The 115,343-nt window shown below is 43.3% G+C and carries 99 protein-coding genes (2 of these 99 cut by a window edge); 48 read left to right on the top strand and 51 right to left on the bottom strand.

Features of this window, described 5'->3' with window-relative positions:
* The 5 genes from GO493_RS15595 to GO493_RS15575 all read right to left on the bottom strand — a co-directional run.
* Positions 1–176: the 5' end (the start) of a M28 family metallopeptidase gene (locus tag GO493_RS15595; protein WP_157307134.1), read on the bottom strand. 1,468 nt of this gene lie to the left of the window's left edge; 176 of the gene's 1,644 nt are visible here — the first part of the coding sequence; its start codon is at positions 174–176; its stop codon lies off the left edge, out of view.
* 107 nt (positions 177–283) lie between these two features.
* A complete protein-coding gene (locus tag GO493_RS15590) occupies positions 284–1,519 on the bottom strand; it encodes a PepSY-associated TM helix domain-containing protein (protein ID WP_232538861.1) in 1,236 nt (411 codons plus the stop codon).
* A gap of 120 nt (positions 1,520–1,639) precedes the next feature.
* Positions 1,640–2,062: a hypothetical protein gene (locus GO493_RS15585; RefSeq protein WP_157307132.1), complete on the bottom strand. Its 423-nt coding sequence runs from the start codon at positions 2,060–2,062 to the stop codon at positions 1,640–1,642.
* A gap of 6 nt (positions 2,063–2,068) precedes the next feature.
* Entirely contained in the window at positions 2,069–2,569 is a 501-nt protein-coding gene (locus GO493_RS15580; protein WP_157307131.1) for a helix-turn-helix domain-containing protein, read from the bottom strand.
* Positions 2,570–2,578: 9 nt separating this feature from the next.
* A complete protein-coding gene (locus GO493_RS15575; RefSeq protein WP_157307130.1) occupies positions 2,579–3,145 on the bottom strand; it encodes a hypothetical protein in 567 nt (188 codons plus the stop codon).
* 252 nt (positions 3,146–3,397) lie between these two features.
* Between GO493_RS15575 and GO493_RS15570 the strand changes: the two genes are divergently transcribed.
* From GO493_RS15570 to GO493_RS15560, 3 genes are all read left to right on the top strand, one after another.
* Positions 3,398–4,399 (top strand): helix-turn-helix domain-containing protein, encoded by a 1,002-nt coding sequence (locus GO493_RS15570; protein WP_157307129.1) that lies wholly within the window; start codon positions 3,398–3,400, stop codon positions 4,397–4,399.
* 306 nt (positions 4,400–4,705) lie between these two features.
* Positions 4,706–6,544: a glycoside hydrolase family 2 protein gene (locus tag GO493_RS15565; RefSeq protein ID WP_157307128.1), complete on the top strand. Its 1,839-nt coding sequence runs from the start codon at positions 4,706–4,708 to the stop codon at positions 6,542–6,544.
* Between the two features lie 151 nt (positions 6,545–6,695).
* Positions 6,696–8,714: an NACHT domain-containing protein gene (locus tag GO493_RS15560; RefSeq protein WP_157307127.1), complete on the top strand. Its 2,019-nt coding sequence runs from the start codon at positions 6,696–6,698 to the stop codon at positions 8,712–8,714.
* A gap of 67 nt (positions 8,715–8,781) precedes the next feature.
* On the opposite strand, the gene GO493_RS15555 is transcribed toward GO493_RS15560, so the two are convergent.
* Positions 8,782–9,111, bottom strand: coding sequence for a hypothetical protein (locus GO493_RS15555; RefSeq protein ID WP_157307126.1), 330 nt, complete (start codon positions 9,109–9,111; stop codon positions 8,782–8,784).
* A 562-nt stretch (positions 9,112–9,673) separates the two neighbouring features.
* On the opposite strand from GO493_RS15555, the gene GO493_RS15550 reads away from it, so the two are divergent.
* The gene (locus tag GO493_RS15550) at positions 9,674–12,139 is read left to right on the top strand and encodes an alpha/beta hydrolase family protein (RefSeq protein WP_157307125.1); all 2,466 of its coding nucleotides are present in this window, start codon (positions 9,674–9,676) and stop codon (positions 12,137–12,139) included.
* Between the two features lie 5 nt (positions 12,140–12,144).
* Here the strand turns inward: GO493_RS15550 and GO493_RS15545 are convergent, their stop codons facing one another.
* Entirely contained in the window at positions 12,145–14,724 is a 2,580-nt protein-coding gene (locus GO493_RS15545) for an alpha/beta hydrolase family protein (protein WP_157307124.1), read from the bottom strand.
* Positions 14,725–15,029: 305 nt separating this feature from the next.
* Here GO493_RS15545 and GO493_RS15540 point away from each other — a divergent pair, with 305 nt between their 5' ends.
* Positions 15,030–15,383, top strand: coding sequence for a hypothetical protein (locus GO493_RS15540; protein ID WP_157307123.1), 354 nt, complete (start codon positions 15,030–15,032; stop codon positions 15,381–15,383).
* Positions 15,384–15,440: 57 nt separating this feature from the next.
* Here the strand turns inward: GO493_RS15540 and GO493_RS15535 are convergent, their stop codons facing one another.
* Together GO493_RS15535 and GO493_RS15530 are read right to left on the bottom strand one after the other, a co-directional pair.
* Entirely contained in the window at positions 15,441–15,950 is a 510-nt protein-coding gene (locus tag GO493_RS15535) for a TlpA family protein disulfide reductase (protein WP_157307122.1), read from the bottom strand.
* Positions 15,951–15,960: 10 nt separating this feature from the next.
* Entirely contained in the window at positions 15,961–17,517 is a 1,557-nt protein-coding gene (locus GO493_RS15530; protein ID WP_157307121.1) for a hypothetical protein, read from the bottom strand.
* A 287-nt stretch (positions 17,518–17,804) separates the two neighbouring features.
* Here GO493_RS15530 and GO493_RS15525 point away from each other — a divergent pair, with 287 nt between their 5' ends.
* Together GO493_RS15525 and GO493_RS15520 are read left to right on the top strand one after the other, a co-directional pair.
* Positions 17,805–18,683: a YDG/SRA domain-containing protein gene (locus GO493_RS15525; RefSeq protein WP_157307120.1), complete on the top strand. Its 879-nt coding sequence runs from the start codon at positions 17,805–17,807 to the stop codon at positions 18,681–18,683.
* Positions 18,670–19,056, top strand: coding sequence for a (deoxy)nucleoside triphosphate pyrophosphohydrolase (locus GO493_RS15520; protein ID WP_157307119.1), 387 nt, complete (start codon positions 18,670–18,672; stop codon positions 19,054–19,056). The genes GO493_RS15525 and GO493_RS15520 overlap by 14 nt, the downstream gene beginning before the upstream one ends.
* Positions 19,057–19,501: 445 nt before the next feature.
* Here the strand turns inward: GO493_RS15520 and GO493_RS15515 are convergent, their stop codons facing one another.
* Positions 19,502–20,545 (bottom strand): ParA family protein, encoded by a 1,044-nt coding sequence (locus GO493_RS15515; RefSeq protein ID WP_157307118.1) that lies wholly within the window; start codon positions 20,543–20,545, stop codon positions 19,502–19,504.
* A gap of 512 nt (positions 20,546–21,057) precedes the next feature.
* Here GO493_RS15515 and GO493_RS15510 point away from each other — a divergent pair.
* Positions 21,058–22,209: a hypothetical protein gene (locus tag GO493_RS15510; protein WP_157307117.1), complete on the top strand. Its 1,152-nt coding sequence runs from the start codon at positions 21,058–21,060 to the stop codon at positions 22,207–22,209.
* Between the two features lie 341 nt (positions 22,210–22,550).
* A complete protein-coding gene (locus GO493_RS15505) occupies positions 22,551–22,904 on the top strand; it encodes a hypothetical protein (RefSeq protein WP_157307108.1) in 354 nt (117 codons plus the stop codon).
* Between the two features lie 10 nt (positions 22,905–22,914).
* Here the strand turns inward: GO493_RS15505 and GO493_RS31365 are convergent, their stop codons facing one another.
* Entirely contained in the window at positions 22,915–23,505 is a 591-nt protein-coding gene (locus GO493_RS31365; RefSeq protein ID WP_317165434.1) for an IS66 family transposase, read from the bottom strand.
* A gap of 57 nt (positions 23,506–23,562) precedes the next feature.
* On the opposite strand from GO493_RS31365, the gene GO493_RS15495 reads away from it, so the two are divergent.
* Positions 23,563–23,814, top strand: coding sequence for an IS3 family transposase (locus GO493_RS15495; protein ID WP_157307115.1), 252 nt, complete (start codon positions 23,563–23,565; stop codon positions 23,812–23,814).
* A gap of 445 nt (positions 23,815–24,259) precedes the next feature.
* On the opposite strand, the gene tnpA (GO493_RS15490) is transcribed toward GO493_RS15495, so the two are convergent.
* Positions 24,260–24,529, bottom strand: a complete 270-nt coding sequence (gene tnpA, locus GO493_RS15490; RefSeq protein WP_157307114.1) for an IS66 family insertion sequence element accessory protein TnpA — start codon at positions 24,527–24,529, stop codon at positions 24,260–24,262.
* A 1,114-nt stretch (positions 24,530–25,643) separates the two neighbouring features.
* Between tnpA (GO493_RS15490) and tnpA (GO493_RS15485) the strand changes: the two genes are divergently transcribed.
* The 6 genes from tnpA (GO493_RS15485) to tnpC (GO493_RS15460) all read left to right on the top strand — a co-directional run bounded on the left by tnpA (GO493_RS15485) (position 25,644) and on the right by tnpC (GO493_RS15460) (position 30,192).
* Positions 25,644–25,964, top strand: coding sequence for an IS66 family insertion sequence element accessory protein TnpA (tnpA, locus tag GO493_RS15485; protein WP_157307113.1), 321 nt, complete (start codon positions 25,644–25,646; stop codon positions 25,962–25,964).
* A complete protein-coding gene (tnpB, locus tag GO493_RS15480) occupies positions 25,961–26,314 on the top strand; it encodes an IS66 family insertion sequence element accessory protein TnpB (RefSeq protein ID WP_157307112.1) in 354 nt (117 codons plus the stop codon). The genes tnpA (GO493_RS15485) and tnpB overlap by 4 nt, the downstream gene beginning before the upstream one ends.
* Before the next feature lie 77 nt (positions 26,315–26,391).
* Positions 26,392–26,613 carry a hypothetical protein gene (locus GO493_RS15475; RefSeq protein ID WP_157307111.1) on the top strand — a complete coding sequence of 74 codons (222 nt, stop codon included), beginning with the start codon at positions 26,392–26,394 and terminating at the stop codon, positions 26,611–26,613.
* 24 nt (positions 26,614–26,637) lie between these two features.
* Complete coding sequence (gene tnpC / locus GO493_RS15470) at positions 26,638–28,206, top strand: IS66 family transposase (RefSeq protein ID WP_157307110.1); 1,569 nt, start codon at positions 26,638–26,640, stop codon at positions 28,204–28,206.
* A 109-nt stretch (positions 28,207–28,315) separates the two neighbouring features.
* Positions 28,316–28,843 (top strand): hypothetical protein, encoded by a 528-nt coding sequence (locus GO493_RS15465; RefSeq protein ID WP_157307109.1) that lies wholly within the window; start codon positions 28,316–28,318, stop codon positions 28,841–28,843.
* Positions 28,831–30,192, top strand: coding sequence for an IS66 family transposase (gene tnpC, locus GO493_RS15460; protein WP_317165433.1), 1,362 nt, complete (start codon positions 28,831–28,833; stop codon positions 30,190–30,192). Before GO493_RS15465 ends, tnpC (GO493_RS15460) begins: the two co-directional genes overlap by 13 nt.
* A gap of 10 nt (positions 30,193–30,202) precedes the next feature.
* Here tnpC (GO493_RS15460) and GO493_RS15455 read toward each other — a convergent pair whose 3' ends face one another.
* The 4 genes from GO493_RS15455 to GO493_RS15440 all read right to left on the bottom strand — a co-directional run bounded on the left by GO493_RS15455 (position 30,203) and on the right by GO493_RS15440 (position 39,153).
* Positions 30,203–30,556 (bottom strand): hypothetical protein, encoded by a 354-nt coding sequence (locus GO493_RS15455; protein WP_157307108.1) that lies wholly within the window; start codon positions 30,554–30,556, stop codon positions 30,203–30,205.
* A 249-nt stretch (positions 30,557–30,805) separates the two neighbouring features.
* Complete coding sequence (locus GO493_RS15450) at positions 30,806–33,463, bottom strand: alpha/beta hydrolase family protein (protein ID WP_157307107.1); 2,658 nt, start codon at positions 33,461–33,463, stop codon at positions 30,806–30,808.
* Positions 33,464–34,334: 871 nt separating this feature from the next.
* Positions 34,335–35,783 (bottom strand): RagB/SusD family nutrient uptake outer membrane protein, encoded by a 1,449-nt coding sequence (locus GO493_RS15445; protein ID WP_157307106.1) that lies wholly within the window; start codon positions 35,781–35,783, stop codon positions 34,335–34,337.
* Positions 35,784–35,793: 10 nt separating this feature from the next.
* Positions 35,794–39,153 carry a SusC/RagA family TonB-linked outer membrane protein gene (locus GO493_RS15440; protein ID WP_157307105.1) on the bottom strand — a complete coding sequence of 1,120 codons (3,360 nt, stop codon included), beginning with the start codon at positions 39,151–39,153 and terminating at the stop codon, positions 35,794–35,796.
* 343 nt (positions 39,154–39,496) lie between these two features.
* On the opposite strand from GO493_RS15440, the gene GO493_RS15435 reads away from it, so the two are divergent.
* The 5 genes from GO493_RS15435 (at position 39,497) to GO493_RS15415 (ending at position 44,408) form a co-directional block, all read left to right on the top strand.
* Positions 39,497–40,048, top strand: coding sequence for an RNA polymerase sigma factor (locus tag GO493_RS15435; RefSeq protein ID WP_157307104.1), 552 nt, complete (start codon positions 39,497–39,499; stop codon positions 40,046–40,048).
* Between the two features lie 36 nt (positions 40,049–40,084).
* Complete coding sequence (locus tag GO493_RS15430) at positions 40,085–41,206, top strand: FecR domain-containing protein (protein WP_232538859.1); 1,122 nt, start codon at positions 40,085–40,087, stop codon at positions 41,204–41,206.
* A gap of 46 nt (positions 41,207–41,252) precedes the next feature.
* Positions 41,253–41,795: an RNA polymerase sigma factor gene (locus tag GO493_RS15425; protein ID WP_157307102.1), complete on the top strand. Its 543-nt coding sequence runs from the start codon at positions 41,253–41,255 to the stop codon at positions 41,793–41,795.
* Between the two features lie 42 nt (positions 41,796–41,837).
* Positions 41,838–42,821, top strand: coding sequence for a helix-turn-helix domain-containing protein (locus tag GO493_RS15420; protein ID WP_157307101.1), 984 nt, complete (start codon positions 41,838–41,840; stop codon positions 42,819–42,821).
* 78 nt (positions 42,822–42,899) lie between these two features.
* Entirely contained in the window at positions 42,900–44,408 is a 1,509-nt protein-coding gene (locus GO493_RS15415) for a hypothetical protein (protein WP_157307100.1), read from the top strand.
* On the opposite strand, the gene GO493_RS15410 is transcribed toward GO493_RS15415, so the two are convergent.
* Both GO493_RS15410 and GO493_RS15405 read right to left on the bottom strand, forming a co-directional pair.
* The gene (locus GO493_RS15410; protein ID WP_157307099.1) at positions 44,356–44,883 is read right to left on the bottom strand and encodes a TlpA family protein disulfide reductase; all 528 of its coding nucleotides are present in this window, start codon (positions 44,881–44,883) and stop codon (positions 44,356–44,358) included. The genes GO493_RS15415 and GO493_RS15410 overlap by 53 nt on opposite strands.
* Before the next feature lie 145 nt (positions 44,884–45,028).
* Positions 45,029–47,422, bottom strand: a complete 2,394-nt coding sequence (locus GO493_RS15405) for a glycoside hydrolase family 2 protein (protein ID WP_157307098.1) — start codon at positions 47,420–47,422, stop codon at positions 45,029–45,031.
* 228 nt (positions 47,423–47,650) lie between these two features.
* Here GO493_RS15405 and GO493_RS15400 point away from each other — a divergent pair, with 228 nt between their 5' ends.
* Positions 47,651–48,169, top strand: a complete 519-nt coding sequence (locus tag GO493_RS15400; RefSeq protein ID WP_157307097.1) for an RNA polymerase sigma factor — start codon at positions 47,651–47,653, stop codon at positions 48,167–48,169.
* 54 nt (positions 48,170–48,223) lie between these two features.
* Here GO493_RS15400 and GO493_RS15395 read toward each other — a convergent pair whose 3' ends face one another.
* Positions 48,224–48,790, bottom strand: a complete 567-nt coding sequence (locus GO493_RS15395) for a hypothetical protein (protein ID WP_157307096.1) — start codon at positions 48,788–48,790, stop codon at positions 48,224–48,226.
* Positions 48,791–49,333: 543 nt separating this feature from the next.
* On the opposite strand from GO493_RS15395, the gene GO493_RS15390 reads away from it, so the two are divergent.
* The gene (locus GO493_RS15390; RefSeq protein ID WP_157307095.1) at positions 49,334–50,002 is read left to right on the top strand and encodes a hypothetical protein; all 669 of its coding nucleotides are present in this window, start codon (positions 49,334–49,336) and stop codon (positions 50,000–50,002) included.
* A gap of 130 nt (positions 50,003–50,132) precedes the next feature.
* Positions 50,133–51,008 (top strand): hypothetical protein, encoded by an 876-nt coding sequence (locus tag GO493_RS15385; protein WP_157307094.1) that lies wholly within the window; start codon positions 50,133–50,135, stop codon positions 51,006–51,008.
* 9 nt (positions 51,009–51,017) lie between these two features.
* Here the strand turns inward: GO493_RS15385 and GO493_RS15380 are convergent, their stop codons facing one another.
* Entirely contained in the window at positions 51,018–52,466 is a 1,449-nt protein-coding gene (locus GO493_RS15380) for a hypothetical protein (RefSeq protein ID WP_157307093.1), read from the bottom strand.
* 191 nt (positions 52,467–52,657) lie between these two features.
* Between GO493_RS15380 and GO493_RS31360 the strand changes: the two genes are divergently transcribed.
* Complete coding sequence (locus tag GO493_RS31360) at positions 52,658–54,844, top strand: alpha/beta hydrolase family protein (RefSeq protein WP_157307092.1); 2,187 nt, start codon at positions 52,658–52,660, stop codon at positions 54,842–54,844.
* On the opposite strand, the gene GO493_RS15370 is transcribed toward GO493_RS31360, so the two are convergent.
* The 3 genes from GO493_RS15370 to GO493_RS15360 all read right to left on the bottom strand — a co-directional run bounded on the left by GO493_RS15370 (position 54,838) and on the right by GO493_RS15360 (position 59,692).
* On the bottom strand, positions 54,838–55,182 hold the full coding sequence (locus tag GO493_RS15370; protein ID WP_157307091.1) for a hypothetical protein: 345 nt from the start codon (positions 55,180–55,182) through the stop codon (positions 54,838–54,840). The two genes, GO493_RS31360 and GO493_RS15370, sit on opposite strands and share 7 nt — an antisense overlap.
* A gap of 84 nt (positions 55,183–55,266) precedes the next feature.
* Positions 55,267–56,622 (bottom strand): RagB/SusD family nutrient uptake outer membrane protein, encoded by a 1,356-nt coding sequence (locus GO493_RS15365; RefSeq protein ID WP_157307090.1) that lies wholly within the window; start codon positions 56,620–56,622, stop codon positions 55,267–55,269.
* A 4-nt stretch (positions 56,623–56,626) separates the two neighbouring features.
* Positions 56,627–59,692: a SusC/RagA family TonB-linked outer membrane protein gene (locus GO493_RS15360; protein WP_157307089.1), complete on the bottom strand. Its 3,066-nt coding sequence runs from the start codon at positions 59,690–59,692 to the stop codon at positions 56,627–56,629.
* Between the two features lie 155 nt (positions 59,693–59,847).
* Between GO493_RS15360 and GO493_RS15355 the strand changes: the two genes are divergently transcribed.
* The 8 genes from GO493_RS15355 (at position 59,848) to GO493_RS15320 (ending at position 70,644) form a co-directional block, all read left to right on the top strand.
* Entirely contained in the window at positions 59,848–60,399 is a 552-nt protein-coding gene (locus GO493_RS15355) for an RNA polymerase sigma factor (protein WP_157307088.1), read from the top strand.
* A 68-nt stretch (positions 60,400–60,467) separates the two neighbouring features.
* A complete protein-coding gene (locus tag GO493_RS15350; protein ID WP_157307087.1) occupies positions 60,468–61,607 on the top strand; it encodes a FecR family protein in 1,140 nt (379 codons plus the stop codon).
* Between the two features lie 16 nt (positions 61,608–61,623).
* A complete protein-coding gene (locus GO493_RS15345; protein WP_157307086.1) occupies positions 61,624–62,622 on the top strand; it encodes a helix-turn-helix domain-containing protein in 999 nt (332 codons plus the stop codon).
* A 98-nt stretch (positions 62,623–62,720) separates the two neighbouring features.
* Positions 62,721–65,333 (top strand): glycoside hydrolase family 2 protein, encoded by a 2,613-nt coding sequence (locus GO493_RS15340; protein WP_232538858.1) that lies wholly within the window; start codon positions 62,721–62,723, stop codon positions 65,331–65,333.
* 119 nt (positions 65,334–65,452) lie between these two features.
* Entirely contained in the window at positions 65,453–65,992 is a 540-nt protein-coding gene (locus GO493_RS15335) for a hypothetical protein (protein WP_157307084.1), read from the top strand.
* Between the two features lie 145 nt (positions 65,993–66,137).
* On the top strand, positions 66,138–67,142 hold the full coding sequence (locus GO493_RS15330) for a helix-turn-helix domain-containing protein (protein ID WP_157307083.1): 1,005 nt from the start codon (positions 66,138–66,140) through the stop codon (positions 67,140–67,142).
* 185 nt (positions 67,143–67,327) lie between these two features.
* Positions 67,328–68,977 (top strand): NAD(P)/FAD-dependent oxidoreductase, encoded by a 1,650-nt coding sequence (locus GO493_RS15325; protein WP_157307082.1) that lies wholly within the window; start codon positions 67,328–67,330, stop codon positions 68,975–68,977.
* Positions 68,978–69,438: 461 nt separating this feature from the next.
* On the top strand, positions 69,439–70,644 hold the full coding sequence (locus tag GO493_RS15320) for a hypothetical protein (protein WP_157307081.1): 1,206 nt from the start codon (positions 69,439–69,441) through the stop codon (positions 70,642–70,644).
* A 5-nt stretch (positions 70,645–70,649) separates the two neighbouring features.
* On the opposite strand, the gene GO493_RS15315 is transcribed toward GO493_RS15320, so the two are convergent.
* Positions 70,650–71,891: a DEAD/DEAH box helicase gene (locus tag GO493_RS15315; protein WP_157307080.1), complete on the bottom strand. Its 1,242-nt coding sequence runs from the start codon at positions 71,889–71,891 to the stop codon at positions 70,650–70,652.
* Positions 71,892–71,965: 74 nt separating this feature from the next.
* Here GO493_RS15315 and GO493_RS15310 point away from each other — a divergent pair, with 74 nt between their 5' ends.
* A complete protein-coding gene (locus GO493_RS15310) occupies positions 71,966–72,643 on the top strand; it encodes a DUF1345 domain-containing protein (protein ID WP_157307079.1) in 678 nt (225 codons plus the stop codon).
* Between the two features lie 5 nt (positions 72,644–72,648).
* Here GO493_RS15310 and GO493_RS15305 read toward each other — a convergent pair whose 3' ends face one another.
* The 4 genes from GO493_RS15305 to GO493_RS15290 form a co-directional block, all read right to left on the bottom strand.
* Positions 72,649–73,614 carry an HTTM domain-containing protein gene (locus GO493_RS15305; RefSeq protein ID WP_157307078.1) on the bottom strand — a complete coding sequence of 322 codons (966 nt, stop codon included), beginning with the start codon at positions 73,612–73,614 and terminating at the stop codon, positions 72,649–72,651.
* 40 nt (positions 73,615–73,654) lie between these two features.
* Positions 73,655–74,152, bottom strand: a complete 498-nt coding sequence (locus GO493_RS15300; RefSeq protein WP_157307077.1) for a hypothetical protein — start codon at positions 74,150–74,152, stop codon at positions 73,655–73,657.
* Between the two features lie 54 nt (positions 74,153–74,206).
* A complete protein-coding gene (locus GO493_RS15295) occupies positions 74,207–75,040 on the bottom strand; it encodes a hypothetical protein (protein ID WP_157307076.1) in 834 nt (277 codons plus the stop codon).
* Positions 75,041–75,218: 178 nt separating this feature from the next.
* The gene (locus GO493_RS15290) at positions 75,219–75,479 is read right to left on the bottom strand and encodes a hypothetical protein (protein ID WP_157307075.1); all 261 of its coding nucleotides are present in this window, start codon (positions 75,477–75,479) and stop codon (positions 75,219–75,221) included.
* A 177-nt stretch (positions 75,480–75,656) separates the two neighbouring features.
* Between GO493_RS15290 and GO493_RS15285 the strand changes: the two genes are divergently transcribed.
* The 5 genes from GO493_RS15285 to GO493_RS15265 all read left to right on the top strand — a co-directional run bounded on the left by GO493_RS15285 (position 75,657) and on the right by GO493_RS15265 (position 78,650).
* Complete coding sequence (locus tag GO493_RS15285; RefSeq protein ID WP_157307074.1) at positions 75,657–76,346, top strand: NUDIX hydrolase; 690 nt, start codon at positions 75,657–75,659, stop codon at positions 76,344–76,346.
* A 1-nt stretch (position 76,347) separates the two neighbouring features.
* A complete protein-coding gene (locus GO493_RS15280) occupies positions 76,348–76,758 on the top strand; it encodes an ADP-ribosylation/crystallin J1 (RefSeq protein WP_157307073.1) in 411 nt (136 codons plus the stop codon).
* A gap of 1 nt (position 76,759) precedes the next feature.
* A complete protein-coding gene (locus tag GO493_RS15275; RefSeq protein ID WP_157307072.1) occupies positions 76,760–77,305 on the top strand; it encodes an NADAR family protein in 546 nt (181 codons plus the stop codon).
* Between the two features lie 3 nt (positions 77,306–77,308).
* Positions 77,309–77,851, top strand: coding sequence for an RNA 2'-phosphotransferase (locus GO493_RS15270; protein WP_157307071.1), 543 nt, complete (start codon positions 77,309–77,311; stop codon positions 77,849–77,851).
* A 67-nt stretch (positions 77,852–77,918) separates the two neighbouring features.
* On the top strand, positions 77,919–78,650 hold the full coding sequence (locus GO493_RS15265; RefSeq protein WP_157307070.1) for a metallophosphoesterase: 732 nt from the start codon (positions 77,919–77,921) through the stop codon (positions 78,648–78,650).
* Between the two features lie 144 nt (positions 78,651–78,794).
* Here the strand turns inward: GO493_RS15265 and GO493_RS15260 are convergent, their stop codons facing one another.
* Positions 78,795–79,406 carry a hypothetical protein gene (locus GO493_RS15260; protein ID WP_157307069.1) on the bottom strand — a complete coding sequence of 204 codons (612 nt, stop codon included), beginning with the start codon at positions 79,404–79,406 and terminating at the stop codon, positions 78,795–78,797.
* Positions 79,407–79,573: 167 nt separating this feature from the next.
* Between GO493_RS15260 and GO493_RS15255 the strand changes: the two genes are divergently transcribed.
* Entirely contained in the window at positions 79,574–81,808 is a 2,235-nt protein-coding gene (locus GO493_RS15255; RefSeq protein WP_157307068.1) for an InlB B-repeat-containing protein, read from the top strand.
* Positions 81,809–82,111: 303 nt separating this feature from the next.
* On the opposite strand, the gene GO493_RS15250 is transcribed toward GO493_RS15255, so the two are convergent.
* The 3 genes from GO493_RS15250 to GO493_RS15240 form a co-directional block, all read right to left on the bottom strand.
* A complete protein-coding gene (locus GO493_RS15250) occupies positions 82,112–82,651 on the bottom strand; it encodes a GNAT family N-acetyltransferase (protein ID WP_157307067.1) in 540 nt (179 codons plus the stop codon).
* Complete coding sequence (locus GO493_RS15245) at positions 82,652–82,810, bottom strand: hypothetical protein (protein ID WP_157307066.1); 159 nt, start codon at positions 82,808–82,810, stop codon at positions 82,652–82,654.
* Between the two features lie 451 nt (positions 82,811–83,261).
* Positions 83,262–84,230: a tetratricopeptide repeat protein gene (locus GO493_RS15240; RefSeq protein WP_157307065.1), complete on the bottom strand. Its 969-nt coding sequence runs from the start codon at positions 84,228–84,230 to the stop codon at positions 83,262–83,264.
* Between the two features lie 149 nt (positions 84,231–84,379).
* Here GO493_RS15240 and GO493_RS15235 point away from each other — a divergent pair, with 149 nt between their 5' ends.
* Genes GO493_RS15235 through GO493_RS15225 form a run of 3 tightly spaced genes read left to right on the top strand, consistent with a single transcriptional unit; the run spans position 84,380 to position 88,160 of the window.
* Positions 84,380–85,966: a flavin monoamine oxidase family protein gene (locus GO493_RS15235; RefSeq protein WP_157307064.1), complete on the top strand. Its 1,587-nt coding sequence runs from the start codon at positions 84,380–84,382 to the stop codon at positions 85,964–85,966.
* A 36-nt stretch (positions 85,967–86,002) separates the two neighbouring features.
* On the top strand, positions 86,003–87,172 hold the full coding sequence (locus GO493_RS15230) for a pyridoxal phosphate-dependent aminotransferase (RefSeq protein ID WP_157307063.1): 1,170 nt from the start codon (positions 86,003–86,005) through the stop codon (positions 87,170–87,172).
* A gap of 13 nt (positions 87,173–87,185) precedes the next feature.
* On the top strand, positions 87,186–88,160 hold the full coding sequence (locus tag GO493_RS15225) for a Hint domain-containing protein (protein ID WP_157307062.1): 975 nt from the start codon (positions 87,186–87,188) through the stop codon (positions 88,158–88,160).
* A gap of 41 nt (positions 88,161–88,201) precedes the next feature.
* On the opposite strand, the gene fusA is transcribed toward GO493_RS15225, so the two are convergent.
* Both fusA and GO493_RS15215 read right to left on the bottom strand, forming a co-directional pair.
* Entirely contained in the window at positions 88,202–90,268 is a 2,067-nt protein-coding gene (gene fusA / locus GO493_RS15220) for an elongation factor G (RefSeq protein WP_157307061.1), read from the bottom strand.
* A 463-nt stretch (positions 90,269–90,731) separates the two neighbouring features.
* Complete coding sequence (locus GO493_RS15215; protein WP_157307060.1) at positions 90,732–91,409, bottom strand: hypothetical protein; 678 nt, start codon at positions 91,407–91,409, stop codon at positions 90,732–90,734.
* Between the two features lie 33 nt (positions 91,410–91,442).
* On the opposite strand from GO493_RS15215, the gene GO493_RS15210 reads away from it, so the two are divergent.
* Complete coding sequence (locus tag GO493_RS15210) at positions 91,443–92,579, top strand: alginate lyase family protein (RefSeq protein WP_157307059.1); 1,137 nt, start codon at positions 91,443–91,445, stop codon at positions 92,577–92,579.
* 64 nt (positions 92,580–92,643) lie between these two features.
* On the opposite strand, the gene GO493_RS15205 is transcribed toward GO493_RS15210, so the two are convergent.
* On the bottom strand, positions 92,644–95,082 hold the full coding sequence (locus GO493_RS15205; protein ID WP_198315726.1) for an outer membrane beta-barrel protein: 2,439 nt from the start codon (positions 95,080–95,082) through the stop codon (positions 92,644–92,646).
* A 205-nt stretch (positions 95,083–95,287) separates the two neighbouring features.
* On the opposite strand from GO493_RS15205, the gene GO493_RS15200 reads away from it, so the two are divergent.
* Positions 95,288–96,472 carry a sensor histidine kinase gene (locus GO493_RS15200; RefSeq protein WP_232538857.1) on the top strand — a complete coding sequence of 395 codons (1,185 nt, stop codon included), beginning with the start codon at positions 95,288–95,290 and terminating at the stop codon, positions 96,470–96,472.
* 14 nt (positions 96,473–96,486) lie between these two features.
* Positions 96,487–97,221, top strand: a complete 735-nt coding sequence (locus GO493_RS15195; protein WP_157307057.1) for a LytR/AlgR family response regulator transcription factor — start codon at positions 96,487–96,489, stop codon at positions 97,219–97,221.
* A 129-nt stretch (positions 97,222–97,350) separates the two neighbouring features.
* Here GO493_RS15195 and GO493_RS15190 read toward each other — a convergent pair whose 3' ends face one another.
* A complete protein-coding gene (locus tag GO493_RS15190; protein WP_157307056.1) occupies positions 97,351–98,205 on the bottom strand; it encodes an NAD(P)-dependent oxidoreductase in 855 nt (284 codons plus the stop codon).
* 221 nt (positions 98,206–98,426) lie between these two features.
* Between GO493_RS15190 and GO493_RS15185 the strand changes: the two genes are divergently transcribed.
* Positions 98,427–99,836, top strand: a complete 1,410-nt coding sequence (locus GO493_RS15185; protein ID WP_157307055.1) for a serine hydrolase — start codon at positions 98,427–98,429, stop codon at positions 99,834–99,836.
* A gap of 4 nt (positions 99,837–99,840) precedes the next feature.
* On the opposite strand, the gene GO493_RS15180 is transcribed toward GO493_RS15185, so the two are convergent.
* From GO493_RS15180 to GO493_RS15120, 13 genes are all read right to left on the bottom strand, one after another.
* On the bottom strand, positions 99,841–100,272 hold the full coding sequence (locus GO493_RS15180; protein WP_157307054.1) for a hypothetical protein: 432 nt from the start codon (positions 100,270–100,272) through the stop codon (positions 99,841–99,843).
* A 104-nt stretch (positions 100,273–100,376) separates the two neighbouring features.
* Positions 100,377–100,700 (bottom strand): S24 family peptidase, encoded by a 324-nt coding sequence (locus GO493_RS15175; protein WP_157307053.1) that lies wholly within the window; start codon positions 100,698–100,700, stop codon positions 100,377–100,379.
* Positions 100,701–100,777: 77 nt separating this feature from the next.
* Positions 100,778–101,110, bottom strand: coding sequence for a hypothetical protein (locus GO493_RS15170; protein ID WP_157307052.1), 333 nt, complete (start codon positions 101,108–101,110; stop codon positions 100,778–100,780).
* Entirely contained in the window at positions 101,097–101,507 is a 411-nt protein-coding gene (locus GO493_RS15165; RefSeq protein WP_157307051.1) for a DUF4267 domain-containing protein, read from the bottom strand. The genes GO493_RS15170 and GO493_RS15165 overlap by 14 nt, the downstream gene beginning before the upstream one ends.
* 66 nt (positions 101,508–101,573) lie before the next feature.
* Entirely contained in the window at positions 101,574–102,149 is a 576-nt protein-coding gene (locus GO493_RS15160) for a Crp/Fnr family transcriptional regulator (protein WP_157307050.1), read from the bottom strand.
* Between the two features lie 193 nt (positions 102,150–102,342).
* Positions 102,343–103,614, bottom strand: a complete 1,272-nt coding sequence (locus tag GO493_RS15155) for a TlpA family protein disulfide reductase (RefSeq protein WP_157307049.1) — start codon at positions 103,612–103,614, stop codon at positions 102,343–102,345.
* Between the two features lie 22 nt (positions 103,615–103,636).
* Entirely contained in the window at positions 103,637–105,103 is a 1,467-nt protein-coding gene (locus GO493_RS15150) for a RagB/SusD family nutrient uptake outer membrane protein (protein ID WP_157307048.1), read from the bottom strand.
* Positions 105,104–105,122: 19 nt separating this feature from the next.
* Positions 105,123–108,680, bottom strand: coding sequence for a SusC/RagA family TonB-linked outer membrane protein (locus GO493_RS15145; RefSeq protein ID WP_157307047.1), 3,558 nt, complete (start codon positions 108,678–108,680; stop codon positions 105,123–105,125).
* A gap of 247 nt (positions 108,681–108,927) precedes the next feature.
* Positions 108,928–110,121 carry a FecR family protein gene (locus GO493_RS15140; RefSeq protein WP_157307046.1) on the bottom strand — a complete coding sequence of 398 codons (1,194 nt, stop codon included), beginning with the start codon at positions 110,119–110,121 and terminating at the stop codon, positions 108,928–108,930.
* Between the two features lie 173 nt (positions 110,122–110,294).
* On the bottom strand, positions 110,295–110,894 hold the full coding sequence (locus GO493_RS15135) for an RNA polymerase sigma factor (RefSeq protein ID WP_157307045.1): 600 nt from the start codon (positions 110,892–110,894) through the stop codon (positions 110,295–110,297).
* A gap of 300 nt (positions 110,895–111,194) precedes the next feature.
* Entirely contained in the window at positions 111,195–111,503 is a 309-nt protein-coding gene (locus GO493_RS15130; RefSeq protein ID WP_157307044.1) for a hypothetical protein, read from the bottom strand.
* Between the two features lie 94 nt (positions 111,504–111,597).
* Positions 111,598–112,464, bottom strand: a complete 867-nt coding sequence (locus tag GO493_RS15125; RefSeq protein ID WP_157307043.1) for an SDR family oxidoreductase — start codon at positions 112,462–112,464, stop codon at positions 111,598–111,600.
* A 78-nt stretch (positions 112,465–112,542) separates the two neighbouring features.
* Entirely contained in the window at positions 112,543–113,361 is an 819-nt protein-coding gene (locus GO493_RS15120) for a helix-turn-helix transcriptional regulator (RefSeq protein WP_157307042.1), read from the bottom strand.
* Between the two features lie 71 nt (positions 113,362–113,432).
* Between GO493_RS15120 and GO493_RS15115 the strand changes: the two genes are divergently transcribed.
* Complete coding sequence (locus tag GO493_RS15115; RefSeq protein WP_157307041.1) at positions 113,433–113,915, top strand: YdeI/OmpD-associated family protein; 483 nt, start codon at positions 113,433–113,435, stop codon at positions 113,913–113,915.
* A gap of 88 nt (positions 113,916–114,003) precedes the next feature.
* On the opposite strand, the gene GO493_RS15110 is transcribed toward GO493_RS15115, so the two are convergent.
* Together GO493_RS15110 and GO493_RS15105 are read right to left on the bottom strand one after the other, a co-directional pair.
* Positions 114,004–114,621 carry a hypothetical protein gene (locus GO493_RS15110; protein WP_157307040.1) on the bottom strand — a complete coding sequence of 206 codons (618 nt, stop codon included), beginning with the start codon at positions 114,619–114,621 and terminating at the stop codon, positions 114,004–114,006.
* An 8-nt stretch (positions 114,622–114,629) separates the two neighbouring features.
* Positions 114,630–115,343: the 3' portion of a hypothetical protein gene (locus GO493_RS15105; protein ID WP_157307039.1), read on the bottom strand. It continues 162 nt past the right edge of the window; only the last 714 of its 876 coding nucleotides appear in the window; its start codon lies off the right edge, out of view; it ends in the stop codon at positions 114,630–114,632.

Here is a 115,343-nt window from a genome sequence, read left to right as displayed (position 1 = left end):
GGTTTGCGTCCCTGGAACTCGTCGGAAGCCAGGACGGTGATATCCTTTATAAACCCGGCAGAATCGATGGCTTTAATGGCGGTGGAGTCTTGTGTCCCTGCCGGCTGTTTCTGGCCGGTATTGCAGGCTACGGCAGCTATAAGGAGGAGTAGTAACAGGATGCGCAGGTGCTTCATTGGCTATTTAATTTATGGCTAAAGATATCTTTTTCCCTTCTATAAACAGCAAGGCTTCCGTAGTACTAGTCCACAGAAGCCCGCTTTTGCTATAAAGAAGACGTTGATTATGCTGTGAGTACGGCAGCCCTTTCTCTTTCGGCAACCTGTACGGCGTTTTTCTTCTTTTTATCTTTTTTGCCTTTATTCCACCATACCAGGAACCCTGTCACCGGTAAGCTGGCACAGATCAGACTTGCAAAGAAAGCCAATATTTTTCCCGGTAGTCCGGCAATGGCGCCTACGTGGATATCGTAGTTCATGCCAATGATCTTTTCGCCGGCGTTCTTGTCCTTCGGTGTCTGGCGTACAAGTAATTTACCGGTGTATTTATCGAACTGGTAATCATCCCTGTCATAATAAGTCTCTTTGCTCTTATATGCAGACATGAAAATGGGAGAAGCTTTGGTGGGTTGTCCGTAGAAGACGCTGTAGCGTTTAGCTTTTGGCTGCTCTTTAGCCATAGTGGTAAAAGCAATATCCAGGGGATTGCCGGTTGCCAGTGGCAGGGCCAGTGTATCGGAAGTAGCGGTAACGCGTTTCGGCGGAGTAACACTGCGGGAAGCAACTACATATACGGTGGTCTGGAACCATTTGAAGGCCCATACCATACCTGTCATTGCGATGATCAGCGCCAGGAGCATACTGTAAAAGCCCAGTACATTGTGCAGGTCGTAGTTCACACGTTTAAAGTTGCCGGACCACTTTATCCTGAAGCTCTGCTCCCGTGTTTTCTTTGTCCATTTCTTAGGCCACCAGAGGATCAACCCGGTTATCAGCAGTACTACAAAGATAAAAGTAGCCCAGCCTACTATCGGCTGACCGTATTTCGTATTCAGCAGTAAGCTCCAGTGAAGGTATTTTATGATGACGAAGAAGTCTTTTTTGAAGTCGTGTACAGCGGTAATTTCACCGTTGTATGGATTGACGAATGCTGCTTTATAGTGCTTAACGGATCCGAAAATGGTGAGTGCGTTTTCATCGCCGGGGGCATATGCCATAAATTCCCAGGCACGGTTGGGTTCTTTGAAAGCGATAAGGTTCCGGACAGGCGTTTCTTTTCCCAGGGCCGCCTGTGCTTTCTCCTGCAATACGCTGAGAGGTAAAATAGCTGTTTTCTGAGGTTGCACGAAGTACATATCGTGATGTACCCATTCGGATATTTCTTTCTGGAATACGAAGATACAGCCGGTAATGCTTACTACCAGGACAATGATACCTGATACCAGCCCCAGCCAGAGGTGCAGCCAGGCGTTGAGCTTTTTACCCCAGGATTTTCCCTTTTTCTTTCCGTTAACTTGCATGTTGTTCCCCATTAGCATAGCGTTTGAGTGGCTTCCTATCGGTTTTGCTGCGCAAAAGTCGGGGGAAAGGGAGGAATTGGCGAGACGGAAAGGGAAAAGTATTTACGCAATGCGGAAAAACTATGGGATAATCGTGAGTTCTTCTTTTATAATACTCTGTAAATCAATAGCAGGCACCATAAACTGATTTAAAACCGAGCTTTCTGTTTTAGCATGCAATACACCTCGTGCTACCCCTAAGCTAATCGAGGCAAGATGGCGGGCAAAATCCACGGGGAGGACTACATTATTCCTGGCTGATATATCTTCCCAACTTTGAGATTCTACTTCGAATTGGCAACCTAGTTCAAGAATAAGGAAAGGTGTTTTTTTCTGATCAAAAGTGAAACGAACAATAACTGCGATGATTCTTTTATTAGGTAAGCTCCCAAACTTAATTGAGAACTGACATCCGGATTGTTCAAATTGATTATATGCTTCTTCAATCAGTGCGAATTCTTCGGTATTGATTCCTTTCAGAATAAAAGCAGGATTCTTACTCATAGTTTGCTATTTAGGGAAATCACTTTTTTCAAATGCTACAAATGTTTGTGCGTTATCTGCGGCTAATGACAAATGAGTATTCGAGAGCAATTGCTGATAGTCATTAGGATACATGTTAGTGACATATTTTTTTAAAAGCCCAGTCCATGCTAAACTATTCTTAGAGATATATTCTTTTAACACTACCTGCTTACTATATTTATAATCAGGAAAAGTTATCAGTTCAATACCAAGCGCGTCAGACAATTTGGCAATCGTTTCAAGAGTCAGATTTTCCTCACCTTTTAATATCTTACTTATATGTTGAGGGGTTACACCTAATTTTTCTGCCAGCACTTTCTGATTCATTCCTTCTCTTTCTTTAACTGCAACATATACTCTTCTTGCTATCTGACTGGAATAACTAAGCCACTTCCAGTTTTCCAAACGGGAATCAGCATCCTCTGACCATTTGCTTACCTGACCTTTGCTATTCAAGCTTGCTAGTTTCTTTTGTGTCTTTGCCATAATTATAAATTATTGAACTCCATCCCTGGAGTCAATTCCTTCCTGTTTAAGAAAAAATTGAACTCTGGACAATTTGCGTTTCTGTTCTTCTAAATGAGGCCGATCCATTCCCGGCGTAATCTTAATTGCTCCTCCCGTAATTACTATACAACTATCTTCAAGTGCAATTCCATATAGCCTCAACATTGGAGGTACAGGATATTTTGCCTTCCCTTTTCTTAGGGCAACATTTTGCGATATTAAAATATATCCCTCCTTATGCAGAGCCTGAAAGATTTGTTTCAATGAACGATCTCCTTCTTCAATCTTTTTCATTTCAATACGCCTCAGCTCTCCCATAAACTGCCTTGCTTCTTCTCTAACCTGATCGATTGCTTCGTCTATTGTTATGCTATTCCAAAATGGATGATTTAAATCTTTATTGTTTTCTTCAAAAAAAGATACCAGGTATGATGTATCATTCCATTTGTTGAATGTATTTGTGAAAGCATCATTCAATTCTTCCGGATAACAAACCGTCCATAAATGACAATCTTCTATGGCCCTTGTATGACCAAAAGTAGGAATTATTTCCATAGAAATCAACTTATAGGTTTACTTTTCTGTTATAGGAGCATTCAATCTGAGGGGAAAGCTATTGGGGAGACTTCTTCTATCTGCATGAGAAGAAATTGAATCAATGAATCCCTTTTTGCCCGGCAAAGCTAGAATTTCTATTTAAAGCAATAAGTTAAGATCACGTTAATAATCCTCTTTTATTTTAATTAGGACTCCTTTTTTCCCCGTTGACAGTCCCATTGCAGTATACTGTTCTAAATTGCTTATACGATGACCCTACCATTGTCCATTACAACCCAAATAGGGCAACCTGTATTGTTTACCCCAGGAGTGCCCGAAGCCTATAGCAGCTATGAACTGCAGGGCGCCACTCCATTCTATGCAGTCAGCGATAGCTTTGGCTGTATCCTTTACCAGCAGGTGACCGATAAAGGTTACAGGGCCTGGGTAAGTCATTTTATTATTACAAAACCGTCAGCATTCAGGATCAAAGGCAACGTTGAAGATCTACTCCTGCACCACACCTTAAAAGGCAGTATGCATTATGAGTTGAACAGTCATGAACTGGAAACTTTTCAGCATCAGTTGAACATTGTCGTTACGCCCCGCCTGCGTCATATTATCCGTTTTAAAACAGCGGGTATATATGTGGCACTTAATGTACAGATCCCGGTAGTAGACCTGGAAGAATACCAGGAGAGCTTCCCGATAGTGAAAGACTTGCTGGATAAAATGCAAAATGAGGACACGATCACTCTCTTAGACCAGAATATGGTCGCCCCTGAACGCTTGCGTAATGTAATCCAGGACATCACGGAAAGACAGTTACCTAGAGCCGCCAGCGAGAAGTACAGAGAACAGAAAACCGGAGAACTCATCATTGAATCACTTGACATGCTTTCACGTTACCTTACAGACGCCAACGGCCTCACTGTGGCCGATCATGAAAAAGGAGAAAAGACGGAGCTCTACCTGTTGAAACACTTACATCAGCCCTCTCCTCCTACCCTGAAGCAACTGGCAAGATATGCCGGTACGAATGAAAAGAAACTGGAAGACATTTTCCGTGGCAGACACGGAATCACAGTGTATGATTTCTTCCAGAACGCACGTATGCGTATTATTCACCGCAAACTCACAGAATCAAACACCCCACTGCAGGACCTGGCAGAGGAATTCGGCTACACCGACTATTCCAGCTTCTCCTATGCAGTAAAGAAACGTTTTTCATTAAGTCCGCGGGAATTGAGAAAGAACAGCAATGTTATCTAGAAACATTTCGCTGTCTCCTAACAATTCAGGGCTATCACCAAAAGACTTATCCGTAATACCGGAGTACCTTTAGGATGAAAGTTAACATTAGTTTCGTTGCCATACGAATAAGCAATACTCGAAACTTATTAATGGTATATTGAGGAAAACAAAACGTCCTGGTTCTCTAGCCGGGACATTTTTTTCCGTGTTACCTTTCCCCCCACAACGCAATTAGTACACGGCATTACCCTCCAATGATAGCCTCAGAGAGACACAGCTTTTCTTACTCCCCTACCGCAAAAATCATTAGAAAACCCAGGTTAAATGAAACCGTTACAAAGCACACTTTTGTTTGTTGCCCTATGGATACCCCATTTATACCTATATGCCTCCCCCGGCCCATCTCATGGGGCCGGCGGGCATGTAGCTCCTTCACCCTGGGCTATGCAACCGGTGCCGGTACAAACACGGTGGGCTGCTGAAGTCTCTCCTGGCAATGCACTGCCGGAATATCCACGTCCGCAGATGGTACGTTCTCAATGGGAGAACCTGAACGGCTTGTGGAACTATGCTGTCACGCCCTGGGATGCAAATGTTCCTGCTACTTTTGATGGTAAGATACTTGTTCCCTATCCTATAGAATCTGCACTCTCCGGTGTGAAAAAAGTTTTTCTTCCTACTCAGCGGTTATGGTATAAGCGGCATATAACGGCGCCGGATATCCGCGGAGGGAAACGTGTATTGCTTCATTTCGGAGCGGTAGATTGGAAAGCGACCATTTATCTGAACGGGAAACTTATCGGCCGGCATATGGGCGGTTATCAGCATTTCTCTTTTGATATTACAGCTTCACTGCAGCCGGGCAAAAATGAGCTGGTGGTAAGTGTGTTCGACCCTACTAACCTGGGGCCTAATCCAACGGGGAAGCAGTTCCTTCGTCCGCGGAAGATATTGTATACTGCCGTCAGCGGTATCTGGCAGACAGTGTGGATGGAAACAGTGCCGCCTGTTCATATTACAGATCTGTATATGACGCCGGATATTGATGCTGATTGTCTGGGTCTGCGGGTGAATACATCTTTTACCGGGCCGGGGTATGCCGTAAAAGCTATTGCCTATGCCGGCAAACAGGAGATAGGCAGGGTCACAGGCCCTGCTTCCGTTCTTTTAGATATGCCTGTTCCGCGGGCACGTCTCTGGAGTCCTGCAGATCCCTTCCTCTATTCTCTCAAAATATTTTTACTGCGTAATGGCAAAGTGACAGATTCCGTTACCAGCTACTTCGGCATGCGAAAGATAGAAGTTAAGAATGATAGTGCCGGTATACCCCGTATCTTTCTCAACAACCACTATACCTTCAACCTGGGCGTATTAGACCAGGGATACTGGCCGGAAGGATTATATACACCTCCTACAGATTCCGCTATGCGGTTCGATATACAAACTATTAAAGACATGGGATTTAACACTATCCGCAAACATGTCAAGATAGAACCTGACCGATGGTATTATCATGCAGACAAACTAGGCATACTTGTATGGCAGGACATGGTCCCCTGTGCAGATGAATCTTATTACGCCACCACCCAGTTCGAATACGAAACCGCCGAAAACCTCCGGCAACTCCACAACTTTCCATCCATTATCGTCTGGGTATTATTCAACGAAGGCTGGGGCAGATATGACCAGAAACGACTGACAGAATGGATGAAACAGACCGACTCTTCCCGCATTATCAACGGCCACTCCGGCGAGAACCTTGATGAATACTCTTCCCTTCCACCACGCAGCTGGTGGGTAAGCAGTGACCTGGCGGATATACATTATTACCCTGGTCCTTCTATAGGGCCTGCATCTCCAGGGAAAGCGAGAGTGTTGGGGGAATGGGGAGGGCTAAGGGTTAGGACTCCCGGGCATCAGTGGAATCCTGATGCCGGATGGGGGTATGCGGAGGTCTCGCCGGCGCAGTTTGCGCAGAAGTATGCTACGATGATGGAGAGGTTAAGGAGGCTGGAGAAACAGGGGCTGTCCGGGGCGATATATACGCAACCGTATGATGTGGAGACGGAGGAAAATGGGCTGATAACGTATGATAGGGAGGTGATGAAGATTGCCCCCCAGGAATTAAAGCGCTTAAACTCAATCCAACCAGGATCATATTGAAAAATAAATCAACATTTCTTACATTCTTGCCTGTTCTCTATGTTATTTAATATATCGAAATGCAACTTCACTTAGGGAATATACCAAATTATAGAGCTAATTTTCATAAAACTGTAAAACCCAACAGTTAATGATGTTTAATAACCTTGCAATGGACGATTCACTCAATGCCTTTTTAAAGGATTTTTTAAAGAAAATTGACGATTCCTATCCCATTCTTGGAGAATACATAATCACTAAAGTCAGCGATTTTGTATTATCCCAGATATCCTCTTTCCCCAAAAGCAAAAATGCAGGGGGCGAGACACATGAAGAACAGTTCATTTATGAATTTAAGAACCTGGATGCCTTAAAACATTCCATAATTGGTATGTTGACTTGGGCCGATAATGAAAACATCATCAGGAGTTTCAATCCTAGATTTAATTCAGAATATTATGTTTATCAAACTTTCCGGAAATATGAGATATACAATAAACAGGAATTCATAAACCTTGATGATATTTTAACCAGTCGGAGTAACTATATATTCAAGGCAGGGCCGGGAACAGGGAAATCAACACTAATAAAGCATCTGATTAACAACTCTCCGTCAAAAGATAATCATATCAATAAGAATGGATATTTTCCATATTTATTGAAATGCAGAGATATTTCTTCCAATGTATACATTCCAAGAAAAAAAGCCATGCGTCAGAGCTCGCATGCAGATGAAATAGCAGTAGTAGAAGATTTCTTTCTTATCACAGAAAAGAAAACAGCAACTAAAGCACATATCCTGATCAGTATTCTTGGAGATCTTGGATTTTACGTGAAGTATCCAAATATCTTCATGAACGATGATACTTATGGATCATGGGTAAAGTCAGTTGAACTGTTTTTATGGGAACTTTCAAACAAGCATTCAATAATTTACCTTGTAGATGGATATGACGAGATACAGGAGCCTCTGATAAAAGAAGCATTGGTAGAAATACTTAATAACATGGCGTTGAAATGCCCTGCAAGCAATTTCATAATTACCTCCAGGGAAATAAGCACAATTGGAAATTTTGCCAATACCTATACTTATGAAATCAATTTCTTCAAAGATGAACAACTGAATTTATTCATCGATAAGTGGTTCGTAAACAAGCCTCAATATGGCGATCTATTAAAAGAAAAATTACGAACAAAAACTTATTACGATACATTATACAGACCACTAATCTTAGCATTCATCTGTGTATTATTTGAAAAGAATAATGCAGAGATACCACATACATCTGTAGAGATCTACTTCCAGATAATTGAACTATTAGTTGAGAAATGGGAAGCTGAAAACCGGCTTAGAAGGCACAGTAAGTATCTGAAATTTGTCAAAGAGAAAAAAATCCGCTTTTTAGCCGAATTCGCTTTTGCGCTTACAAAAAATAAAGGGGAACAGGAATTTACCAGGGAGAACTTACGATTATATTTAAGATCCCTACTCTCTAAATATAAAATACCTATCGATGAATTAGAATACCTTGTTGAAGAAATTGAAAATCATACAGGACTTTTCATTGAAACAGGAGTAAGAAAGTATTGTTTTTCTCATTTCTCATTACAGGAGTTCTTAACAGCTTATCATATATTCAATATAGGAAGCGTGTATAAAGACGAGAATAGCTTGGTTACAATTCCTGAGATCTTCGCTTTATGTGTTGCATTATCTTCCAATCCGAACAATTACTTCGCTGAACTATACCATGACTTTTTGACTAAGCATACTGGCAGTCATATGCAATATATATTGGTTTTCTTAGAAAGATTAATGAATGAAATACCGGATTTTGAGGTCGAAGAAATATTAGGTATCTGTTTCTTAGGCCTATATTCAGGACTCATATTGAAGAAAGACGGCTTCAACAGGATCATTGACGACAGCTTTACCCATAAAATAAGAGAAACGTACACCGATACTGTAGATCCGGTCTTTGAGCGTATTATTAACAACGAGGTTATACGAAACTCAGTAAAAAAATCCCTCCTGAATTATTCAAAATCTTTTGAGCTAAACTCTTACCATAGTATATATGAGGTAAAATCCTTCTTGCAACATGGGAATATCTTCAGACTACCTAACTACCTGATTGTAAATGAAAATCTATTTAAGATAACAGCAAACAATACTTTATTGGCTATTTAAACTATATAAGCCAACTTCCAGTCAATAGGCTGGGAGTTGGCTTCACAGCAATTATCCTTACCCCTCTTTATTGAAGAGCAGTCGTTGCTGTCTGAAATGTAGTACATGCTACAAATGTAGTTGTAAACGGCTGCCCATTAATATCAAAGGTGGTGTAGGTAGATAAGAAAGAAGACCAGGTCTGAATCGGGGAACCGATATTTGTTCTCCAAACACTGGTAGTACTACAATACCAATAAGTAACAGTGTAAGGGGTGCCCTGGTACGTAAAGATATACGTCGAAATAAACTGAGGAACAACCAACCTGGGTGTACCATTACGCATTTTGAAAGCCATAGTTGCGCTTACAATTGCCAACAGGGCAATAGTAGCCAGAATAATTCTTGCCTTTTTCATAGTCATTCTGCTTTTTAGGTATAAAAGCTAACCTGGGAAATGAGAGATTGTGCCTACTCGTTTCGATGGTTTTCGGCGACTCCATAGGTTATGATCCCGGATGGATGAAAGAAGAGTTAAACACACGATTTGAACAGAATAGAACTCACGACATTTTGCAAACGGGGTTTTCAGGGTAAAATATCATTGGATAGTGGTAGTCCTTGTCACGAACGTTGTAAATGCTACGAAAGTGATTTATAGCAATAGCCACTAAAAGAAATTTAGCCTTCTTCATAGTCATATATGCTTTTTAGGGAAAAGCTAACCCGTGGGTGAGCGATTGTATTTACTTCTTACGATGGTTTCAGCTACTCTGCATAAAGATTATAATGTTGGGAATTAAATACACGACCAATGCTTAAATAGGGATCAAAACATTTCGCACAACTGGTTTCTATTCACAGTATTAAAGCTAATACTTATACAGCTGGAAATGTTTAGTAGATACCGCACAAGTTTTTGCCATCACGGCGCTATCTCCAAACTAAAAGCTGTATTATCTCAAATATATTAGTAGTATATGAAACCGATATTCCTCCTCATCCTGCTTTACTCACCGTTCGTCTATGCACAAAAGCAACCAATAGATAATGAGTCTTATAGATCATGGGAAATGCTGAGTAATTATGACATCAGCAGGGATGGAAAGTACGTCTGGTATGAGTACGGGTCGGAGAAAACGGGGAATACTTTAGTATTATGCTCTGCAGATGGGAAATATAAAAAAGTTCTTCGCGGCGCTTATGCGCCTGTATTTAATAGCAACAGCCGGGAGTTTTTATTTAACACGGTTAAAGGACTGGCAATTCTTACTCTTGGAACGGATAGTATTGAATACCGTCCTAATGCACATTCGGTAGTTATTCCCGCTAAGGGGAATGGAGAATGGCTCACTTATCATTATAAGGACAGCATCATTCTCAGGAATATGAGTACCGGATGGGAAAGGGCTTACTATGCCAGGGAATCAGTATTGAATAAGCAGTCATTATTTCTAATACAGGACAGCGCTGTCAGATGGGTGAATATTAGTAATGGCAGTAGTAAAATCATTATGCAAGGTAGCAGTACAAGACAACTGGCATTCGATACTTCAGGTACCCAATGTTGTTTTATAACGACTAATAACCTGGAGCATACCCTTCGTTATTATCATCCCGGTCTTGATTCTGCCGAAGCACGTACTATTAACGGATTATCTGACATGACGCCCCAATTCAGTGAGGATGGACGTTATATTTATTTCAGCACGAATACAAACACATACCGGGAAGCATCCGGCAATATCACTATCTGGCACTATAAAGACGAGTTCTTACCATCAGAACAAAAAGCTACTTCCTCCTGGAAGAGATTCAGCACTTACCTGGCAGTTATGCCAACAGATGGTGAATGGACAAGACAACTGGAATCTGAAGATACAGTGGTAAGTACTAAAGGCAGCAGATATGTCATCGTCAGAAACACTATTAATGAGGATGAAAGCTACTGGAACGGGAAACGGGCTTCTTATGTATTGGTATCTTTATCTAATGGTCTACATTGCACTATTGTAAGTAATCTGCAGAAATCTATAGCATTGTCACTATCTCCGGAAGAGAAATACGTAGTGTGGTATAACCCGGAAGAGAAAGCATACTTTAGTTATGAAACAGCCACGGGTGTTACCAGAAACATCTCCTCACACATCCCTGTCAACTTATATATAGATGAATACCCGGACCTGAAAGCTATCTATCCCTATGACATAGCCGGCTGGCTTCCAAAAGATGAGGCACTACTTATCTACGACTGCTATGACATCTGGAAGGTAGATCCTACAACTAAAAACCCTCCTGTCAATATTACTAATGGTTACGGCAGGAAGAATCATATAAAGTTTCGTATGGCGCTGGCAGGAAATACAACGCTGCTAACTGCCTTTGACCAGTATAAGCGGAATGGTTTCTGGCGAATAGACTCACGGGGAACAGATACTGTTTCCCTCAGCGGGATGTCGAAAGGGCTTTATTACTTTCCGGAATACTTCACCTTCCCTTTCCCTCCGCCACTGAAAGCAGGTAATACTTACCTGATGAAATACATGACAGATACAACTGCACCTAACCTGGTGGCCACTAAAGACTTTCGTTCATTTATCCAACTTTCTGATCTCCACCCTCAATCTACCTACAACTGGCTTAGTAGTGAACTACATAACTGGGCAATGCCAAATGGGCAAAAAACAACAGGCATATTGTATAAACCTGAGAATTTCGATGCGTCGAAAAAATATCCCGTCATTCTTCACTATTATGAAAAGCGAAGCTATGAAGCATACACTTATCTTACTCCTGCTCTCAGCAATGGAACTTTGGATATTCCCTGGTATGTCAGCAATGGATATCTTGTATTTTTTCCAGACATTACTTATCCGGATCATTATCCCGGACGGGGAGCATTAGATGCTGTCACTTCTGCTGCTGAATACCTTTGCCGGTTTCCATGGGTAGATAAACATAAGATGGGGTTACAGGGCCATAGCTTCGGGGGATATGAAACCAATTACATCATTACTCATTCAAATCTCTTCGCGGCTGCTGTAAGTGCAGCTGGTCTTACGGATTTCATTACGCATTATGGTGATCTGGCCTTTGGAGGGAAAAGCCAGATCAGTATGTGTGAGAAAGGACAGCTTAGAATGGATACTTCTCTCTGGTGGGCTCCTGATATCTATGTTGAGAATTCTCCATTGTTTTCTGTGGATAAAGTCACCACTCCGCTATTGATGATGCATAATCAGAAAGACGGGGCAGTGCCGGTAAAACAAAGCCATGTATTCTATGCAGCATTAAAATATCTTGGCAAACCTGTCTGGATGCTGCAATATGAAAATGAGGACCATACTATTGAAGACGGGGCGCTTATGTTGGATTTTACTATCAAACAACAGGAGTTCTTTAATCATTACCTGAAAGGCGCACCTGTTCCAGACTGGATGAAATAATCATTTTATGGGCGCTTCCCGGAACTATCTATTTCCAGTCCGGATTTCATCCCTTTGTAAATTGCAGGTACTCCTTCTGTCATCCACAACGGGGGTGGAGCATCCTTCAGATAGTGGCCAAAAAACTGCTGCTGCCGTATATTAAAGTCCAGGGCTATTTCCGGATCGCTATCCAGGGTATGCGAGCCTTTATCATATTGTAATAACCAGACCTTTTTATTCTCTCTTCTCAATGCGGTGAAAAATTCTATAGCCTGGGCAAAAGGTACAGCACTATCTTCTTTATTGTGCATCATTAGCAGGGGTGTTGTCACTTTATGGACATTGAAGACCGGTGAATTCTTAATGTAAACATCCGGATCTATCCAGGGTCTTGTACGCAAATTACTTTGTCCAATCTCATAAAGCTCGTGACGCGCACCTCCTGAAGGAGTAAGATAGCCGTATGCACTGACCAGGTTGCTGGAACCGGCGCCTTCCTGTGCGGCTGCAAACAGGTTAGAGTGGGTAATGATATAGTTCGTTTCATATCCTCCGAAGCTATGCCCCTGCAAGCCCATCTTATGTTTGTCTACCCACGGGTACACAGACAGATGCTTAGCAGCTGCTTCAATGGTTTGAAGTGCACTTTCCCCGGTCAGTCCCGGTTTAAAATGTATATCAGGCAACAATACCAGGTAGCCATTGCTGACATACCTGGCAATATCCAATGTGCCGGTATTTACTCCCGGCTTGGGATAGATATAGAGGCCATTACTCTTTTTCTCGTAGTAGTTAAATATGACAGGATATTTTTTTGAAGGATCGAAGTTTTCAGGCTTATAGAGTATTCCGCTGGTCAGCTTTCCATCCGGCATTTTCCAGTGGATGAGCTCTGCTGTCAGCCAATTATAGTGTTGTTGCGGTTCAAACGTTGTTAATGGTATCTGCTGGCGTTTCTCGTTTACCAGGAAGAGGTTTGGGAAAGCCGTAGCTGTCATTCGTTTTGTCAAAAAAGCATTGCTATGCTTAGCTCTGACCGGACGATCGTTTGACAGGATTATATCCAGTGGAGGGAAATAGTAAAGATAAGGGCCGAATACAACCGGAACAGGATCTTTATTCATTTGTAACCAGAAGAAGCCATTCCGTTTATTCTTAATATTGAAACCAGCTAATAATAAAGTATCAGTAAATGTAGCTGCAGCATTCCGGAATACTATATTATTTTTCCGCCCATAACCATTTGTGATATTAACAGGAACCTGTTTATTGGATGGATCAACTAACCAGATATCAAAGCGATCGTATATTAACAGGCTATCTTTCCCAATCCAACCAACTATACCATACGGACCTTGCCCCTGCAATCTATCATTCTCTTTGTCAAAGACGGGATAAGGAATATCCCTGGAAATATTACGCAATACACCTGTACTGATCTCATAGCTGAAATAATGTTTTATACCGCTATCAAACCAGGTAATAAAACACTCATCCGGGGAGATACTTGTATCTTCTAACATATTCCCCGGAGGCCTGATTTCCCGACGTAGTCCGCTGGTCAGGGATACCAGTACCAAACCAGGTAATGGTTCTCCTTTCAGACGCGCTTCCATTGTATTTATGTTTCGCCTGAGCAGCGCATAATGATTGGACGACAGGATCAGTGTTGTATCCGGATCTTCAAGGGAGATTACATTTCCGGAACCGATTGATAACGCGGTAAGACAGTCCCGTTCTTGGCTATATTCTAAATTATTGAGCTGATAATCCTGCAGATATTCATCTTTGTAATGCCAGATATTCAGCCTGCTTGTAATCACTAAACTATCTTTCTTAACAACTGGTTTAGTGAAACGCCGGGAATAAAAGATCGTTTTCCCATCTTCACTAAATCGTAGCGGGCTTTCTGAAATACCCTCTGTTCTGAATACCTTCACACTATCTGTTCCTTCTTCGTAATAGTTCAACTGTTGTCCGGCGCTGACAAAAGCGATACGATCTCCCTGAAAAGAGAATCTCATATTACGTATAGAGGAATCCCGCACTACTAGTTTCTCCTTTAATGATACCAGGGATAACCATCTTAGCGCATCGGCAGTCTGGATCACTACCTCCGTTCCCTGTGGATTAAAAAGACAGGTTATTACATTTTTATATATTCTTAATATTCCTGACCTTATATTCTTCACTACTAACGCCCTGTCTTTGTACGTTTTATATGCTATCCAGCTTTCACCTCCATTTTCTGGAACAGAAAACTCACTAACACCGGTTATAAAAGTAGTGATGTGTTTATCAAGATCTTCTATGAACAAAGTATCTACAGGTACCTTATAAAGAAAATACCTGCTATCCCTGGTAAATACCGGATCAAGCCCCGTTTGTATATCTTTCTTATAAAGCGTATCTGAAGATGTAAGATGTAATATCCAGGCATTTTGCTCATCAATGGTAATAAACCAGGCATGTTTCCCATTATCACTGATATTATAACGAAGGATTTCCGGCCATTCTTTAAAAGCCCCGGTTGTCAGTGATGGCTTTTGAGAGTATAACGTAGTACAGGTACAAACAAGGAGGATCGCCGCCAGGTATTTCATATAGATTGCTATGTCTAAAGTTTCTCTATAAAGTACTAACTGGTTTTATGTTTCTACAAGGTAAATTTATCCTGTGGAATGTTGAAACGCATCAAATTTAACGAATAAGCCTACGCTCCGCCAACTACTTTCATCACGTTTGTTCAAATAGAAATGTGTTTAGAGACAAACACCTATAGAATCTTAATCGTATAAATAATTTTAACGACTGAATAGCAAAACGGATCTCCATCGCACTGGTAATTTCCCACCCCTCATTACTTAACCACCTAAGGTAGCTTTCAACCTTAAAAGCAGTTATAACCATGAACAAAGCAAAATTCTTTTTAATTGTTATTGCCATTATTGCTTTCGCCGGAGGGATATTTGCCTTCAGGGCTAATCGTTTTACACCGGAAACTGAATTGTGGAGGTTAAATGGCCAGTTTAGTACCTATACTACTTTCATCAATGGCCGTACTTATTCAACAGTATTAGCCATTTGTGTACGTGCCGGCAGATGGCCATCCACAAATACCCCTTTGGTAAATACGCTTTATACAGCCCTTGGATGGGTTCCTTTTTACTATACCACTTCACCGCCACCAACTACCTATACAACATTTGTTCAAATGGTAGTGTGCCTTCAGACAACGACAGGAACTACTGCAATTGAATAATTGCACAAAAATAACAGACCCCTGTTTTAACGCAGGGATCTGTTTCCCAATAAATAGCTACGATTTACTATTTATTACTGTCTTCAGGGAATCTATACTTACCCCTCCTATAATGATCTGTTTGAACTTCTTATGCTTATCATATACAGCCATATATGGATAACCTGGGGCTTTATAATTACTGATAAAATATCCCTTCACATCCCGTCCCAGCACAATATTCTTATACTTATTCAGTGAGAAAAGCGTATCGTAATGTTGAATATCATGAGGGCTGGCTACACTCACCATATAAAACCGGATATCCCTCAATTCGTCTATGTGCTCAGTAAGGTTCTTTGTAAATTGTTGACAATATGGGCAATCCGGTCCGAAGAAAAAAAACACCACCGGCTGACCTTCAGGAATGTTTGTTGTATTCAGCTTCGTAACAGTATCGTTCAGGAGGATGTCGAAAGAAGGCATTCTTTGTCCTACGACAGTTATCTCATCGCCTTCTTTCTTAGGAGCTTGTCTTGTGCAGGCTAACAGACTTCCTAATAATATGGCTAGCAACAAAATCCGCATAAAAAAAGTATTATAGTTTATTAAAAGCGGCTCTCCAGACGTAATCGATGAGCAGTAATCCGAAAGAGAAAAATATTAATATGGGCGTCATCTGGAAGCGCAGGGCAATCTGGGATGCAAATACGCTGAACCCGCAATTTACGACCCATAGGCCGAAGGCTAATAGCAGTCCGTAGGATAGTGGCTTATTATACCTGAAGCCCTTCAGCACAACAAAACCTATCAGGCTGAATACAAAGATGACGTTCATCACCCCTACCAGGATGGGATAGAAGTTCAATACATTTACCTTCAGATCCTTGAAATGCATTTTCAGCTTCCTGGACTCAAAACCAAACCACATTTGGCCGATTGGGGCAATGCTATCTTTTCCCATGTTATAAGTATCCAGGAACTCAACCGGCGGGGCATAATATTTCAAGCTATTAGGTATCAGGAAATACTGGGCAAATTTTAAAGGATATTTTTTTATAAGAAAAGAGCCGTATTCATTATACAATGGCCCCATTGAAGCCCATCTTTTTAAAGACGTAGCGGTAGAATCCTTTTTAAATTGCCTGTTCATGTATCGCTGCAAAGGGGATTTCGGGTCCCACATATACCAGGTATTGGCGATGAACATTTCCTGCTGGTGAACAAATACATTCCTGGTGGTATCAAAATATCTTCTGACAGCCTTATCCAGCGCAGCAAACTTCTTAGGCATCTTTGGTGGAGGCTCATCCTGTACAAACCTATAGATATATAAGGCATTATTCGCCATCTGCCAACCAGTGAAAGGCGAGAACTGGCGAATGCCTGTCAGTCTTTTATACTGGTTACCAGTATGCCACATAAAACCTGCTATCAATATCATGCTTGAAACTATCCCTATTACCTTCATCTTCCACGATTGCCGGCTGATAATAAACGCCAAAGCGGCAATTACCGGGTAAAACAGCGCATTATACCTCACTGTAAAAGCTAATAGTATCAAAAAAGCATGCAAATAGATCAGTGCTTTGTTTGGCTGGTGTAATATCCAGATAAGTGTCGCAAACCATGTCAGACTGAGGGACAGAAACAAAGCATCGCTGGATACATAGTTTGCCATAAACAGGAATACAGGGTTGAATACCATACTGGCATACAGCACCACAAAGGTAATCTTGCCCGGTTTATAGAAATAGGAAAGCGTCAATACCAATAACAGGGAGCTTGCCTGTATCATCAGGTATTGAAACGCCACCAAGGCTGTGTTAGAGATGGTCAATACGCTGAACAACCGAAGGAATTTCGAATACCCTATTGGATACGTGTTGATACTGAAGTTCCCATATGCCGTTTCTATATATACGTAAGAATCACCATCTATAAACCCGGCTGAGGGATAAAAGTACTTGAATACTATAAACTCAAGAATAATGGCCAGGGCGGTGAGCCATATAAAGAGTTTGCTGTGCTTGCTCCTAAATAAGAAATCTTTAAACGTTCTGCCGGATGTATTCTCTGCTGCTGTATCAGTCCCGGGATTATGTAAAGTGGCATTTTCTTCGTTCAGGGTAACGGTGTTGTTGGGATTATCCATTTTTCGCTGGTTAAGGATAGTGAAGTATCTGGCTAACCGGCGTAAAATAATGTTATTGAGAGTAAAAATACTTAGGAGAAAGGGAAGATTTAGCAGGATGCAATTCTGTCATTATTAATGATGACAGGAAGTAAACTTATGTTAAGTTGAGATATACCCTTCTTCAATTAGCGAACCCTTATAATTGATTTTCATATCATTATAATTACCGAGTCCTTATTAACTAATATTTATGTTGTATCAATAATTATCTTTGTTGCCCCTAAAATGATAAACCCCTTATTATTATGGTACGACCTATTAAATTCGGAGAAATACCTGGATTTGAAGAAGAACATTGGTTTAGAGATAGAAAGGAAATGATGCCTTCCAGTTTCCATAGAAATTGGGGGGCTGGGATAGATGGTAACGGAAAAGAAGGCGCAGCAGCCATCGTTTTATCAGGTGGTTATGAAGATGATGATGACCTAGGTGATGTAATTATATATACAGGTGCCGGGGGAAATAACCCTGATACTGGCAAACAAGTACAGGATCAAACTTGGGAGAACAGAGGTAATGCAGGTTTGAGGTTAAGTATGGACCAAGGGCTACCTGTCAGGGTCATTCGTGGCCATTCCCATAAATCTAAATTTTCTCCCAGTACAGGATATACATATGCTGGCTTATATAGTGTTGTAGACGCTTGGGAAGAAAAGGGGAAAAGTGGATTTAAAATCTGTAAGTTTCGTCTTGAATATTGTGGCTTAAATATAAAACGAGCGTTACCAGAACACACTGAATTAAAAAATCTTCATGGTGAAACACAACGAAAGTCGGGAACAGTCTTAAGAATAATCAGAGATACCCAGATTACTAGAGGCATAAAGAAGTTATATAATTTCGAATGCCAAGTATGTGGGAGTCCGGTACTGACACAATCAGGCAGATATGCAGAAGGAGCCCATATCAAGCCTCTGGGTAAACCTCATAATGGACATGACAGCAGTGATAATGTACTTTGTCTTTGTCCCAATCATCACGTGATGTTTGACAGAGGTTCATTCTCCATTAATGATGACCTGACGTTAATCGGGATACTTGAAGGTAGATTAACTTTACATAAGAAGCATCACATCAATAAAACAAACCTAGAATATCACCGTAAAAGTCATGGCTACAATTAAGGTCGTTTGTGGTATTATCTTTAATGAGGACAAAGTATTTCTCTGTAGAAGAAGCCCTCATAAGTCACTAGCTGGCTATTGGGAGTTTCCAGGTGGTAAAATAGAGTCTGGAGAGAAAGAAGAGGATTCCTTATCTCGGGAGCTTTTTGAAGAGCTTGGAATGAGCGTCGAAATCAAAGAACATTTTAAAACGGTCGTACATAATTATGATTTGTTTACAATTGAATTAATTGCTTATATCTGTCAATTTCAGAAAGCTAGTTATAAGCTTACTGATCATGACCAATACGAATGGGTAAGTAAAAATAATCTCAACCAATGGAACCTAGCACCTGCAGATATTCCTATTGCAGAGGCACTCAGTAAGTGTTGAACTTATAACAAAGTTATCGATAATACTATATTGATCTGTAATACTGACTGTAGCATCAGTTATTATGTTTTCAATTAGCAGACCGCATTAATGCGTTTAGTTTAGTATTACATCTAATTCATGACCAAGCTGGGTATCCGGGAAATTTCCTATCTTTATCCAAGCTTATTTTTTGAGTTTGATAACACCAATTATAAAACTGCCGGGGCGTAATTGCCTCTTTTATATTTTAAGTTTTTTTTGCTAATTAAATCATATTATATTTTATACATAAGTTTACAATTACAAGGAATTTTGCCAAGCAGAAAAGCCTTAGGTAAATTCCTAAAGCTTTTTAGATTGCGTAGTCGAAATGAGCGAATTATCATTATCTATCCGTCTATATTACCTGACCTATTGGCACTTTGGTAACTTAACAGATAAAACTGCCTTAGATAATAGTCTATTAATTCGTCAAGCCAATGACAGCCTCTGCAAAGTCTGTAAATGTCTTATTAAATTTGTCACGAGAATCCTTCATATTTTCTAGGATATTTCCTACTTGTTCAATTTGTTGATCTGTTAAGCTGAAAATCGGAGTATTGTACTTTTGACTTTGAGCTATTAGACTATTAAAATCAGCTATATTAACTAGATTATATGGTTCCTCCGGGGCCGCAACTTCTCGAAAGCGCTCCTCATCAATTATCATATTAGTTTTTCTCAATGCTGGAACTAGTCCGTTAATAACGTTTTGATTAATCCTATTAATCCATGATTGAAAAGACTTTGCGGGCTCACCATTTCTTGGCCTATATCGCTGTTGAATTGTGCCTATGAACTTTGGGATAGTTGATGGAAATTTATACAATGCATCTTGAAATGCTGGGTGCGTTTTTACAGTTGAATAAGTTGCAAACCATGTTGGCAATACAGATGTTAATGAACTTATCGCCATATTGCAGAAATAGTCAGGGCTACATGGAATAATAAAATAATCACTAAGCATCAACAAATTAGCATTCGTTGCGCTTACACTAGGACTCATGTCAATAAGTACATAATCGAAACCAAAGTTTTCTGAAGTAAGGCGAATAAGCTCATTGATTGCGCCAGGAATGTTTTGCACCAGTTTAAGGCTTCCTGTTAATTCTTGCGCAATGCTAATTGGTACGTCAAACTCGGAAACGTCAATGTGTCCGGGCAATAAATATAGTCCCCGCCGATTAGGAAATTCGTAGCAATTAGCAGGCAATAATGGATTCGGGGTTCCACTAAAAACGGGATCAAGTGATTGTTTTAAGTTAGTAACTCCACTATTCGCGTAAAACTCTTCAAAATTAGCATCATGAGTTAGGCTAAGACAAAGGCCTGTCAAATTACATTGAGGATCCGTGTCAATAATGAGAACTTTTTTACCCAATTCTGTTAATTTCCATCCAAGATTAAACGTTGTCGTGGTTTTGCTCACCCCTCCTTTGTGGTTAAACATTGCAATTTTTTTTGTCATGCTTATTATGATTGAGTTTTAAATGGCTACAAAAACGAAAACAGAAGGAGAAACTTTCATGTGGCATCTATTGAAGATTAATAAGTAAATATGCATTCATATATAATCTATATATTAAATAAATAAAAATCATAAGTTTGTCGCTATAGAGAGTCGGAAACTATCCTCAAAAGTACTCATCGAAAAATAATTTTCCCAGATAACCTCAAAGGTCTCTATCTTTCATTGTGTATTACACTTTATGTTGGTGTCTCGTCAATTTTGATGGTCAGTCAGCTAGGAGGATCGTAACCCTCTAACGAGGGGCGCGATTGGTTTTTGATTTATATTTTGTATGGATAAGTGGTCCCACATAAACAGCCAAAAATACAAACTAGTTGGTATTGCTAATGCCTCTAAATTCCGCCATTTTTGTTGGCACGAATAGTCGTGCAATACATCAAATATGATAGCTTCCATGTCGAGAGTTGAATTATTCAATTACTTCACATACCTATAAATCAATCATTGTTATGCCTTACATCAAACCCCTGCTATTTGCATTCATATTATTGGTAACAACCAATGTCTTTGCACAAATGACGGAGTTGCCGGGAGTTATTAGATTACATCGTCGTCACCATATATTTAAACTGGTTTCTATTCCCGACTGTCCAAAGATGTATAACCTTCCCGCCGGCTCGACTACTACGGTTACTCACGAAAAAAAAATTACCAATGGAAAAACTGAGATTAAGGTGGAATCGATAATACCACCTAGTAGCGGTGCTGTTACTATTTCTATCTCTTCAGATAAGGAATATAAGATACCTATCCCTGCTGAAAATAACGAGCGGGCAACGCTCTATTTAGATGAAAAGGACAAAACCAAGTTATATATTAACTACTTTATTATGTCGCAGATTCGGCTACTGCCTGGAACAACACTCCGTGAATATACTCAAACTTATAATTGCAAAGATAGCACCACGGCTCCAACATATGCAGACATGAAAACCCTGACCGATACAGTATTCTATGCTTATAGAAAAGTAATGCCTGATACCCGGGAGACTACGCAGGCCTGGTTTAAGCACTCGGACGGTATTGAAGTACTTAATAGTTCGGGTGCTGTAGCTTATTATCTGGTGAACCGGTATAATAATGCCAAGTATATACTGGAATTGGATAATCGTTACTATGTCCCATATACTTCTTCTTCCTTTCACCTGAGTGCATTGGTCATTCCGATTAAAGTACGTTTCGGATTTACCCGGAATGGTATGAAAGTGAAAGATGATGTATCAGCGGCCGTGAATGTAGGACTATATGGTGGGATAAAAACCAGCCGGTACCATATTACTAATAGAGCGGGTACTTATATTAATAATGTGTCGTCGTCGTGGCGGTTGGGTCCCTTTATCAATCTTTCAGCAGTAACAGTGGATTCTGTTACATCTACGGTCGGTAAAATTCCCATGAAGAAGGAAGACAAGCAGACAATTGCTGCACTTTCTACTGGAGTAGGATTTATGTACGAGGTAAAAGGCGCACAGATAGGCGCCTTTGCTGGCTGGGATTTTGGTATGGGTTCTGACGCAAGCAACTGGAATTACCACAAGCGCTTTTGGCTGGGGCTGGGGTTGGGATATAAGATTTCGGATCTGTTTGCGCCGAAGGAATGATCAATTATTTATAGCATGACTAATAGGATGGTCGGCGATTACGCCCAATACGTTTTCAAGCCATTCAACAGGATTAACCTGTGCATTTTACAGGTCCCCAACAGGCTGTATAGCATAGCGGATCTCTTAGCGGCTTCATGTGCCCCTGCAAACAAATGGCTCTTGCGGCCGAGGTTATGTAAATCTTTACATAATATCTTCCGTAAGAACTCAATGTTCGCGAAAACCTCCAAGCAAACGCGCCATTGTAACTTGAAGAAACTTCATTATTGGTTCCAAGCTCTTGATATTTTTATTTTCCTGCTGATTTTCCGATATTTATGAGCAAATAAGATGTCATCATGCTATCGTTTTCCCCTCCCAATAAATTGACGGTCGGCCAGGCACTGGCTAAATTAAGGGCCGTGTATCAGCCGGATAATAATGTGCTTTCAAAGGCATTGCATACATCCTATACTACGTATTTAAAGACTGAACGAGATCAGCGGGAGTTAAGCTTTCTGATGGCATTAAAGATCTGCAAGTTTTACAAGATTGACATTCATGATTTGATAGTAATGCTAAGCGATGATGAACTTGATCGTCGTGATCAGTCAGTTATCAAAGCACAGGAAAAAAGGGATAGAAAGAAGGCGGAGGCAGAAACGGCTAAAGTAATTGATCTTGCAACTGGTAAAGTAAAGCAGAGTATTTGATTAGCGGGTTCTACGCATAGGATCTAGCGGCTGCAGGATATTGAGCTTTCCAGTTTTGAGGAAGAAGTTCATAGTATCTCTCTTGGGGTAGATCAGTTATTCGGCGTAATACATCATCCAGCCAATTTATGGGATTTATACCTTGTAGCCTGCAGGTGGCCAGTAAGCTGTAGATGATGGCCGCTCTTTTACCTCCCTGATGAGATCCTGCGAACATATGTGCGTGTCGGCCTAAAGCGATGGGGCGGATCTGTGCTTCTAAAATGTTGTTATCAGGTTCCAGCATCCCATCTGTAGTGTAAATCATCAAGCCATCAAAATGAGTGAGCGCATAAGTGATTGCCTTATTAAGTGGAGTACCTGTTATAGTCTGTGATACCTGTTGCTCAAGCCACTGGCGGAATGCCAACAATATCGGTACGGATTGTTCCTGTCTTCTTTCCGTGATCTGATCATAGTCTAAACCGAGTGCTTTACAAGTGGCCTCAATAGCATACAAAGGTTTAAAGAATGTATCCAGAGCATACCCAGCACGTTTAGCATCATAATCCATTGCCCGAACAAAATAACGCCTAACATGTACAAGACACTGTTGATGGATAAGCGCTCTATATAACTATTCTGGAATGCCGAAGACCGAATACTTACTTTGTAGACAATGTTAACCGCGCTTTCTACCAAGGCTTTGTCCTTATTATGTATAATTATACATAAGTATGATAATGCCCACATGGAATCCTATTTTGGCCGATTTAAGGCAGAACTAATGGAAGGTGGTGCATTTGAATCTGCTGAAGATTCCCGTACCGAAATTTTCGAGTATATCGAAATGTATTACAATCCCAAACGATTGCACTCGTCACTTGGATATTTATCACCAAATGTATTTGAACAAAAACTAGCAACATGAAATTAATGACGATAAAGCTAATATATCGGCGATATGCACTTAATAACGATAATTATACAGATAGTTAACGTAATGCTCTTTTTGCTGGCGGCTATGTCTGTTATTCAAAGAACTATAATGCTCCGATGTCCGGAAATATTCCTGGCAGGTTGCACCTCTGCAGCGCCTGATTCCGCTTCTTTCCGGCAAAACAAAGATAATTATTTATCCTACAAAAGCATCTATATAATGATGGTTAAAAGTCAATGTGGATAAGTGTTTATAAGGCGTTGGGGTTTTAAGAAAAAAAAGAAGCAAAAAAAAGAAAAATAGGTATGCGCTGCGCGCATGAATCTTTTTTATTAGGTTTGTGTAGGCATAGCATCAAAACATGTTTCTCTATTCTATAGAATTAATCTAATACTTTAACCTAAACAAATACACTGTCCGGATAATTCAATACACCTCAGAGTATCTCCCGGACCTGTGCAAATAGTTTTTCCTGGTTTTGTATTAGTGTTGATGTCGCAGGTATGATTTCTATAAATCCTGGGGTGGGAATGTCTGGGGCGGTGCAATATTTTTTGCGCCAATTATAGTAAGTTGCATCACTGATACCATATGCTTCACAGAACTCTCTTACAGTTCTTCCCTGTTTAGCAAAATTTTCCATTGCTGGGCGGATGTGTTCTGGAGCTAATTTGCTCCCCATATGTTTCCTTACTTTGGTACTCATATATTTTTTAACGCCAAATTAGTACACCGGAATTTTGTGACAATCGAGGGGCTGCTTGGAGGTTTACCACACGTTCCAGAATTTACACGAGCTCTTCCTTTTATTTAAATTACCAGTTCTCCAAACTAAAAATACTATATCCAAAGCTCTCTAGTAAGATCATTAGTTATCTTTGAATTACATCAGCAGATAATCCAAACCGCATCAGCTATATTGTACATTGCCTGGATTGTCTCAAGTATGATCTATTTTCTTCTATTCATGTAGTCGGCATCATAGAAGGTCTGTTTGGACAGGAAACGATTAAATAATATGAATATCTAAACATTAATCTCAAGTCTAAACTAAAAACACCTGAGTATTGCTAAAATTTAGGATGAAATTGTTTGTTCCAGCTCACAAAAAACGCTAAAAAGTTTATTTTATTAAGAGAAACTTATGCTGACCTATTTACAATGAAGCAATCAAAATACTTTATGGCCATAAAACTGCCTTGATCAGGCAATCAATCATCTATGTTCTCACATAGGAATCATTAATGGGGAAGCCGAAAACCATAAGAATTAGAGTAGGCAAATATTATTAATATCAAGTTTAGCCTTTTAATAAAAAGGCACACATGTCATGAAAAAAGCACGCATTATTTTAGCATCATTAGCAATAATTGCCGCAATTGGAGGCGCTCTAGCATTTAAATCTTTCAAATATACTCCGGTTCTTTGGTATACTAGTTATACCACGACACTTCCAAATGGTAACCTTACTACCCTTTGTAGTGTTCCCCAGAATTTTTTCACAACAGGTCCTAGTGGTATTCTAACAACCTATTATACATCAACAACTACTACTCAAGGTAACCTCGTTATATGTGTTAGTCCTACTTTTACGACACGTTATACTACACTAAATACGCAAATTTAAGAACGTAGAGTATAAATTTAAGAGAGCTGTCTTCCAAAAGTAGACAGCTCTCTTAAGAAATGAAGGGACTATCTCAAGAACTCTGCAAGTTTTAAAAAGCGAGATTAAGGATAAACTGTGAAGTTTCGTAAACCTCTAACCAGGGGAGTCGCTGTCATGAAATTACTAGGGGTTATCTTGCCTTCAAAAAAACATGAGCAACAAAGTCAAAAGCAATGCCCAAGCGAGATATTCAAGTGAACAAATCATCTCCTTGCTTGACCAATTTGATAGGGAGAAGATCAATTTGAAGGCGTTTTGCGCTGATCATAGCATTTGTGAACAAACTTTTTACAATTGGCGTAAGCGCTATTTGAGCAGAAAAGTTAATAATTGTGGAAATTTCGTTGAGATACTTCCTACCGCTGCGGAAGTGGAAATTCCTCAAGGTGCAGGAGGAATTTTTGCAGAAGTAAGAGGCATTAGAATTTATCAGGCAGTGAGCGCCTGCTATTTAAAAGCCTTGGTATCATGAGCAACATTGTATTGTTAACAGAAAGGCATCGCTATTTTCTATATACAGAAGCAACCGATATGCGTAAAAGTTTTTCCGGCCTCTGCGGAATAGTTACTAATATCATGCAACTGCCCATCGTCGATAATGATGTGTTCTTGTTTTTAAACCGTGACCTTACGCACCTGAAATTACTGCTGCATGAATCAGAAGGATTTACATTGTTGTGTCGCCGATTGGATAAAGGGCGATTTAAGATGCCTGCATGCGAAAATGGAGCAGCGCCAATGAAGTTGAGTGCCAGTGATGTAATTGCGCTGGTAAAGGGGTTGACTCTTTACAGATATAATCCAGGCTCTCCGCTCTCATAAAACAATTGATTTTATTTTGAAAAATGTAAAGCAGATCAAAACAATGATCTGCTTTACATGTTATAGTAGCAGTTAAGATGAAACAATCAGCTACTTCATATAAAGCATTATATTATGCCGGCCTGAAACAACAGGCTGCGCAGCAGGAAAGGTTGGCTCTGCAGGAAACGCTGATTGTCATGCAGCAGGAACAATTACTACTGCTTCAGGAAGAACGCGAAACGAAAGATGCAATCATGTTTGGGCAGGATCAATTGATTTGTCAACTGCATCAATCGTTGGACAGCAAGGATGAGTAGCTGTTAGAACGCCAACAAACTATTTTGCAACAGGGAGAACAACTTACTCAATATGATGTCCTGATCAGGAATCAAAATCAGGAATTACTATCTCAACAGCAACAAATCACAAAACAGCATAAGGACATAAATAAGTTACTGATAGGCCATCATGAGTTGAAAGCGCTTAAGAAATGGATATTTGGCATTAGAAGTGAGAAGAGACATCCCATAACTGCAACAGATAAATCCGGAGATGTTGTTCAGGGTATGCTGGGCTTAGCAGTGGATGAGTATGGAATATGCCATATCAGTTCCCGCAAGGTAATTGCCGCTCACATAAGATCTACAGTGACAGTGACCCCTAAAACGAGAGGTGGGCGTCATGATTTGCCTGAAGGGTTAGAAGAGGAAACGATCACATTGGACGTAAATCCACTTCCTGCAGGTGCTAAGCTGCTCCGCGTGGATGAGCAACGTCAACTGGCATGTTCTCCATTAAGATGGTATGTTAAAGTAACAAAACGACCAGTGTATATTGTTGCTTCCGAAGACGGACTATATGCCAGAAAATTATCAGCATCGCTGCCTGCACATCCCATTCCTCGCTGTAAAGTAGACACCAGCATATTAACCATGTTGCTAACTGACAAATACTTATACCATCTCCCTGTGTGCCGCCAATGGACACGGTTTAAACAATATGGAGTGAACCTGCCATATAGTACACTGGCTTATTATGTGAACAGGACCTGCGAAGTATTACGACCATTATGGGAATTACTTTATCTGGAAATAGTACGTAGTGGAATTATTCACCTTGACGAATCATCCTTGAAGGTACTAGATGACACAAAGAAGAAAGGTAAGAAGTCTCACCTCGGCTGGCTATGGGCAATGTTGTCTCCTATCCAGAGGATAGCCTGTTTCCATTATCAGCCCGGAAGAGGTCAGCAAGATATTGCAGGTGTACTTACCGGATATAGAGGATATCTCATGACGGATAATTATGGGGTTTATACAAAGTACGGGAAACAGCCAGGTGTTACCCACCAGAAATGCATGGCCCATATTCGCCGGTATTTTATGCGTGCGCTCGATAGTGACAGGCAACGGGCCAATTATGCGCTGGACAATTTCTTTGGTCCACTTTACACGTTGGAAGCCCAATGTAAGGCAGCAAACATGAGCTACGATGAAATTACACAAATAAGACTGGAGAAGGCTACTCCGATATTGAATGCGTTCCGTAACTGGCTGGATCAACAATTACCACTTACAATCCAGAGAACACCTATTCATCAGGCAATCAAATATGCATTATCCAATTTTGATGGGATAGAGGTTTATGTCACTGATGGGATGCTCCAGATCGATAATAACATTTTGGAAGCGCAAATCCGTCCTATTGCCCTTGGCAGACATAATTTTATGTTCGCAGGTTCTCATAAAGGAGCGGAACATGCTGCGATCATTTATAGTTTACTAGCCACCTGCCGGTTACAAGGCGTTAATCCTGTTCATTGGCTGGATGATGTCTTGCGTAGGATTGGAGACTGCTCGAAAGATAAGCTCACTGAACTATTGCCACAATACTGGAAGCCCGCAGCCTAAACACTTAGATTATTGAGCAACGATATCTTTATGGTCTTCAGACTTCAGTAAAATGTTATTTTAAGTAACTTACCGGACTTATAAACTAATTAAGTTCACCATGTACAATATGACAGCACAGGATGAAGCCGATGTTAAACGCGTCGTTGCATTATATGCAAGAATGGAGAATGAACTTCAGACGATGTCTGATCTGTTGAAAATAAAAGAAGAGCTGGAAAAATACCAACCCTTTATACTATTGTTGATCACGGGGTATCAGGAAGACATTCCGGATCCCGATGAGTTTGGGCTAGTATTGAATTTATACCTATTCATATGGATGTATTACCGTGATAATACAGATGCACGTAAAACGAAGATTACAGAGAAGATGTATGTAAAAGAAGAAAGTGAGATCGTTGAAATGCTACTGAAATCTGAAAAAAGCTCCAATCAGCAAAAAGATCAGTTAGCTCAGAGCTATATTCAAACCATACACTCGAAAGCACTGGTGACCTTTCTTATGTTCCAGCTTATAGAAGACCCGGAACTGCGGGAAATAGACCAAGCAGCGGGTGGGAGTATTTTGCTTGGATGCAAAACGCTCGTAAAATGTTTTGACAAAATCGCATTTAAGAAGTCATCCTTGAAATAGGATACCCTTCTGAACACTGGCTACAACCTTTACAAAATGTAAATCAAAAATCAATTACGCCCCTCGTTAGAGGGTTACAGACAAGAGGTGGTCGTCATGGCTTCCCGGAAGGTCTGGAAGAAGAAGTAATAACATTGGATGTTAAAGATCTTCCCGCAGGTGCGAGATTGTTAAGAGTAGAGGAGACCCGGCAGCTAGCCTGCACACCGCTTCGTTGGTACTTGAAAATTATAAGGAGGCCGGTTTATATAATCCCATCTGAAGACGGATTGTATGCCAGGCAGCTAGTAGAAAAATTGCCTTCACATCCTATTGCAAAGTGTAAAGTAGACATAAGTGTGTTAGTAATGTTGGTGGTCGATAAGTTCTTGTATCATATTCCTACGTGGCGCCTTCGTCAGCGATTCATTCATTATGGCATAACACTTCCCTACAGTACCTTGTCATTCGATACTAATAAAATCGCAGATGTCCTTGAACCGCTGTGGCACTTATTACTCAAAGACACTATAAAAAGCAGACATCTCCACGTGGACGAGAGTTGTTATAAAGTGTTGGATGATAGCAAGAAAAAAGGAAGGAAATCACATATGGGATGGATGTGGGGGATGCTGACTCCAGTCCAGCGAATAGCTTGCTTCTCCTACCAGCCAGGCAGGGGCAAGAAGGATATTGCAGATGTTCTTGTCGGCTACAAAGGCTACCTAATGAGCGATGGCTATAGTGTGTACACCAAATATGGCAGACAACCAGGTGTTATCCATCAACAGTGTCTTGTACATGTTAGGCGTTATTTTGTTCGGGCAATGGATTATGATGCTAAACGTGCTGGGTATGCTCTGGATACATTCTTTAAACCTTTGTATGCTATTGAGGCCACTTGTAAAGCACTCGGTTTAGACTATGATCAGATCACGGAAAGAAGACAGGAACAATCCGTACCGATATTGTTGGCATTCCGCCAGTGGCTTGAGCAACAGGTATCACAGACTATAACAGGTACTCCACTTAATAAGGCAATCACTTATGCGCTCACTCATTTTGATGGCTTGATGATTTACACTACAGATGGGATGCTGGAACCTGATAACAACATTTTAGAAGCACAGATCCGCCCCATCGCTTTAGGCCGACACGCGCATATGTTCGCAGGATCTCATCAGGGAGGTAAAAGAGCGGCCATCATCTACAGCTTACTGGCCACCTGCAGGCTACAAGGTATAAATCCCATAAATTGGCTGGATGATGTATTACGCCGAATAACTGATCTACCCCAAGAGAGATACTATGAACTTCTTCCTCAAAACTGGAAAGCGCAATATCCTGCAGCCGCTAGATCCTATGCGTAGAACCCGCTAATCAAATACTCTGCTTTACTTTACCAGTTGCAAGATCAATTACTTTAGCCGTTTCTGCCTCCGCCTTCTTTCTATCCCTTTTTTCCTGTGCTTTGATAACTGACTGATCACGACGATCAAGTTCATCATCGCTTAGCATTACTATCAAATCATGAATGTCAATCTTGTAAAACTTGCAGATCTTTAATGCCATCAGAAAGCTTAACTCCCGCTGATCTCGTTCAGTCTTTAAATACGTAGTATAGGATGTATGCAATGCCTTTGAAAGCACATTATTATCCGGCTGATACACGGCCCTTAATTTAGCCAGTGCCTGGCCGACTGTCAATTTATTGGGAGGGGAAAACGATAGCATGATGACATCTTATTTGCTCATAAATATCCGAAAATCAGCAGGAAAATAAAAATATCAAGAGCTTGGAACCAATAATGAAGTTCCTTCAAGTTACAATGGCGCGTTTCCTTGGAGGTTTACATTGAAAAGAGAGTTTGCTTCTAGTCTATTTCTTGATCTTGCTATTGAGACTTACAAAAGTAATGATTCGGTTCTCGGGTATCGAGAATCGAATCATTACTTTTAAATTCAGCATTCCATATTATCATTTTAATAACCATCATCTACACCCTTTAGATAAGCTGGGATTCCTCGTACCATCCATTTTGGAGCAGGGGTATTCTTCAAAAAATGATCAAAAAATTGGAACATTCGCATGTGAAAGTCTTTCGCTCCTTCACCGCCGAATTGGTGGCCAAAGTCATCATATTGAAAAAGCCATACTCTCTTTCCAGCTCGTCTCATTCCCAAAAACAACTCTACCCCTTGCGAAAAAGGTACCTGGACATCAGTTTTATTGTGAAACATCAACAAAGGCGTGGTTATGTTACCAATTTTAAAAATTGGTGAATTCTCCAAATATTCTTTTGAATTTGACCATGGTGTATGATTTAATCCGTATGGACTGCCTTGAGCATTGGTTTCAATAAATTCTTGTCTATCATGACCATATGGATAAGCTAATTGTCCATAAGAGCTTACATGATCTGCTGACCCAGCAAATTCGCAAGCAGCAGCAAATTGAGTTGAATTGGCAATTAAGAAGTTTGTCTGCCATCCTCCATAACTATGTCCTTGTAAACCCATTCGAGTAGTATCTACGAATGGTAATTCTTTCATCTGCTCAACAGCTGCATTGACAGACATCAAGGTTCCCTCTCCAATCTTTCCAGGTGTAGAATAAATATCAGGAATAAAAACCAGATATCCTTGCGCTACAGCATATGGAATATTAATGTTTGCGAATGAAAAATCGGGAAAGTAGAATTTCCTGAATTCATCACTACGCTTCTCGTAATAGTTGAAAATTATTGGCCAACGTTTGGAAGTATCTAAGGTTTCCGGAAAATATAGTATTCCTTGTGATTCAACTCCATTTGATAACTTATAAGAATAGAGTTTTGCCTTAAACCAACTAATTACTTTCTCAGGATGAATGTTGGAGATTTGTTGATAAGAAACTAGATCCTTTGTGAGATAGAGATTCGGAGCTGTTTCAGCATTCTCTCTTACAACTAAGTAGATATTGGCATTTTTAGCTTTAACTATATCTCCAGATGCCCCCCAAAAAATTCCTGGAGGGAAGCGAGTTGACACTGAGTAATCGTTTAGCTGCTTGGAAGAGAAACTAATATTCCGTTTATTAATGTTAACAGCCCAGTATCCACCCGTCTTTAACTTGGAGTGATAGGCACTCAAAACTACAGAATCCTCGTCTATGATCAAATTAGGACCAATATTTTTAATCATAAACACAACAGTATTAGCCCGCCCAAAACCATTCGTAATATTAACCGAAGCTACTCGCTCATTAAGTCCAACCTTCCAAATGTCATACTTATCATATATATAAACGAACTGACCATTGGCAGACCATCCACATATACCAAAAGGCCCTTTCCTCCCTATTGATTCAGATTCAAGATCATAAAAAGGGACAGCGATGTCCCGTCCAATTAGGATCTTTTTCCCATACTCCAAGTCGTAGCTGTACCAACGATGAATTTCATAATCATAATAAACAACCTTTTTCTCATCACTAGATATAAAGGCACAATTATAGACATCGATATTTGAATCAAGGATTTTAACTGACTTTTTCAAATCTGCATCGTAAAGATATACGTCGCCAAGATGTTGCTTACGTTTAAACCAAGCAATGTTCGGATTATCAAAAAAAAGAAACCTTTTGGAAAACCCCTCACGGGCGGTAATATCACGATTCTTATCACAGATTTCAGTAATCGAATTTGAAATAGCGTCAAAAATAAAATACTTTTTTAACGAATTATTATAATATCGTTCTTCTTCTTCCTTTCCAAAGCTATCATTATAACTCCAAAGGTCAAACCTTAAGTTTGTCTTAACAGGCAAGGAAGGTTTTTTAAAAGAGGTTAAGAATATAACTTTATTTCCATCTTTATTTAAATACATTTCACCTTCTATTTTGCCGCCGTTAGCAACTGAGCTATCGCTATAAATTAAAGTTGGATTATTCATAGAACTACAAAGCCAGATTTTGGAGTACTCTTCTCCCTCAGGATTTTTGTGTTTAGTCAAAACCACATTTGCCGACCTGTTCATAATGACAGAAAACTCAACAAGCCACTGAGTCCTCATTATACCTATAATATTACCAGTATTAAAATCAGGTTTTAATATATCATATCTTAAACTACCATCTACATTTACTCCAAAAAATAAATCTCTATCTCTCCCCCCTTGATCTAAAATAGAATATTTTAAAACATTTGGAATAATCTTTTGGTTATTAGAAATCAAGTCACGGAAGATCCAATTAGCATCCTCTTGTGAACGAAACAGAATATATCGACTCTCCCGCTTTGTGAAGCAAGAAACTCCACTTGCTATATACCTCTTATCAAATGACTCTAAATCCAAAATAAATATAGAATCAGATTCATTTGTAAAAAATAGCGACTTACAATTATTAACGAAAGCAACTTCTTTAACATCGTAAAAAATAAAATCTTTATCACTTCTTGAAGAATGAACTGTCAAGATGGATCCCGGCTTTTGCGACGAATTTACTTTAATGAAGTAAAACACTTGTCCATCGTCGCTAATTTCATACTTTCCTAATGATGACCAATATTTAAGTGCTTCCTGATTCAATGGTAACTTTTGACAAGCAACCTTGAGATGCAAAGCAATGCTAAAAAAGACAAAACCAATGAGAAATCGCATTTTTGATTAGATATTTAATTTATTTTGTAATTATTAGACCTCTTTTGCATGTTCCAATGTCTTTCGAAAACAATATACTGCGAACGACTGCATTCAATCTGCAACACATCACAAATACGATGTTGGGGTATTGGGAGATTTAATTCTATTTCCCCATCATTCACAATCACCATAGAGTATTATCAGATTTTACTTTGACTACCCTTTTCGACTTCAGGATTACTCCAGGTCCATTTCCAAACTTGTATAGAATATTTCCTTTTGTATAAGATAGAAGTGTATATATTTTCCTCAAGGTCTCTCCTACTTTAGCAAGCGAAACATTATTTGAATTCTCGAAATGGCTTCATCAAATAATCCAGACATTAGCACAATGATTTTCTCGACTTTATTTCAAAAGGTACCTAATTGAATGATTACTATCCTTTTCCTATTTTCAAGAATAACAGTCTTTAATTTATTCATTGTGCAATATTTTGCCCTTCACTGAGTCAACCCTTATCATAATATTTAGCAACCTGGATAATGGAAATTTCATTTGAGAATCTAATATGCGGTTTGCCGTTGTAGACTATTTTCTTCAATCGCAGATACATCAATTCATGTAATATCAATGAGACCCAATTCCTGCTCCTAACTATACATAAATCGAGACAAAACAGAGGACAAAGTTGCCTCGATAACGGATTAACATCATCCCTCTACGGCTTACCTTCAGGAATAAAGGCACCTGCGTTCCCATTTCCATATGTCCATATGAAAAGCGGGGGAAAATATACCTCCCCCCGCAAATATGTGCACAAATTGCATTCTCATAGCCCCCACTTAGTTTATATTTTTAAGGAAATTGTTTATGTGATTTAAATGTTACTTATTGAATTGGATATCCCGGATTTTGGTGTCCCCTTAGACTGGGATTTCGAGTGATATCACTTATTGGGATCGGGAATAGGCTTTTATATGGCGCCCAAGTACCACCTTTTTCAACAGCAGCTGTACCCATAACATCGTCAATTCTTTCGGTTCGCTTAAGATCGAACCATCTGTGACCAAATTCTGTAAATAACTCCAATCTTCTTTGAGTTAATACCTCTTCTATTACATCTCCTCTATTGGTTGATAAGAAATCTGGTAATCCTGCTCTTCTTCTAATTACATTAATATCATAACCAGCTGAAGCCCCACCTTCCAAAATACCGAGATTAGCCTTAGCCTCAGCTCTAATTAAGTACAATTCTGCCAACCTTAACATGGTTAAGTACTCAATGACTGGCTCTCCAAGCATCCATATCTTGTATTTATAAGGAAAAGGATACACCCTATTATCAACAGTAACACTATCTATCCATTTAGTCTTTCTCTTATCCTCATCGGGGAAGCTATTATACAAACTTTTACTAATATATAAAGGTCGTACTTCGTCATTTGGCCCCGCAGGCAAACCATCATTGCTATATAGAACAAACACTTGCGCCTCAAGTGTATTCGATGAGGCTTGTACAGGCTGTAGTTGCCAAATTGCCTCCTTGCTTTCTCTTAAAAAAACGGAGTCGAGGCCCTCAATCTTATATAATGGGTTCTCAATAACCATTGATGCTGCAGTGATAGCCTCAGCATAGTTTTTCATGTATAAATACGTTCTGGCAAGCAAAGCAGTTGCGCAGGCTTTATTTGGTCGAACCCTATCCGACGTTGTGTTGAGCAAATTTGCAGTTAAATAGCTCTCGTCCAGCAATAATTGAGACTCTTTCAGGTCAGATATAATATTCTCAAACACTAATTTTTTATCTACTCTTGGTGCAGTAAAATTATATTTGAGATCAGTACTCGTCAATAAGGGTACATCTCCGTATGTGTTTACGAGGTAGAAGTACATATAAGCACGCAAAAACTTGCATTCCCCTAGTAATTGAGATGCAGTTCGGGAACTTAGACTTTTAGAACCTTGAATACCCTCAATAGCAGCATTTATTCTAAAAATGAAGTCAAAAAGATTCGGCCATATTCCACCATCAGAAGTGGTTAAACTATTGGTAAAAGCGATTGAAAGAAAATCGTCTGGCTTTGCCACCGAAGTTAACTCATCAGCGCTTACAGAAAAGATTGTTGTCAAAGAATTTCTACCTGCAAATATGCCCTGACTCATATCTGTATAGATACCTGTGACAACGGAAGACGCAGACAAATTATCACCAAATATCTCATTACTCACCACTGCGTTGATAGGTGGATCAACCTCCACGAGTTTGTAGCAGGATTGAATCATTGCAAAAAAGAGCAGAATGGATGTGAATTTCGCTATATATTGTAAATGTTTCATGAATTAAGTTTTATAAAACGATATTTATTCCAGCCGTAATCGTTCTAAGAGGAGGTATTCTATCCAGCGTCTGAGTTTCAGGATCATATCCCTTATAATTAGTAATAGTAAACAAGTTTTGCATATGAATAAACAATTTTAACTCTGTCAGTTTTATATTTCTTAAAATGCTTGTAGGCACTGAATAGGACAGAGATACATTCTTAAACCTTATAAAAGAGGCATCAACAAAATTGAAGTCACTATTGCTTAATCTTCGAGCTGAGTTTCTTAATTCTGTGGTAACTATTACGGAAGGCTTCTGAAATGCTCCGTTTTGATCAGAAGATTGCCAATATGAACTATACTCAGCGGGCAAATTGGTTCTAGTCCCTGGAAGCATAAGAAAGCGAGAAAGAGGATTGTATCCTGTTTGCTTTACAAACTGAACAAAAAGGGACAGGTTAATTCCTTTATAAGTAATTGAATTGGAAACCCCTCCATAAAACTTTGGCCCAAGCATTATCCTCAAAAAATAGCCACCATCCAAACGGCTAGGATCTTCGGGATTTAAAGTTACATTACCATTTATATCGTAAAACTGATATTGTCCTGTTTTGGGATCAACACCTGCTGACTTAAGGGCCTTTACTTCACCAGTAAATGGCCTGCCAACTTCGAGTGCTCCATAATAAGGTGACTTTTCAAGTTCTGGAAATGAAACAAGCTTATTCCTATTTAGACTGAAGTTGATGGAAGTATTCCATGTTAACGACTTTGTTTTTATGTTTTCAATTTGCAGAGTAGCCTCAAATCCATAGTTCTTAATGCTTGCTGGCAGATTGTACAAAGGACTTCCACTACCAACCATTGAAGGGAATATATAACTGAGCAATTGATTGCTTGATTTATTTGAGTAGAAAACAGGACTAAAAACTACTTTGTCTTTAAAAAAACCAGTTTCTAACGCAAGCTCTAGTTTCTTGGTTATCTCCCATCCATAGTATTCATTAAATAAGCCCTGGGTTCTATATCCCCGTAGCCCTTGATAAGGCTCCCCTACATCTATAGGAGTATATTTGTCAAGATACCCATAATCGCCAATTCCATCATTTCCTGAAGCTCCATAGCTGGCTCTAATTTTACCAAAACTTAAACCGGATAAATTATCTTTTATGTAAGTTTCCTCGGAAAATACCCATGCAGCACCTACCGAACCAAATGTTCCAAATTGTCTTCCCGGACCAAACCGACTGCTACCATCCCTACGCACATTAATATTTAATATATATTTGTTAAGTAGGTTGTAGTGTATTCTGCCAAATATTGCACAATATTTGTACTCAGAACTTGAATTGTTTCCTCTATATGTAGTAGCAGCATCCAAATTACGCACTAACGCGTCATTATTGTAACCAGATGCATATATCATTTGATTTGAAGTTCTTGAATTTTGAATTGATCCACCAATTAAAGCCTCCAGACGTCCTCTCCCAATTGTTGTAATGTAATTAGCTTGAGGCTCAAAACTAAAATTTGTAACTTCATTATTATAAAAATTGGAAGTTATTGGATCATTAATTGTTTCTGGTGGACTAACAGCCTTAAGGATTTCCTTCCGAAATGAAGAGCCAGACAATAAACTATATCCAAACTGGGCTTTTATATTTAGAGATTCGATTACTTCGTAGGCCAATTCTGCATTTGCCAATAAATTCTTAACCTTAGCCTCATATGATTTGGCTAACTGCGTATAAGGATTTTCCCAGCTACTGTTGCCCGATGGAAGTGGCTCCCAGTTAATCTTTCCATCCTCTGTTAACATATTAGGAGAATTGGGAGCAAGTGTTAGCGCAATTGAAGTAAAATCAAACCCTGGGTAATCGGTGTAGTTGGAAAGGAAGTTGGTAGTTATCGATGACCTTAGTTTTTTATTTATAGAGCTACTATTCATGTTAAAATGTATATTAGCCCTTTGATCATATTTACCTCCTGGGAACACTGTAGTTTGACGATGGTATGTTCCTCCTAGCGTATAATGTATATATTGCCCTCCTCCGTATAAAGTGCCTTGCAGGTCAGTGTATTTTCCAGTACCTCCAATCAAGACATCCTGCCAATCAGTATACCTGGTTTGATCAAAGAATGTTAAATCAGAGTTTCCTCGTGACTTGTTAAGTGTCGAGACATCAAATCCGCTATTCTTATATCCTTGCTTTCGAATATTTATGTATTGATCTAAATTCAACATTTTAATCCTAGTTGGAACGGTGGACCATCCAGTCTGTGTACTAATGCTAATTTTAGAGCCATTACTTTGTCCTCTCTTAGTAGTAATTAGGAGTACACCGTTTGCGCCTCTACTACCATAAATAGAAGTAGCGTCTGCATCCTTCAACACTTCTATTGATTCGATGTCATTTGGATTTAAAAAACTAAGAGTTGAAAACTGTGTTAGTCCAAGTGCATCTCCACCTAAACCACGGACATTATTAAGAACAGGCAGGCCATCGATGACAATCAATGGAGAGGTTTCTCCGCCGCCACTTGTCCCTGCAGCTCTTATAGTGTTTCTACCGCGTATTTCAATATTAACAGGACCGCCAGAAAGACCAGTAGTAGGGGTCACGATTAAACCCGGAACTCGGCCCTGTAATGCATAAAGGGGATTATCCACAGGTTGCTTGATAATTTCTTCAGCCTTTACGGTGGTTACATTTCCTGTGTTAAGTCTTTTGGTAGTTTTCCCATAACCTATAATTACAGTTTCATCCAGCATATTGTTCGTGCTATTTATCTGGATGATGATATCTTTGCAATTATCTTGCGAAATTGCTATTTCTTTCGTCTCATATCCGACTGAACTTATCCTAAGCACTGCATCAAAATTCACTCCATCCAAATCTAGCTTGAAAATACCTTGTCCATTTGTCATTGTTCCTTTCTTTCCTCCCTTTACCGTTATAGTCGCTCCCAATACTGGGCTTCCCTTCGCATCCACCACTCTTCCTGTAACTGTAATTGGCGGCTCACTACCTATTTGAACCATCTTTATCATTTCCCCCCTCATCTTTAAGGATATCGTTCCTCCCCTATATTGCCATATAATGCCCTTCTTTCCTAACAACTCCCCTAGAACCTCATCAAGCATCTTAGTCTTAAAACTTATTGTTACTCTCTCACTGACATCCAACGCATCTACTGCATATGTAAACCTCAACCCAGTCTGTCTTTCAATCTGTTTAAATACAGTTTCAAGTGGGACATCACTTGCAATAACAGTCACTTTCTGTTTACCAGCCTGGCTGGCAATTACTTGCAGAGATAAACAGAGGAAAAAGACAGCAAGCAGCCTGACAACGAGGCCCCAGTGTAGGTTAGAGATGAACATACGATTAGTTAGATTTTGGTTTATAAAAGCAAGCAAAAGCAACGCTTTGGTCAAAGCGGAGGAAGGTATTTTTGAAAGATTGGTTGGTCAGCAAGTTTAATTGTAATAGAATATTGTTATGAACCGTTAATTCAGGTTGTTGGTTATGCCCAATATTAGTTTGGCTCGTTTGAAACTTGGTCGCGCTGAATTTCAAAAAGTACTCTAAAAGTTAACAAAAAATTATTTTTCACATTAACATCATATTAACGGCTGGCAGTGGCAGATTCTGTAGCTTAGCAAGTGTATTAAATACGTTATTATCCATTGAGGACCTCAACCTTTAATCTATATTCTGTCCTGTATGTTTGCGCTAGAAGGTTATAATGATGAGCAACTTTTCCTGCTGCTGCAATCCGGCTCCAAAGAGGCATTTAATGTGATATTCCACCGGTATAAAAAACGGTTACTAATTGAAGCTTATAGTCGTCTTCAGGATGCAGAAGAGTCAAATGACATTTTGCAGGAGGTATTTTCCTGGCTATGGGAGAAAAAGAATATCTTATCCCCCCCTCAATGCCTTAAAGCATATTTATTGAGAGTAATAAGGAACAAATGTGTAGACCAGATACGCAGAAACAGCAGCACCAGGGATAAGAAGCAACAATATACCTGGCTGGCAGACACACATACCACTACCATTGCTATAGAAAACAAAGAACTGGGTAGGCAGCTCGACATGGCTATCAGCAGCATCCCTCCTGCCAGCAGGCTGGCCTTTGAACAACTTTATCTCCACAAAAAGAGCCTCAAAGAAATTGCGGAACAAATGGACATAAACGTCCAATCTGTCAAAAATCACATCCATCGCGCCCTTAAAAACCTCCGCGAAAATCTCAAACACAGTTTATCATAAGTACTTTTTTAAACATCGAACGACTATATGGGTATTATGACCTTTGACGAAACCCATATTGAGCAATTGGTGCTCGATGAACTAGCAGGGATCATAAGCCCTGAAGACAGTACCACCCTCAAAAGACTACTGGAAGAATATCCGGATGCTATTGCCATCCGCAACGCCATCCGTCAGCAATTCTCCGGACCCGAGGAACAAGCCTTCCTGGCATTACTACCGGAAGCATTGCCTATTGAAAAGGTATGGGCCAGGATCCGTAAACGAAAGTGGATCCGCATATCTATCAGATCAGGAATAACATTTGCCGCTCTCGCGCTTGCGCTCGGCATATATATATTTTTCAAGCCTGCTGGGATAAAAAGCCCCAAGGCAGACGTCCATAGCTTGACCCTGAAAACTGTTGCACTGCAGCTGCCCGGCGGCAAAATTGTCAGTCTGGGCAGCGGGCAGCAACATGTCAATGTAGGCGGAGCTTCACTTAATACGAAAGAAAAACAATTATCTATATCCGGGCAGGCAAAGGGTAGTAACATGGCTACCCTTATAGTCCCTCCTGGAAAGGATTATCAATTAACGTTATCTGACGGAACTAGCGTACAACTGAATGCCGACAGTAAAATACAGTTCCCGGTTGCCTTTAACGGCCACACAAGAGAAGTCATCATCAGCGGGGAAGCTTATCTCAATGTTGCTAAAGATGAACAACGGCCCTTTATTGTGCACTTATCTAATAGCATAATACAGGTACTGGGTACAGAGTTTAACGTCAACACATATAGTAATGACAAAGTAGCGCTGGTTAAAGGAGCTGTCAAACTAAGCATAGATAATACCTCCGTACTAGTCAAACCTGGTTATGTAGCCAGCTATAGTGCTGAAAAAGGCATACAAACCGACCCTTTTAATGAAGAAGAATTACTGGCATGGAGACAGGGCACCTATGTATTCCACGCTGCCACTGTACAGGAACTATGCAAAGTAGTAACCCGTTGGTATGGCATCAATGTAAAATATGATAATACAACAACCGGCCAACGCCGCTTTACAGGATATATAGATCGCAGAAGGCCTATCAGCCACTTCCTGGACGATCTGGAATTTACGGGACATTTCAATTACTATTTTGACAGCGATAGCACATTGCACATCCGCTGACAGTTACAGGTTTTTTATTTTTCATGCACCACCATCTTATTTAAACATGATGCTATTTCACGAGGAAGAGGCGCTGACTAAACTTAAAAAAGGAGATACTACTGCTTTTGCTATGTTGTACAACCATTACAAGACTTCATTGCTCATGGAGGCTTACCATAAGGTACGCAACCGGCAGGAAGCAGAAGACATGGTGCAGGAGATCTTTACTTCCCTCTGGCAACGCAGGAAGGAGCTTACTATCAGCAGCTCACTGAAACACTACCTATCCAGAGCTGTACATCTGCAATATGCTTACAAATGCCGCCGTAACCATGTGGCAAGGAAATTTATAACATACGTGAACTATACCGCCACAGAAGGTGCCGTGCCGCGTAACCTGGAAAATAAGGAACTGGGGCAGCTGATCCGTAAGGCTGCCGGTTATGTTTCTGCGCCTGCATGCCGTAAGGTATTTGAACGGCTTTACCTCCAGGAGTGGACACACCGGGAAATAGCCCAGGATATGAATATCCAACCCCAGGTAGTAAAAAACCAGGCCAGCCGCGCCCTTAAAGTAATACGTACCCGGTTGCGGGAAGTGGTATAACCACGTAACAATATTATTCTTTGCCCTTAAAATAACCATGTTATGCCTTCTCCGCTTCCTAAAGCCAATAAACTCCTGCTATTTGAGAGGGCAATCCCTTCCTATGTTCCCATTACAAGTATTCCCAGGGAATATATGCCTGTATTGATTCCCTGCGCAGGTGCTTATTTCCGCAAAGACAATGAGGCAGAGATCCTCTCCCAGCACATTCGTCTTGGTCCCTTTTCCCTTTGGCTGCATGACATACATGCCAGGGAAGACATCGTGGTCTGTCCATTTGTTCCTTATCACTTGTGGACCTTACATAGTTTGTATGAAGACAGCCTCCGGCTTAAATTCCCGCAGGCCCCGGACTTTCTCCTGGAAGAAAAAGAGTATCACCTCTTCAATCTCCCTTCCAGCTTATTTAAGATCCCCATAATAGCAGAGACCAAGGTACTGTCTTTCCATATCAACATTTTACCGGAAGCGCTGACAGACCTTGTTACGCTTTACCCAGGCTTAACGCCCCTGGCCAATAAAAAAGCAGAAGGCATAGGCAGCATCAATGAACATCCATATCATAGCAATGCCCTTTGCGATTTTCTTGTACAGGAACTACTATCCTGCCGCTATACAGACAGTATAGCCCACACTTACCTGTTCCGTATCTGTATCGATATCTTTTTGAACATAGCAGCCCAGGAAGAAGCTGCAGATAGTCCAATGCTATTATCCAGCGTTTTGCACGCAGATAAGCTTCATTTGGTATTCCGTTACCTGGCAGAACATCCATACAAAATACCTTCAACATTCCAGCTCTCATTGATGTTTGGCTTGTCAATAGCCAAACTGGAGCAGGGCTTCCAGCAATTATTCGCCATCCCCCTTGAACAGTTTATACATATGGTGAGGATGATGCTGGTCTACCACCTGCTACAGAATAATAACCTGACACTACCAATGATAGCAGAAGTAGTTGATTTTGACGATGTAGATGAAATGCTGCTTCAGGCGAAAGAATATTACGGCGGCAAACTGATCTGAAAAATACGCGATCTCCTAACCGGTGATATAGGATGATAATTAAATTACAGGCTATCCACTTAACCCTAAATCATAACAATGTACACCGGAGTCTCCACAGCCCCACTTCCTTTTAAACAATGGATCTGGAAAAATCGTATTTACCTGTTTGTTTACTTTATCATAGTCTTGGTCCAGTTTACCTGGTTTAAGTGGTTATTCCCTTACCCCAGCTTTTTCCCGGATTCCAATTCATATGTAGAAGCGGCATATTATAACCAGGCCATCAATATGTGGCCCATTGGTTACTCACGTTTTCTTCAGTTGTTTGCTTTTATTGCCCATTATGATACAGCCTTGATTCTCCTACAATACCTGCTATTGCATGTGAGTATTATCTATTTCCTGAGCACTGTGATCTATGTGCTCCGTCCAGGAAAATGGCTTACCGGCATATTATTGCTCTTCGGCGTGGCCAACCCCATCTTACTACATATGGCCAATTTTGTATCCAGCGATGCCTTATATACCGCCTTAAGTATAATATGGATTACACAGTTATGCTGGATCCTGTACAAACCCAATAACTGGTTACTTTTTACACATGCCATCATTTTGGTAGCCGTCTTTACAGTAAGGTACAATGCTGTTTTTTATCCCCTGATCAGCTTTATTGTTATACTTACAGCCGATACATCCGTAAAAAGAAAAATGCTGAGCGTTGCCTTCAGCAGCATATTACTGGCAGCGTTCGTGTTCCACACATTGCATGTTTACAAAATACAAACCGGCTATAACCAGTTCTCTGCTTTTGGTGGATGGCAGCTATCAGCCAACGCGCTGCTACCCTACTCTTATGTAGATTCAGTAAAGGCCGGTGAAGTACCTCAAAAATTCAGGCAACTGCACGGCTTTGTGAACGAACATAACAAAGCACTGGCAACAAGCCCCTACCGGAATGACAGGGTATTAGGAATATATTTTCTCTGGGATGGGAATTCTCCTCTAAGACGGTATTTTGCTGCACATGGAGGCAACAAAACAAAAACGCCTAATGATTTCTTTCGTCGTTGGGCAAAACAAGCTCCACTTTACGGTGAATATGGTGCTTATCTGACAAAAGAGTATCCCATGGCTTATACGCAATATTATCTCTGGCCTAATCTGATTAGGTACTATGTGCCTCCGGGAGAATTCCTTGACGTTTACAACATGGACCGGGATTTTGTAGAGGACATGGAAAAGAAATGGTTCAATTATCCCACAGAAAAAATATTCACACGTACAAAAGACAAGAAGATATCTTATATGTTCGTATACCCTTATTTCCTGGCAGCAGTGAACCTGTTCTATGTTTTAGGATTGATCGGGTTTCTAACACTGGGAGGATGGAAAGCTAGCACCCGCTACTATAGAAGTCTATTAGTGCTGGTACTGGCTATATGGAGCTGTAACCTCGGTTTCAGCGTACTGGCATCTCCAATTGTATTGAGATACCAGGTATTCCCGATGTTGCTGTCTTTTACTTTTGGAATATTACTGATCGCTTATGTGATCAGACAGGCTTTTTATCCGCAACAATCGGAGAAGCCGGCGCTTTATCAATAATATACCTGATAGAATCTACACTTAAAGGGCCTAAATTAGCTCTTTTGATTTGCCTGTCTTTATCGTAAAATACGACAAACGGCAGGCCCTGAGCTCCATAGAAGGCTAACAACATATTATTATAATCCAGGCCATTTTTGATATTGGGATACCTTGACAATTCAAATTTCTTATCATACACATCTACGTAATGAAATTCGCCGGCACTTAAGGTTATTACGTTCACATCTTTCAATGTATCAATATGCTTTACAATATTCTCAGTCATTGTATCACAATAGGGGCAGTTTCGACCATAGAAAACCAGCAACGTAGGCCGGCCTTTGGGCAAACTGTCAATATTATACTTTGTCACAGTATCCGCCATAAAGAGCGTAATAGGAGGCAAAGCCTTTGGATCTTTTATATCCAGGTTTTTTGGAGCAGGCATACAGCCTGCTATGCTCAGGGAAAACAAAAAAAGTAGTTGTCTCATATTGTATAAATGGTTAACAAATACAATATAAGTGGTTTGACTGGAATAATGCTTAGTAGTTACAGACAACTTTTCACTGTCATTTACCTGCAAATAAAACGGCGACTGTAACTACAGCCGCCGTTATTATTATAACGTCTGATAACTACTGTTTCCCTCTTGCTGTAGCATCCTGGAACATTTTTCTTTCCTGTTCAGGGAGATTACCACCATATTTCTCAATATAAGCAGTAGCTACCGGTGCATACTGCTGCCAGTCCTGCTTATTGAAAAGATATACTGTTTTAGCCCTCAGGAATATCTCATCGCCCGGAGCGCCGTAAGGCTTTACTTTTGTTTCAATAGTTGCCCAGTCAGGGTTACCTCCACTTTGCTGCAGATCAGGGTTGATTACATCAGTAAACACGATATTCATCAGTTTTACGGTTACCTCCCTACGGTTTAGTTTTGAAGCCGGGTTACTTAATTCATTCTGTAATAAAGCAAACCCAGGATCTTTAGTGCTGGAAGTAAACTGCACAATAAACTGCATAGCTTCATCGGAATAAGGCGCTTTCAGGGTATTGATATAATCTTTCCCGGCCCTGGCAGCACCCGGCTTATCACCTACCTGCTGTGCGGTCTGGGTCAGTTTGCGTAGGAAAGCAGCATCACGGTTACCGTCAATATATTGCTGCAGTAATGCGCTGTATTTAACACCCGGATCAGTAATATCAGCATTCTGTGCCACTACCTGGGGAATATTACCTATGTTGGGATTCAGCTGGCTATGTATCTTACGCATATCTTCAAAGGGAATTTTAACCACTTCACGGTCGTACGTCATCAAACCGTTCTCTTCTCCTTCCACGTCAAAAGGTTGTGTATAGATAGAGCCGCTCAGGCCTTCAGTCTCCAGCAGTTTTAGGTGCTGGGCCATAATAGTATACTTACCTTTCAGGGCAGATGGCGTTACCTGTATATACCCCCAGCCCTTGCCTGTATTCCACTGGTGATCTGCTATAAATACACCGATACCACCAAACTCGCCTATAACGCGAGCTTTGCCTGGCATGGCAGGAGAGTTCATAGGGTCAGGATATGAGTGTACATCCGTCATATCACTGTTCACCCAGTTATCTTTCCCTGTTTTGGTTTCCCGGCCTTCAATAAAGATATATTCGCCGGTATGACCATTCACTATTCTGCTGGGATCAGCCTTTTTCACCCATTCTGTTAAACGGGCCTGGTCAAAGCTGCCCCATTGTTCATTGAACAATACCCAGGTCACGATACTGGGAGCATTATGCAGCTGCTCCAGGGTTTCTTTGCTTTCTTTCTCAAACGCTTCTTTAGCGCCGGGAGGTAATCCCTGGTTGGGGTTTACAAAGTCCTGCCATACCAGCATACCCAGTTTGTCAGCATGGTAATACCAGCGGGCAGGTTCTACTTTAATATGTTTCCTGATGGTATTAAAGCCCATGGCTTTAATAGCTTCAATGTCAAATTTCAGCGCTTCATCAGTAGGAGCGGTATACAGACCATCAGGCCAGAAGCCCTGATCCAGCGTACCAAGGTTGAAGTAAGGTTTGTTATTGAGAAAGATCCTGTCCACACCTTTCTCATCTTTGGCAATGGAGATCTTACGCATACCGAAATAGCTTTTCACTTCGTCCCCACTTTTTGTCAGCTTAATGCTCAGGTCGTAGAGGAACGGATTTTCCGGCGACCATAATCTGGCATTCTTCAGCGGCAGTTTCAGCGCTACACCGGCTTTGCCTTTTACCTTGCCAACTTCCGTATTGCCATCCATGGCCTTTATTTCAACAACAGCGCCGGCAGGAGCGTTAACAGTTATATTCAGTATCCCTTTGTCTATATCCGGGGTTAATACCAGGCCGGATATATAGGCAGCAGGTACCGTTTCCAGCCACACTGTCTGCCATATACCGGAACTTGGGGTATAATAGATATTTTGAGGGTTGAGTACCTGTTTGCCATGAGGCCCTACACCTTCACTGGTAGGGTCATATACTTTCACCACCACTTCATTCTGACCGTCTTTCAACGCATCAGTAATATCGACAGTAAAAGCCTGGTAGCCGCCGCTATGACTGCCTACTTCTTTCCCATTTACAAATACAGTGGCTTGCCAGTCCACCGCTCCGAATTGAAGCAATGCTCTTTCTCCATTTTTCAGTTCTGGCTTGCTGATAATTTTTTTATACCACAGGTTCTCGCTGGGTTGCAGCATCTTTTTTACACCCGAAAGAGCTGATTCTATGGGATAAGGCACCAGTATCTGACCGCTATAGGCAGTCGGAGCAGTGGCATCCTTCTCTGTAATAGCATAATCCCACAGGCCGTTCAGGTTGGTCCAGGTACTCCGCACCATCTGTGGACGGGGATATTCTTTTAAAGCATTGGCAGGTGATACTTCTTTAGCCCAACGGCTCTGTATACTGACCGGCTGCATCTGCCAGCCGAACTGGGCGTTAACAGGCAACTGGAATACAGCAGCACTGGCTATTCCTAATAACAGTTGATTGATGATCTTCATATCTATTGAATTACAGTAAATTATAAGATTCCGGCAACGCTGAGGGTCTTAGCTATCGCATCCTTACAAGTAACACTTCTCCGGGTCTGGTAATATACCTGCATGAATATTTCCTGTCCTGGCTTGGGACTATCCGGTTAACAGGGACACTTTAGATATACCTCCGGTTAATTGAGGTAAGAACCCGTAAAACCGGGGACAGGTTTTTACAAAATTTAAGAAAATCTCATGTCTTATCCCGCTGAAATATTATTAAAGGCTCTACAGGAAGAACAACCGGGTGCTTTTGAACAGGTATATAACCACTACTATCCGCTATCTTTTCGCAAGGCGCTGAGCATAGTGGACGATGAATGCCTCGCAAAAGACCTGGTACAGGACGTATTTCTGTATTTCTGGGAAAATAAAACATACCGGCAGATCAGGACTTCCCTGTCTTCCTACCTGCAGACAATGGTGCATAATAAATGTAACAACCACTTCAGGGAAGAGCAAAAGCAGCGCAGGAAGTATGAAGAATATGTAATTACGGTGACTACACCGGAATATGCTCCGGCAGAAGAGGTGATAGAGAAAGTACAGCAGGCTTATGCCCGGTTATCAGGCCATCAGCAGCTGGCAGTACAGAAAGTACATTGCGAAGACCTGTCTTATAATGATGCGGCAATAACGATGGGCGTGAATTATGAAACCCTGAAAACGCACCTGGCAAGGGGCATGAAGAAACTGAGAAATTGCATGCACTAAAAAAGCCCCCTGTAAAAACAGGAGGCTGAAGCAACTCAAAAATCCCAATCAGGTTCAGATGATGATCTCTTTGATAGTTGCGTTTGCCGGCGTATCAGTAGCCGTTACTTTGATCTTACTGCCAGGCAGTTCTTCATTCGCCACAGTAGCAGTGTATAACCAATCCAGGCCGTTCACTTGCAGTACTGCATTACCTTCTTCGATAAGATCGCCAACTGCCGTCCGTATAGCAACCTTTACTGCTACTACCTTGAAAGCGTCAATTGCACGGATGATGATGGTATCACCCACCCGGCCCAGGTAATTAACAGTTGAAACGTCCCTGATCTCCGGAGGCTTCATCGCATCTGCAAAGGCCATATTATAAGCGCTTTGATCGGGACCTGCAAACTTCTCATAAAAGGGCTGCAGTATAGGGTCCTCGAGCGCGGCTTTTGCATATATAACAGCCAGTTTAAATTGTTCCTGGATGGCAATCTGCTTGTCAGAGAGCTTCTTTTTGCTTTTTCCCCGCTTAATGCCCAGCACCGTTTTACCTGATGGGCGTTGGGTAAGGGTCAGAAGTCTTCCCAGGGTACCTGATATCCCTTGTAATAAAGGGTTCTTTATGTTTCTAGCCAATGTGTTTAAATTTTTATTTTTAAAGAAATGTAATCCCGGTGATGAGTGAAACAACAGGCATCTCTCCATTGCTTCGGATGCAGCCTCATTACCGTTGATCGACAGTGCAATGTTAGGACGGTTTTTTTCTGCCGCCACGCATTACTGGATGATGAACAGGTGAACGTTATTTGGTGACAAGGTGAATGTATGATGAACGGTAAAGAGGGCTGTTGTTTGGTTCTTTTTGCAGATCTCAGACAAAAGCTTTTTTGGAATAATTTCTTATTTTCTTTTTACTTATCTTCGTCGAAATGGTTAATCCATTATACCTCTAATGAGTCTACGAATATCCATAATATCCTGCGGACGAATATCCGGAAAACTGTAACCCCACACAGTTTAATTAGCGTACTCATTAATTCCCGAAAAAATTTTCCTTTCATTTAATAACTATAAAAACAAATTTTATGAAAACTAATGTCATACGTTACGGTATAGCCGGCCACGCCAAAACATCCCCGATCAATTCCCCGATTCCCGTAACAATTAAAGACAATCACAATGAGAAGACATCAGCTGGTAAAGAAACAGAGAGGCCATGCAGCCGAGAGACTGCATAACGATCCCATTTTTGAAGGTACCCGAAAACATTGGCAGGAATTTTCGGTCGCCGGTCAGGGCGCTCTTTTACTCCGCCAGGTCATGGAAAGCATTATAACCCGTACCCGTGACAGAAAAAGGTACTCAGCACTTGTAAAGGTACTGCTGCAGGTGCTTAAGACCGATACCTCTCACATTCTCGGAGAACGTCAGCTACTATACAGCGACCTCCATCTGTTAAAAGGAGTGGAATTTAATTATGGTACTCCTTTCGAAAAGATATTCCGGGTAAATTACTACACTACCATTAAGAGGAAAACCGGCAGTCTGCAGGTTACATTCACTCCCTTTAACCCGCAGGCACAGGTCATAGCTCCACTTCCCGCTACTCATTTTAAGATCACTACTGCGGCTGCAGCATTAGATTTCAACAAGCGGAACTTCCTGATGAAATGGCATGCTACTGAAGCCATACCCCTGAACGATACGCTTACAGGGAAAATGACGGCTACTGTAAAGCTGAATGGAGGAAAACACCCATTACTCCTGTTTCTGCACCTGTCTTTTTTTAATGACGGTCAGAAGCTGGAACAGGAGATCATATCCATTGTGGATATATCCGTATCTTAAAAAAATATTATTACAAATATCATTTTTGCTAAAAAAATTAGTAATTTACTGAGGATTACCGACAGGGGTTAAACTTGCCGGTAATCTTGCAATGTGAATTTTGTAGCCCTTAATAAATGAAGTAATGCAAATGAGAACAATATTGCCGCTTCAGCAGCTTACAGGAGCTGTGCAGGCGATGTTCGGATGCGAAGACTGGCAGACAGACGCAGAACACAGACACTATTATTTACAGGCAGAAACCGCCATTGAGAACTTCTATATTGCCCTTGATGAATGCATGGTCTCAATAAAGAATGATGATGTTCTTCACCGGTATATCCGCCATTGTCAGCATCGGATAGCCTCATTGGCAGATATGCTGCCGCTCAGCTATATGCAGGGGTTACAGGACCCGCGTGCAGATGATTATAATCCTTATCCGGATATGAAACTGGATATCTGTGTGCAATTACTGCAATTGCTCAGGCATATGTATACAGATTATCATGATTATTTTATACATGACCGTATAATACCACTTACTTACCGGGAACATGAAAGGAAAGATATGGAGACGGAATGTATGATCATTCATACCTGGCTGCAGCATGCAGAGCCGGAAGTCATGCCTATGAAAATGATGGTCCTGGATATGTTCAATGAACTGCAGGCTGAAACTGTTAATACCCTTACCTACCAGCAGGTTGACTATATCGGTCTCTTTATTGATATGATGATGGACCTCTGGAAGACAGGCACAGAGATATTGTGTGCGGATGATTTGCGGAATTACCTGTTATGCATGAATTTCAACACACCGGAATTCTTCCGTTATATGCAGCAACATATTATTACAATACTGGATTCATGCGAAGATGATGTTGATAGATTGCATACTATCGGGAATATATTAAATGACCTGGAAGAACAGGTTATTGTACCGGATATGGCTTTTGATGGTAAGGAGAAAACGATCAATAAGATGCTGGTTGAATGGTTAATAAAAGAAGCGTTGAGCGAATAATTAATCCTTTTATTGTTCTCTGTTTGCGAATAGCGAACGGAGAACAAGTTCCCAAAGCAGTACTCCAAATGTTACTCCCAATATCATATTGAACAACTGATACCTCAAAACCACCGGCGAAGCCAGTACACTGAAACCATAATGTACAATCCAGTAGAACGTACCTAGCCTCAGTGCATACCTGAAACGCAGCTCAGCAAAAGAGGGACCACCTACTACATAATATGCTATCCATCCTGACACAAATAAAAAGATGATCAACACCATTAACAAAGGATAATAACCAAACAATGCCATTTCCTTTGTATCAGAACGGGTAAAAACCTTATTGGCAGAATAGTGAAACCAGGATTGCGCTACCCGCCAAACAGTATCCCTGCCATCATTATATACCACCAGGTTTTCAGAAGGAGGATAAGCATACTGGAAAAAATTCGGCAACAGGTAATACCTGAAATAAGCCCAGGGATATTCACTGATCAGGTACTTACCATAATCATTATACAAAGAAGCTACCGCCGCCATTTGCTGCAAATGCACTTTATTATCTGCAATATTTACAGCTCCCGCCACGGGCTGCAAAGGAGAATAAGGATCCCAAAGGTAAAATGCCATTAGCGGGCCGTCAGGCCGCCGGGCCATAGGGATATGCTGCAATGAGTCAAGATAGGCAGTTACCCTATGATGTACAGCACCAAAACGTTCAGGAACTTTCAATGGCGGGCGCTCGGGCATATGCGCATATGCATATACTGCATTATTAGCCATTTGCCATCCGCTGAAAGCAGAGAACTGCCGGGTACCCATTACTTTTTCTGTCTGGGAAGTAGTATAGAACATAAATCCCGCAATCAGTGCAATGATCAGCAGGATACTCCCCACTTTTACTCTCACAGAGAACTGGCAGAAAACAAGCGCCGTTACACTGATAAGCGGATAGATCAAGGCATGATACCTTACCGTATATGCCAGTATGAGCACTACTAAATGCGCAAGCAGCAACCAGCGGCTGGGCTCATATACCAGTCTGAACAGCTGTGAGATCCATACCAGGCTAATGCCAATAAAATATACGTCACTCGTAATATAATTGCTTAAATAAAGTATAGCCGGATTGAGGAACAGGAAAGCAAATATGATTCCCCGTACCCACCGGCTGGTTTCCCGAAGGTCCAGTACTGTAAAGAAAAAGTACAATGCACACAGGTGATAAAAGAAATACTGTACAAATACCAATACGGTAGCTGAATGTGTGAAGAACCCAACAAAGCGGATCAGTTTTGAATACCCCACCGGCCACAAATTTGCATCTATGTTTTCATAAGCACTACGCAGGTAATTATAAGAATCCTGCATAAAATTAGGAAAGGGATAAAAATATTTGAAGATGGTAAACTGGATCAGCATAGTGAACCCTGCCAGACAGAAGTATCTGTAATGTTTTTGCATTCTCATCATATGCAGGAATTTAAACAGCGGGTACATATGTTAGTTAGGAGATAGCGAATAATTCCCAAACTTAGTAAATACCACATTTAAATGCTAAATTAATGGTAGTGTAACAATCTGATTTTTTCAAAGAGGGGCGCCCGCATACGACGGGACTGATTTTTTATAGCATCATTTAAGTAGTATAAAACACCACAACTGTGTTAACCGCGTCAAAACTATTGTTGGTTATCCCGTATCTCTATTTCTACCTGCCTGCCTTACCGCAGAAAAAGCTGGTGGATAATGAGAGCTACAAATATTGGATAAGACTATACGCTGACTACACTATCAGCGATGATGGACAGACCGTTTGTTACCGGTATGGTACTCCGGCCGGGGGAGATACACTAATAGTACAGACAGGAAATAAGATACAAACCTTCCCTCATGCATTTAATCCCGTTTTTTCCGGTAAATACTGCCTGTTCCAGCTTCCGGGCGATACGCTGGTACTGCTGGGTACAGACACAAACTATATACGTGAAGTAAAGTATTACACGGCACGGGATAACATACTGATCACTCAATCCGGTAACGCATTACAATGGACAGAACTCTCTACCCGCAAACAATTCCACATCCCGGCCAGTAATATTCAGCAATTAGTATTCACAGGCGCACAGCTTGTTTTCATTGCAAATGATACACTCAGGTATTTCCACCCCGGTATGAGCGCTGCTGCAAATATATATGCTCCCGCCACCGGTATACCGAATATCAGTAACGATGGAAGTTATATCACTTTCCAGTTGCCGGTACAACAACAACAGGGCAATGAACGGGTAAAAGTACGGCACTATAAACAGTCCTATCTCCAATCCATCCCTCCACGGCAGCAGACTGTCATATTTAATATCCCGGGCAACTCACTACGTCCTGTAACAGACAGCAGCACCGAGGTTTGCTATCAAAACGGCGGACGGTACATTCTTTTACAAAACGTTCTGAACAGCCAGGAATACTACTGGAACAAAACGGTTACTTCCGCACTCTACCTGTTTGACACATATACAGGCCAGCAAAAGGTGATCGCTCAAAATAAAGCAGGCTTGCTGCTGCATGCTGTTATATCTCCCGATGCCAGGTTCATTACCTGGTACAACACTACTGCTGCATGCTATTACAGCTATAGCATTGCGTCCGGGCGCACCCGCAAACTGGTAAAGGGAAATGCGGAATGGAAGGATAATGACCTGTACATTTATACCGCAAATGACCTCTGGAAGGTAGATCCGGAAGGCAAAAAACAGTCTGCCCATCTTGCGCAGGGGTATAGCAGCTGGCCCTTATTTCCCGGTATACTGGTTACACTGAATAACAGGAACAAACAGAACGGCTTCCGGGACCTAAAAAGAAAAAAGCCGGTAATGGATGCCTTTCTTTATTACATTCCCCGCTTCCCGTTAGACCAGTACAAGCCGGTAAAAGCACGGAACACCGCTGTTTATCTTGTACAGCGAATGAATGCAGGCGCAGCGCCCAATCTCTTTCTCACTACTGATCTTATTTCTTTTAAACCCGTTACAAACTTTCAACCCCAGGCAGGCTACAACTGGCTTACCGTAGAATTGACAAAAGAAGGTCTGCTCTACAAACCGGAAAACTTTGACAGCACCAGACAATATCCCGTTATTTTCCACTACTATGAAAAAAGCAGTGATGGACTACACCGGTACCTCCTGCCCCAGCCAGGCGCCGGAGATCTGAATATACCCTGGTACGTCAGTAACGGGTACATAGTATTCATTCCTGATATTATTACTGAAAAAGGCTATCCCGGCCCCAGCGCGGCAAAAGCCGTTATCAGGGCGGCGGAGTATTTATCTGCTTTCCCCTGGGTAGATAAAGAACATATGGGATTACAGGGCCATAGCTTTGGAGGATATGTCACTAATTACCTGGTAACCTGCACCAACCTGTTCAAAGCCGCACAATCATCTGCAGGGCCATCTGATTTTTTTAGCGGGTACGGCAGCATCCGTAAACAAACAGGTACTGCTATGCAGGCGTTATATGAAAAGGGGCAAAATAACATGGGAGCGCTGCCTTGGGAAAATCCTGCATTATATATAGAAAACTCCCCCGTACTGCATGCGCATAAAATAAATACCCCGCTGCTGCTTATGCATAACGAGAATGATAATTCGGTGCCTGTAGCACAGTCCATTGAGTTGTTCACGGCATTACGCCGGTTGCAAAAGCCCGTATGGCTGATCCAGTATAAGGATGAAGGGCATGTACTGTTCAGTGATGTAAATAAACTGGACTTTGAGATCCGGCAGCAGGCATTCTTTGATCATTATCTGAAGAATAAGCCGCTGCCGGACTGGATGAAGGCTCACTGATCTTCATCATCATAAATGGGTAACGCAATGGGGTAACGTGAGCCTGTAACAACAGTGTAAAAGAAAGGCAGCCCTCCAATAGTGGTCCAGACCTGTGTGGTTAACGTATATACAGACATAGGCGGAATTGTAGTGCTTTGGGTAATGTCTGTTGCAAAGGTCCGGTAAGGCGCATAAGTGGCATATGTGATCCACTTCGATGCCCCGTTCTGTGTAAAGTTTCCCGATGTAGTGGAAAACAGGTTGCTAAGCCCCCTGCGGCCGCTTTTGAATGCCAGGATTCCCCCCAATATGGAACACAAGGCTAATACACTTAAAACGATTCGTGCTTTTTTCATAACCTAGCCTTTAAAAAAGTTAACAAACTAAAATGGAAAAATACCGGGAGTAATGAATATAATGCTTAGGAGATAGGGAGTTTTTCAGTACCCCTCATTTTGTTTAAGATTAGGGTTCAGCACCAGGTCACTGGCCAGCAGGGGATACCACTGTTTATAAGCCTTCCATGCACCACCTTTCTGCGGGCCAGCCGCTGCCATCACGGCATTAACATTCTTACTGCGTTTCAGGTCCAGCCAGCGGTGGCCCCATTCCGCAAAGAATTCTGTTTGCCGCTCCCTGAAGATAGCAGTTACCAATTTAGGACGGCTGTTAGTATTAATGGGCTCCAGACCTGCCCGGCTGCGCACCAGGTTCAGATCTGCCATGGCGCCGTCCTGGTTACCCAGTTGGGCCCGGGCCTCTGCACGGATCAGGTACTGTTCGGTAAGACGCAGCACTACCAGGTATTGGGTCATAACAGCGCCTGCTGGCATGGAATGGTATTTTGAGGGATAGAGTACTGTTCCGGAAGATAACCATGCCTGCCTGCGCCGGTCGCTTTCTTCAAAGGCTGACAACAAAAAAGGACTTGCACTGACCAGCTGTTGTGCGGCAAAAATATCAGCCTCCAGTGGGTAGTTCTTAACAACAGGCTGCAACTGCCAGATAGATTCTTTATTATTCCGGGCAAAGACATGCTGCACACTCACTGTATCATACAGGGCTTGCTGTTCAATAACGGCGCTGGCATTGGTCTCAGCTTCCGCCCATTTTTCACGGAACAGGTATACCCTGGCCAGTAAAGCTGTTGCCGCCCACTTGTTAGGACGTACCCTTTCTGTAGTGGTATTCTGTACATTGGCTTCCAGGTAAGCAGGGTTTAATAGCTGTTTAGCTTCCTGAAGGTCTGTAATGATCTGCTGGTATACCTGGTCAGAAGGTGTGCGGGGCTTCTTACTGTTCTGCTTATAATCTGAAACGACCTGTAATGGTACATCCCCGAAAAGATTGACCAGGTAGAAATAACAGAACGCACGGACAAAACGAGCTTCCCCTAACAACTGCTGCTTAACGGAAGGCGTTAGCTTAGTGGATGCGGTCAGGCCTTCGATAGCGGTATTAGCATAACGGATATACTGGTAGAATAATGTCCAGATCAGCATATCAGTAGGATCTGCTTCGTTCTTATAGAAGGCTAGTGCCCGTTCTCCCTCTTTATGCAGGGTAAATTCATCGGCAGACAAGCCACAGATATAAGAAAGTCCCCACTCACCGGTAGCCGGACCACCCTCACTCATTTTGTAGTAAAGACCTGTCAGCACAGCGGCTGCCGCTGCGTCTGAAGCGTATACTGTTTCGCCCCCGGTAACAGGATCTACCGGGGTTTCCAGCATCTTCCTGCAACCACCATACAGCAGCAGTAAAATAAGTAATAATATGTGGCGTAAAATGGTCATTTCTTCATAACGTCAGTTGTACACCGGCTGCCATTACACGCAAAGGCGGCAGCGCTGTTCCGGATTGTGTTTCCGGGTCCAGTCCCTGGTAACCGGTAATGGTAAACAGATTATGCGCCTGTACATATAAACGGGCATCGTCCAGGCCCAGTTGTTTTAATGTTCTTACCGGCAGCTGCCAGGAAAGGTTCAGGTATTTACAACGGATATAGGAAGCATCCACATATCCCCTGTCACTACGAAAAATAGCCTGGTAACCAGGCCTGGTCCTGCCGCTTTGTGTGAACCGCTGGTAAGCGGCAACATCTCCGGGCTGTTGCCACCTGTCCAGGACATTTATGTACTGGTTACGCTGGAAGCCCGGCATATACTGCGGGTCATACATGTCGTTAATACCCTGCTGTTTCACGAACTGGAACAGCATATCCAGCTGGAAACGCCGGTAACGGATGTTATTCTCCCACCCCCCAAAAAAATCCGGCGCTGTATTGACCGGTATTTTTCTTACAGCAGTTTCAGCGGGGCCGGCATCTCCCTGCGCATTGGTATAGGTGTAAGTGCCCGCAGCAGGATCTGTTCCCCTGAACTGAAAGACCAGTTTCTTTGAAAGTGGTTGTCCCAGCATATCTTTCCAGGCATTAACACCTATACCGGGATCGGGATAAGCGATCAGTTTATTCCTGGCAAAAGAGATATTGAACACAGAAGACCATTCAAAATTCTTGTTCTTCAGGTGATGCCCGGTCAGTACAAACTCCCACCCTGTATTCCGGATCACAGCCGGCAGGTTGCCTATAATATTGCTGGCGCCGTTTATATCCGGCAACGGGTAATCTACCAATTGGTTAGTGGAGCGGTAATTATAATAGCTGGCAGAAAGCAGTAACTTGTTTTTTAGGAACCCGGTTTCCAGCCCGATTTCCATTTTGCGGGTCTGTTCCCAGGCAAAATCTGCATTGTACAGGTTAACGGGCAACAGGCCAATGATTCCTTGGTAAGTGCCTCCAACGTTTTCATAGCGGTCCAGGTATTGGTAGTCCCCTATCTGGTCATTGCCGGTGGTCCCAAAGCTGGCCCTCAGTTTTCCAAAACTCAGCACCCGCTCTAACGGCGCCATAAAAGGTTCGCTGCTGAAGATCCATCCTGCACCTGCAGCGTAGAAAAAGGCAAACTGTTTCCGCGGGCCATACCGGCTGCTGCCATCACGGCGTACGCTGAGATTTAACAGGTACTTATTTCTCCACTTGAACTTTGTTCTGCCAAAGACGGCTACATAACGGTAAGAAGACCTGAGGAACTGCCTTGACAGGGAATCTGCATCATCCAGGTTGCCTAACTGGTCATCCCGTTTATAACCGAGAGCGGTCAGCTCCTCACGCTTTACTTCATAGCCCTGGTAGGTACCGCCGGCTACCGCTTCCAGGGACAGGTTACCCAAACAGGTATGATACGTAACCTGCGGTTCAATGATACCGGATGCGGACTCAAAGTCATTACCCGACCAGGAACCGGTTTTGTTAGGCCGCAAAGCGGGGGCGTACATAGCTATAAGGATAATAGTACCGGAATTACCCGGCAACCAGTGATAACCGATATTGGTCTTCAGCTTCAGGCGGGGCAATATTTCATATTGCAGGGACAGGCTGCCCAGCAGATTCTTAATGTTTGAATTAAATAATGGACCTACCAACCCGATATAAGGATTCAGCCAGTCGTAATTCAGGCTGCCATTTTCCAGGTATGCCGGCGGCGCATTGGGAGGCAGCATGATCTGGGCGGTAAAATCATGCCCCGGCAGTTGACTGTTAATACTGAAAAAGCTGCCCGTCAGCGTGCCGCTGAAACGTTTTCCCGGAACGGCAGAACCTAAGCTGAAGTGCATACCTGCCTGTGAATTTTTAAAGGGGCCGGGAAAAACAGTCTGTTCATGACGGTAATGCCCGCTTACCAGGAACTGGACCAGGGGAGTACCGCCGGAAACAGATGCCTGCAGGTTGGTGACAGCAGCAGCGTTACCTATCAGCTCCTTCTGCCAGTCAGTATAACGGCTGGTATCCCACTTCATCAGGTCAGGCGCGTTCTTATCTGTTGTGGCAACATTATCATTCCTGAACGCCTCCCTGCGCATTTCCAGGTATTGCGGGGTATTCAGTAAGGGCACATGCCTGGCCACCCGGGCAAAGCCCTGGCTGGCATTGACCCTGGTAGATATTTTCCCGGGCCGCCCTCTTTTGGTAGTGATCAGCACGACCCCGTTTGCGCCTCTTGAGCCGTAGATAGCTGTGGCATCAGCATCTTTCAATACGTCGATGCTGGCAATATCGTCCGGGTTGATAAACCCGAAGGAAGAGGCCTTCTCACTCCATATCTGTGAGCCTAACCCTTTGGTAAGTATGGAATTATAAGGTATATCGTCTACTATAAATAAAGGTTCTGTACCGTTGAATAGACTGGTTTGTCCGCGGAGCTGCACCTTTAGCTCTGTTCCCGGCATACCGCTGGTTTGGGTGACCATCATACCTGCCACGCGGCCCTGCAGGAGTAACAGTACATTGTTGACAGAGCGGCTGTAGGCCGTATCTCCCTTTACCGAAATAACATTACCCGTATTAAAACGTTGAGTAGTAGTGCCGTAGCCGATAATCACGGCTTCGTCCAGGGATTTGCCTGTTATCAGTAATGTATCGGCAGGAGAAGGGGGTGGTTTAGGTTTAGATACGAGCGGTTGAGCGGGAACAGATGCTTTTATAATGGAAATACCGCCGTTTTCGGTTATCCAGGTCAATCCGGTGCCGTTCAATACAAACGCCAGCACATCGTCCAGGCGGGTATTGACAAAATTGACGTTTAACCTGCGTTGAAATTTTTCGTCAGGAACATAACGGAATTCTACATCTGTCTGCTGCCGGACCTGTTTAATGATATAGTCAATAGTTACCTGCCTGGCTACCAGGGTAACTGCCCTTTTGCCCGGGTGTTGCGGTAGTTGCGCATTCACGTGTAAACAGAAGCTGGCATGCATCAGTATTACAACCAGCATGAACCTGGCAGCTTTGGGTGTCCCCGTCATAAAAACCGGCATTGGCCATAACCGTTAAGAGGAAGTAGCTGAAAGGATCAAAAAGTACTCATCCGTGATTATTTTTTTCTAATTAACAATAGATTAACGCTTTAGCGCAGCTGATTCAGTAGATTCGTAATCATTATTGAAATTTGAGTCTTACCATGAATGCATTAAAGAATTATTCAGAAGACCAACTTTTTCATCTGATCAGTAATACCGGGGACCACATGGCGTATACAGCCCTGTATGAGTCCTGCCGTAAACTACTGCTGGCCACGGCCATTCTTCTTTGCAACAATGATACTGAAGCTGCGAAAGACGCGGTACAGGAGGTATTTATCTATTTATGGGATAACCGGACTAAAATACAGCCCACTCAGGGCATACGCTCTTACCTGATGGGCGCCCTCCGTAACAGGTGTGCAGACCAGGGCAGGCAACAGTTGCACCGCCGTGAACTACTTCAGAAATATATGATAACCGCCAATTTCACACCTCCCCTGTCCCCGCTGGAGGTTAAGGAGCTGGGAAATGAGCTGACCGCTGCCATGGCGCTGGTAAGCCCTAATAGCAGGACTGCCTTTGTTAAACACTATATAGAAAGGAAACAGATGCAGGAAATTGCTGCGGAAATGAAGATCAATGTTCAATCCGTAAAGAACCATGTACAGCGCGCCCTGAAAGTGCTGAGAGAAAATCTGAAAAAATCTTAATTCCCCATAAGTACTTTTTTGCCCCTTGATACTACATAGTAGTGTTTAGTCACTATTATGAAAGTATTATGCCGGTAGATCCCGAATACATAGAACAACTGGTGCTGGAAGAGATCACGGAGAGTATTTCCCCGGAAGATCAGGCCATTTTGCAACAGCTGCTGGAACAGGAACCGGAGACAAGAGTTATCCGGGATCGTATATATGCGCAGTTGGGCGATAGCCAGTTTGCTGCATTACAGGAAAATTTGCCCGATATACTACCGGTAGAAAACCTCTTCTCCACTATTAAAAAACGGAAACAGCGTAAAATATACCTCGTTACAGGCAGCATGGCCACTATCCTGGCCATTACTGTATCGATCTGGCAAGTTATGCGGCCGGTGATGCAACGAGTAACACCGGCGCCTATCCCATCGTTCGCCCTCAAAACTGTTGTGCTGCAGCTGCCCGGAGGCCAGGTAGTGTCACTGGGCAGCCGGCCACAACAGACAGTAGTAGATGGTGTCACTTTCAATGAACGGGATGGTAAACTGTCCTGGTCTGGTGGTAACAGCTCTCAGCTGGCCACATTAATGGTACCACCGGGCAAAGATTATACGGTACAGCTTCCCGATGGCACGGAAATGCTTGTTAATGCGGCGACCAGTGTTACATTACCCCTGGCGTTTGACAAACAGCGTGAAATAGCGGTGAACGGGGAGGCCTATCTTACCGTAGCTTCCAACCCGGAAAAACCTTTCAGGGTACAATTACCGCATGAAGCCTCTGTACAGGTACTGGGTACTGCATTCAATGTCAATACCTATGACAGCAGCCTGGTACAGGTAGCACTGACGCAGGGCGCTGTGAAGATGCTCACTGCCAAAGGAGAAATGCTTCTTGAACCGGGTACTGTTGCCAATTACCAACCCGGACTACAGCCTGTGAAGACATCTTTTGATGAAGACGAACTGCTTTCCTGGAGGTCGGGTATCTACAGGTTCGATAATATGAAGGTGAGTGAGATTGCCCCCGTAATAGAACGGCTATATAATGTGAAAGTAATCATTGGGGATCCGGCCATTGCCAATATGCGCATCACAAACTTTATTAATAAACATGACCCTTTAGATAATTTCCTGCAATCACTCAGCCACATCACATCTATCCGTTACAGGTTTGAAAATGGGGGCAGCACACTGCGACTGTTACCATCCATACAATGACAGAAAACTTATGTTCATGCGTTCCACCTTGTTTAAAGCAAATAAACTGCTGCTGATAGAAAAGAACCGCCCGGCCTATGTGCCTGCGGGACATCTGCCCATGGAATACCTCAGGTTACTGGTACCTTATGCCGGGATTTATTTCCGGGAAGACGAGGAATGTGGTATTCTGACCCAACATATGGACCTGGGGCCATTCTCCCTATGGCTGCATGACATTTTTACGAAGCATGATATAGTGTTGATCCCATACACGCCTTACCATATCTGGGCGTTACACTTTATGTATGAAGACAGTCTCCGGGCAGAAGTGCACGGGAAAGACAGTTTCTTCCTGGAAGAGAAAGAATGTAACCTGTTCAATCTCCATCCTGGACTACATCATGTACCTATGGCAGGCAACAAGAAAGTACTCTCGGTACATGTCAACATTCGCCCTGCTGCCCTGCCTGCGCTGGCAGCAAAATATCCGGCCTTTCAATGTTTACTGGCACATGCTGACTCGCCCGTGAGCCAGATTGTCAACAAACGTCCATACAATGTTAACCCGGTATGCGATCTGCTTATTCAAAAGATCCTTACCTGCCGCTATACAGGCATGCAGGCACATCATTTTCTCTATCGTTGTTGCCTGGACCTGTTCCTGAACTTTGCTGCCCAGGAAGCCATGTCCCAGCAACCTTTCCTGTTTAATAACATCCTGCACCTGGATGTATACCATCAGCTGTTCAGGTCTATACAAGACCATCCGCACAGAGCGTATACGGCTGCAGAGCTGGCACAACAGTACCAGATACAGGAAGAAGAGCTGGCATACGGTTTCCGGCAGCATTTTTCTATCTCTATAGAAGATTTTTCTTATATGCTCAGGATGATAACGGCGTATAACCTGTTACAGAAAGAACATAAGTCTGCAGCCATGGTGGCAGCTACCGTAGGCTTTGCCAACGCTACTGACCTGATCAGTAAACTGGAAGCATACTATGAATGTAACTGGTATAAATTGAAGCCATAATATTATTCTTTTGGTTGGAACGCAACATTCTTAAACTACCAGCATGCTGCCGGTAGCATAAAGTCATGTGAAAATTTCAATAACCAACCATGAAGAGAATGCGCTACGTTCTGGCAGCCTTAGTGACACTATGTGCTGCCCAGGGGCAATTACATGCCCAGTCTACAGCTACATCCTGGAAAATGAAAGAAGTACCTATCCAGACAAGATGGGCTAAAGAAGTTTCCCCAACCAATGTTCTCCCGGATTATCCACGTCCACAAATGGTACGTGGAAATTGGGTGAATTTAAACGGGCTGTGGGAGTATAAGATCACAGATAAGGATGCTCCAGCTCCTAGCATTTATGAAGGACAAATACTGGTTCCCTTCCCCCTGGAATCTGCGTTATCCGGTGTTCAACGACCATTAAAGCCTACACAACGCCTCTGGTACAAGCGCAGTATTACCAAACCAGATACAAAAGGCGATAAAAGAGTGCTGCTACACTTTGGTGCTGTAGATTGGCAAGCAACTGTGTTTGTGAATGGTAAAGAAATTGGGCAACATAGCGGTGGATATCAGAATTTTTCTTTTGATATTACCGATGCTTTAAAACCCGGTAGTAATGAGCTTGTGGTAAGCGTATTTGATCCTACTGATGAAGGATCTAATCCCCATGGGAAGCAAGTATTGCATCCAGGCAATATTATGTATACAGCCAGTAGTGGAATATGGCAAACTGTATGGTTAGAAACAGTTCCCACCGTCCATATTAACAATCTCCGTATCACTCCTGACATTGATAAAGGTAATCTGCGTCTGGAAGTACTAACTTCTAACGGGGATTATACCATTGAAGCAATTGCATCGAACGGAAAAAAAGTAAAGGGCAACGCTAATACAGAATTATTATTACCTGTGCCCAATGCTCACCTTTGGAGCCCGGACGATCCATATCTTTATAACCTAAGTATTCGCCTGCTGCACAAGGGTAAAGTCATAGATACCATAGGCAGCTATTTTGGCATGCGTAAAATAGAAGTAAAGAAAGATGAAAAAAGTATTGATCGTCTTTTCCTCAACAACAAATATACCTATCACTTAGGAGTATTGGATCAAGGGTTCTGGCCGGAAGGGCTGTACACAGCTCCTACTGATGAGGCATTAAAATTTGATATTATAGCCATCCGAAACATGGGTTATAATACTATCCGTAAACACATTAAACTAGAGCCCGCGCGTTGGTATTACCATGCGGATAAAACAGGGGTATTGGTATGGCAGGATATGGTGACATGTGCTAATGGTACGCCAGAAGCTCAGGCACAATTTGAAAAAGAAAACAAAGAAAATATAGCGCAGTTATATAACTATCCGAGTATTGTAATCTGGGTGTTGTTCAATGAAGGATGGGCACGTTATGATCAGAAACGCCTTACAGAGTGGATGAAACATACAGATCCTTCCCGCATAGTAAACGGACACACTGGAGAAAATTATGATCGAGGTACTCAAGCTGCTGATAAATGGGTAAGTAGCGACCTAACGGATGTACATGTATATCCTGGTCCTGGCATTCCTCCAACTATAGCAGGTAAGGCCCTTGTTTTAGGAGAGTGGGGAGGGGTTAGAGTGCCAACACTTAGACATCAATGGAACGATACTGAAGGCTGGGGGTATGTTCAGGTAGCACCAGGAGCGTTCAAACCTAAATATGATTCTATGGTGAAAGCATTGAAGGTTTTCGAAACCCAAGGATTATCTGGTTCAATCTATACAGAGCCATTTGACGTAGAGACTGAAGAGAATGGGATGATAACTTATGACAGGGAAGTAATAAAGGTTGCACCTGAAGATTTAAGGAAAATCCATCGACAGCTGTTACAACAAGCCCTAAACTATGCGGCAGCTCCTAGTGCATTCTCTGCAAGAGTAGCAGATACCGCCAATCCGGATTTACAATATACGTCCCTACTACAACAGTTTGAGAAAGGGAAAAAGGAACCGGAATTCCTCAGGGAGCTATCATTAATGGCAGCCCGTTTGAAAGACAGTAAGAATGCAACTAAAGTCAGCGCTGCCTACATCAATGAGCTTTCTAATCCATTTACATTGAAAAATCTGAACTTCATTAACAGATTCACTCAAACGACCAAAGATCCTGGGTTTAACATATTCCTTAAAAATCAAGGGAAAGTAGATGCTATATTGGGAGACAACAGCGCAATTAACAAAGTAAAAGGCATCATTTTTAACAGTGAAATAAGAGAATATGTTACAGGGTCTGAAGCCAATCCTGATTGGATTAATATAGAGAAGGCCGTTGTCCCCAAATATGGGGCTGCAGGCGAAGCAATCTTTTTACGTGCCAAAACAATTCATCATTTAAATCACAAAGAATGGCAGAATTTTGTAACTGCAGCCACCTTACTAATTGACAAATACGAAAAGGATGTTTCTGAAGTCGACCTTAATAACTATGCTTGGTTCATATTTGAAAATATTTCTGATACCAATTCCTTAAATAAGGCATTACATTGGAGTCGAATGAGTTTAGACATAAAAATGACACCAAGCACTATTGATACTTATGCCAATATACTATATAAATTGGGACAAAAAGATAAAGCAATTGAATGGGAACAGAAGGCAATAGAATTAGACCCCGGTGCATCCGGTTTCAAACAAACCCTCGAAAAAATGAAAAAAGGCGAAAAAACCTGGAACTAATCATACAGGGCCTACCTAACCAGGTAGGCCCTCTTTAAATCTCCGCCTCATTAACCTCCCATTAACTTCCAATAAAAATCCATTTCTTAGCTTTAACCCAATATAACCTGATCCCATCTATGATAGCACAATACCGCCAGCTGTTGCAAACCTTCCAGCACCATCCCAACGACGAGCTTTCCACGTACTTCAGCACACATGCAGAGCAGATTGATACATTGATACAGCTTTATAATGAATACAATCACCGTATTCTCACTCTCCAGGAAGCGAGATTGAACAAACTAAAATCTGAAATAGAACATATCACTAATGACCGTCAATGGCAAAATAATGAAGGGTTGGAATTGGAATATCATTACCCCTATCCCTCTATTTCAATAGAAGCCGGTTTTGCATCGGAAAACGGGGACCCTTTTGCGAAGTTCAACATCTATATCACCACCCCTACTATTCAATCCTGGAATCACTATGAGGATAAGCTGCTAACCACTTACCCGGACAGGGACCCACAAATAGCTGATAATAAGACGCTTCTGCTAATAAACTCCCTCTCCGGGCATGAAAACGAGCCGATTTTAAAAGGCTTAAGATCTGCCTACGCCTTTCTCTCCTCTCTCACCTTCGTAAGAATTTCTCATCCGTTAACATCTCATTAACCAACTTCATAGATCATTTTCCTAGCTTAGTAATCGAAACGAAGATACCCGAAAAGATTATAAACCCGCCGGCTAAACGCCTGGCAGTGCATTAGTTGTAAACTCATGTGAGAAGATCATCAAAATGAACCATTAATATACATGTATGTATCCTGCAGTATTTGATGAAAACAAATTGTTGCTGATAGATCGCCACACGCATAGCTACCTCCCTGCTACTTATGTGCCGGCAGAATATCTGCATCTCATCATACCTTATGCAGGATTATATTTTGACCAGGATGATGATTTTGACATGCTTTCCCAGCATATACCTGTGGGCCCGTTCAGGATCTGGCTGCATGATATATATGCAAAGAAAGATATAGTGCTAAGGCCGTATACGCCGTTTCACCTCTGGGCGTTGCACTTCATGTACGAAGATAGTCTCCGGCCACAGCACTTTGGCAGCGGAGAGCTGATGCTGAATGAGAAGGAATGTAACCTGTTCAACCTTCATGCAGAGTTGCATGAAGTACCCATGCCGGCAGGCGCAAAGATTTTAAGTTTTCACATTAATATACAACAGTCAGACCTGGTCTGGCTGGATAAGGCATACCCCGGGTTACAACATCTCTCCCGCAAACGGCCTGATAAGATCAGCGGCGTATTGAATACCCGCCCCTACCGTATCAATGCCGTTTGCAACATGCTGATCCAACGCATGATATCCTGCAGATACATAGAGGACCAGGCACGCCACTTCCTGTACCGGTGCTGCCTGGACCTCTTCCTTAACTTTGCCCAGCAGGACGCTGCCGCCCCCGAAACGGCACTGATTGCAAATGAAACACAGGCAGGGCTCTTTTACCAGATCTTTGCCTACCTGCTGGAACACCCCCATGTACCCCATGACCAGGTAGAACTGGCCAAAATGTTCAATATGTCCGGCCCCCAGTTAGTACAAGGCTTCCGCCGGTATTTTAGTATTGGAATTACACCTTTCATCCAGATGGTGAGAATGATGCTGGTTTATAACAGAATGATGGAGAAGTCGTTCTCTTTAGGTATGATAGCTGCAGCTACCGGTTACAGGAGTAAAGATGAAATGGTAGCTGAAGTTCAGAAATATTATAACTGCGACGTTATTGCACTTCGCAGAAGTATGTAGCATCATTTTGCATTGTTTTTATCAGGGAAGCCCCGTATGGGGCTTTTCCCGCTTATAGGCGTTTTCACCTAAGTTTTTCTCCCTATCTCCTAAGTTCATATTATGGTGCCACCCCTACCTTTATAAAGTGCGAACAGTTAGGAAACAGATACATCAATTTTAGAGAACCCGCCAAATGTTACCCCATGGATCAGCCCATATTAACAACACAACAAAATGCCCACTCCCCTGTTAAACGCAAAGCGATCATCATCGGAGCCGGCCCCGCAGGATTGACCGCCGCATATGAACTGCTCAAAAGAACAGACATAGTACCGGTCATCCTCGAAAAATCGACCGACATTGGTGGCATCTCAAAAACCATCAACTACAAAGGTAACCGCATGGACATAGGCGGACACAGATTCTTTTCAAAGTCTGACCGCGTCATGAACTGGTGGCTCAACATCCTGCCCGCCCAGCAAACCACGGAAGAACAGTTCACCATCAGCTACCAGAACAAATCAAGACAAGTGGCCCCGGGTGACAGCGTAGCTGCAAAAGACGCAGACAAAGTAATGCTGATCCGGGAACGCCTGTCACGCATCTACTTCCTCCGTAAATTCTTCACCTACCCCATACAACTTTCTATAGATACCCTGCGCAAGCTGGGTATAGGCACCACCATCTCCATACTGGTATCCTACCTGAAAGCACAGGCCTCCCCCCGCAAACCGGAAAACAGCCTGGAAGACTTTATGGTGAACCGCTTCGGACAAACACTCTATGAGCTCTTCTTCAGGGACTATACCGAAAAAGTATGGGGCGTACCCTGTCATGAAATACCGGCAGAATGGGGCGCACAACGCATTAAAGGCGTGAGCATCCGCAAAGCGGTACAACACGCCGTACAGGCCGCACTCAAAAAGAAGAAAAAGAAAGGCGACATCTCCCAGAAAGATACCGAGACCAGCCTCATTGAACAGTTCCTCTACCCTAAACTGGGCCCCGGCCAGCTCTGGGAAGAAGTAGCCAGGCAGGTACAGGAAATGGGCGGCACCATCCACATGCTCCACGACGTAATAGCTGTTAACACACAGGACGGGAAAGTAACCGCTGTAGAAGCCTTCGATAAAGTTGCCCTGCAAACAATAGAGCTAAAAGGAGACTACTTCTTCAGCACCATGCCCGTAAAAGAACTGATAGGCTGCCTGGATGCCAATATACCCGGCAACGTCAGGGAAATAGCCGCAGGACTGCAATACCGGGATTTCATCACCGTAGGCATCCTGCTCAAAAACCTCTCTGAACAGGACAAGAAGACAGGCAAGTGGAAACCACTCCAGCTGAAAGACACCTGGATCTACATACAGGAAAAAGATGTGAAAGTAGGCAGGCTGCAACTGTTCAACAACTGGAGCCCCTACCTGGTAAAAGACCCCAACACGGCCTGGGTAGGTATGGAATTCTTCTGCAACGAAACTGACGACTTCTGGAAAATGGCCGACACAGATATTGCGCAGCTGGCCGTCAGGGAACTCCAGAAAATAGGACTGGCAAATAATTCAGACGTACTTGATACTACCGTACTGCGGGTAGAAAAGACCTACCCCGCTTATTTCGGAGCCTATGAGCGCTTCGATGAGGTAAAACAATATATCAGCGATTTCCCTAACCTCTTCCTGGTGGGCCGTAATGGTATGCACAAATACAATAATGCAGACCACTCCATGCTCACCGCCATGGTAGCCGTAGATAACATTATAGAAGGTATCACCACAAAAGACAATATATGGTCCATTAATACAGAACAGGAATACCACGAAGAAAAAACTACAGGACAACAGCATGCCTGATCTGATAACAGGCTGTATATACAGGGGACAAAAAATAAACCGGACAGGAGTGCCCGGCTACATGTATACAGACTAAAAATTCAATCAGAGCTGCAATGATACAGCTTTCGTAACCTAAATGCGTTAATGCGAGGTTAACAGAATGAATTTCCTTCACCACCATAAAGCAATCCGGCACCTCTCATCCAGGCGTATTCAGCGCAACAGCGCTGATCGTTGACCCTGTTGCAGGATCTTCTGGCCTGGTAAGGGTGACTGCCAGGCCATTTTCCTGCAGCGAGAACGCAGGTTTAACGCTCTGTGAGACACTGCGGTATCTGTATGATTTAATAGGTCATTGACAGTATTTTTATGTATCTTAGTAATGCTACCTGTAGCATTGCGGGCTTATGGCCCGTACTCCCAAAGCCAGGTATAGTTAACCTTTCATTTTCCCAAAGTTTAACCTAAAAACGAACAACATGAGGACTCCATTGCTCCCGTTACAGGAACTCATAGACTGCCTTCAAAACCCTCCCGGCCCGGACGATCCGTCCTCCACAGAAAAGGTAATAGGCATGCATAAAAAAGCTACTCAGGCTATGGATGAAATTACCGCCGCTCTTGACGAATGTGTTGAAAAAGGTGTAAGCCCGGTCACCATGAGAAAATATGTTTCCACCTGCCAGGAAAAGGTAACACTCCTTTCCAACTCATTGCCCGAAAGCTGGCTGGAAGAAGTACCGGCAACCTATATTAAAATTGATTACGAAAACCCCGTCCATCTTTGTAACGATATCTGCCATCGCCTGGAAGATCTTGTTCTCCACCTCATGATCGTCCATGCCAGGTATTATAACAAAATGGCCATTACACCCAATGTGTACCGGGAATTGATGCGTCAGCGGCTCGAGCCAGGCTTTTCCGTGATCCGTAAATGGTTCAGCGAAGCAGAAAGCTGCTGTGAAGAACTGCAGGCACTGGTACTGGACCTCTTCGATACCTTCGACCCGTTGCTCGAAAACCGTATGAACCACTACCAGCTGGATTTTCTGCGTCAGCTGCACCAGGCCCTACTGAAACTTTACAGGGAGGAAGGTAACTCACTGGACCAGCCACAGCTCAGGAACCTGCTGATATCTTTCAACCTGAACAGCACTGCTTTCTATGACTATTGTACTTCCTACATCAACCAGCAGCTGAAAGAGCTTCCTAATGTACGCACGCAGCTGGACCTGCTGGGTTACGCCGCCTCAGAAGTAAACCAGGTGAAACAACTCCGGGGACTGGCATATAACAAAGATGCCCCCAATATCAAGGAGCTGATGAATGAATGGATACAGGTAGAAACAAAATATCTGCGTGCAAGGGAAAAGCCCACCAATACCAGGAAATTTAAAAGTGACTTTGCCACGCTGCCGGAGAACTTTAAACTGCAGACCAGCCTGACCGTAGCTGAAATTGCCGCCCTGGTACGCATCCTGAAAGAAGTGGGAATAGTGGAAAACAGGAATATGCAGGACGTATTCCGCCTGATACCTTTATGCTTTTCGGCCGAAAAGAAAACTTCATTTGAAAACAGCGTATTCCAGACAAGCTATTACCATATCTCTGACGAGACATATGAAAAGATGACAACACTGGCTAACCAGATCATCAAACAGGCGCATCACCTCCGGAAAGAATAACTGGCCTATTTCTTCTTCTTTTTGCGCTTTGCCTGCTCCAGTTGCTTGTTATGCTCGTCCAGCAGCAACTGCCAGTTATCGTTGGGTATATCTTCCGAGAAGCTGATCGTTTCCCGGTAATCACTTTTATTGATCTTCATGACAGTGATCTCCTTACCCAGGTATTGCTGTATAGCCTCGAGTACAGGTTTCTCTTCATCACTACAGAAAGAGACAGCCTGCCCCTTCCGCACACCACGTCCTGTACGTCCTACCCTATGCACATAATTCTCCGGTACATCCGGCAGATCATAGTTCACCACATAGTCCACATTGGGGATATCTATGCCTCGTGCATTCACATCAGTAGTAATGAGCAGGCGGGTATCCCCATTCTTGAACTCCTCCATTACCTGTAAACGGTTGTCCTGCTCCTTACCGCCGTGCATCGTAAGGGCTTTAATACCTACCCTTTGCATAGCAGCGAATACACGCTCTGCACGCACCTTGGTACGCACAAACACCAGTATCTTATTGTCAGGGAACTCCTTTACCAGGCGCTCCAGGAAGAAACGCTTATCGTCCATCCCCACATACGCTACGGCATGCTGTACGTTCTTTGATACCGGGTCCTGCGGGGAGATCTGTATACGGATAGGGTTATTCACCACGGAATAAGCCAGGTCTTTGATGTCTTTATCTATTGTAGCAGAGAAGAACAGCGTCTGGTGCCTGCGGGCCATATGTTTCAGCACATCCCTGATATCGCGGATAAAACCCAGGTCTAACATATGGTCAGCCTCGTCCAGGATCAGCATCTCCGTCTGGCTCAGGTCTATAAATCCACGGCTGATCAGGTCAAACATACGGCCAGGCGTTGCTATCAGCACATCCACCCCCTGCGCCAGCTTTTTCAGCTGGGGAGCTTCATCTACACCACCATGCAGCCCTAATATATTCAGCTTTGTATACTTGCCTATATTCGTAAATACCTCTGCTATCTGGATAGATAGCTCGCGGGTAGGTACCATTACCACACATCTTACCTCTCCCTTTGTCTTTTTGGGGTGCTTTAACTGCAGCATATGGAGGGTAGGAATAGCAAAGGCTGCGGTTTTGCCCGTTCCCGTCTGTGCAATGGCCATGACATCGTCTCCCTTCAGGATAGATGGAATGGCTTTGAACTGGATATCGGTTGGGCGCTTAAATCCCAGCTCTGCTAAACTTTTTTTGATCTCCGGAGAAATATGATACTGCTCGAACTTCATTCGGCAAAGATAAGCTACTCCAGCTATGCAACAAGAATTGCACTATGCACAGCCTAAAATCAATAACTTTAAGTATGAAAGGCAATATTTTCCTCAAACTCCACCCCATTCACCGGGTCCTGATCAGCCTGGGTATAACAGGCCTTGTTTTTCTCCTGATCCAGGGAACCTCCCTGACACCTCTCCTCCGGATAATGGTACTCTGGGATGTTTTTGCCCTCGTTTATAACACTACCTGCTGGATAGTTTTCTTTACCCGGACTGTAGAAGAGATCAGGCGCTATGCCCGCAGGGAAGATGGCAGCAGGACTTTTGTGTTCATTCTCATCCTCCTGGCTTGTTTTATCAGTATGGTGATGGTATTATTGCTGACCGTCTCAGATGAAGTAACGGATGTAAAGCCTGTTCTCTATGTTCCCGTAGCTGTAGCGGGTATTATGCTGGCATGGGGGATGGTACATACCATGTACACCATGCATTATGCACATATTTATTACGATGATGATGAGGATAATGAACAGCATCATGCCGGCGGCTTAAGCTTCCCGGAAGAAGATAAACCGGATTATCTTGATTTCGCTTATTTTTCTTTTGTAATAGGCATGACCTTCCAGGTGTCTGATGTAGAGATCAGTGCCCGTAAGCTCAGGCGGGTAGCATTGATGCATGGGATGATATCTTTTGTGCTGAATACGTTTGTAGTGGCGTTGACTATTAATATGATAGCTGGGTTGAGGGATATGCCTAAATAATACCATCATTCAAAATTCCAGAACGCCTGTGTTGCCAGCCGGCCGGCACGGTGCAGTTTCTTCTTTTCGTATAAGGGTTGAACGCGCGTTCGGTAAATATGCTGTACATAAGGCCAGCCAAAAGCAGCAGTATTGAAAATGATCATAACGGATGAGAAGAGCTGCAGTCCCATAAATACCGCTATACCGAGATGCAGCATCACAATAGCCAGGTAACCGTAAGGACGCGTCCTCTTCCACCAGATAAAGAGAGGATAGCATGTTTCCAGCACCAGCGTACTCCATCCCAACATTTTCGCTAACAGGGGAAATCCCGCCATCCAGCGCATATCAAAACGGGAGAACTGCCCCTGCATCATTGTTTGCCAGATAGCTTCGCCGTTCCACCATTGTGTACCCATAGCTTTTTCCACACCTGAAGCCACATACACCAGGCAAAGATGCAACTGCAGCACACGGATGGATAAAGTGTACCATTCACTATCCCTTACCGTTGTTCTCCACCGGGCATCCCAGGAGAATACATGTCCGACAGGCATAAGAATACAATAGAAGAGGGCAATGTGCATGAACGTTTCCACACCATAAGCAGCCATGAACCCTGTATTAATGAACATCATATGCAACGCCCAGGCCGTAAATGCAGCTACGCGGGTGAATTTTCCCAGCAGCAGCATGATCAGGCTCAGCAGGTAAATGCCCATAATGATATAGACCCAGGTATCTGCAGAAAGTCCTGTAAACTCAGAGACAGGCTTTAACCAGGATAGCTGCGGCAGGTAAGGATCTACAATACCATCGCTGATAGCCCAGGGTACCAGCCCATTTTCACCGTACAACAGGGCAATGCTTCCGGCCAGCCATCCTGCCTGTACAAGGCCCAGCAGGGCAATAGCTATTCTGAAAAAGGCCAGGGGAGCGCCGGAAGACGGCGACAGGAAAAAACGGTGCAGCACGGAAAAACGGTTCATACACGTAGATTTTTAAGTTTAACTTCTTTGGGGTAATATCTCAGCGGGACGCTATCTTCTTTTTATAATCTTTCACTAAAAAAGGCTCCCATTTAGGCTCAGCTCCAGCCCGGAAGGCCTGCATATCAGGCACCTGCCGGCCAATAACCGTTATTCTTATCATTTCACTTTCCGGGTAACGGTGCAGCATATAGGCAGCACAGCTACTTGCTAACAGGGGTTGCGCTTCACTGATGCTGAAAAAATTATAGATGGTCCGGATACGGCGGTTACACTCTGTGTTAGCGCCTTCCAGCCGGGTTACCTGCTGCTTTTTCTTATTGGCTATTGTATACACTACAGCTATTTCATTACCGATGTTAGGCGCAAAAAAGCTGAAGATGTTACCGGTACCGGTATAGTCCCCATAGGCGGAGAGCCGTTTCATGAGCCATGAAGTATGACCAGGCCATTCTTCCATATGCGCTGCATGTAAGGCAGCTACCAGCAGGTGAAAAGCAGCGAAGCTGATCCAGCAGATATGTTTCCATGTAAACATAAGACAGGTTGATGGAGGGGCTGGCTTCATATATCCGCCAGCCCCCGGGGTATTTTAAAGTCCGACGATTGCTCCGCCGGCAACTTCTTCCATGTTCAGTTTTTCAAACTGTGGGCTGACCCGTACAAATCTTTCACGAAGGATCTTCAGGATTTCAGGGTCAAAACAACCGATCAGGTTGGGGTATTTCCTTCTCAGGATATCCTCCCATTTCAGGCCGTTGTAAATAGTGAGACGGCCGGTGGCTCCTGCTACCTGGGTGATATCGCCGGTACCGTAGAAACCGCGGGTAAAATATGGCAGAGAAGTACCTGCGGGGATTGTTAGCCGGAATTTTGCCAGTGGCAATCCTGCTGTTACCTTATTGTCTATCACATCAGGTTGCAGGTTAGCTGCAGCTGTTAAGAAGGATTTAGTGGCCAGGACCTGTTGTTCTTTGCCTGCTTCGAAAATTGTCAGGTCAGCGAATGTTCTGGGGTCTGCTTTTTGTACCAGTTCTGCCGCCCTTTTGGCGATATCAAAAACAGGGATCATTGTAGGACAGGTCTTGATCCAGATCTTACGGAACGGAGCCCTGTCATATCCCAGTTTTCCCAGGTAAGGGAATGGGAACGGATACCCGGAGCCGCCAAACTGGGCTTCTTCTGATAATGCACCGTAGAGAGGTTTGGTGATGTAGTTGTTTGCCGGCAATCCATCAAAGGCCAGCAGGTAAGTTTCCGGGGCCAGGTCTTGCAGGATAGCGTCCAGTTCGTCGCCTCCTTCTCTTGCTCCGGCTACAGTAGATGTCTCGGTTGTCTGGGGTGCTGTTTGCTGCTCTTTCCTGCAGGAAAACAGTGCTAATGCAGCCATGCCGGCTACACCAGCCAATAGAAGATGTTTACGCATTTTTTGGGGTTTGAGGTTAATAATTAATTCAATGCCCCAAAATTCTATCAATTCACTTTTTCCGTCAAGTGCAAAAACACCTGTTTTACTGCGTATAAATACCTGTTAAATGCAACAGACGAGCTATGCTTTTAAACATAGCTCATCTGTTTATATAAGAATTAACCTGGGTACGATCTTATCTGAGGAAAAGGATCTTGCCGTACTTATATCTTGTATAAGTACCGGTAGTAGCATCATATGTATATGTACAGATACCGAACTGCGACCATTCGCACACAAAGTCATAATCTTCAATGCCGGCAGGCGCATACGTAGTACCAGTCCAGTAATAAAGTGTGGGAGTATCTTTTTTAGCCAGAGAACTTGCCAGAGCCGTTCCGGCGCCAAGAATAACGGCGAGTGCCATCAACGAGAATTTTACTTTTTTCAGTTTCATGGGTTTACATTTTGTGGGTGACGGGGTTAACAGGAACTTTAAATAGGGTACCGAAATTTTCATGGATGATAAAAGGCCGTCCTAATGATCACGAAGATATAATACTACACTGCTACAAAACGGCAGTTTATAATTTGATTTCATAATATTTACTATCTTTGCGTCAATTTAACACTAATGGAAAATATACAGCCTTTTCATAGTTATAAAAATCCGTCGCTGGCAGTGGATCTTGTGGTTTTCGGGTATAAGGAGCGCACGCTTTCTGTCCTGCTGCTGAACAGGAAAGAAGAGCCTTTTAAAGATTGCTGGACGCTTCCGGGGGCTTTCTTACAGATGGAAGAGCGCTTTCGTGACACCTGCTCCAGGGTATTGAGCACCAAGCTGGGAATGAATGATGTATACCTGGAACAGCTGTATTCTTTCGATGAGCCGGACCGCGATCCCCGTGGCAGGGCAATAGCGGTTGCTTATTATGCGCTGGTGAATCCCTCGCAGGTAGCGGTATCTGCCGGGCATATGGCGAATGATGTGCAGTGGTTTGATATCAAAAAGCTGCCTGAACTCGGGTTTGACCACGCCATTATTTTTGAACAGGCCCTCAAACGGCTACAGGCCAAGATCCTTTACTTCCCTGTAGGCTTTGAGTTATTAGATGACCTGTTCACTATGACAGAACTGCATGACCTGTATGAATGTATCCTTGACCTTCCGCTGGACCGCCGCAATTTCAGACGTAAGATATTAGATGCTGAATATATAATAGCTACAGGGAAGAAACGCGAAGGGTTGCAGAACCGTCATCCGGAGCTGTATAAGTTTAATAAGAAGTTAAAGGAAAATAGTTTTCAGTTGAACATTAGTTAGCATGAATAGCATACCGTTATATCGCCCTGTAGGAATAAAAGAGCTGGAACTGATCATGGATAGCGGATTTAAGAAATTTCCGCCCAGGCTCAGCTGGCAGCCCATCTTTTATCCTGTTTTAAACCAGCCATATGCTGAACAGATAGCTGCAGAGTGGAATACAACTGATGCTTTCTCCGGTTATTGCGGGATAGTTACTGCATTTGAAATAACAGCAGATCATTATGCACAATACACAGTTCAGAATGTAGGAGACAGCACACATAATGAACTATGGGTACCAGCAGAAGAACTTGAAAACTTTAACAGTCATATTATAGGTGATATACGGATTGTACAGGTATTCTTCGGAGAAAGTTTTACCCCTCCGGAAAATAGCCGCTTAGCGGCAGAATTATTAAAATTCAGATGACATGAAATACAACAACGAATGGTTAGTAACCCGGTTTAACGCCAAAGAAAAGATCTCCTATACCTTCTTCTGGGGACATACTGTTACCCCCGGTATTGTTACCAAAAGCTGCTTTAGCCAGTGGTGGACATCAGCTTTTACTGTAAATAACAAAACCTATCCTACTGCAGAACACTGGATGATGGCAGAGAAAGCAAGACTTTTTAATGATACGGCAATAGAAGAAAAGATACTACAGGCGCCTTCACCTGCAAGAGCAAAGCAACTTGGCAGGGAAGTGAAGAATTTTGATCCTGCTAAATGGGATAAAGAAAAATTCAACATCGTAGTAAAAGGTAACCTGCACAAATTCTCACAACATCCCGACCTCAAGGCATTCCTGCTTAACACCAGGGACAGTGTGCTGGTAGAAGCAAGTCCGCTGGATAGGATATGGGGCATAGGCATAGGCGCCAATAATGAACACGCTGAAAACCCTTTGAAATGGAGAGGTCAAAACCTTTTAGGATATGCACTGATGATAGTGAGAGATGAATTTAAAAAATAAACAATGACAGACAATCAAAAGAAACATATAAGTAAATTTCTAAGCCTTATTCTCCGTCACCAACCGGAAATCATTCAGCTGCAACTGGATGATAATGGTTGGGCGGATGTTGATGAACTTATCAGTAAATCAGCGAAACACGGTAATGCCTTCTCCTTTGAACAGCTGGAAGAAGTAGTATTCACCAACGATAAACAGCGCTTTGCATTCAATGAAGATGCTTCAAAGATCCGCGCTAACCAGGGTCATTCTATTCATGTAGAATTAGACCTTCCCGTACAGGAACCACCCGAATTCCTCTATCATGGCACTGTTGCAAGATACCTGGATGCAATCCGCAAAGAAGGACTGAAGAAAATGAACAGGCAACATTTGCATCTTAGTCGCGATAAACAAACGGCTGAGAAAGTTGGTAGTCGCCGGGGAATACCTGTTATTCTGAATATCTGTAGCGGTCAGATGCATCGGGATGGTCATGCTTTTTATTTATCAGCTAATGGCGTATGGCTGACAGATCATGTACCAGCTCAATACATCAATTTCTGATGACAACCAGGAATTTTATAATAATTGAGCAGCTGATTACTAACTTGCAGGCCAAAATTTACAGCTAATGTCGCGGACATTCGTAATTGGGGATATTCACGGGGCCTTAAAGGCTTTGGTACAGGTGATCGACAAAATAAAGCCTACTGCTGATGATACGTTGATCTTCCTGGGAGACTATGTAGATGGCTGGTCTGAAGCGGCACAGACTGTAGATTATCTCATGCAGCTGGAACAACAATACAGCTGTCTCTTTATAAAAGGTAATCATGACGCCTGGTGTGAATCCTGGTTGATGGGACAACCCGCCGATGCTACCTGGTTATTTCACGGCGGACAAAATACCGTTAACAGCTATGACACATACGACCAGGAACAAAGGAATGTTCATATTGCATTTTATAACCGGCTGAGGAATTATTATATAGATAGCGAGAACCGCCTCTTCATCCATGCAGGTTATACTTCGATGCATGGCCCCACCATGGAACGCGATCCGTCTAATTATTCCTGGGACAGAACATTGTGGGAAATGGTATTAGCTATGGATAAACGTATTAAAAAGGATTCCAAACTCTTTCCCAAAAGATTAATGCACTTTAATGAGATCTATATTGGTCACACTCCTACTATTAATTATGATGTAGATGTGCCGATGCATTGCGCTAATGTATGGAATGTAGATACGGGAGCCGCGTTCTATGGCAAGATAACTGCGATGAATATTGAGACAAAAAAGATTGTACAGAGCGATCCTGTACAGCAGTTTTATCCTAACGAAAAAGGGAGGAACAGGTAATTAGAATTTTTGTATGTTATTCTGTGCGGAAAAACTGCTCAGAAAAAACGCTTTTGCCTTCGGCAAAAGCGTTTTTTCTGAGTGGGAAGATATGGTCTACGGCCGGTTTCTTAAGGAAGAATATTCAGATGCAGTATTTACAAATCATTTCAACGGTAGTTCTTTCTTGATCAGCGTTGCATTTTCATCATTCACATCAGCTTCATAAAAATAAACAACACCATCCTCGAATACTATCCTATTCTGTAATTCCTCATCACTGATGAAATCACAGTAATATGGCAACAGCCAGGTATCTGCCAGCTCCCGCCACCTGGTACCATCATTATAATAAGTACTTACATTATAGGTACAGCCATGTAAAGGCTCTCCGAAGATAGTAATATCATCCCTGCCATCATTATTCAGATCTCCTTCGTTGATCAACCGCATTTTTCCGGTTTGTACAGGCATGGCAGGGATCTTCTTATTGGAGAACCGTACTATATACTGGTCCTGCGCATCGTCGCCATCACGATGTCCTTTAAATAGTACACCATACGCGATATCCGGGATACTATCCCCATTAAAATCACCTTCTACCCGCACTGTATCAGGTATCACCTCCGCTTTCTCCGGCGGATTAACCACTTCCATTACATCCGTATCTATTACAGAAGAAGTTACTTTCGAACTATCAGCCTGCTGTTCTCTACCTGAATTACTACACGACGTTAACAGTAAGATTACCAACGAGGTATAAAGGGATCGCTTCATTTCGTATGGGTTATGAGTCGTTAAAATTATCAATAATCCCGTAGATAGCCCCAATTATTATCCATTTTATCTCCGTCGTACCCGGGAACGTTTGCGTAAATAATTATTTTTATCTTGATCAACCCCGCTCTTAAATCAACTAAATTCAGATAAAAATTTCCCTCGTTATGAAAACACTACTACTCGCACTACTATGCCTGGTGCAGACGGGCGTAGCTTATTCTCAAACCATTTATGCCGCTCCGAACGGCTCCGCATCTAACCCGGGCACCAACATCAGCGCCCCCACTACTCTGGCAAATGCATTAGCTACTGTAACTGCAGGAGGTACTGTGTATCTGCGTGGCGGTACTTACAGCCTTTCTGCCTCCGTCATCATCACTGCCAGTAATAATGGTACTGCATCTGCCAACAAGAACGTTGTAGCTTACAGCAGCGAAGTTCCTGTACTGGATTTCTCTGCTATGGCTATTGCAGATGCTAATCGCGGTGTGATCCTGGATGGCGACTACTGGCATTTCACCGGTATCACTATCCGTGGTGCAGGCGATAATGGTATGTTACTGGCAGGTAACAACAATACCATTGAAAAATGTCTTTTCATTGGCAACCATGACAGCGGTTTGCAGTTAAGCCGCTATGTAACTTCTAACACCACAATCAGCTCCTGGCCTTCCAATAACCTTATCCTCAACTGTGAGGCATATGACAACCAGGACCCTGATAACGAAGATGCAGATGGTTTTGCTGCTAAACTGACCTGTGGCACAGGTAATGTATTCAGAGGTTGTATCTCCCATCATAATATTGATGATGGATGGGACCTCTATGCTAAATCAGATACAGGCCCCATAGGTCCTGTTACTATTGAAAACTGTGTTTCTTATAGCAATGGTACGCTGAGCAGTGGCTCTACTTCCGGTAACGGCGACAAGAACGGTTTTAAACTGGGAGGATCCGGTATTGCTGTTAATCATATTGTACGTCGCTCCGTAGCTTTCAATAATGGTCACCATGGGTTTACAGATAATAACAATCCTGGCAATATTGAAGTATCCAACAATACCAGCTACAACAACGCAAATTCCAATTTCAATTTCCGTTCAGGCAGCACTGCCACATTCAGGAATAACCTTTCCTTTAATGCAGGGTCCAGTGATCAGTCGAACGGGACAGATGTAAGCAATAGTAACGTATGGTGGAAGAATAATGTCAGCACTAATGGCGGCGGATTGGTAGTCAGCAGTGCAGATTTTGTTTCCACTACTCCCAGTGTTTCCAAAAATTCAGACGGCAGTCCTAACCTTGGTAACTTCCTGGCACTTGCTACCGGCAGTGATATGATCAATGCCGGTGTTACAGCCCCTAATATTACTTACACCGGTTCTGCCCCGGATATAGGCGCACGTGAATCCGGCAGTACTACCAATCCCAGCACTTATACATTGAGTCTTACGGCATCGCCAGGCGCCGGTGGTACAATTACAGCCAGTCCTTCAGCAAGTTCGTATAATGCCGGTGCTGTAGTAACACTTACAGCTTCTCCGGCCAGTGGTTATACCTTCTCAGGATGGAGTGGAGGAGCCAGCGGCACTTCAGCTACTACCACAGTTACTATGAATGCCAATCTTTCTGTTACCGCCAGCTTCTCAGCTGTTTCCGGAGGGGGAGGTAATACGTTGCGGATAGATGATGCTGCAATTACTACCAGCGGTTATTGCGGCGCTGATGGCAGCAGGCAGAATAGTTATACCGGTGCTGATGGTGGTTATTATATTAATCTCTCCAATTCATCTTCCAGGGGTGTGAACTATAGCATTACTGTACCATCTGCCGGAACTTATTCTTTTGTATGGAGGTATGCCAATGGTGGTTCCAACGTATCTACCGTTGCGCGCTTGCTGGTGAATGGTAACACTGCCCTGTCAAGTGTGTCTTTCCCGAAAACCAGCTCCTGGACAACATGGACTACTACAGCAGCAGTAACGGCTACGCTGGCTGCCGGTACTAATACTGTACGTATAGAGACCACTTCTTCTACTGAATTTGCGAATATAGATTGGATGGAAGTAACAGGTAACAGCCCTTCTGCTGCCACTTGTGCTTCTTCTGCAAGAGTAGCTTATCATCCTGATATAACAGCACAGCCGGAAGAAACACGCGTATATCCTAATCCGGTAGTGAGCAATGCTACGTTAAGTTTTTACAATAAACAGGAACAGCGGGTTGCAGTGAAGCTGTTTGATTCAAATGGGGCGTTGGTGAATATTGTGGTGAATAAAGTGTTCCCTGCAGGTTATCACCAGGTACCGGTGGATTGCAACAGGTTGGCGAATGCTGCCTATTTTATTAAAGTTGAAAGTGGTGAGAAACAGACAACGTTGAGATTGATTAAGCAATAGGAAGATCATTTTGTGTTGTCATCCCGAATACGATCTAATTTCGGAAAAGTAGTTTTCATTTATGGATGACACTCAATTCAGGGAATTTCTATTTGAAATTCGTTCTGTGAAAACAGCGGTCAGTTCTTTAGTATCAAAAGTTAACAGTTTTAAAAACAATGAACTAACCAGACATACCTCTTTAATAAAAGGGAAAGCCCTCCGGTAATATGGAGGGCTTTTTTATGTGCCATTAATATTTAGTTCTCTTCACTACAAATATGCCTACATCTTTACCATGAAAAGAGAGCTTTACCTTTCAGTTCACTCATCAACAAGCAGCGTCCTTAAATCAAAATACATCTGCTTTGTATGGATTCCCGGCTCTTTGGCGGGTAAATATAAAAACTCATTCTTTTCATAAAAACTCGTAGAAGCATTATAGGCATCAACCGTTATGAATTTACAGCCGGTACGATTATTAGTGATAAATAAGTTTTTAATATAATCCAGAATTATTTTACCAAGTCCCTTACCCTGATATTCCTTAGTTATGCCTAGTCTACCTATTTTCATCGCAGGATAACTCTTGAATTGCTTTTCCCGAGGCATAATATCTTTAAAAAATCTGGCAAACTTCCGTTTACTATCTACATCTTCAACAGAAATCTTATCATTTAATAAACTAAAAAAAGCGACAGTGTTACTATCGCTTTCAAGGATATAAGTAACTGCGAGGAGTTCTTTCCTGTAATTTTGTGAATCTTGATGAAAAAACTCATTGAGGTCTTCATCTCCACAATCAAATGGCTTCAGTTCCGTAATGGGAGAAAGTCGAACTAAGCTAAAATCTGTCAGGTCCATTTAAAACTTAGAGATAGATCTTAATTTCTCAGAATTTGCTTTGATTTTGTCAAGTGCTTCAGAAGTGATCTTTTTCTCTTTCGTTTTTTGCATGTCTGACAAAAATTTAACAGCTGCATCCCCTTTAAGAACTGGTGTTTCTTTAATTGGTCTGGCCATAATTCAATTTTTGTTATTTAGAGTCAGAATCAAATAATATTAATACCTCAACTCTATGACATGAACCGAATAATCGTTTACACGCCAAAGATAATACCTATAAAATATAATTCCGTCTTTTGGGTATCAGGAATATTTATGCTTGAATTAATTGGAAGCGTATAGGATTTGGTACTATTTTCTCAAACATTCGACAATCAAATCGAGAAATAAAATAGTGAATAAATAAATAACAAATTAACAATCAATCAAAAATGAAGTTATAATAATTTTTTCATAATGTGAACTCTTTTTAATATTGATACTATTTTACCAATGCAATATTAACGAGAAGAAACAACATTTTTGTTAATTACTAGTTAATAAAACAGCTTTCCCGGAACTAACCTCTTTATCGAACTAACTTCCAATGGCAAAACAGATCCTGTTATTTAACTATAAATTTCTTACATCACACCGTCCAATGTTCCTTCCTCAATATCTCTTCTAACCTGACCTTATCTTCATTCATCTGCGGCTCCAGGCCCAGTTGCTGCATCAGGCTGTAGGAATTGATCACACCTTCCTTGAACCATGGCATTTCCCGGCTTAAGATAATCAGTTTTGTAAACCCTCTCAGGTGTTCTCCTTTATGGATCAGGAAAGTAGCATGTGCCAGCCGGAACTGGGGATAATGATAAAATTCTCCTGCCAGCGCATCCCAGACAGATTCGTCTGCCTCAGAGGAGGACTTCAGCATAGCGACAGCGTAAACGGGAGAGTGAATGATATCCCGGTGAAAACCTACCAGGTCACCGATCTTCATAGTGGTAGGAGTAGCGGCCGGCAGTTTGAGACGCAGAACATCGTTATATAGTTCGTGTGCCCGTTGAGGTTTATGCGTGTAATGACAAATATCTCCCAGCAGCACTTTTGCCCTGTGATGATTAGGCGTTAAGGATAAAGCCTTCTCAGCTCTTTCCTCGGCTTCCCTGTAGCGGGACAGGATAAAATATGACCTGGCCACAGCCAGGTGGAAGTTAGCGTCAGTCAGATCTGACGGACCAGCATATTCTTCTGCAAAGCGTAAAGCGTTTTCCGGGTAACGGTCTATATTGAACCGCTCTACCTGCTGCCAGAGCTTCATGGAATCACCTATCCTCTTATCCAGGATCTGGTAAATAATACCCCGCCTGTCCCATATGGATTTCACTGTTTTCCATTCATCAAACTGTTCCGGGAAAGCCTGTGCAAACGGAATGATCTCATTGGTTTCTTCAGACCGGAACCTCATATTCATATCTTCTCCCGGCCTGCTGGTATACCGGGCCGTAGCGTCGAGGAATTCCTTATCAAATAACTCAATATCTGTCAATACTGTAGGGACTGATTGATTCTTATGCTTATTTCGACGGACAAAATACTTATCCCAAAAGCCCATAGACTAAACTAAATTGTGTCGCAAGATATATAAAATACATACATATATTTTATACTACCATTTGAATAAATTCCACAGAACAGTCGGTAAATAGTCATAAATTAGAATAGGAAGAGAAGTATTCACAGAATCATCTATATATCAACCAAATGTCAATTTCCCGAAGAGCATTCTTATCTCATACCGGTAAGATAGCCGCGGCCTATCCAGCTATGCTTGCATTAGGCATGTTGCCGGAAGCACCGGCTCATGCATTTAACCTTACAGGCAACGGTAATGGCAAACGTATTGTTATCCTGGGCGCCGGGCTGGCCGGACTGGCATCTGCTTATGAACTGACTAAACTGGGCTACCAGTGTACTATTCTTGAAGCACGTACCCGCGCAGGCGGCAGGTGCTGGAGCGTTCGTAAAGGCACTGTTCACCAGGAAACGGATATTCCTGCACAAACAGCCGCTTTTGACGAAGGACTGTACTTTAACGCAGGCCCCTCCCGCATTCCCCACCATCACCAACTTACCATGCATTACTGCCGGGAACTGCAGGTACCCATCCAGGTGTACAATAACGTGAACGAGGCTACTTATTTCTACAGTGAAGGCAAAGGTCCCCTGTCCAATAAGAAGATCAGGGCCCGCGAGATCCACAACGACCTCCGCGGATATACCAGCGAACTGCTGGCTAAAGCCATTGATCAGCAGAAAGTAGATACCGCCCTCACCAAAGAAGATACGCAGAAGATAGTTGAATACCTCCGTGCAGAAGGCGGACTGGATATTGACAAACTCTATAAAGCTTCAGACAGGCGGGGATATATAGAAGATCCGGGAGCAGGAAATAAACCCGGTAAGATTGCTGATCCCCATCGCCTGGCAGATATTATCTCTTCCGGACTGGCAGATCCTGATTTCTATAACGTGGCGGAATATACGTATGAACTGCAGATGACCATGTTCCAGGCCGTAGGCGGCATGGACAACATTGCCAAAGCTTTTGAGAAAAAGATAGGGCATATCATCCGCTTTGGCTGCGAGGTGACAGGGATACTTAACCAGGCGGAAGGGGTAAAAGTAAGCTACAAGGATAAAAAAGGGGCTCAGGAACTGCAGGCCGACCTCTGTATCTGTACCCTGCCACTGCCTGTACTCAGTAACATTGAAAATAACTTTTCTTCTGATGTAAGCCGGGCTATAGATTATGTTCCTTATATGATGACCGGCAAGATAGGCATGCAATTCAAAAGAAGATTCTGGGAGGAAGATGAAAATATCTACGGCGGCATCACACATACCAATAATGAGCTAACGCAGATCTTTTATCCGTCTTACGATTACCTCAGTAAAAAAGGTATACTTCTCGGATACTACAACTTCCATGAGAAAGCTAAAAACGTAGGTAACCTTACCCATGCGCAAAGAGAACAGCTGGCGCTGGAAAAAGGCAGTCTTATTCATCCGCAATACCCAAAAGAATTTGAGAACTCCTTTTCTGTAAGCTGGCATAAAACACCTTACAGCATGGGAGGCTGGGCCATATACAACGGTGTACACCGGCAAACCCTGTACAAAAGCCTTTTACAGGCTGATAAGCAGGTTTATTTTGCCGGCGAGCATACCACCTACCTGAATGCCTGGATGGCCGGCGCATTAGAATCTGCCCGCAGAACAGTGGCAGATATCCATGCCCGGGTAACGGAACAACGCATTACCTATCCCACTGCCACGGGCAGTAAGTGAGCATTATATATTACTGACAACCAAAACTAAATTGCTATGAGTACCACCAACTCCATGAACAGGCGCAACTGGCTGAAAACAACAGCACTGTTCACCGGGGGACTGACCATGCTTCCGCCTGCCCTGAGCCGGCTGCAGGCAACACCGCTCCCAACAAAGCGTATTCCCTTTGCCAGCGACTTTACGCAGCCGAAGATACCGGTAAACCTGAAGGCCCGTCTGTTTGCAAATGAGAATCCTTTCGGTCCGTCGGAAGCGGCCAAGAAAGCTATTATGAACAGTCTTTCCACAAGCTATCAATATCCGCTGATGCAGGTACAGGAACTGGAAGCAAAGATCTGTGCGCATGAAGGCCTTCCTGCCAATATGCTCATGGTCAGCTCAGGCTCCTCTCCTTTGCTGCTGGGCACAGCCATTGCATTATGTAAAGATGGCGGGAATATTGTCACTGCCGAAACTACTTACGATGACCTTCCTACCCGCTGTGAGCACCTCAATGCGAAATGGATCAAAGTACCGATGACAGCCGATCATAAACATGACCTGGATGCTATGGAAAAGGCCATTACACCTGAAACAAAACTGGTGTATGTCTGTAATCCGAACAATCCTACCGGCACTATTGTAGACAAAGACCAGCTGAAAGCCTTCTGTGAAAGGGTCTCTAAAAAAGTGACCGTTTTTGTGGATGAGGCCTATATTGACTACCTGCCGGATGCAGCAGCGACTACACTTATAGAGAGTGTAAAGAAAGGGCAGAACCTTATCGTGGCGCGTACCTTTTCCAAAGTGTATGGCCTGGCAGGTATGCGTATAGGGTATATTGTTAGTCAACCGGAAACACTGAAAAAACTGACAGACTATACTGCCACCGGCTTGTTCGCACTTTCCCTCCCTGCTGTCAACGCAGCGCTGGCCAGCTACCAGGACAGGACATTTATGGATACTTCCATACAGAAGACCGTTGCCAGCAAGGAGTTCCTGTATAAGACGCTGAAAGCGGAAGGATATACTTACATTCCTTCTCATACCAATTTTGTTATGTTCCCATTGAAAATGGATGGAGTACGATTTACAGAAGAAATGATGAAACGTGGTATAGGCCTGCGTAACTGGAAGATGAATAACCAGGAATGGTGCCGTATCAGCATAGGCCGTATGGATGAAATGCAGGCATTTGCAGCTGCATTCAAGGAATTATCTTAACTAAACTATTGCTATGAGAAAATATATCCTGACACTGATCTCTGCCCTGCTTGTATGTCAGCTGATGGCGCAGTCCCGGCCTATGCGGGCGGAAGAATATGAGAAGGCGAAAACATTTACAGTAAAAGACCTGGATAATGATACTTATGTAAAATTCGGTAATGCTTATGTGCTGGACCGCTATGAAATGCGCAAGCCCTATATCATTACCGGCGATGACGGGCTGAAGAAAAGAATAGATCTCTATCGCCTTGTATCGAAAGACAGCATGCAGGACATCGGTACTGTGATCTTTTATACTAATGAGTCAGGCAAACTATATACAGCCGTTATGCCGCTCTTCAATACTGATGCCGATATCTGGAACAAATACTTCGAAGATATTCACGCTATCGACAAAGTTGAAAAGAACTATGTGCTGAAACTCTCCTATGTATTATCGAGAGAGTTCAGTTTCCAGTTGTATAAAGCCATCAATGCCGGTAAGGACGTAAAGGCCGAAGCAGGAACTTACGGCACTCATATCTGCTTTCCTGGAGATCAGCTTGTAATGCTTTCCGACGGTACACAGAAAGAACTACGTTATATCCGTCCGGGAGATGAGATCGTCAGCCCGGATGCGGCTAATCATAGCATCAGGGTGAAAGAGCTGGTTAAGCACAGTGCTGACAATTATGCCATCACCCACCTGCTGGCTATACATGCTACTCAAGCAGAAGAAGGTACAGTACATATAGTGCACCTGTCTGGTAAGATGTTACAGGCTACGCCCAATCATCCTATGCAGACTGTCAACGGTAAACAACCTATAGGTACTATTAATACCGGTGACCAGGTACTATGCATGGATGAGCACACCAAAACACTCGTTACATATACTGTTGTTAACAAAACAGAATCTGCCGGAGGGAAACAGCCGGTGTATAATATTGTAGCAGAGGGAGGAGAGGCTTTTATGATGAATGATATTATGGTGTTGCAGAAATAATAGGAAAGTCGCCCGGCCAAGGCCGAGCGACTTTAATTCAGCTACGTTTTTTCCAATACCTTCCGGGCAATATTATCAGGTACCTGCTGATAATCCTGGAATGTCACGGAAGCGGCAGCTCTTCCTGAAGACAGTGTACGCAACACTGTCACATATCCAAACAGGTCTGCCAATGGTACTTCAGCTTTAATGTATTGGGTATTTGCCTTCATTTCCATTCCCCGGATTATACCGCGGCGCCGGTTAAGATCGCCGGTGATCATGCCGGTATGCTCTTCCGGCGAGGTTACTTCCACATTCATAAAAGGTTCCAGCAATTTCGGAGCAGCTTTTTCAGCTGCATGTCTGAATCCCATTAGCGCGGCATGCTCAAAATCCAAAGCATGAGAATCATTCTCATGGATAGATCCGTCCAGTAATCTCACCTTCATAGACTTGACAGGATAACCGGCCAACACACCCTGCAGCATTGCCTCTTCAAAGCCTTTCCTTACAGAAGGGATGAATTCTCGGGGGATAGCTCCACCTTTAATCTCATTCACAAATTCCAACCCTGTTTCCCCATCTTCCCGTGGTGATAATTCAAATACTATTTCTGCAAAGTTACCAGAGCCACCATTCTGCTTTCTGTACACTTCCTTATGCTCAACAGGCCGGGTAAAGACTTCTTTGTACGCAATCTGCGGCTGGCCTTTATTGATCTCCACCTGGTATTCAGTAGCCAGTTTTTCTATTACAACTTCCAGGTGCAATTCTCCCATTCCTTTAAGAATAGTTTGTCCCGAAGCAACGTCTACCTCCACTGTCAACGTAGGATCTGCCTCCACGAGCCTGGACAGAGCTTCGCCTAGCTTGCCGGCCTCCTTATTTGATTTTGCTTCTATCGCATAACCGATCATCGGCTCAGGGAAGGACATCTGCTCGAGGAGTACTGGTCTTTCAGGGTCTGCCAGCGTATCACCGGTACGTACATCTTTCAATCCCACAACTGCACCAATATCTCCAGCCTCTATCTGTTCTGCAGTTTCATATTTGTCAGACATAATACGCATCAACCTGTTTACACGGATACGCTTGCCTGTACGGCTATTCCATACCGTATCACCGGTACGCAATGTTCCCGAATACACTCTGACCATTGTCAGCCTACCGGCATAATCATCAGAGATAATCTTAAATGCCAGACCGGCGAAAGTATCTTCTGCAGAAGTGCTGATCATAACCTTTGTATTATTCACAGGATCAGCAACGCTGATTGAAGGAATGCCTGCAGGAGCAGGCAGGTATCTAACAACAGCATCCAACAGGGGCTGTATACCTTTGTTACGATACGCCGCTGCTGCCAATACAGGTATTACCTGCATACGGAGAGTAGCATTGCGTAAAGCATTAATAATCTCTTCCGATAAAATAGCAGCAACATCTGTCGTGTACTTCTCAAATAGCACTTCTTCATACAAGGATAACTCTTCCAGCAGATAATTACGGGCGGTTTCCGCTTCTTCAAGCATGTCAGCAGGAATATCAGTTACTTCATATTGTTTACCATCCTCGCTATTCCATAGCAGCGCCTTCATAGTTATGAGATCTATCACTCCTTTGAAGTTGTCTTCTGCACCAATGGGCAACTGTACAGGTACTACGTTAGCATGCAGTTGCTTACGGATCTCAGTTACTACTCGTGAAAAATCGGCTCCCTGCCTGTCCATTTTATTAATAAGGACAATGCGCGGTACATTATACCTGTCCGCCTGTCTCCACACCGTTTCTGACTGAGGCTGCACACCTGATTTCGCACAGAAAACGGCTACAGCACCATCCAGTACGCGAAGGGAACGTTCCACCTCTGCGGTAAAATCGACGTGCCCCGGTGTATCAATAATGTTAACCTGGTGGTTGTTCCAATATGTAGTAATAGCAGCAGAAGAAATTGTGATACCTCGTTTTTCTTCCTGTGGATCACTATCCATTACAGTATTACCTTCATCTACACTACCTAACTTATGTGTTAGTCCTGTATAATACAGCATGCGTTCCGTTACTGTTGTTTTACCGGCATCCACATGCGCCATGATCCCTATATTTCTGAATTTATCCTGTCGTTTCATTTTATAAATATTTAAGCAATAAAAAAGCCTCCCGTCAGGTAACGGGAGGCCTCACGCAATATGTATTGCACCTGACGTTACCGGACATGCCGATCTGAATAGCTCATCAATGTTTTGATGATCAGTATCATATTGCTGTGATAAATGTTGTTAAAAGATTGTTTTATTAAAAAGGGGAAGAATGGGGAGACAAAATAAAAAGGCCCCTTCGGATGAAGAGGCCTCTGAATATTATTTCAGACACAATAACTTAACCTCTCATATCCGGGTACGGATTTGCCTCCCCGTTCTTAATAAAGACAATACAGGTGCTTGCAATTACTGCTCTTATTACAGTCTTTGCGCAAAACGCTGATTGATATGTTAAGATGTTTGTCATTATGATGATTGCTTATTAAAATCGGGAGCAAATGTACGAATATTTATTCAGATAACAAGATCAGGAAATCATCTGCCTTCAAGACTAATTTAGATAGATCGCTACTTTATACAGATACCATCCTTTATCCAGTTCCCGGAGCATCATTACCTTATCCGGCCACATTTCAGGGAGATGCTTTTTGTTTTCCAAGTACAGGTAACCTACTGCATCATAAAGTACGTGAAAGCAAAGGCCTTTTTGCACATAAAGATCGCCGGTGGTGATATTACTGATCAGCAGCTGCTCAGGAATTTTAGCATCAGGGTTATTCTTTAGTTGGTTGAAGATATCTTTATACCTGTTGAAATGTGCTACCAGGCTATCGTCAGCGCCCATTTTCAACTTCAGGCTATTTAGTTGAAAATCATATACTGTTCTGGACATACTGTCTATTTGTGCAGCCGTCATCGTTTCCAGTTCTTTACGTTCTCTTCTCATTGGCCTTATGAGGGTAAGCGATCCCGTACCATAGAACAACCATTTATTTTTCTCTTTTGTGAAGTAGAGGTACTGATCTGTCGGCTCTTCACCGGGTTTAGTAATGGTCATATCTATAACGGTTTTACCGGCTGTTTGCTGGAGTGACCGGTAACGGGCAGTAGCGCCTTCAGGCAGAGGGAGTGTGTCCTGATAGATCTTTTCTGCAGCAGAGATAGACAGGCGGGAAGATTGACAGGCTATCAACAGAAAAAATACAGGTAATAATAATTGTGATTTCATGAAATAAAAGTAGTTAAAATGTAGATTTGACTTATGATAAGATCCACGTTAATATTCATTACTCTTTTATTTGTTTCCCTCACTCCGCCCCGAAAGGAAGTGATAAACGTTTTACGCCGGCAGGTATTGGCTGAAGCCGAACTGGCCATGAAACAACAGCCTATTACCGTAACCGCTGCTATCAGCCCCCGCAGCGCCGGGGGGAAACACGACTTTTATTCAGAGGGTGACTACTGGTGGCCTAACCCCGCCCACCCCGACAGTCCGTATGTTCAGCGGGACGGTCTCAGCAACCCGGCTAACTTCATTGCTCACCGGCTGGCTATGATCCGCTTTAGCAGGATCATAGGGGCATTGGCTTCTGCCTATAAGATAACCGGAGATGAACGGTATGTAAAAGTTGCATTAAAACATTTACATGCCTGGTTTATAGATCCCGCCACATTGATGCATCCTTCCCTGCAATATGCACAAGCCATTAAAGGCCGCTTTACCGGCAGGGGAATAGGTATCATAGATACCATCCAGCTGATGGAAGTAGTGCAGGGCGTAAGCGCAATGAAGGATGCAAAGATATTTGACAAGGCCTTACTTGCAGGCGTGAGGAAATGGTTTGCGGATTATCTTGCCTGGTTAACCAGCCACCCTTACGGGAAAGATGAAATGAATGCAAAGAACAACCATGGCACCTGCTGGGTAATGCAGGTAGCATGCTTTGCAAAGCTGACCAATAACGATACGCTTTTACAGTTTTGCAGGGACAGGTACAAGCAGGTATTACTGCCTAACCAGATGGCTGCGGATGGCAGCTTTCCGCTGGAATTGGCACGCACAAAACCCTATGGCTACTCTTTGTTTAACCTGGATGCCATGGTTACTATCTGCCAGTTATTACCCGATCTCTGGGAATTTGAGCTGCCGGATGGAAGATGTATAAAGAAAGGAATACAGTTCATGTACCCATACGTTGCCAATAAGAATGGCTGGCCCCATAAGAAAGACGTGATGTATTGGGAAGAATGGCCGGTGGCGCATCCCTTCCTGTTATTCGGAGCAGAACAATACAAACAGGCAGATTGGTTCAACACCTGGAAGAGACTGGAACATCGACCGGAAACGGGGGAAGTAATAAGGAACCTGCCGGTAAGAAATCCGTTGATATGGCTATAGAAATCTGCCGGGAAGATTCCCGGCAGCCAGATACATCTTTTTTTGGGTATATATGAAAGTGTGTCTACTCTTTCCTTATCCTGTCTTTCTCATCTTTAGCGCCACTTCGCTGCTCCCGGGTTTTGAACGTGCCTGTACCGAATGATCTTGACCATGTTAATTTCACAATAGGCCGTACGGCAGATTCTACGTTGATGTGAACCTGGTTCTTTATATCAAAAGCTTCTTTGGTCAATGTGCCGTAAGAAGGATTTACCCGGATAGTTCTGAAGATATCTGTTACTGCCAGCTGTACACTACCCCAGTTGTCATTCAGCTCTTTTTTAATGCCTGCATTTACTGCTCCCAGGCCTGCTATCCTGATTGAACCATTATAAAAACGGGAATTATACCAGCCCGAGAGCTCTATAAAATAGTGTCGGGGCAGTTTGAATGTTTCATTAAAATTGACGGAATAAAAGAAATAACTATTCTCAACCGGTATCAGTGTATGCACTATTTCAGACTTTCTCATGCTGCCGGTAAAGCTGTAACTCATATCCCACCAGCTACTTATCTTAAACGACAGGTTAGCCTGCAGTGTAATATCACGCTGATAACTGAGGTTCTGCGGAGAGATGTACAGCAGGTCTGCCGCGGCAGTCTGTGTTATCTGGTAGCGGGCGATAGGGTCTTTATCCCGGCTCCACATCAGGGAGAAAGCGTAGTTCCGGTAGTTATACCCTAGCTTTATATTATGGGTGACAGTGGGCCTGAGAAAGGGATTGCCGGTGTATACCGCTGTAGGATCGCTATAAGTTACATAAGAAGCCAGGTCATTATAGGAAGGCCTGCTGATCCTTTTTGTATAGGAGAGGTTTAGCTCTGCATCAGGGCTTAATTTCCGGGAAAGGAAAAGACTGGGGAATAATGTACCAAGTTTCCTTTTCACGGGAATTTTACTATCCATATTGGTATTAGAATATTCATAGCGGGCGCCAGCTACCAATGTTGTCAGGGAGTCTGGCTGTATATTGAAAGAGGCATAGGCTGCACCTATTCCTTCTTTCATTTCTATGCGGTTGCCCGTCTCTCCCCTCCTGATCCATTTGCCATCTACCAGGCTTTCTATACCAGATTCACTTACAGCATTTGTATAGGTCCCTTTTATTCCCGCGTCCATTTTCACCTGCTTACTCCACTGCTTTGTGTAATCCATTTTTAACACTCCTACCTGTATAATAGTATTAGCATCCCCTCTCTGCCGGGGAGAAAATAAAGTATCATTGTTACCCCCTGCCTGATGGCCTTCATCGTTCACAAATGAATTACTGACTTCTGATGGCGTACGGTTATTGAAATAGAGATAGTCTATATCAAAGTTGAGCTTATCTTCCTTTCTCAGCTTCTTTTCCAGGTATATAGAGCTGACCACGCTGTTCCAGCTGTTTTGTCCTTTTACGTACCCGTTGTACGATAACAGGGAATCAGGAAGTACAAGATAGTCTGCCAGGTTATGCGTTCTTGTCCTGCCGTTGCTGTTATTATATGTGATATTCAGTCCGGCACTGGTCTTTTCATTCAGGCGGGTATCCAGTCCGAATACAGCGTTATGATCATTTTGTATCCTCCTTGCAGTGTCCCATACGGTTGCTTCCATTTTTCCTCCCAGCACGGGCATGTCCTGCGAACTGGTGATAAACATGTTGCTATAGGTATTATCGTGGGAGAAAGTATAGGAACCATAGAGATTGGTGCGGGGTCCGTTACTGGAAAGGTACAGGCTTCCACTGGCTTTTTCCCGTTTGCCATAGCCGGCGGTGAGGGAGAAGGAGCCGTTTGTTCCAGGCTTCTTATCTTTCTTCATCACGATGTTGATGATGCCTGCACCTTCAGCGTCATAGCCGGCGCCAGGTGTATTGAGTATCTCCACTTTTTCGATATCGTTGGCGCTCATACTGCTCAGCAGGGATACAACCTTTTCTACCGGCATGCGGACCAGTCTTCCGTTCAGCATGATCAGTACTCCGCTTTTACCGTTCAGCAGAAGTCCGCCGTTCTGGTAATCCAGCGCTACTCCTGGCGATCGTTCCAGTATCTGCAAGGCTGAACTGCCTTTAGCCATTACGCTGCTCTGTACATTTACGACCAGACCGTCCATCCGCTGCTGGAACAAAGGTTTTTCTGCCTGTACCACTACTTCTCCCAGCTGCCGGGCGTTTTCCAGTAAGGTGAGCACCCCGAAATTCCTGGTGGTTGTCAGCGTAAAGACCGGTGATTCCCATGTCTGATACCCTACACTGCTTATGCGCAACAGATAATTGCCCGGGACGGTTCCGTTTATAAGGTAATTACCCTGTTCATCTGTCAGCGAGCCTTTTACCAGTGAGCTGTCATTCTCCCTGAGCAACAGTACGTTGGCAAAAGGCAGCGGCTGACCACCGGCGGTAATGAGCTTTCCTGTGATCTGCGCATGGCTGCTGTAAGAGATCAATATCAACAGGTAAAAGAAAAAGTATTTCATATACACGTCCTTTAGGGATAGACCTGCGGCAAAGAAAGCCGGAGGGAACGGGTTGCAGAAACGTAAATGACAAGCAGCAGCCAATAATTGATCAAATGCAGGGAAGTGGCAGGTGGGGTGTGATACAGGGTAGTTTTTACCTCTCATATAGCCGGATATACATCTTGTCAACTATACACGTACACTCAAATAGTATCCGCTCTGAATGATGAGGGGAATTCGTATCTTCAGTAGTGTTCCCGGAGAAATTATTTATGTGATGAAAGCTGCACCATATACAGGCTCAAAACAAAGCTGGCTGATCAGATACAAACTGTACCACATTCCATTCTGGTGTTTGTATCATTATCTCTGGTGGGTAGTGGCAATGGGAAATCCGCTGAAAGCGGCCAACTCTATCTTCTTCTCCATATTTGCCGTCAAATTTGCATTCTATGTAGTATTCCAGGCGCTGGCTGTTTATTTTAACCTGTATTTCCTGATGCCCAGGTATCTTGAAACAAACAGGTTCCGCGTGTATTTTACCGCACTTGCCGTTACCTTGCTCAGTGCATCCCTCTGTATTGTGTCAGGTTATTACCTGATAGCTTTCCTAAGCCATAAAAGCATCGCGGCATTATATGGTGATACAGCTTGTTTCTTCAGCTTCTTTTCCAGCGCTTTCCCATCCACCATTGCCAGCATGACACTGGCCATGAGTATTAAGCTGACCCGGCAATGGCTGCAGGATAAAAGAAGACAGCAATTGCTTGAAAAAGAGAAACTGGAAACGGAACTTAAATTCCTCAGATCTCAGTTCAATCCGCATTTCCTTTTCAATACCATCAACTCTATCTTCTTCCTCATCCATAAAAACCCGGATAAAGCATCTTCTTCACTGGCGAAGTTCTCCGAGCTATTACGGTATCAGCTATACGAATGTAATGACATCCAGATTCTGCTGAGCAAAGAGATATCTTACCTGGAGAACTTTATTGAACTGGAGAAGCTCAGACAGAATAATAATATTGACGTGCAGTTCACCCTGAATCAACAGAACAGTATTCACTGGGGAATCGCTCCTTTCATCCTGATGACCTTTGTGGAAAATGCTTTCAAGCATGTTTCAAAGCATAGCGATCAGCCTAACTGGATTAAGATACAGCTGGACCAGGAAGAAGAGCAATTATACTTTGCGGTCTCCAACAGTACAGCAGAGACTACATATAATGAAGTGGTTAGTTATGGCGGGATCGGGTTACAGAATGTGCAACGCAGAATGGACCTGATCTATCCCGGGCAATATAAACTGGATATACAAAGCAGTGATAACTGCTTCGTCATAAAGCTGCAATTAAGTCTTTCAGAACTGGTTTTAGCACAGCCATTGCAGGAACAACCTGTTTTCTGAATTAAACATACGGCATGATAAATTGTGTAATTATAGATGATGAGCCATTAGCGAGAGAGGGAATGGCCAGTTATGTAAGAGAGGTTGAGTTTCTTAACCTGGTGGAGACCTGTGTGAACCCGGTTGAGCTGATCAGGCTGTTAGATGAGCATCGTGTAGATCTTATATTCCTGGATATACAGATGCCTAAAATGAATGGTATTGAGTTCCTGAAGATCATGCCTAAGCCGCCTATGGTGGTTATTACCACCGCCTTTCCCAGCTATGCACTGGAAAGTTTCCAGCTGAATGTGCTGGATTACCTGTTAAAGCCTATCACATTCGACCGTTTCTTTAAAGCCGCCAATAAAGCGAAGGACTATCACCAGCTCATCACTAAAGCAGCCGATCAAAATACTCCTGATGCGGTGGCCGACTATTTCTTTATTAAATGCGGGAACAAATTTGAGAAGATCTACTTTAATGATATCCTGTATATACAGGGTATGCAGAACTATGTTACCATCTACACGCATAAAGGTAAATACATGACATTGCTATATCTTAAGAACCTGGAAGAGAACCTGGATAGCAGGCAGTTTATCCGTGTACATAAGTCGTTCATTGTTTCTATCAATAAAATAGAAACGATTGAGGGTAATGAGGTGATCATTCCTTCACATCGTATACCGGTGAGCCGGAATTACAGGGACCAGCTTATTCAGCAGGTAGTGGCCAGTAAGTTGTGGGATAAGATGAAGTTTTCGTGATCAGCGGGATCTATCATGAGGGGGAAAAGGACAGGGGAATTCCTTCTATGAGCCGATTAAATTGTCTAATCGGCTCATTTATTTGCTCTTTTTTGAGCCGATTAGTTCTTTTAACCGGCTCATGGCAAATTATTGAGGTATTGAGTCCTTTCCTATTACGGTCCAGTCATCACCACCATGCCCCCTGGCTATCCACTTATCCATTTCGGCGGCTATGGCTGGTATTACAGCCAGTGCAGCCCCTGCATTTGCGGCGGTATCCAGGAACAGCTGGGTGTCTTTTCTGGCCATATTCAGTTCCCAGGACGGGTTGTCATACTTGCCACCTGCTACTCTCTGTAACCTGGCGGGAAGAAGAGCGCCGGGATTCCAGGCGTCAAATAATGTAGCGACGTCTCCCAGCGGGATATGCATTGCCTTTGCCAGGGAGAGCGTGTCTGCAATACCGGCAGTAAAGGCTACCAGGAAAAGGTTACCTACCAGCTTCATTCCTGCCGCGCGTCCTTCTTCCGGACCGAAGTTGAGCACACGGCCTGTTAATTTGGACAGTACAGGTTCCAGGCGGCCAACAACGTCCTGGTTGCCGGAGACCAGCATGTAGCCGGTGCTTTCCAGTGCGTTTACCGGCCCCATGAAGACAGGAGCATGCAGGTAGGTGAAGCCACGTTCTTTCCATTGCCGGGTTCTCTCTATAGCGCCCTCTGCCGAGGTGGTGGTATGATCTATGATCACTGCTCCGGGTTTCAGGCCTTTAGCAGCTTTCTCCAGTACTTCGTTTACAGAAGCGTCATCTTTCAGGGTGATATGCACATAATCTGCTCCGCTAACAGCATCTGCCACATCAGCAAATGCTTTTGCTCCTTCTGCTTCCAATGCCGTTGCCTTTGCAGGAGTACGGTTCCATACCTGTACCTGCATGCCTTTTTTTATCATGGCTCTTACGAAATTTGCACCTAAGAGCCCCATTCCTAAAAATGCTACCATTGTCTTTTGATTTGTATAAAGATAGAAAATCATTTTCTACGGCAGATAAATGGATAGAATGAGAGGATAATTCATTAGTTTGGAGTTTATATCGTACTCAATGCGATTTTTTGAGGGTGCTTTTTGGGCATGCGGCCGGCTAAGATTTAAACTAAAAGAACAGCGATTTCTGGAGAGAACGTTTGTTCCGTGGCCCAGCTGAAAACTAAAACGCTATCAACATGAAAAAAATCCTCTGGCTTTCAGCCACTCTCTGTCTTTTAAGTACAACATTTCTGCAGGCACAGCATGTAACCCAACGCCTGGAGAAAGATATCCCGGTACTGATGAAAGATGCTATGATACCCGGTATGTCTATGGCGCTGATAGAAAACGGGAAAATAACCTGGCATCATCACTGGGGCTTTCAGAACGCCACTACCAAAATACCAGTTACAGATTCTACCGTGTTTGAAGCTGCTTCTCTTACCAAAGTAGTGACTGCATATGCTGTATTGAAACTGGCAGATCAGGGTAAAATAAACCTGGATACACCGCTCAACAGATATCTTGGCAACAGTTATGATGTGAAAAATGACGACCGTATCAACCAGATCACTGCCCGTCATGTATTAACACACAGCGCTGGTTTTCCTAACTGGAGACAGGAAAATTCTGACACACTGCCTATACTGTTCACTCCCGGAGAAAAGTTCAGTTATTCCGGAGAAGGGTTCGTATATGTGTCCAGGGTAGCAGAGAAACTGACTGGTATGAAGTTCGAAGACTATGTGAAGAAAGTGGTGTTTAAACCGCTACATATGAATAACAGCAGCTTTACATGGCAGCCGGGTTTTGAAAGAAGACAGATCCACAGGCATGACTGGATGGGCGATGTATCGTTCCGCTTTGAAGGCCCCGGTTCTAATGCTGCAGCCAGCATGCGTACTACAGCAACAGATTATGCCAGGTTCATTATTGCACTGATGAATGGAACAGGTCTGAAAAAAGAGACCTGGCAGGAAATGTTCACACCACAGATAGCGGTCAATAAAGAATCTGCACCCGGCGTATCATGGGGATTAGGTGTTGGACTGGAACCTATTGATAACGATATTTATTTCTGGCATTGGGGCGACCAGGGAGATAGCAAATGTTATTTCACCGCACAGCTGAAAAAGAAAAATGGCGTGGTGTATTTCACCAACAGCAAGAACGGGCTTGCCATTACCTCCCAGGTACTGGCAGAGACCATTGGAGGTAAACATCCGGCCGTTGCCTGGCTGGAATATCCAAAGTTTAATCCTGCAGGCCCTAAATTACTGGAAGCTATAAAGAAACAGGGAGTGGAACCGGCCCTGCAAAATTACCGGCACCAGCGTGAAAATGGCGGCGTCCACATTGAGGAAGACATGATCAATTCTATTGGTTATCAACTGCTGAGGGCGAAAAACATTGATGCTGCGATAGCTGTGTTCAAACAGAATGCAGATGATTTTCCTAAGTCAGGCAACGTATGGGATAGTCTTGCAGAAGGCTATATGATAAAGGGTAATAAACAGCTTGCAATAGAGTATTACGAAAAGTCTTACGAGCTGGACCCTTCCAATGTGAATGCGTTGGTACTGATAAAGAAACTAAAAGGAGAATAAGGCCTCAGTTATCAGACATATCTTCCACACCTACGGGCGCAACACCGTGAAACAATACTATCAGGCCATAAGGGTTGCAGATAGGGAAGATCCCTTCTGCAAACTTGATGTACCATTCGTTATCCTCATAGAAATTGAACTCCGGTGCTCCCAGCAGGTCAAGCTCTGCATATTCTGCTGCCTGTTCTGCTGTAATGCCGTAAAATTCCGGCCTTAGTAACATGTCCCTGCGTACAAATTCAACGGCTTTGTTAACATAAGACGGGGCGTTGCCTGCTGCCTCCCGGATAAAATGAATGTCTACTATGTGAAGGTCTGCCGTGTTTTCCAGCATGATATTAAAGGATACGTTCAACGATCCTTTCCATAAGAAGATGTTACCAGGTCCTTGTGTGGGGCTAAGCAATCCCAGCACTTCATCTATATAGCTATTCATTTATTTTAATATATCTGTAGCGGAAACGAAGGTAAGGCATAAAACAAAAAAAGCCTGCAGAAACATCATCTGCAAACTTCAGCTAAAGGGGTTGTAAGGTCAGATCAGTGCGCCTGGTAGATAACGTGGTTCTGATACTCGCCAGTCACTACTTTTCCAAAGATGGTCCTGGTCCAGCCATTCTCAAAGCCGTGATTATTGGCGATCAGGAATCCTTTATGGGGATCGGCTTTAATGATCTTATGGGCATCAATATACCGTCCTTTCACTTTACAGAATACGATATCCCCTATTTTGTATTCAGTGGCTTTTTGGAAGGTCAGCTGACTGCCGCTTTTCAGGATAGGTAACATAGAGCTGCCAAAAGCCTTCATTTTTCCCTTGCCGGTCGTTGCCAGCTCATTCTTTAATCTTTCGTACTTGTTCATTCATTTGTTCATTTATTTGACGTCAAAGTAACACAGCAAGTGCGCAACCTATCTGCGCACTTGCGATAATTTATTTATTATACACGTACTACGGCAATACATGCCGCCAGCAGTGTAGCGGCAATCAGGGTATAATAGGCAGTCCGGGAATAGGTACGGCCTCCGAAGTAGATGTTTATAACAGTTACTAAAACAAATAAGCCGGTTTTGGGGATTACCTTATAGAGGTTTATCTGCGGAGCTTTCAGGATTACCAGGCCGATACCTGTAAGCAGTAATATTACTCCCAGGATCAAGCCAAGAGGGCCTCTTACACGGGTGTCATAATCCCTCCATTGGGCCAATAGCGTGCAGAGGTACAGAGAAAAACAGATAAAATGTGTCAGCAGTACAATATTAAAGAGCAGCATTTGAAGAAGATTTAACAGAAGTGATCAGATAATAGATTCCCAGTAACGGACAAAGGACAACGGCGGTTAAGTGAGGATACAGCCTTGCTGTGAGATGACCTGGCGTGTTGAGTACGATCAGGAAATCTGTCAGCGGTACCAGGGTCATTGTTAACAGTAGGATACCCAGTCCCCGTTGGGTGCGGGCAAAAAGCATGATCAGTGTAACCATACCTACAGAGAGGTCGCGTATACCTTTGATATAATGAAAAGAATAATCAGCGCCTGTAGTTGTTTTTATGCCGAAGGCCAGTTCGGCTTCCTGAGGTACCAGGAAGAAACGGACACCTATGATTATCAATAATATACCTGTGATCAGCGTAAGCCCAAAGGCTGTTACAGAAACCGTTTTTTTCATTTGTTGCGTTTTGTACGACAAAGCTAAAAACGGCTATACTCCCGTTCGTTCACCCAGGTTAATAAATTACAGGGAGAGTCTTTTACGGATACGGCTTAATGAAGGAGGTTTGACGCCGACAAAAGAAGATATATAATATTGAGGGATGCGCTGCTGCAGATCGGGATATTCATTTAAGAAATTGATATAGCGTTGTTCGGGGGCATCGACGTACATAGAAGATACCTGCCTCAGGGCCAGCAGGTAAATCTGTTCACAGGCGAGACGGCCAAATTTCTGTCCTTCCTTTACTTCTTCGTATATACGCTGCAGGTTATCGTATGATATTGTCAGTACCTCACTGGGCTCAAGGCATTGCATGCTTCGCCGGGATGGTGAATGATCGAGAAAGCTCTCGTAGTTGCACATAAACTCATTTTCCTTCCCGAAATGCAGGGTGATCTCTTCTCCATTGTCTCTCGTACCTATGTACCTGATCAGCCCTTTTCCAATAAAACCTACATCACGGCATACCTGGCCTTCGCGCAAAAAATAGTCGCCTTTGTCATAAGTTTTCGGGACGACCAGTGAGGAGATAAATTCCTTTTCTGCTTCGTCTAGGTTGATGAAATATTCGATAGCGGTGATGAGACTAGTGTACATAATAACTAAAATAATGCATTTCCCTGCAAAAGGGAAGGATCATTTTAGGTAGTGTAGTAGTTGGGGGTTTGTATCATGCTTAATGCGGAGGAATTGCTCAAAAAATCGCTTTTACCTTCGGTAAAAGCGATTTTTTGAGGATGTTTTTTATGGCCTGCGGCCGGCTAAAGGGAGCAGTTATGCTTTTTGACGTCTACTTATCAAGCAGCTGTTCCAGTCTGTTGCCAAAAGCCTCGCCTCCGTTACCGTTGCCGACATAACGGCCAATGATGTTCCCGTCTCTGTCCAACAATATCTTGGTGGGGTAAGCGGTTACATTGTATTCTTTTGCAGCGTTGAATTTCTCTATATATTCATTATTCAACACCTGCAGCCATGGTAAACCATCTTCTTTGATGGCTGTAGTCCACAGCTCATGTCTTTTTTCTGCGGTTGGCGCCATTTCAGATGCTATTCCAATTATCTCAAATCCTTTGTCCTTATATTTTGCATACAGCTCTTTGAGATGTGGATGGCTGGCCCGGCATGGTTTACACCAGCTACCCCAGAAATCGAGCAGCACGTACTTTCCTTTCAGCGCTTTGAAGTCAACAGCCTTACCATTCACATCCTGCTTGCTGGCAGCGAAAGCGGTGAGCTTAGCTTTATCGATTTGCTGTACTGAATCCGTAATATGTTTGAAGTACGCTGCGCCACCGGGAATTTTAGCGCTTTCTGCATTGATATCTGCCTGTATCTCTTCAGATACTTCAACACCTGTTAAATACATGTGAGCCAGTACATCAAGCGCCTCTTTGGGATGCCCGGTGGCTGCCAGCGACTTTCCATAGTTATAGGATAGGTTATCAGTCAGTTTATAATCCTGTGGTTTTGTAAGGGTGCGCGTTTTCACATCAGATGGGAATGAGCGACCATACGCTTTATAAAGTGGTTCCAGGTAGTAGGCTATCCTGTCCTGTTTGTCCAGTATCCGGAGAGATTTAATATATAACGGCATCATCTGGCTGTAAGCCTCCCAACAGGAACCGTCTTTCCTGAATGCGTTGCTGACGCTATCGACCATTGGCCTCAGCCTCGCCTCTACGATAGCAGCGTTGCCTTTTTCATCCTCTTTTAACAGGAAAGCCCCTGCCAAAAGGTTCGTCTTGATCCAGCCTTCCCTTGTATGTACCTGTGCCCGCCATTTCTCTGCTTCCGTTTTATTACCGGCCTTCAGATAATCCATCATTACTTCTGCGCGCAGCATATCGTACTGTGCTGCTAATTTGCCCTCTTCCGGTTCGGGGAACTCTTTCTGAGATTCTTTGATGAAGCTGATCTTCTCTTCTGTGCTACCCCGGTAATACTTCTTTTCTACTATTTTATGTACCAGTGGCAAATCTGAAGTATCTCTCTGTGCAAATGCTGTAGCTGTAAACACCAGGCATAACATGCAGAGCAGGCTATTCTTTATCATATTATTCATCTTTCTGTTTTTAATTGTTTGATCAGGGATTATTTTCCATACCCGGGTTCAGCGCCATTACGGCTTCCGGGAAACGTAGTGTAAACCTTTCAGGCCTCAGGGTGAAAGTGGCGCTCAGCGCACCTGTAGCGCTGTACAGGCTATGAGTATAGGTAGCAGAAGAAAAAAGCGGATCGACCGACAATCTTCTCATATCAAACCAGCGGTACCCCTGGAGAGCAAACTCTCTTATCCGCTCATCCAGTACAAACTGTATGAGCTGTATCTGGGTTAGGCCTGACGGTACTACTGCTTCTGCACTGCTCATTCTTTTAACGCGCAGCGTGAGCAGATCAGCTTTTGCGGTAGTGGTATCATTAAGTCTTGCTGCACATTCAGCACGTAGCAGGTATAGTTCTGCTATTGTTATACCGTTTTGCAGGGAAAGAGGTCCGTTACGGCGGAGCGCGCCGGCTAAAGGATAGGCAGTGGTTACTCCGTAAGGCCTGGTAGTGAAAAAGTTGCGGCGTTTATCAGTAGATGAGAACAGTTGTGCGGCCTGAGGGCTCAGTGTAAACTCGCTGGCATTGAATGACCAGCCATTCGTAGATACCTGCCTGCAGGCAATATACTCTGTATAATAGCCCTGGTTGGGAACAGCATTGAAATAGGTAGATGCCACGACTGTTGGGTTATAGCCCCAGGTACCACCCTGTATCATCGTTACGTTCAGATCATACAACCCCATATTGGTGAGCGTTGTACCAGCGCCGGTACCGGCCAGATCGGTGACGGCGGCATCCAGCAGAGTGCGGGCCAGCTCAAACCTACCCATAAACACATAGACCTTTCCCAGCAATTCCTCTACCGCAGTTTTACCCATCCTGGCACGGGTACGGATAGTGACAGGAAGATCAGGTATAGCCTCTGTAAGGTCTTTTATGATAAAATCATACATTTCCTGTACAGATGCCCTGGTGAACTTTGTTTGCGTAACATCTGCCACTGTAACGATGGGATAGCCGGGATCTGTAGCCGCCGTTGCTGCCTGGTACGGCTTACCATACATATTGATGAGCATAAAGTTGGTCCATGCCCTGTTGGCTTTAGCTTCTGCCAGTAAACTCTTTTTCTGTGCTTCCGTACCATCTGTAGCATCCATCACTTCTGTTATGACCTTGTTGTAAGTATACAGGTTGGCCATCAGCGTTGACATTTCATTCGCAAATATGCCTTCATCATATATCACATCATCCCACTTAAACAGGCGCTGGCCGCGAGTGTCAGAGCTGGAGAAATAATCATCGAAAGCTATCACCTCGTCTCCCATAGGCACGCTCACATTTACACCATTGGTGGCCAGGCCGGCTGCGTTGAGCATAAGATCATAGTCATTGGTGGACTCTACAATGACCCTGCCCTTTGGCTTGAGATCCAGGAAGCTTTCTTTGCAGGAGGCTACCAGCAATGTGAATCCCAGTATATATATTGTTCGTAGTGTTTTCCCCATTGTGTTGTTGTTTGAAATGTTAAAACCGGAGGTTGGCTCCTATAGTAATACTATGCTGTGCAGCAGGCATTATCCGTTCTGCTGTGCCTGAATTATGAAACTCCGGATCTATGTTGTAATGGTTGGCTGTCCACAGTAATATATTTGACACTGTAACCCGGAAGGTCATGTCATCCGCCCGCATACGGCTGATCAGCCATGTTGGCAGGGAGTATGAAAGGTTGATGTCCCTCATTTTTATATAGGCCCCGTCAAAATAGTTCACATCTCCGTTGGCATAGTACAATACATTTCTGCGGGTGCTGTTTACGCTGGAGCTGGCAACATAGGAAGGAATACTGGTGGTTTTCTCATCACCTTCCTTCTTCCACCGGTTAGCAAAATCACTATACATATTACCGATGAAAAATCCGGGGGAATGGGATGTCCTGCCTGTAAGTGCTGCGGTGGTTGCATTGAGGCCCACTGCGTCTCTGTGCAGCGTTGAACCGAAGCTGTATACCATGTTGAAGGTGAGCTGAAAGTTGCGGTAGCGGAAGTTGTTGGTGAGGCCGCCCGTCAGCGTAGGCTGGAAGCTGCCCATATAGACCAGGTCTTTGGGCAATGCACCTGGCGCTTTCGAAATGGAGCCATCTGCCAGCCGGATGGTAGGGTCTCCCTGGTTATCCAGTCCCATGAACTTATAACCAAACTGGGCGAAGGCAGCATATCCTTCTACGTAACGGTTAGAGGAGTAAATGAGCGCTGATGTGGTAGGCGTAGCAACATATAGTTTAGTGACCTTATTAACGTTGTAAGACATTACAAGGGTGGTAGACCAGCTGAAGTTCTTACTACGTACATTCACGGATGTAAGTCTGCCGTCCAGGCCTGTATTATTGATATTACCGAGGTTGCCCGTTACAGAGGCTACACCGGTGAAGGGATTGGCCGGTGTAGTGCCGATCAGGTTGGTAGTGCGGCGGAAATAGACATCGGCACTACCGTTCAACCGGCCTTTAAGCACGGAAAAGTCAACCCCGAAGTTGGTGGTCTTTGTGCTTTCCCAGCTTAGCTTCCGGTTGGCGTAGGAATTGATGCTCAGGCTTAGTCCGCCGGGAGCATAAAGGTTATTATACCCCGCAAAGATGTCGTAGGAAGATACGGAGGAATAGAGCGGCTGGTTACCTGATAAACCATATGTGACACGCAGGGCCAGGAGATCTATCCAGCTGATGTTATCCATGAAAGACTCCCTGCTGACCTGCCAGGCAAGCCCGGTGCTCCACATAGGCTTGTATTGCGCTGACCTGTCTTTCCCGAACAGGTTAGACTGGTCATTACGTATGCTTCCGTTAATAGTATATTTTCTTTTGTAGGTATAGGCTGCGTTGCCGTATAGGGAGCTGGTCCTGGCTTCTGTTTCCGTCTCTGCATATGCCTCGTTCCCCAGCTTGCTGTTAGTAATAGAGTATGGGAATACGGTGCCTGCAATACCCGTGCCCAGCGCGGCATAATCTACCGGCTGAGAAGTGAGCAGCTGAGGATCATATCCGCGTGCCACTGATGAATTAGTATTGATAAACGTGCTGGTGGCTTCCTGTCCTGCCAGTACCGTTAACTGATGTTCGCTGTTCTTTGAAGCATAATCATACACCAGCTGATTGCGCACGGTCCAGTTACGTTGATTGAGGTTGCTGGTTGTAAGCTTTCCTCCTGTAGTGGGCAGGTAGTAAACGGGCGATCCTCCCGCAGTAGTGGCTGGTACAGTGAAAGCAGCCAGCTGGTTCCTGACGGTGAAGCTTTTCTGGCTGTCGAATGCGGTTGTTTTTGAATTGCCGTTCATGATACCATATACTCCCTCAAAGCGCAAACCTTTATAAAGCCTGACCGTAACGCCTGTAGTAACGTTGGCGCGTAATGTGTTGCTTTTGGTCTTACCATAATTCATTTCATCTATCGGGTTATAGTTAAGGTTTACACCGCTTTTGGATTGATAAACCGAAGTGAGCGAATCGGTACGGTATAGCCAGGGCATGGAGATACTATTGCCATCAGCATCCCGGAATAACTGGTAAGGCAGGAAGCGGTTGGTAACGCTGGCCGGCCTGCAGGCAGAAGTAACAGTATTTACGAGATTAGTAACTATGTATGCGGAGATGCCTTTACCGAGCGTGATGTCCTGCCGGACGTTCATCTTATAAGCATTATTCTTTTCGCCCGGTGTGCTACTCGTTGTATTAGTATAGGCCAGGGAACCGTATATGCTATAGTTACCTGTACCTCCTCTTACAGATACAGTATGATTGGAGAGGGAGGCATTCCTGTACCAGATGTCTTTTATCTGCTGCCGGTTATCTAATGCCGCAAGGCTGTCCAGCTGCGCATTGGCGGCGCCTTCGCTGATAGCTCCGCGGTATTGCCTGTACAAGATCATTTCATGGGGAGTTATGGCGTTAGTTCCATTGAGTGTAGTACTGGCAGATGCATAAGTGTTAGCCTGGCGATAGGCCGGATCGGCAAACAGTTCTTTCATGGTTTGTATCAGCTGAGCGCTGTTCATATAGGGCATATAATCCAGGTCAGGCTTTCCCTGCATGTTTACAAAGCCGCTGTATTCTACTTTTAGTGGTCCGCCGCGGACGCCTTTTTTTGTAGTGATGACGAGTACACCGTTGGAGGCGCGGCTGCCCCAGATGGAGGCCGCTGTTGCATCTTTGAGCAGGGTTACATCCTGCACATCGTTGGGGTTCACGTCGTTCACGTCACTCACCACCACCCCGTCTACTACATAGAGCAAAGACTTACCTGCGTTGATAGTGCTGAGTCCTCTTACGGTAACGGTATTGGCGCCGGGCGCGTTATTCAGCACCAGTCCGGGCATGAGGCCATCCAGCCGCTGTACCAGGTCCATGCTGGTGCTGCGGTTATTCACAATATCCATATTGGCTTTGCTGAAGCTGCCGGCGCTCCTGTCTCTCGAAAGAGTTTGATAACCGTTGTTGACGAAGGTGACCTCGTTAAGGTTATTGACGATCCGTTTCAATTGAGCTGTTAAGGCCAGGTCCTTTCCGGATGTAGCTTTGGCAGTGATGCTGGTGGTCTGGTAGCCGACAAAGGATACCAGTAAAGTATAACGGCCGGGCGCTACATTGGGGATAGTAAAGGCGCCGCTTTTGTTGGTCAGCACCATTACGTTGCCGGGGAATATGCGTACAGTAGCTCCTTCCAGTGCGTTACCAAGGCTGTCCTGCACCTGGCCCTGGATAGTGGCAGGTATGGTATCCTGTGCGGGTGTGTCTGTTGCTTTAGCCCGGATAAACACCGTTTGGTTCTGAATAAGATAGGTTAATGGTTGGTCTTTGAACAGCAGTTCCAGGAAGGACTCCAGCGGGAGATTGTCTGCTTTAATGGTAACTGGTTTTGTGTCTTTTAACTGGCTGGACTTGTAGAAGAAATAATAATTTGTTTGTGCTTTGACATTATTGAGTACTTTCTCCAGCGATATATTGCTGGCATTCAGTGTGATAGTTTGTGAGGTGCCGGTGGCACAGACATGTAGTGCAGAAATCAGTAAGATGATCGCAGATAATCGCATTACTCGCAGAGTTTGGTTGACTAACCGGGAGCGGCTCCTGCCGGGATAGAACAGCCATGGCAGGGCAATACGCGTCCGGTTACAAAATGCCTTTAATTGCATACTTTTGTAACGATTTTGGTTTAATTCTAAATAAGTAGTCTTTGCTGAGACCTCTTTCTATGGTATAAGCCGAAACGCCGGCCGGAAGTGTTCCACCACTCCCGGCTTTTGTTTACTGGTCATCCCGTTAATAGTTGGTTTGTGACTATGGCATTATAATTAATTGTCGTCCCTCTTTCCTGATATGCACTCCCATTCCATCCAATCCATTTATTACCTGTGACAGGTTCAGATTTCTTTGCATTTCTCCGTTGAAAAGTTCGTTTACCGGCGCACCTGGTTCGTAAATGATTTCCAGGTCATACCATCTTGCCAGCTGGCGCATCACTGTTTTCAGGTCTACTCCATCAAACCTGAACAGGCCGTTCTTCCAGGCCATGGCCTGTTCTATATCTGCCTTACTGATTACCTGCAGTTTATGCTGGCTTACCCGTGCCTGTTGTCCGGGCGCCAGGATGACCGGTGTACCTGATTGAGCAACGCTTATCTTCCCCTCGATCAAAGTTGTGGCAATATGTGGTTCATCTTCATAGGCGTTGATATTGAAATGTGTGCCCAGTACCTGTACTTCTTCAGCTGTACCGGATGAAGTCCGTACTTCAACGATAAAGGGTTGCTGAGACGCAGGCTTTACTTCAAAGTAGGCCTCGCCGGTAATATATACCCTGCGTTCGTTTCCGGCGAAAGTTACCGGGTAACGGATGGAGGAAGTGGCGTTCAGCCATACCTGTGTACCATCGGGCAAGGTAAGCTGGTATTGTCCGCCGCGGGGTACAGAAAGGGTGTTATAACCTGCTGCCCCGTTTTGGACGCCTGTGACGTCATAAATCAGCCGGCCGCCTTGTTTGCTGATAGTAGCATTGCCCTGCCGACTGATAGTGCCGTTGGCGGCATTATCCAGCACGATGGTTTGTCCGCCGGCAAGGGTCAGGACAGCTTTATTCCCACCCGGGGCTATATCTGTATTGTTCTCTACGATGGCCGGTTTTGTATCATTACTGTCACGATTCAGCCAATACCATATTCCGCTTCCCAGGAGGATAAGCAACACAGCAGCTGCGGTACGTATCCAGGTTAGTCTGAAAATACCGGAGCGGGGCTGTTGTGAGGCAATATGCTGTTCAATGGCCTGGAACCTCTTCTGCAATACCTGGCGTAAAGCCGGGTCACTATCCTCCACTGGTTCCATACCTGCCAGCAGCTCACTTCTCAACAGCTCCTCTCCGGCCTGGCCCTGCCCGTTGTTCTCCAGTAGCTCCATAAGTTGGTCTACCTCTTCCGGCGTGCAGTTATTATTAATGTATTTCTGGAATAGTTCGGTAAACGATGACTGATCCACAACTAGGATTTATAGCTATGACGCTTGAGAGGGAATTATCATCTGCTCTGTTTTAAAGTTTTTTTGAAAAAAGTTATTTATCCGCCATGAGAGCGACCCTTTTTCAATTCTTTTTAAAAAAAAATTATTTACCCGCCATAAGCGCGACTCCACTTTAAATCTTTTAAAAAAAGTTACTTACCCGCCATAAGCGCAGCTAACAGGAGCAAGGCGCCGGCGGTATGGTCATTAGAGTAGAAATGCTGACGGATGCTGCGGGTGGCTTTTACGATATGGTCGTTGATGGTAGAAGTGGAAATGCCCAGCAGGGCGCTCACCTCCTGGTAGGATTTGCCCTGGATCTTACATAATTCAAATATCTGCCTGCGTTGCGGGGGCAAAGTAGCGATAGCATTTTGCAACAGCTCTGCGTTTTCCCGGTACAGGAGGCTTTCTTCTATATGTGTGTATTGTTCTGATGCTGCGGCCTTTACGTAAGCGTAGAGAGCCTTGTCCCTCCTCAGTTTCCGATAGAAATCATATACTTTGTTCTCTCCTATACGAAACAGGTAAGCCCGGAAGCTGGTGTGAATTTCAATGGTATGACGTTTTTCCCATACCTGGATGAAGATGTCCTGCAACAGTTCCTCCGCCGTTTCGGCGTGTTTTACCAGTTTAAGCAGGTTACCATATAAGCGTTCACTGTAGAGGTCATATAAGCGGGCAAAAGAGGCATGGTCGCCTTGTTTTAAGCCGTTCAGTAGTGCTTGCTCGGTATTTGTGATGGTATCCAATTCAGGGTAGTGGCATAGCCCGGGGATAAAAATAGAAGAAATTTTGAAGAAACCGGATTAGTTTGTAAATGAGGCTGATTATTGGCGTTTGCCTGTAAAAGAAAAAACCGCCTCAATTATTATTGAAGACGGTTTCTTTGCATTTTCGTTAATTGCTTATCCACTTATGCAGTATCCTATGCAACATCGGCACAATACCAAACACTGCCAATGGAACTACAATGATTGTAGTAGCCAAAGTTCTCAAAGGGAGCGACGGAATACGGTCGAAATAATGGCCAAATAATATCTTCCTGGTTCTTAATTAAAAATGGTATAAGTGGCATCTACGAACTCCATTGGTTCAATTTTAGGCTCAGTCTCAAGATGTTGATCCCGCTGTTGCTGAAATGCGATGAATGATGGCAGTTCCAGTAGTGTTTTTTGTGCAGTATCATTGTTGTATTCAGCAAAATGGAAGAATGTTTTGCCATCGTTAGCTAAATAGATGTGGTACCGCAGGCCGGAATGGTTTATTTGCTGCAGGTCATTAATAAATGCTTGTATGTTTTCCTGGTTCTTCTTTACAAAGGAAGCTTCTACCGTGTATGTTACTTTAACGACTTTCATGGTTTATGTTTTTATAGTTAAATACTGGTTACGCTATAAAAGACAAACGAGCGGTTAAAAACGTGACACTTTTTTTAAAATAAGTTGGAAACAGTTAAAATAAGGCTTTGTAATCGCCCACAAATTGTTCGAAGGTAATAGCTGCATTTCCGGTTACTTCGTTTACGGTATGGTATACAGCGGCGGCTTCTCCCCTTGCATAGTGGGCATAATCTTCTATCAGTCCCCCTATCTGCCACTCCGGGAATCCGGCAGCTCTTACAGCACCTTCCATCTGCTCAGGGCTTACATCAACAAATGTGATTTCCCTACCCAATACACGCGAGAAGGTATCGGCCATTTCGTAATGGGTAAGAGACTCTTCTCCTGTAAGATTGTAGATCTTATTTTCGTGACCTGGCTGAGTGAGAGCCACTGCAGCCACGGAAGCAATATCCCTGATATCTATAGCGCTGACCGGGGCTGTTCCTACTGAGGCGTAGAAAGTACCGTCGTTTTTAATATAATCTTTGAAAGCAAGCAATCCCTGCATGTACAGATTAGGACGAAGGAAGGTATATGTTAATCCAAGCTCTTTGATCCTGTTCTCTACTTTAGCATGGTAGCGAAGGAAGCGAACGGGAGAATGTTCATCTGCTGCAAACTGAGAGAGTTTTACAATGTGTTTTACACCAGCTAAATGCGCTATGTTCACAAAATTCAGTTGCAACTGCTCAGCATGTTCTGAAGAGTTGGTGAGCAGGAAAGCTTTTTCAATACCTTGTAAAGCGTCGTATAACCCGGGGCCATCTGCCAGATCGCCGGTTATTATTTCGGCCTGAGGAAGGTTTTTCAGCAGATCGGTATTGGTGCTGTCACGCGCCAGGGCTTTGAAAGGAATATTTAATGCTGCCAGTTTCTTTACTAATTGAGTACCTACTGCTCCGGTAGCGCCTGTAATGAAAATCTTTGCCTGTGTCATAAATAAAATGTTTTTATTGTTATCTGATGACACAAAATTGAAGATCCGGCCGCTCTGGAAATTGTAAGAAAACGAAGCTTAGCTTCTGGGGTTACATATACTTTGCTGAAACTTCAGATACTTTGACGGGCTGAGATTGAGGTAATGTTTAAAGTCATGAATGAGCTGGCTCTGGTCATAATAACCACATTGATGGATGATCTCAAACCAGTCTACTTTAATGTTTTCTATGGCTATATCCTGTATTAACTGAATGGCTTTAAAAAAACGTTGATAACGGCTGATCTCTTTGGCAGAATAACCAAAGTGTTTCTTATGATTTATCTGAACAGACCTTTCGGAGAGATTACTTTTTTCAGAGATCTCTTTAATGGAACTCAATCCCTCATTATCAAAACTGGCTATCTGGCCGGCAATTTCATTACGGGCACGGATATAAGGTCTGCAGAATTCAAGAAGGTGGTTAACCTTCTCATTAGTAGTATTCATTCTGCTGAGTTCCGTCCATAGCAGTGTAAAGCAGTTGTCATCCAGCAGATGGTCAGGCTCTGCGGCTAGCCTTGTACCAATGGAGGCGTTCCCGAAAAACCGGAAAAAAGCATCGTCCTTGAAATTTGCTACCAATATCTCAGATGCAGGGGGCAGTGTGTAATCGACAGCTTGTTTAATGGGGCCTATTACAAGGCATTTATCGATCTCTACCTGGTCGTTTTGCCTGGTTATGAAAGAAACAGGTGTGCCGAAACTGAATACCATGATGGTTTGATAGGAAGGCAAGAGCGTAAGAGTAAGGGCTTCATCGGATCTGTTCTCAGCGAAGTAAAAATGCGAAAACACTTCCTCAAAAATAGAAGGAACCGCAATCCGGTAATGGTTATAGTCCGTATTATTCTCCATCTCTTTTATGTGGCCCCTTAAAATTATCAGCTCCACAAGGGATTTAAAATTACCTAAATTATATTTGGACTATGAATAAATTTAGCGCCGAAATACAAATTATTGGAATTAACCCATTTGTTTTTGTACCTGAAGATATCCTGGAAAACATCTTCAAACAGGCAAACAAAGACAAAGGACCTATACCTGTTTGTGGTACATTGAATAACCAGCCGTACAAACAAACCCTGGTAAGATATAGTGGTGAATGGCGGCTTTATATCAACACAACAATGCTCAAAAATTCCCCTCAGCATGTTGGTAAAACCGTTGACCTGACTATCGGATTTGACCCGGAGGACAGAACAATCAAGCCACCGCCAAAATTTTTAAAAGCCTTAAAGACCAACAAAGAGGCTAAAGCTGTTTTTGACAAGCTGATACCTTCGTTGAAGCTGGAGATTGTACGGTATTTAGCTAATCTGAAAACAGAAGAGACGCTTGATAAGAATATTACCAGAGCTATTAATTTTCTGCTAGGCAAGGAAAGATTTATTGGCAGAGACAAACCATAAATGTTAGCCTGGATGCCATCAAAGTCAGGAAACCCTTTAAACCAGGCGATTTGCAGGGTTCTATTTTTGTAATAAGATTCCTGTCATTCTAATTAGCACTGTTCACTAACGCCGGCGCAATCTGCAATTGCTGGTTTATCAGGGCAAACAGCTCATCCATCAGCAGCAGGATGTCATACATGCTAACCATCATCAACACCCGTTTTTGCCCGAGAACAATATTACCATCGGCCGATAATAATTTCCAGATGGCCTGCAGCTCTGCTTCGTTATTATCTTTTGTCAGCACAACATCTTCCAGGATACCACCCTGCATACCAGCCAGCAGTATCTGCGCTACTATATCCCGGGCCTCCTGTAATTTGTTATTGGCAGTGGTCAGCTCTTCCCGCAGCATCTGCTCCAGGGTTTGCAATACCTTCAGCAGGATGCCCATTCTCATTTCACTTCTGCGCGTGGTGACACGCTCACGCGTTTCAGGATGGATCCCCCTTTCTGCCGTAGCAATTTCTGCCTGTAGTAAGCGGACCTGGCTTTCTTTGTCAGTATGCCCGCCTTCCTTATAACGCGCTGCGGCTTTATCGAGCAGCGCTTTCAGGGCAATATCCGTGTCAAAATCTTTACGGCTGTATTTAGCCGATACCTCATTGAATACACTGAGCAGCTGTATAAGCTGTTGCTTGTCGTTATGATAGAACCTTTGCATAGCTTTATCTATTCAAATTCCACTAATAATTCTTCCTCGCCCGTTTCTTCATTCTTCACCGTTTTTACAAATACGCCTTCTTCCATGATCTTTGCCTTGATGGTGAACACGGTGGCATCGGTACTGCCACTCTTTACCACGTTGGTTTCCGGGTTTACCAGCAGGTTCTCCATTTTGCTTTGTGAAACGACGGTATTATCCTTGATCTTCTGTATCACTTCCTGCAAAGCCTGTTTGAACATCTCGTTCTGCGGGTACTGCGCACGGTATTCTGCCAGCAGGTTATGTTCTGTAATAGCGGCATTGAAGATCTCCGCAAAGCTTACCTGGGCAATATTCTCTGGTTTAGAGGGATCGGCATTGGCTACCAGTAACTGGTAGAACTTTGCAATAGCTTGTGGTATGCTGGTAGAAAGAGGTCTATTGGTTGTAGGAAGAGGGGCGGCGATTCTTTTTCCACGCACCTTGCGGAGCATGGACTCTCCTGCAGTAGGAAGAGAGCTCTCCACACTTACAGGTGGGCGACCAAAGACCGGTTCATCGAACACTGCATTGTTGATACCGGTAAAATCTATATCTACATTGCTACGGCGGATGAGCAGGGTTTGTATGCAGGAGTTCACCCGGTTCTGGATAAAGCTGGTGAAGTCTGCCTGCGTCATGGCAAACGACAATGTGGTAGAGAACTTAGCGGATGAGATAAGCACCGGGATGGTCAGTTC

It is taken from the genome of Chitinophaga tropicalis (genome assembly GCF_009758205.1).
In the GTDB taxonomy this organism is placed as follows: domain Bacteria; phylum Bacteroidota; class Bacteroidia; order Chitinophagales; family Chitinophagaceae; genus Chitinophaga; species Chitinophaga tropicalis.
Note: the sequence above shows the minus strand (reverse complement) of the source record. Positions and strands in the feature narration are given on the sequence as shown.

What these genes read in the sequence shown, in the direction of transcription:
- GO493_RS15590 (WP_232538861.1), bottom strand. Translation starts at nt 1,519, where the DNA reads ATGCAAGTTAACGGAAAGAAAAAGGGAAAATCCTGGGGTAAAAAGCTC.
- GO493_RS15585 (WP_157307132.1), bottom strand. Translation starts at nt 2,062, where the DNA reads ATGAGTAAGAATCCTGCTTTTATTCTGAAAGGAATCAATACCGAAGAA.
- GO493_RS15580 (WP_157307131.1), bottom strand. Translation starts at nt 2,569, where the DNA reads ATGGCAAAGACACAAAAGAAACTAGCAAGCTTGAATAGCAAAGGTCAG.
- GO493_RS15575 (WP_157307130.1), bottom strand. Translation starts at nt 3,145, where the DNA reads ATGGAAATAATTCCTACTTTTGGTCATACAAGGGCCATAGAAGATTGT.
- GO493_RS15570 (WP_157307129.1), top strand. Translation starts at nt 3,398, where the DNA reads ATGACCCTACCATTGTCCATTACAACCCAAATAGGGCAACCTGTATTG.
- GO493_RS15565 (WP_157307128.1), top strand. Translation starts at nt 4,706, where the DNA reads ATGAAACCGTTACAAAGCACACTTTTGTTTGTTGCCCTATGGATACCC.
- GO493_RS15560 (WP_157307127.1), top strand. Translation starts at nt 6,696, where the DNA reads ATGGACGATTCACTCAATGCCTTTTTAAAGGATTTTTTAAAGAAAATT.
- GO493_RS15555 (WP_157307126.1), bottom strand. Translation starts at nt 9,111, where the DNA reads ATGAAAAAGGCAAGAATTATTCTGGCTACTATTGCCCTGTTGGCAATT.
- GO493_RS15550 (WP_157307125.1), top strand. Translation starts at nt 9,674, where the DNA reads ATGAAACCGATATTCCTCCTCATCCTGCTTTACTCACCGTTCGTCTAT.
- GO493_RS15545 (WP_157307124.1), bottom strand. Translation starts at nt 14,724, where the DNA reads ATGAAATACCTGGCGGCGATCCTCCTTGTTTGTACCTGTACTACGTTA.
- GO493_RS15540 (WP_157307123.1), top strand. Translation starts at nt 15,030, where the DNA reads ATGAACAAAGCAAAATTCTTTTTAATTGTTATTGCCATTATTGCTTTC.
- GO493_RS15535 (WP_157307122.1), bottom strand. Translation starts at nt 15,950, where the DNA reads ATGCGGATTTTGTTGCTAGCCATATTATTAGGAAGTCTGTTAGCCTGC.
- GO493_RS15530 (WP_157307121.1), bottom strand. Translation starts at nt 17,517, where the DNA reads ATGGATAATCCCAACAACACCGTTACCCTGAACGAAGAAAATGCCACT.
- GO493_RS15525 (WP_157307120.1), top strand. Translation starts at nt 17,805, where the DNA reads ATGGTACGACCTATTAAATTCGGAGAAATACCTGGATTTGAAGAAGAA.
- GO493_RS15520 (WP_157307119.1), top strand. Translation starts at nt 18,670, where the DNA reads ATGGCTACAATTAAGGTCGTTTGTGGTATTATCTTTAATGAGGACAAA.
- GO493_RS15515 (WP_157307118.1), bottom strand. Translation starts at nt 20,545, where the DNA reads ATGACAAAAAAAATTGCAATGTTTAACCACAAAGGAGGGGTGAGCAAA.
- GO493_RS15510 (WP_157307117.1), top strand. Translation starts at nt 21,058, where the DNA reads ATGCCTTACATCAAACCCCTGCTATTTGCATTCATATTATTGGTAACA.
- GO493_RS15505 (WP_157307108.1), top strand. Translation starts at nt 22,551, where the DNA reads ATGCTATCGTTTTCCCCTCCCAATAAATTGACGGTCGGCCAGGCACTG.
- GO493_RS15495 (WP_157307115.1), top strand. Translation starts at nt 23,563, where the DNA reads ATGTTAACCGCGCTTTCTACCAAGGCTTTGTCCTTATTATGTATAATT.
- tnpA (WP_157307114.1), bottom strand. Translation starts at nt 24,529, where the DNA reads ATGAGTACCAAAGTAAGGAAACATATGGGGAGCAAATTAGCTCCAGAA.
- tnpA (WP_157307113.1), top strand. Translation starts at nt 25,644, where the DNA reads ATGAGCAACAAAGTCAAAAGCAATGCCCAAGCGAGATATTCAAGTGAA.
- tnpB (WP_157307112.1), top strand. Translation starts at nt 25,961, where the DNA reads ATGAGCAACATTGTATTGTTAACAGAAAGGCATCGCTATTTTCTATAT.
- GO493_RS15475 (WP_157307111.1), top strand. Translation starts at nt 26,392, where the DNA reads ATGAAACAATCAGCTACTTCATATAAAGCATTATATTATGCCGGCCTG.
- GO493_RS15465 (WP_157307109.1), top strand. Translation starts at nt 28,316, where the DNA reads ATGACAGCACAGGATGAAGCCGATGTTAAACGCGTCGTTGCATTATAT.
- GO493_RS15455 (WP_157307108.1), bottom strand. Translation starts at nt 30,556, where the DNA reads ATGCTATCGTTTTCCCCTCCCAATAAATTGACAGTCGGCCAGGCACTG.
- GO493_RS15450 (WP_157307107.1), bottom strand. Translation starts at nt 33,463, where the DNA reads ATGCGATTTCTCATTGGTTTTGTCTTTTTTAGCATTGCTTTGCATCTC.
- GO493_RS15445 (WP_157307106.1), bottom strand. Translation starts at nt 35,783, where the DNA reads ATGAAACATTTACAATATATAGCGAAATTCACATCCATTCTGCTCTTT.
- GO493_RS15440 (WP_157307105.1), bottom strand. Translation starts at nt 39,153, where the DNA reads ATGTTCATCTCTAACCTACACTGGGGCCTCGTTGTCAGGCTGCTTGCT.
- GO493_RS15435 (WP_157307104.1), top strand. Translation starts at nt 39,497, where the DNA reads ATGTTTGCGCTAGAAGGTTATAATGATGAGCAACTTTTCCTGCTGCTG.
- GO493_RS15430 (WP_232538859.1), top strand. Translation starts at nt 40,085, where the DNA reads ATGACCTTTGACGAAACCCATATTGAGCAATTGGTGCTCGATGAACTA.
- GO493_RS15425 (WP_157307102.1), top strand. Translation starts at nt 41,253, where the DNA reads ATGATGCTATTTCACGAGGAAGAGGCGCTGACTAAACTTAAAAAAGGA.
- GO493_RS15420 (WP_157307101.1), top strand. Translation starts at nt 41,838, where the DNA reads ATGCCTTCTCCGCTTCCTAAAGCCAATAAACTCCTGCTATTTGAGAGG.
- GO493_RS15415 (WP_157307100.1), top strand. Translation starts at nt 42,900, where the DNA reads ATGTACACCGGAGTCTCCACAGCCCCACTTCCTTTTAAACAATGGATC.
- GO493_RS15410 (WP_157307099.1), bottom strand. Translation starts at nt 44,883, where the DNA reads ATGAGACAACTACTTTTTTTGTTTTCCCTGAGCATAGCAGGCTGTATG.
- GO493_RS15405 (WP_157307098.1), bottom strand. Translation starts at nt 47,422, where the DNA reads ATGAAGATCATCAATCAACTGTTATTAGGAATAGCCAGTGCTGCTGTA.
- GO493_RS15400 (WP_157307097.1), top strand. Translation starts at nt 47,651, where the DNA reads ATGTCTTATCCCGCTGAAATATTATTAAAGGCTCTACAGGAAGAACAA.
- GO493_RS15390 (WP_157307095.1), top strand. Translation starts at nt 49,334, where the DNA reads ATGAGAAGACATCAGCTGGTAAAGAAACAGAGAGGCCATGCAGCCGAG.
- GO493_RS15385 (WP_157307094.1), top strand. Translation starts at nt 50,133, where the DNA reads ATGAGAACAATATTGCCGCTTCAGCAGCTTACAGGAGCTGTGCAGGCG.
- GO493_RS15380 (WP_157307093.1), bottom strand. Translation starts at nt 52,466, where the DNA reads ATGATGAGAATGCAAAAACATTACAGATACTTCTGTCTGGCAGGGTTC.
- GO493_RS15370 (WP_157307091.1), bottom strand. Translation starts at nt 55,182, where the DNA reads ATGAAAAAAGCACGAATCGTTTTAAGTGTATTAGCCTTGTGTTCCATA.
- GO493_RS15365 (WP_157307090.1), bottom strand. Translation starts at nt 56,622, where the DNA reads ATGACCATTTTACGCCACATATTATTACTTATTTTACTGCTGCTGTAT.
- GO493_RS15360 (WP_157307089.1), bottom strand. Translation starts at nt 59,692, where the DNA reads ATGACGGGGACACCCAAAGCTGCCAGGTTCATGCTGGTTGTAATACTG.
- GO493_RS15355 (WP_157307088.1), top strand. Translation starts at nt 59,848, where the DNA reads ATGAATGCATTAAAGAATTATTCAGAAGACCAACTTTTTCATCTGATC.
- GO493_RS15350 (WP_157307087.1), top strand. Translation starts at nt 60,468, where the DNA reads ATGCCGGTAGATCCCGAATACATAGAACAACTGGTGCTGGAAGAGATC.
- GO493_RS15345 (WP_157307086.1), top strand. Translation starts at nt 61,624, where the DNA reads ATGCGTTCCACCTTGTTTAAAGCAAATAAACTGCTGCTGATAGAAAAG.
- GO493_RS15340 (WP_232538858.1), top strand. Translation starts at nt 62,721, where the DNA reads ATGCGCTACGTTCTGGCAGCCTTAGTGACACTATGTGCTGCCCAGGGG.
- GO493_RS15335 (WP_157307084.1), top strand. Translation starts at nt 65,453, where the DNA reads ATGATAGCACAATACCGCCAGCTGTTGCAAACCTTCCAGCACCATCCC.
- GO493_RS15330 (WP_157307083.1), top strand. Translation starts at nt 66,138, where the DNA reads ATGTATCCTGCAGTATTTGATGAAAACAAATTGTTGCTGATAGATCGC.
- GO493_RS15325 (WP_157307082.1), top strand. Translation starts at nt 67,328, where the DNA reads ATGGATCAGCCCATATTAACAACACAACAAAATGCCCACTCCCCTGTT.
- GO493_RS15320 (WP_157307081.1), top strand. Translation starts at nt 69,439, where the DNA reads ATGAGGACTCCATTGCTCCCGTTACAGGAACTCATAGACTGCCTTCAA.
- GO493_RS15315 (WP_157307080.1), bottom strand. Translation starts at nt 71,891, where the DNA reads ATGAAGTTCGAGCAGTATCATATTTCTCCGGAGATCAAAAAAAGTTTA.
- GO493_RS15310 (WP_157307079.1), top strand. Translation starts at nt 71,966, where the DNA reads ATGAAAGGCAATATTTTCCTCAAACTCCACCCCATTCACCGGGTCCTG.
- GO493_RS15305 (WP_157307078.1), bottom strand. Translation starts at nt 73,614, where the DNA reads ATGAACCGTTTTTCCGTGCTGCACCGTTTTTTCCTGTCGCCGTCTTCC.
- GO493_RS15300 (WP_157307077.1), bottom strand. Translation starts at nt 74,152, where the DNA reads ATGTTTACATGGAAACATATCTGCTGGATCAGCTTCGCTGCTTTTCAC.
- GO493_RS15295 (WP_157307076.1), bottom strand. Translation starts at nt 75,040, where the DNA reads ATGCGTAAACATCTTCTATTGGCTGGTGTAGCCGGCATGGCTGCATTA.
- GO493_RS15290 (WP_157307075.1), bottom strand. Translation starts at nt 75,479, where the DNA reads ATGAAACTGAAAAAAGTAAAATTCTCGTTGATGGCACTCGCCGTTATT.
- GO493_RS15285 (WP_157307074.1), top strand. Translation starts at nt 75,657, where the DNA reads ATGGAAAATATACAGCCTTTTCATAGTTATAAAAATCCGTCGCTGGCA.
- GO493_RS15280 (WP_157307073.1), top strand. Translation starts at nt 76,348, where the DNA reads ATGAATAGCATACCGTTATATCGCCCTGTAGGAATAAAAGAGCTGGAA.
- GO493_RS15275 (WP_157307072.1), top strand. Translation starts at nt 76,760, where the DNA reads ATGAAATACAACAACGAATGGTTAGTAACCCGGTTTAACGCCAAAGAA.
- GO493_RS15270 (WP_157307071.1), top strand. Translation starts at nt 77,309, where the DNA reads ATGACAGACAATCAAAAGAAACATATAAGTAAATTTCTAAGCCTTATT.
- GO493_RS15265 (WP_157307070.1), top strand. Translation starts at nt 77,919, where the DNA reads ATGTCGCGGACATTCGTAATTGGGGATATTCACGGGGCCTTAAAGGCT.
- GO493_RS15260 (WP_157307069.1), bottom strand. Translation starts at nt 79,406, where the DNA reads ATGAAGCGATCCCTTTATACCTCGTTGGTAATCTTACTGTTAACGTCG.
- GO493_RS15255 (WP_157307068.1), top strand. Translation starts at nt 79,574, where the DNA reads ATGAAAACACTACTACTCGCACTACTATGCCTGGTGCAGACGGGCGTA.
- GO493_RS15250 (WP_157307067.1), bottom strand. Translation starts at nt 82,651, where the DNA reads ATGGACCTGACAGATTTTAGCTTAGTTCGACTTTCTCCCATTACGGAA.
- GO493_RS15245 (WP_157307066.1), bottom strand. Translation starts at nt 82,810, where the DNA reads ATGGCCAGACCAATTAAAGAAACACCAGTTCTTAAAGGGGATGCAGCT.
- GO493_RS15240 (WP_157307065.1), bottom strand. Translation starts at nt 84,230, where the DNA reads ATGGGCTTTTGGGATAAGTATTTTGTCCGTCGAAATAAGCATAAGAAT.
- GO493_RS15235 (WP_157307064.1), top strand. Translation starts at nt 84,380, where the DNA reads ATGTCAATTTCCCGAAGAGCATTCTTATCTCATACCGGTAAGATAGCC.
- GO493_RS15230 (WP_157307063.1), top strand. Translation starts at nt 86,003, where the DNA reads ATGAGTACCACCAACTCCATGAACAGGCGCAACTGGCTGAAAACAACA.
- GO493_RS15225 (WP_157307062.1), top strand. Translation starts at nt 87,186, where the DNA reads ATGAGAAAATATATCCTGACACTGATCTCTGCCCTGCTTGTATGTCAG.
- fusA (WP_157307061.1), bottom strand. Translation starts at nt 90,268, where the DNA reads ATGAAACGACAGGATAAATTCAGAAATATAGGGATCATGGCGCATGTG.
- GO493_RS15215 (WP_157307060.1), bottom strand. Translation starts at nt 91,409, where the DNA reads ATGAAATCACAATTATTATTACCTGTATTTTTTCTGTTGATAGCCTGT.
- GO493_RS15210 (WP_157307059.1), top strand. Translation starts at nt 91,443, where the DNA reads ATGATAAGATCCACGTTAATATTCATTACTCTTTTATTTGTTTCCCTC.
- GO493_RS15205 (WP_198315726.1), bottom strand. Translation starts at nt 95,082, where the DNA reads ATGAAATACTTTTTCTTTTACCTGTTGATATTGATCTCTTACAGCAGC.
- GO493_RS15200 (WP_232538857.1), top strand. Translation starts at nt 95,288, where the DNA reads ATGATGAGGGGAATTCGTATCTTCAGTAGTGTTCCCGGAGAAATTATT.
- GO493_RS15195 (WP_157307057.1), top strand. Translation starts at nt 96,487, where the DNA reads ATGATAAATTGTGTAATTATAGATGATGAGCCATTAGCGAGAGAGGGA.
- GO493_RS15190 (WP_157307056.1), bottom strand. Translation starts at nt 98,205, where the DNA reads ATGGTAGCATTTTTAGGAATGGGGCTCTTAGGTGCAAATTTCGTAAGA.
- GO493_RS15185 (WP_157307055.1), top strand. Translation starts at nt 98,427, where the DNA reads ATGAAAAAAATCCTCTGGCTTTCAGCCACTCTCTGTCTTTTAAGTACA.
- GO493_RS15180 (WP_157307054.1), bottom strand. Translation starts at nt 100,272, where the DNA reads ATGAATAGCTATATAGATGAAGTGCTGGGATTGCTTAGCCCCACACAA.
- GO493_RS15175 (WP_157307053.1), bottom strand. Translation starts at nt 100,700, where the DNA reads ATGAACAAGTACGAAAGATTAAAGAATGAGCTGGCAACGACCGGCAAG.
- GO493_RS15170 (WP_157307052.1), bottom strand. Translation starts at nt 101,110, where the DNA reads ATGCTGCTCTTTAATATTGTACTGCTGACACATTTTATCTGTTTTTCT.
- GO493_RS15165 (WP_157307051.1), bottom strand. Translation starts at nt 101,507, where the DNA reads ATGAAAAAAACGGTTTCTGTAACAGCCTTTGGGCTTACGCTGATCACA.
- GO493_RS15160 (WP_157307050.1), bottom strand. Translation starts at nt 102,149, where the DNA reads ATGTACACTAGTCTCATCACCGCTATCGAATATTTCATCAACCTAGAC.
- GO493_RS15155 (WP_157307049.1), bottom strand. Translation starts at nt 103,614, where the DNA reads ATGAATAATATGATAAAGAATAGCCTGCTCTGCATGTTATGCCTGGTG.
- GO493_RS15150 (WP_157307048.1), bottom strand. Translation starts at nt 105,103, where the DNA reads ATGGGGAAAACACTACGAACAATATATATACTGGGATTCACATTGCTG.
- GO493_RS15145 (WP_157307047.1), bottom strand. Translation starts at nt 108,680, where the DNA reads ATGCGATTATCTGCGATCATCTTACTGATTTCTGCACTACATGTCTGT.
- GO493_RS15130 (WP_157307044.1), bottom strand. Translation starts at nt 111,503, where the DNA reads ATGAAAGTCGTTAAAGTAACATACACGGTAGAAGCTTCCTTTGTAAAG.
- GO493_RS15125 (WP_157307043.1), bottom strand. Translation starts at nt 112,464, where the DNA reads ATGACACAGGCAAAGATTTTCATTACAGGCGCTACCGGAGCAGTAGGT.
- GO493_RS15120 (WP_157307042.1), bottom strand. Translation starts at nt 113,361, where the DNA reads ATGGAGAATAATACGGACTATAACCATTACCGGATTGCGGTTCCTTCT.
- GO493_RS15115 (WP_157307041.1), top strand. Translation starts at nt 113,433, where the DNA reads ATGAATAAATTTAGCGCCGAAATACAAATTATTGGAATTAACCCATTT.
- GO493_RS15110 (WP_157307040.1), bottom strand. Translation starts at nt 114,621, where the DNA reads ATGCAAAGGTTCTATCATAACGACAAGCAACAGCTTATACAGCTGCTC.